Origin of the sequence: Streptomyces sp. NPDC001717 (assembly GCF_042892775.1) — a bacterium.
Taxonomy (GTDB): Bacteria; Actinomycetota; Actinomycetes; order Streptomycetales; family Streptomycetaceae; genus Streptomyces.
Genome location: NZ_JBIAUK010000002.1, coordinates 278,246 through 391,970, shown reverse-complemented (window position 1 = coordinate 391,970; position 113,725 = coordinate 278,246). Strand labels below are relative to the sequence as shown.

The window sequence follows — 113,725 nt, the reverse complement described above, 5'->3', positions numbered from 1 at the left end:
ATGTGCGCGAGGCACTCCTCCTTGGTGCCGCGCACGCGCTGGTCGTGCCAGCCGAGCGGGACGGGCCGGCCGGCCTCCCAGAGGGAGTACTGCTCCTCGTCGTTGGCGACGACCAGGTACTGCTGCGGGGACGACTCGTTCATGGTGTTCTCCTCGAGGGATCGGGAATGCGGAAGGGCCTTCGGGGTACGGCGCTTCGGGTGGGTCGGGTGGGTCGGGTGGGTCAGGTCGGTCACGTGGATCAGGAGGGCAGGGCCGCGGCCAGCAGCTCCGCCAGCGCGGCGCAGTGCGGCGGGTCCACCAGGTCGTGGTGGTTGCCCGGGACCGCGGCCCGTACGACGGCGCCCGCGGTGCGCGGCCGCCAGGCCGACGCGTCCACCAGCGGGGTCGCGAGCTCCGGGTGACGCTCGTCGACCGTGAAGAGGTGCAGGTCCACGGCGAGTACGGCGTCGGTGCGGTAGCCGGCGGAGGCCACCCCGTTCGCCTCGGCGACCCGCAGCAGTCTGCGCAGGGCCTCCGTCGGGGAGGTGCGGGGGAGCGTGCCCTCCTCGCGGCCCCGCCGCACCAGGACGTCGAGCAACTCCTCCTCGTCCAGTTCGCGCGCCGAGCCGGCGTCGATCCCCGCGGCGATGCCGTACCGCAGCAGGTCCGGATCGCCCACCCCGCCGGCCGCACCGGCACGGCTCCCGGGAGCCGTGCCCGGCGCCGCCGCGTCGATCAGGCCGAGGAAGGCGACCTCCTCACCGGCGGCCTCCAGCCGGGCCGCCATCTCGTAGGCCACCGTCCCGCCGAACGACCAGCCGGACAGCAGGTACGGGCCGTGCGGCTGCTCCTCGCGGAGCGCGGCCAGGTAGCGCTCGGCCATCTCGGGCACCCGCTCCAGCGGGGTCTCGCCGGTGTTGTAGCCCACCGACTCCAGACCCAGGATCCGCCGGTCGCCCCCGGGACGGGCGGACAGGTCCCGCACCAGGTCCCGGTAGCAGACGACGTCGCCGCCCCGCGGGTGGACGAGGACCAGCGGCGGCCGGGACGGGTCCCCGTCGGCCAGCGGGACCAGCAGCCTGGCGGCGGCCGCCCCCGCGTCCGGCAGCGCCTCGCACAGCAGCTCCACCGTGCGCCGGCGGAACACCAGGTTCAGCGGCAGTTCCACGCCGAACTCCCGGCGCACGGCCGCCATCAGGGCGAACGCCTTGAGCGAATGCCCGCCGAGCGCGAAGAAGTCGTCGCGCACCCCGATCGGGGCCGTCCCCAGGGTCTGCTCCCACAGCCGCGCCATCCGCAACTCGGTCGTGTCGCGCGGGGCGACCCGCCCCGCGCCGTCGCCGCGCGCAGCCTCCGCCGAAGGAGCGGGCAGCGCCTTGCGGTCGAGCTTGCCGTTCGGGGTGAGCGGAAGCCGCTCCAGCGCGGTGAGGACCGCCGGGACCATGTACTCGGGGAGGTCCTGGCGCAGGAAGTCGCCGAGCTCGCGCACGTCGCCCTCCTCGTCCCGCCAGGTCACGTAGCCGGCCAGCACCGCGTCCACCCCCGTGCCGTGGACGGCCACGGCCGCCGCCAGCACCCGCGGGTGACGGGCGAGCGCGGACTCGATCTCGCCGAGCTCCATCCGGTGGCCGCGCACCTTCACCTGGCCATCGGCCCTGCCCCGGTACTCCAGACCGCCGTCCGCGAGCCGTCGTACGAGGTCACCGGTGCGGTACAGCCGTTCGCCCGCCGCGTACGGGTCGGGCACGAACCGGTCCGCGGTCAGCGCCGGCCGCCCGTGGTAGCCGCGGGCCACGCCGTCGCCGCCGATGTACAACTCGCCGAACACCCCGACCGGCACCGGTCGCAGGCCCGCGTCCAGCACGTGCAGCCGGGTGTTGGCGAGCGCCGAACCGATCGGCACCGGCCCGTCGCCGACGGGACCGGACAGCCGGTGCGCCGTGGACCAGACGGTGGTCTCCGTCGGCCCGTACACGTTCCAGACGGTGCCCAGAGCCGTACGCATCCGCTCGGCCAGGGCCGACGGCAGCGCCTCGCCACCGCACAGCGCCCGCACGTGGGGCGCCTGCCAGCCGGACTCCATCAACTGGTGCCAGGTGGCCGGAGTGGCCTGGACGACCGTGACCGGCGCCGCGTCCAGCTCCTTCGCGAGCAGGGTGCCGTCCCGCGCGGTCTCGCGGTCGACGACCCGTACGGTACCTCCGCACACGAGCGGGACCAGCAGCTCCAGCACGGCGATGTCGAACGAGGCCGTGGTGACGGCCGCGACCGTGTCACCGGCCGTCAGCTCCAGCCTGCGCACCATGTCCCGGGTGAAGTTGGCCAGCGCCCTGTGCGGCACGGTGACCCCCTTCGGACGTCCCGTCGAGCCCGAGGTGTACAGGGCGTACGCCAGCTGCTCCGGCTCCAGCCGCACGGGTGCGAAGTCGGCCCGTGCGCTCCCGTCGGCGGCCAGGGCATCGAGGTCCACCACGGCGACCCCGTCCGGTGCCTGCGCGGCGCCGGACAGCCCCGACACCACCAGCACCCGGGCGCCGCTGTCCGCGAGCATGTAGCCGATCCGGTCGGCCGGATAGCCGGGGTCGACGGGGACGTACAGGCCGCCGGAGCGCAGGACGCCCAGCAGCGCCGCCGGCAGCAGCACCGAGCGCTCCGCGCAGACGGCCACCGCCGTGTCCGGACCCACCCCCAGCCGGGCGAGCTCCCGGGCGAGGCGGCCCGAGACCTCCCACAACCCGGCGTACGACAGGCTCCGTTCCCCGTCGTCCACGGCGACGGCCTCCGGCGTACGGGTGGCCTGCTCGCCGACGAGCACGGGCAGCGGCCGGTCGGCGGCCGGCTCGGCGGACCCGCTGCCCGCACGCAGGATCCGGCGCTCCTCGGCCGGCCCCATCAGCGGCAGTGCCCCGAGCGGCGTCGTGGGATCGGCCACCGCGGCCGTGAGCAGTTCGGCCAGCGCCGAGGTCATGCGCTCGACGGTCGCCCGGTCGAAGAGGTCGGTCGCGAACACGGCCTCGCCGCGCAGCGCGCCCCCCTCCTCGACGAAGTACAGCGAGAGGTCGAACTTCGAGGCCCCGCTGGCCAGCGAGACCGGTTCGACGTCCAGCCCCGGCAGCGCGGGGGGCGCTGCGGCCTCCTCGTCGAGCACCAGCATCACCTGGAACAGCGGGTTGCGGCTCGGGTCGCGCTCCGGCCGCACTTCCTCCACGAGGCGCTCGAACGGCACCTCCTGGTGGGCGTAGGCCTCCAGCGCCGTCTCCCGGGCCCGGTCCAGCAGTTCGCCGAAGGCCGGGTCGCCGGACAGGTCGGTGCGCAGCACCAGGTTGTTGACGAAGAAGCCGATGAGCGGCTCCAGTTCGGTGCGGTCGCGGCCCGCGATGGGGGAGCCCACCGCCACGTCCTCGCTGCCCGACCAGCGCGCCAGCAGGGCTTGGAAGCCGGCCAGCAGCACCATGAACAGGGTGGCGTCGTGCCGGCGCCCCAGCTCGCGCAACCCGTGCAGCAGCGGCTCGGGCAGGACGAAGGGGAACTGCTCGCCGCGCCCGGAGGGGGTGGCCGGCCGGGGCCGGTCGGTGGGCAGGTCCAGCGGGGCGAGCCCGGCGAGCCGCTCCCGCCAGTGGTCCAGGGTGCCGGCGAGCGCGTCACCGCTCAGTCGCTCGCGTTGCCACGACGCGAAATCGCGGTAGGAGACGGCGAGTTCCGCCGGCGGCTCGGCCCCTTCGAGGGTGCGGGCCCGGTAGGCGGCGAAGAACTCCCGCCAGAACACCCCCACCGACCAACCGTCGAAGGCGATGTGATGCGCGACGATCACCAGCAGGTGCTCCCGCGCCGCGATCCGCACCAGGCGGGCCCGCAGCGGGCCCGCCGCCGCCAGGTCGAAGGGCAGCGCGGCGTCCTGCGCCGCCAGCTCCTGCGCCCGCTCCCCGGCCGCCGTCGCGCCCAGCTCCGAAAGGTCGGTGAAGGACGGGGTGAACATCGAGGCCGGACCGGGTACGACGCGGGCCGCGAAGGCGCCCTCACCGCCCTCGCCGATTTCCTCGATCCGCGAGCGCAGCACCTCGTGGCGGGCGACGACGTCCGTCAGGGCCGCCAGGGCCGCGGTGGTGTCGAGCTCCCCCGTCAGCCGCACGGCACCGGGCATGTTGTAGTCGGGCCGGCCCGGCTGGAGCCGGTCCAGCAGCCACAGCCGCTGCTGTCCGAGGGACAGCGGGCCGGGTCCCTCGGGCAGCGTGGGGATCGCCGGTCCCTGCGCCCCCGCCGCGCCAAGCGAGGCCAGCGCCCCGGCGAGGTCCTCGGCCACCGGGTGGCGGAAGAGCAACTGCATCGGGATGTCCAGCTCCAGCAGGGCGCGCAGCCGGGAGATGACCCGGGTGGCGCGCAGGGAGTGCCCGCCGCGCTCGAAGAAGTGGTCGCGGACCCCGATCGGGCCCTCGCCGAGCACCTCCTCCCAGACCTCGGTGACCGTCCGCTCCAGCGGCGTGCGCGGGGCGACGTGCGCCCGGTGCCCGCCGGCCGAGCCGGATTCCGGCGCGGGCAGCGCCCGGCGGTCGGTCTTCCCGTTCGGGGTCAGCGGCAGCGCGTCCAGCACCACCAGCGCGGAGGGCACCATCGCGGCCGGCAGGGCCGCGCGTACGAAGTCCAGTACGGCGGCCGGATCACCGCTCCCGTCCCGCCACACCACGTACGCGGCGAGCAGCCGGTCGGCGCCCTCGCCGTGCGCGGCGGCCACGGCCCGCGCCACGTCGGGGTGGCGCAGCAGGGCGGCCTCGACCTCGCCGAGTTCGATCCGGTGGCCGCGGACCTTGACCTGGTTGTCGCGCCGGCCGTGGAACTCCAGCACGCCGTCGGAGCGCAGCCGTGCCAGGTCACCGGTGCGGTACATGCGCGCGCCGGGCGGGCCGTACGGGTCCGGCGGATAGGCCTCGGCGGTGCGGGCCGGGTCGCCCAGGTAGCCGCGGGCCACCCCGCGCCCGGCGATGAACAGCTCACCGATCGCGCCCCGGGGCAGCGGTTCGAGGTGCTCGCCGAGCACGAGAACCCGGGCGCCGGGCAGCGGGCGCCCGATGGGGATGCGGCCCGCCTCGATGTCGGCGTCCGTCACCACGTGGTAGGTGGTGGTGTTGGTGCACTCCGTCGGACCGTACTGGTTGACCAGCCGCAGCCGGCCGGGCACGCCCAGGGTGTGCGCGGCGCGGGCCAGCCCGGCGGTCAGCGCCTCACCGGTGGTCATCACCAGCCGCAGCGCGGCCGCGGGTTCGGTGACGGCGCCGACCAGCGGCTCCAGCATCGACGGGACGATCGACAGCAGCGCCGTCACGCCCTCGGCGTGCAGCAGCCGGGCCAGTGCGTCCGGGTCCCCGGCCTCGTCCTGCGAGGCCAGCACGATCCGTCCGCCGGTGGTCAGCGGCGCGAACAGGTCGCGTACCGACGGGTCGAAGGTCAGCGCCGTACGGGCGAGCACGGCGTCCTCGGGGCCGAGTCCGAAGGTGGCGGTCAGCGCCGCCAGATAGCCGGTGATCGCGGCGTGCGTGACGGCCACGCCCTTGGGGCGGCCGGTGGACCCGGAGGTGTACAGCAGGTAGGCGAGGTGCGCCGGGGAGGCCGAGGCGGCCGGCTCCGTCGCGGGCAGCGCGTCGATCAGCTCCCGCTCGGCGTCCAGGTCCAGGACCGGCAGGTCGCCGGTCAGGTCCGCGGGCAGCCCGCCCGGCAGGCCCGCCGTCAGCACCAGGCGGGCGCCGCTGTCGGCGAGGACCGTGCGGATCCGCTCGGCCGGATGGCCCGCGTCCAGGGGGACGTAGGCGCCGCCGGCCTTCAGTACCGCGAGGACGCACACCAGCATGCGCGGGTCGCGGCCGGCCAGTACGGCCACCCGGGTCTCCGGGCCGGTCCCGAGCTCCCGCAGGCGGTGGGCCAGCCGGTTGGCGGCCGCGTCGAGCTCGCCGTAGCGGGTGGTGCGGCCCTCACAGGTCACGGCCGGGGCGTCCGGCCGCAGCCGGGCCTGCTCCGCGACCAGGGAGTGCAGGGTCCGCGCCGCCGGGCGGTCCGTCCGCGGTGCGGAATCCTCGCCGAGCAGGGCGGCGTGCTCCTGCGGCGACAGCACGTCCAGCCGCGACAGCGGTGCGTCGGGGGTCTCGGCCGCACCGGCCAGCAGCCGCAGGTAGTGCGCGCCGAACCGCTCGACCGTGTCCCGGTCGAAGAGGTCCGTCGCGTAACTCACGGTGCCGGTCAGTCCGCCGGGATGCTCGGTCATCGCGAGGCTGAGGTCGAACTTGGCCGTCCCGTTGGAGGTGTCCAGGCTCTCGACCTCCACTCCCTCCAACGGCAGCGCGTCGAGCTGCTCGGGATGCAGCTGGAACAGGACGTCGAAGAGCGGGTTGCGGCTGAGGTCGCGCTCCGGCCTCAGTTCCTCCACCAGCCGGTCGAAGGGGACGTCCTGGTGTTCGTACGCGGTGAGCGCCGTCCGGCGCACCCGGCCCAGCAGTTCACCGAAGGCCGGGTCGCCGGACAGGTCGGTGCGGAGCACGAGGGTGTTGACGAAGAAGCCGACGAGCGGCTCCAGTTCGGTGCGGTCGCGGCCCGCGATGGGCGAGCCCACCGCGATGTCCGCCTGGCCCGTGTAGCGGGCCAGCAGTGCCTGGAAGCCGGCGAGCAGCACCATGAACAGGGTGGCGCCGCGCTCCCGGGCCAGCGCGCCGAGCCGCTCGGCGAGTTCGGCCGGGACCTCGAAGACGAAGGCGTCGCCCGCTCCCGAGCGCACCTGCGGGCGCGGCCGGTCGGTGGGCAGGTCCAGGGCCGGGAGGCCGCTCAGGGCCGCCCGCCAGTGGGCGATGCCCGCGTCGGCGTCGCCGTCCGCCAGCCGGCGCTGCTGCCAGTACGCGAAGTCACCGTACTGGACCTGCAGTTCCGGGAGCGCGGGACGCTCACCGCGGCGCAGCGCCGCGTAGGCCCCGGACAGTTCCCGCCACAGCACCGGCATCGACCAGCCGTCGCCGACGGTGTGGTGCAGCACCAGGACGAGGAGGTGCTCGTCGTCCGCGACCCGCACCACGCGGGCCCGCAGCAGGGGAGCGGAGCCCAGGTCGAAGGGGGCGGCGGCGTCCGCGTGGGCGAGGCCCAGCGCCCGCGATCGGGCCTCCTCGCGGGGCAGGTCCCCCAGGTCGGTGCGGACGGGGGCGAAGACCTCCGGCGCCTCCACGGTCTGTACGGGGCCCCGCGGGCCCTCGGTGATCCGGGAGCGCAGCACCTCGTGCCGGGTCACCACCGCGCACAGCGCGGCGGCCAGCGCGTCGGCGTCGAGCGGGCCGCGCAGCCGGGTCGCGACGGGGATGTTGTAGTCGGGCCGGCCGGGCTGGAGCTGGTCCAGGAACCACAGCCGCTGCTGTGCGAACGACAGCGGCGCCGGCTCCCCGGCGGGCCGGGCGCCGATCGCGGTGACGGCGGGCGCGGCCGCGGCGGGACCGTCGCCGCGCAGGGCGTCCAGCGCCGACGCGAACCGCTCCAGCGTCGGGTGCTCGAACAGCAGCCGCAGCGGTACGCCGGTACCCAGGCGGGCGCCGAGCCGCGACACGGCGCGGGTGGCCCGCAGCGAGTGGCCGCCGAGCGCGAAGAAGTCGTCGTGGCGGCCGATCCGCCCGGTGCCCAGGACCTCGCCCCACACGGCCGCGACGAGTTCCTCCGTCGCGGTCGCCGGCGCCGCGAACTCGGCCCGGCGCACTCCTTCCTCGGGGGGTGCGGGCAGGGCGCGCCGGTCCAGCTTGCCGTTCGGGGTCACCGGCAGGGCCGCGAGCGGCACGATCGCCGAGGGCAGCATGTACGCGGGCAGCCGGGCGGCGAGGGCCCGCTGCAGCTCCGCCGGGTCCGCCACGTGCCCCTCCGAGGGCACCACGTAGGCGACGAGGCGCTGCTCGCCGGGGGTGTCCTCGCGGACGACCACCGCGGAGTGCCCGATCTGCGGGCAGCGGGTCAACTCGGCCTCGACCTCGCCCGGTTCGATCCGGTGGCCGCGGATCTTGACCTGCTGGTCGCTCCGGCCGAGGTAGTCGACGGTGCCGTCGGGGCGCCGCCGGGCGAGGTCGCCCGTGCGGTACATCCGGGCGCCCGGGGCGCCGTACGGGTCCGGGGTGAACTGCCGCGCGGTCAGGCCGGGTCGGCCGAGGTAGCCGCGGGCCACGCCGGTGCCGCCGATGCACAGCTCGCCGACGGCGCCCTGCGGTACCGGGCGGCCGCGCTCGTCCAGGACGTACAGGCGGGTGTCGTCCAGGGCGGTGCCGATGGGGATCCGGCCGTCCACGACGGCACCGGCGCGGGGGTCCAGCCGGTGGCCCGTGGCGAAGGTGGTCGTCTCGGTGGGCCCGTACACGTTGACCAGGACGGTGTCCGGAGCCTGGGCCAGGGCCCGGGCGAAGGAGTGCGGGGAGGCGGCCTCGCCGCCCGTCCACACCTCCCGCACCCGCGTCAGGAGCTCCACGCACTCCTCGACCACCAGGTTGAACAGGGCGGCCGTGAGGAACATCGAGGTGATCCGGTGCTCCTCCACCAGCGCGGCCAGGGCCGCCGTGTCCACCCGGCCGGGCGGCGCCATGACCACCTGGCCGCCGGACAGCAGCGGCACCCACAGTTCGTACGTCGAGGCGTCGAACGACAGCGGGGAGTGGGCCAGCACCCGCCGGTGCGCGGGCCCGAAGGCGGTGTCGCGGGCGAGCGCCGCGACGTTGGCGTGCGTGACGCCGATGCCCTTCGGCTCTCCCGTGGATCCGGACGTGTACATCACGTACGCCAGCTGGTCCGGTGCGCAGGGCGGGTACGGGACCGGTCCGGCCTGGACCGCGTCCGCCGGGGCGCTCACGTCGAGCACCGGCACGGGCGACGTACGGACCGCCTCGTGGCCGGCCGTCGCCGGATCGGCGAGCAGCAGGCGGGCGCCGGTCCGCTCCAGCATCCAGTGCAGTCGGGCGACGGGGAACCCCTCGCCGAGCGGGACGTAGACCCCGCCGGCCTTCAGGACGGCCAGGATCGCCACCGGGAGATGGACCGAGCGCTCCATGAGCAGGGCCACCGGGGTCTCGCGCCCCACCCCGGCGGCGATCAGCCGGGCCGCCAGCAGGTCGGAACGGGAGTCCAGTTCGGCGTAGCCGAGGCGGTCCGTACCGCAGACCACGGCGTCGGCGTCGGGGGTGCGCCGGACCTGCTCGGCGAACAGCTCCACCAGGCCGGCCGGGGCGAGGTCCCCGCGGACCGCGCCGTGGCCCTCGGCCACGAGCCGGGCCGCGGTCGGGGCGGAGGGCAGCAGCTCGGCCACGGGGCGGTCGGGCTCCTCGGCGGCGGACGCCAGCAGCTCCAGGTAGTGGCCGAGGACGCGTTCGGCCGTGGCCCGGTCGAACAGGTCGGTGTCGAAGACGAGCGAGCCGGAGCAGGTCTCGGCGCCCTCGGAGACGAAGACGCTCAGGTCGAAGAGCGATCCGCCGAAGTCGGTGCGTACGGCCTGCGCGTCCAGGCCCGGCAGCCGCAGCCCGGCCGTCTCGTCCGGAGCCGACGCGAACATCACCTGCACGAGCGGGTTGCGGTCGCCGACGCGCTCGGGGCTCAGGTGCTCCACCAGCCGGTCGAAGGGCACCTCCTGGTGGTCGTACGCGTCCACCGTCGCCCGGCGGACACGGCCGAGCAGTTCACGGAACCCGGCATCGCCCGACAGGTCGGCCCGCAGCACCACGGTGTTGACGAAGAACCCGACGAGGGGCTCCAGTTCCACCCGGTCGCGCCCGGCCACCGGAGTGCCGACGGCGATGTCGGTGCGGCCGGCGTAGCGGGCCAGGGCCGCCTGGAAGCCGGCCAGCAGGGTCATGAAGAGGGTGGCGCCGGAGCTCTCCGCGATCCCGCGCAGCCGTGCGGTGAGCGGCGCGTCGAGGGTGAAGTCCAGGCTCGCGCCGTCGCCGCTGCGGCGGGTGGGCCGGGGCCGGTCGGCGGGCAGTTCGAGAGGTTCCAGCCCCGCGAGGCACTCCTCCCACCAGCGCAGCTGTCCGTTCATCGCACCGCTCGCGAACCGGTCGCGCTGGGTACGGGCGTACGCCTGGTAGTCGAGGGCGAGCGGTGCCCGGGACAGGGGCCGCTCCGCGAGCAGGGCCGCGTAGCCCTCGGAGAACTCCTGCCAGAGCAGGCCCATCGACCAGCCGTCGGTGGCGATGTGGTGGACCACCAGCACCAGCAGGTGGTCCTCCGCGCCCAGCCGGATCAGCAGGGCGCGCAGCAGCGGGCCCGCCGCGAGGTCGAAGGGTCTGCGGACCTCCTCACGGGCCAGGGCGTGGGCCCGCTCCTCCAGGTCGGCGAGGGGCGCGCTGCCCAGGTCCAGCACCGGCAGCGGGACGGCCGCCGGCGCGGGCAGGACCACCGGGTGCGGGGCGCCGTCGCGCTCCTCGAAGACGGTGCGCAGCGGTGCGTGGCGGGCCACGACGGCCGTCAGGCTCCGGCGCAGCAGGTCCGGGCGGACGGGGCCGCGCAGCCGTACGACCTCGGGGATCGCATAGCCGGGGGTGCCGTCCATCATCCGGTCCACCAGCCACATCCGCTCCTGGGCGAACGAGGCGACGGGCTCGGTGCCCGGACCGTCAGGGCCGGCGGTGGGGGCCGGGGCCGTCGTGGCGGCCGCCCCGGCCGCCGAGTCGTCCAGCGCGGCGCGCACCCGGCGGCGCAGCAGTTCTCGGGCGGCGGCCAGGCGGCCGTCCGTGCCGGCGGCCGGCAGGCTCTCCTGGGTGGTCACGAGGTCTCTCCCTGAAGTACGAGTGAAGGAACGGCGTCGGCGGCGACTGCGGCGAACGGGGCCGCTTCGGCCTCCAGTTCGGCCAGCAGCACCGTCTCGACGGCAATGGCGAGGGCGGCGACGGTCCGCTGTTCGAAGAGGGTGTGCAGGGGCAGGTCCAGGCCGAGGGACTGGCGCAGTCGGGCCGCCACCCGGGTGGCGCTCAGCGAGTGCCCCCCGAGGGCGAAGAAGTCGTCGTGGCGGCCGATCCGCGGCACGTCCAGTACGGAGGCCCACACCGTGGCGACCAGTTCCTCGGTCTCCCCGGCGGGCGGCTCGTACCCGGTGGCGGCCGCCGCGGCGGGCGCCGGCAGCGCCCGGCGGTCGAGCTTGCCGTTCGCCGTGACGGGCAGCCCGTCCACGACCACCAGCACCGGAACCATGTACTCCGGGAGGGAGCGGGCCAGTTCGGCGCGCATCGGCTCGGGGTCCAGTGCCGGAGCCGGGTCGGCCCCGGCCTCCGGGACCACGTACCCGACGAGCCTTCGCTCGCCCGGGACGTCCTCGCGGACCACGACCGCGGCCCGCCCGACACCGGGGAGGCGCCCCAGCGCCGTTTCGATCTCGCCGAGTTCGATCCGGAAGCCGTGGATCTTCACCTGGTCGTCGGTGCGGCCCAGGTACTCCACCGCGCCGTCGGCGCGGTGGCGGGCCAGGTCACCGGTGCGGTACATGCGCGAACCCGGCGGGCCGAACGGGTCCAGCGGGAACCGCTCCGCGGTGAGCGCCGGGCGGCGCAGGTACCCGCGGGCCAGGCCCGCACCCGCCAGGAAGAGCTCGCCCGCGACGCCCACCGGGACGGGTCGCCCCCGCGGGTCGAGCACGTACAGCGAGGTGTTCCAGATGGGCCGGCCGATCGGCACGGGCCCGGCGTCCTCGCGGCGGCAGTCCCAGTGCGTGACGTCCACGGCCGCCTCGGTCGGCCCGTACAGGTTGTGCAGGGGCACGTCGAGCACGTCGAGGAAGCGGTTCTTCAGCTCCTCCGGCAGCGCCTCGCCACTGCACACGACCCGGCGCAGCGACCGGCAGCCGCCCGCCCGCGGGTCCTCGACGAACGCGGCCAGCATGGACGGGACGAAGTGGACGGTGGTGACCGCCTCCTCCTGGATCACCCGGCTGAGGTAGGCGGGGTCCTTGTGCCCGCCGGGCTCGGCGACCACCAGGGTCGCGCCGGTGATCAGCGGCCAGAAGAACTCCCACACCGAGACGTCGAAGCCGAACGGGGTCTTCTGGAGCACCCGGTCGTCCGCGCCCAGCCGGTAGCGGTCCTGCATCCACAGCAGCCGGTTGACGATGGCCGAGTGCTCCACGACGACGGCCTTGGGCCGCCCCGTCGACCCGGACGTGTAGATCACGTACGCGGGGTGCGCGGGCAGGGGGGCCTGCCGTACCGCACCGGAGTCCCCGTCGTGGACGGCCCCCGGATCCAGCCGGGGCAGGTCCGCCGCGGCCGGCAGCGTCGCCGCCACCTCGTCGTCCGCGAGCAGCAGCACCGGCGCGGCGTCGGACAGCAGGTACGCGATCCGGTCCGCAGGCAGCGAGGGGTCCACCGGAAGGTAGGCGGCGCCCGCCTTCAGCACGGCCAGCAGCGAGACGACCATTTCGGTGGAGCGGTGCAGGGCGACCGCGACGATCTCCTCCGGACCGGCGCCCCGGGCGCACAGCGCGCCGGCCAGCAGTTCGGCGCGGGCGTCCAGTTCGGCGTACGAGAGGCGCTCGCCGCGGAAGACGGTCGCCAGGGCCTCCGGCGTCCTGGCCACCTGCTGCTCGAACAGCTCCGCCAGCGTGGTGTCGGGGACGGGCACGGCCGTGCCGTTCCATTCCCGGATCAGCCGGTGCTGCTCCGCGGAGAGCAGGTCCACCTCCCCGACCGCGGTGGAGGGGGCGTCGGCGACGGCCGTCAGCAACCGCTCCAGCGCCTCGCCCAGGCTGCGGGCCGTCCGCGCGTCGAGTACGTCCGTGCGGTGGTCGAGGTGAAGCCGCAGCCGCTCCCCGGGCAGCACGATGAGGTTGACGGTGTAGTGGGTGGCGTCCGATCCCTCCACCCCGGTCAGTCGCGGCCCGCCGGCCAGGTCCCGCATCGACTCCAGGTCGAGCGGATAGTTCTCGACGACGACCGTGGTGTCGAAGAGGGCGCCCAGCCCGGCCGCCCGCTGGATGCCGGCGAGCCCGACGTGCTGGTGGTCCATCAGCTCCGCCTGCTCGTCCTGGAACCGGGCGAGCGCCGCCAGCAGCGGCTCGTCCTCGCGGATCCGGAACCGCACGGGCAGGGTGTTGATCAGCAGGCCGACCATGTCCTCGATGCCCGCGACGTCCGCGGTCCGTCCCGAGACCGTTCCGCCGAACACCACGTCGTCGCGCCCGGTCACCCGGCCGAGCAGGACCGCCCAGACGCCCTGGACCACGCTGTTGAGGGTCACGCCCGCGGTACGGGCCCGCGCGGTGAGCCGGGCCGTCAGCTCGGCCGACAGCTCCACCGGGAGCCGCTCGGGCAGCGCGTCGATCCGGTTCGGATCGGCCGCGCCCAGCAGGGTCGGCTCCTCCAGCCCGGCCAGCGCGGTGCTCCACGCGGCCTCGGCGGCGGCGTCGTCCTGGCGGGCGAGCCAGTCCAGGTGCGAGCGGTACGGGACCCCTTCGCCGACCGGACCGGCCGCGCCCGGGCCGCCGGGGCCGCCGCATTCCTCGTACCCGGCGAGCAGTTCGCGCAGGAGGACCGCCGAGGACCAGCCGTCCCAGACGATGTGGTGGTTCGTCATGACGAGGCGGTGCTCGGCCGCGCCGAACCGGACCAGGGTGAAGCGCACCAGCGGCGGCCGCTCCAGGTCGAAGCGGCGGGCCCGGTCGGCCGCGAGCAGCCGCTGCCACTCCCGCTCCCGGTCCGCGGCGCCGAGTCCGCCCAGGTCCACGGCCTCCCACGGCACCTCGACGGACTCGACGACGATCTGCGCCGGCCCGTCCAGGCCCTGGTCGGTGAAGGCGGAGCGCAGCGCGGTGTGGCGGCGCAGCAGCCGGTCGCAGGACGCCCGCAGGGTGTCCTCGTCCAGGGCGCCGGTCAGGGTGAGGACGATCTGGCCGGTGTAGGCGTCCATCGCGCCCGTGTCGAAGGCGGAGTGGAAGAAGAGCCCCTCCTGGAGCGGCGAGAGCGGCAGCACGTCGCAGAGCCCGGCGTAGCGCGCGGCCAGGGCGTCCGTCTCCGGCTGCGTCAGCCGGACCAGCGGCAGGTCGCGGGGGGTGAGGCGGCGCGGTCGGGGGGCGCCCGTCCAGCCTGCCAACAGGCGCAGGGCCTCGCCCCAGGCCGCCACCAGGGCGTGCGCCTCGGCCTCGGTCAACAGGTCCGCGGGATGGGTGACGACCGCGGTGAAGGCGGGACCGTCGGCGCCGTCCACGGCCATGGCGTCGATCTGCAGGGCGTGTTCGACGGGCATCGCCGGATCCACCTCGGCCCGCAGTCCGCCGACTTCGGGGGCGGGGCTCCAGGGCGCCCCGTCCCCGCCGGAGAACCTGCCCAGGTAGTTGAACAGGACCCGGGGGCGGGGGAGTCCGGACAGTTCCGCGGCGCTCCGCGGATCCAGCCTGCTCAGCAGCCCGAAGCCCGTGCCGTGGTCCGGTACGGAGGCGACCGTGGAGTGGATCCGCGCGACCAGCTCGGCGAGGGCGTCGCCGCCCCGGGCCGCCGCGTCCAGGTCGAGGCCGTCCAGGTCGAACCGGACCGGGTACTGGGTGGTGAACCAGCCCACGGTGCGCGCCAGGTCGTGCCGGCCGGTGCGGTCGACACGGCCGTGGCCCTCCAGGTCGACCAGCAGCGACCCCGGGGCGGTGCCGGGGGAGCGCAGCCGGTGGGCCGCGAGGACCAGTCCCGCGAGCAGCACCTCGGCCGGGCCGGTGCGCAGGGCGCCGGGCACCCCGGCGAGCAGCGGGCCGGCGACCTCGGCGGGCAGGCCGAGCGTCAGCGTGCGGGTGGTGCCCGCGGTGTCCCGCGCCGGGTCGGGGATCCGCTGCCAGGGCTCCTGCGGGCCAGGGGCGTCCCCGGGGGTGTCCAGCGTCGTGCGCCAGAAGGGGAGCTCGGCCTGCACCTCCGGGGAGGCTGCCTGGAGTTCGAGATGGTGGGCCCACGCGCGGAACGAGACCTCCCCGTCCGCGGTCGGGAGCGGACGCCCGGCGACGGCGGCCTCCCAGGCCGTGGCCAGGTCCGCCGTCAGGATCCGCCACGACACCCCGTCCACCGCCAGGTGGTGCACGCACAGCAGCAGCCGGTCCGGCGCCGCCCCACCGGTGTCGAAGCGCACGGCCCGGAGCATGACCGAGGCCGCGGGGTCCAGCCGGCCGGCCGCCTCCCCGGCCGCCTCCGCGATGATCGCGGCGCGGGCGGACTCGTCCGACCCGGCCACGTCGACGGTGCGGTACAGCCGGGACACGTCGACCGAACCGGGCTCGCCGACCGTGCACAGCCGGCCCTCGGGGCCGACGGTCACGCCGAGGCGCAGCGCCCCGTGCCGGTCCACGACCGACTGCAGGACCCGTACGAGCGTCGCGTCGTCCGCCCCCTCGGGCAGGGTCAGCACCATGGACTGGCTGAACCGGCCGATGGGACCCGGCCCGTCGAGGAGCCAGCGCATGACCGGTGTCGCGGGGAGCGGACCGCACTCGGCGACGGCCGGACCGGCGGCGACCGGGGAGGTCCCGTGGCCGGGCTCGCCTACGGCCGCGGCGAGGGCGGCCGGGGTCTTGTGCGCGAACACCTCGCGCAGGGTGAAGGAGAAGCCCTGCGCCCGCGCCCGGCTGGTCAGGCCGAGGGCGGTGATGCTGTCGCCGCCGAGCTCGAAGAAGTTGTCGTCGGGGGTGGCGGCGGTGCCGAGGGCCTCGGAGAACAGCTCCGCGAGCGCCAGCTCGGTGGCGCCGTACGCCCGCTCGGGGCGCTCCGTACGGGCCGCTGCCTCGGGTACGCGCAGCCGCGCGCGGTCCACCTTGCCGCCCGGGGTGAGGGGCAGCCGGTCCACCGCCACGAAGGTGCGGGGCACCATGTAGCCCGGCAGGACCCGACCCAACTCCGCTGCCAGCGAGTCCGGTTCGGGCGCCGGGCCGCCATCGGCCGGCGGTGCCACGAAGGCGACGAGCCGGCGGGCTCCGCCCGCGGGGGCGTGCACGACGACCGCGGCCTGCCCCACCGAGGGCTGCCGGCCGAGCACGGCCTCGATCTCGCCCAGTTCGATCCGGTGGCCATTGATCTTGACCTGGCGGTCCACCCGCCCCAGGAACTCCAGTTCGCCCCGCGCCGTCCAGCGCACGAGGTCGCCCGTCCGGTACATCCGCGCACCGGGCACACCGGAGAAGGGGTCCGGCACGAAACGGTCGGCGGTCATGGCCGCCCGCCCCGCGTACCCCTGGGCGAGACCCGCACCGGCCACGCAGAGCTCGCCGGTCGCTCCCGGCGGCAGCAGCCGCAGCCCCCGGTCGACCACGTACGCGCGGTGGTTGACCATCGGGCGCCCGATCGGCGGGATCCGGCCGTGCGAGGGCGGAACCACCCGGTGCATGGTCACGGACACGGCCGCCTCGGTGGGCCCGTACGCGTTCCAGACCTCGCGGCCGTCCGTCGCCCAGCGGTCCACGGCGTCCCCGGACGGGGCCTCACCGCCGGTGGACAGGAACCGCAGCGCCGGCAGTCCCGCCGGGTCCAGCAGCGGCAGGAGCGCCGGAGGCAGGTCGGCGACCGTCACCGCGTGCTCGGCGAGCAACGCCTGGAGCCGGTCGACGTCGACCCGCTCGGCGTCGGTGGCGAGGACCAGGGTGGAACCGCTCAGCAGTGAACCGAACACGTCCAGGACCGACACGTCGAACGACAGCGAGGCGAACCCGAGGAACCGGTCCGTGCGCCCGGCCCCACCGGACCCACCGGAGTGGCCGCAACCGCCGGAGTCGAGGCCGTCGCCCGCGCCGCACAGCGCGAGGTGGCCGCGTACGAAGTCGACGGCCGCCGCGTGCGGGACGACGACGCCCTTCGGTTCGCCCGTACTGCCCGACGTGTACAGCAGGTACGCGGCGGACGCGGCCGGCACCGGTACGGACCTCCGCGCGACGGCGGACCCGGCGGTCGGCGCGCTCGCGTCGACCACGCCCGGCAGGTCGTGCGGCAGCCGGTCGCGGCTGCCCGGCCCGGCGACGATCGTGCGCAGCCCGGCGTCGCGCACGATGTACGCGATGCGCTCGGGCGGCAGGCCGGGGTCGAGCGGTACGTAGCAGCCGCCCGCCTTCAGGACGCCGAGCAGGGCCGCGACCATCGACGGGGAGCGCTCCACGCAGACGCCGACCGGGGTGCCGGGTTCGACGGCCGTCCGCAGCCGGTCCGCGATGGCCTCGGCCCAGGCGTCGAGCTCCCGGAAGGTGACCTCCTGGCCGGCGCAGACGACGGCGGCCCGCTCGGGGGTGCGCGCCGCCACCTCCTCGAAGAGCGTGTGCAGCGACGCGTCCTCTGCCACGGGGGCGACGCCGCCCTCGGCGAAGGCGGCGAGCCGCTCCTCGTCCTCGGCTGTCAGGAAGGGCAGCGAGCCGACCGGAGCCTCGTCCTCGGCCGAGGCGAGGGCGACCAGGAAGCGGGTGAACCGCACCCGCAGCGCGTCGAGTTCCACCCGGTCGAGGTCGGCGGCGTCCCCCTCGGCCTGTACGGTCAGCGGGCTGTCGCCGCCGCGGTCGTAGACGTTGAGGGAGACGTGCTCCACCGGGCCGACCGAGAGGTTGTGCGCGGAGGCGGGCGCACCGGCGAAGGACAGCTCGTAGTCGAAGGACATGAGGTTGACGGCGGCGTCCCACAGTCGGGGTCCGGTCCCGGTGAACTCCTCGATGCGGTACCGCTGGTGGCGCAGGGCCTCCTTGATGCCGGCCGAGGTGCCGCGCAGCAGTTCGCCGACCGTGGTGTCCGCGGTGACCGTCAGCCGCAGCGGCAGCACCTTGGAGAACATGCCGGGTGTCCGGCGGGCGTCCGGGGTGGTGCGGCCGGTGACCGGCAGACCCAGGACCACGTCCTCGGTGCCGCCCGCCCGGTGCAGGTGGGCGGCGGCCGCGGCCATCACCAGCGCCGACCAGCGCGTGCCGTGCCGGCGCGCCGCCTCGCGCAGGGTGTGGGCGTCGGCGGGGTCGAGGTCGCCGCTGACCCGCACCGTCCTACCCGAGGCGGGCGCCGGGACACTGCCGGTGAAGGACACGGGCTCGGGGGCGCCGTCCAGTCGGCCCCGCCAGAACTCCCGGTCTGCCGCGCACCGTTCGGAGCGGGCGTACTCGTCCTCCTCGGCCACGATCCGCCGCCAGGGCGCGCTCTCTTCGGCCGGTACGGGCTCGCCCGCGACCAGTGCCGAGTACACCTGCGCGGTCCGCCGGGCGAGGATCGAGCCGGTGACCCCGTCCGCGACGAGGTGGTGGTAGCCCTGCATCCAGCGGTAGGTCGCCGGACCGGTCCGCACCAGGAGGTGCCGGCACACGTCGCCGGACGCCAGGTCCGTCGGCCGGGCCAGTTCGGCGCGCATCAGCCGCTCGGACTCGGCGTCCGGGTCCGGGTGGTCGCTGACGTCGACCGTCTCCATCCGCAGCGGCGGCGGCCCGGCGGGTATCTGGTGCACCACCCCGTCCACCTCGGCGAAGCGGACGCACAGCGTCTCGGTTCCGGCCACCGTCGTGCGCACCGCCTCGGCGAGCAGCTCCGGATCCACCGCCCCGCGGATCTCCAGGTACTCGGCGATGGTGTAGTCGAGGCGGGTGGGGTCGAGCTGCTGTGCGAACCAGACGCCGTTCTGCGGCGGGGTCAGGGGCAGCGGCCCGCGGTCGTGAGTGGCCATGCGGTGGTCAGTCTCCTCAGTCGGATCGGTCGATCAACGACGACGTGAGGCCACTGTCCGCGACGGCCGGACGGTCCCGAAAGTCCCACTAATACGCCTCTTGACGACGCCCGATCCACCCGGAGAAATCCTCGGTACCGCGACCCCGTGACAGGTGGATCCGGGTGCTGCGGTCGGCGGCGCACCCCGGGGACCCGGGAGGCGCCGAGGGTGCGGGCGTGGGTCCCGTACGTCGCGCGGGCGGGGGTGCCCGCCGGCCCTGGCGACGCCTACCCGGCTTGCGCAGGTGCGAGCGGGTCACCCCGACGACGCCGGTCCCGGCACCCAGGAGGGTGCCGGGACCGGCGTCGTCGTGCGGGAGTGCGGTCAGGCGGGTCGGCCGCCGAAGGGCGCGCCGGTGCCGTAGTAGGTGCCCAGATCCTCTCGGTATCCTGCGTCACCGAGGTGCTTGTCCCGGTGGAACTCGGGGGCGTCCTTGATCTGTTCCTTGGTGCGGTCGACGAAGATCTTCCTGTCCTCGGGATCGACCTTGACGACCGTGCCGGCCGGCAGCAGGACCTCCTTGCCGAAGATCCATACGCCGGTGTCCACGACCAGGTAGGCGTCACCGACTTCGTCGGAGTGCTTGTCGACCTTGCCGATGCTGCCGTCGGTCGCCTCGACCTTGTAACCGGTCAGATCGGTCCCGGCCAGGTGGCCCGAGGTCGAATGGTAACTCCACATGTGCTCAGTCACGCGAAAAACAACTCCTCCGGTCAATGAGGGGGCGGCGGAAGAACGAATTCCTCGCCGGTCTTCCTGTTCCGTACATCAAGCTCGGCGGCTTTGCCGCGTTCCGCCTGGACTCCACTTGCCCCGTCTTCACGACATCACGCACACCCATCGAAATGCGGCCGTTACGGCCGTCGATCACGGAGGTGGGCCGGTCCCCCCGAGAAAGGGGGAAACCGGCCACCACCATCCAGTGCCAGAACCGCACTTTGCCTCTGACTACCAGCGATACCAGCGGCCACCACCGCCCTTGGGACGGGCGACGAAACCGATCAGCCACAGGATCAGGACTGCGACAGCCACCCACCAGAGAATCTTCAGCGCGAATCCCGCGCCGAAGAGGAGCAGGACCAGCAGAAGAACGAGAAGCAGGGGAACCATGGTTATCAACCTCCGAAGCGCCGTGTGCCCCATCGCCCGCAGGGCATGCATCCGATTCCCATGTGCTTCTCATCCCGAAGGCTGGGCAGACGATTCTCCCTGCAGCCCGCGACGCGCTTCGGCGGAGCCGCGACGAACCGATGCACCGGGAGATTTTTGCGCTGATTGGCTCAATCGGTCGACACATCGAGCGTCTTCCGGGCAGAACATCCTCCATGAACAGCAATGAGGAGATGGATCCGGCCCATCAGGTTCCGGAGGGTGTCGACGAGAAGACGGTGCGCGCTCTGGGAGCGCTGTCGAAGGCGCTGGAAACCACCGAGCGGGCCCGAGGTCATCTCTACGGGTTCCACCAGCTGACCGGGACCGCGGACTTCGAGCTCGGCGACGCGGTCCGGCTCCTGCGCGAGGCGGGGCACGAAGAGCAGGCCGATCGGGTCGAGCGTGAGATCGTGGGCCGCAACGTCATTCCGGGTCACTGGACCTTCCAGATCATCGAGGCGTACAACTCCACCTACTACCAGCCCTTCGCCGCAGTGGAACGGGACCTGGTGGCCGAGCTGGCCGGCGGGCGGGACCACCTCCTGGAGGCCCGCCTCAAAACGATCCGCCGCACTCCCCACCACCCCGACCACACCGCAACGCCCCCGTCCTGACGTCGGGCGATCGCGCTCCACGCCACTGGACAGCCGGCGGATCCGGTCACAGCGGAGGAGTACCGGCTGGCCCAGGGCGCGGACGGAACCTTTCACGCGATGCCATTCGTCACCGGTGTGGCCCACCAGGCGCTGAACCTCGCGGTCCCCGGGCACCCGGTGACCTGGCACTGCCTGGAAGGCTTGGCGGCGAGCCGGCAGGCCGACGACATCCGGCGGTTCCTCGTCGCCGGCGCCCGGGACACCGGCCTGATGACGAGGGCGCAGCACGGCCGGCCGCACGTCGACCGGCCGACCACGGCCGCGCCGCCACCCACTGCGCCCGGCAGCGGCACTGCCGAGGGACTGCGCACCACCTGGCACTCTCGGCAACGACACCCCGCCCCCGCCCGCCGCCGGCTCACCAGCCGCACTGGCCCGGCGACTGGTACGTCCCGCCCCGCCGCTCATGACCCGCGGGTGCGAAAGACCTCAGGAATCGCCATCGACTCCCGTGACCGACGGAGGTCCCAGCGGCGCGTCCTTCTCCGGCAGTCCCAGTTCCCGCAGGGTGCCGGCCAGCAGGCGGACGGCGTTGTCCTCGGCCGTGGCACGGTCGGCGGCCTCGACCTCGAGCCGGACGGAGAAGGTGCCGCCCTCGTGGACCGTGAGGAGTTGCACGTCCTCGGTCTCGCTCAGATCGGTGTGGTGCGATGCCAGCCTGCGGGCCAGCTCGGAGCGTACTGCGTCGTCGACGTCCGTCAGGAACGTGCCGGGCACGGTGATGACGTAGGTGGTCACTTGCTTCTCCCCTTGGCCGGTGAGGGCTGAGTTGTGGACGCTCGGGTGCGGTCACCCCACGACCCTCAGCGTCTGCGGCCCCACCCTCGGGCAGGTCGCGCGCCTCCTATGCCTGCCACGTGCAGTGCGAGGGCGGCGAGACCGATCAGCATGAGGTTGGTCGAGCTCAGGACCTCGTTGGTGGCGATGCCGGCGGCGTTGAGGAGGAAGGCGATGAAGAACAGGACTGCGGCGGCGATGCCCAGCATGGACGGGCTCCTTTCGGTCGGTGTCGTCCGTGTACCCCGTTCCGTCCGTGCCATGAGTGTGCGACGCCCCCGTCAACCGTCGGCGTGTTTTCCGGTGCGCGTCAGGCGGTGCAGGCGGACCTCGGCGAGCCGTCCGTTCGAGATCTTCCGCGTACGCAACCTCGGGCAACCGGGCCCGCCAGCTGCGGCCCGTCGTTGTTTCCGTACACACCGATCAGCCGACGCGCCCGCTCCTGGAGCAGGTCGAGGGTGGCCGTGTCGGTCCAGTCCCCGGCGTGGATGACGACGTCAGCGTGCGGGACGCGTTCGAGGAGCTCCGCCGGCAGGACCCCGGCCCGAGCGGGAACGTGCGTGTCCGATACCAGCAGTAGCTTCACGGACCCACGCCAGCGGCCCGCGCGCAGCGCGCCTGAAGGCCGGGACGGGCAAGAACCCATCGGCCGCCGGGACGATCCGTCCGGTGCCGTCCGCCGTGGCGCTGCCGGTCAGCGGGTGGGGCGGCGGCGCCGGCCGTGGGGGGTCAGGTCGGCGACGGCGGTCAGAACCATGGCAACTCCGAGTGGCAGCAAGGTGAGCAGCGAGAACAGCATGGAGCGCTCTTGCCCCGAAAGTGCCCGACCATGTGGCGGCACGATGCGGCGGGTGCCGGTCGGAATGCCGAAGTGGCCGGGGACGACGTGCCGTTCGCGACCCCGGGGAACACCACCGCGTCCAGCCCCGGTCCGCAGCGAGGGCGGGCCGGAGAGGCGCGTACGGCGGCGCGGAGGTGCTCGAACGCCGGGGAGCCGGAAGCGGCCGTCAGTCCCTTCGCGATCAATGCCCGAGCGCCCGTTCCAACTGCTGCTTGTTCATGTGAGAGCGGCCTTCGATGCCCTGCGCCTTCGCTTCCTGGCGCAGTTCCTGCACCGTGTGGTGGGAGGATCCGCCCGCGCTGCGACTGCTGCCGTTGGGGTGGAGGACGACCTTCGTCCAGCCGTCGACCCGGTTGTCGAAGTGCTCGTATGCCGAAGAGGCCTCGTCGAGGCTCAGTTCGTGGGAGACGAGGAAGCTCGGTTCGGCCTTGCCGCCGGCGATCAGGTCGCGCAGAGCCCGGTTGTAGCGCTTGACGGGTGCCTGGCCGGTGCCGATCCGCTGGCCCTTGAACCAGAGCATGCCGAAGTCCAGGGGTACCTTCCCCTGGGCTTCGAGCTCGCCCTGGGCCTCGGCGCCGCCCGGGTCCTCGGGAAGGAACACCCCGACCACGCCGATGCCACCGGTGAACCGGACCGCGTCGATGAGTCCGTTCATGGTCAGGGTCGCGTCCTCCTTGCCCTGCGGGTCGTGGGCCTGATAGCCGACGCATTCGCAGCCGTTGTCCGCGCCCAGGCCGAGTGTGGCTTCCTTGACGACCTCGGCCGCGTCCTGTTCGGCGGTGTTGATGGCGATCGCGCCGATCTCCTCGGCGAGACGGAGCCGGTCGGGCTGGTGGTCGGCGACCCAGACGCGGCCCGCGCCTTTGAGGATTGCGGAGTAGGCGGCCATGAGGCCGACCGGGCCCGCGCCGTAGACGAGCGTCTGGTCGCCGGGCTTGACGCCCGCCATTTCGGTGGCGTGGTAGCCGGTGGGGAAGATGTCGGCCAGCATCACGTAGTCGAGTTGTCGCTCGGCGGCGTCCTCGCCCAGGCGCAGGGCGTTGAAGTCGCCGTACGGGACGCGCAGCAGCTCGGCCTGGCCGCCCTGGTACGGGCCCATCTCGGCGAAGCCGTACGCGGCGCCGGCCATGTCCGGCTTGGGCTGCATGGTCAGGCAGTAGTTCGTGAGGCCCTGCTCGCACTGCTTGCAGAAGCCGCAGGCGATGTTGAAGGGCAGGACCACCCAGTCGCCTACCTGGACCTTCCTGACGGCCTTGCCGACCTCGACGACCTGGCCGAGGTTCTCGTGGCCGAGGGTTCGACCGGCCTCGAAGGAGGTCCGGCCTTCGTACATGTGCAGGTCGGATCCGCAGATGTTGGTGGTGGTGATCTTCACCAGGATGTCGCACGGGTGCTCGATCTTCGCGTCGGGGACGTCCTTGACCGTCACCGTCCGCGGTCCTTCGTACACTGCCGCTTTCATGGTTCGTCCTTGCCGACGCCCACGTATCACCGGACTGTCCATGGTGGGTGGAGGCGTCTTCGGGGTGTTGGCGCGGTCAGCCCGGTACGCGACTCGACCGTGGGGCGACGCCCGGGTGCTGACGGCTGCCGCCTCTTCTGTTCCGTCTACCCCGCCCCTGCTCGCTCACCGGGTCGAGGCCGACGCCGTGCACGAGCGGGTCGTCCGCCACGAAGTGCCATGCGGGGCCATGTGCCCGGCCGTCCAGGCCCTCCGGAGCCGTCCGTACCGCTTTCCGTGTGCATGACGTGGCCTGCCGGGGAAGGCGTGCAAGGGACCCGTACACCCGAGAAGGGACGGACAACATCATGGTGCGACCGAGGATCGTGGTCGTCGGCGCGGGCTTCGCCGGCGTTTCCTGCGTGCGCCGCCTGGAGCGCACGCTGTCACCGGGGGAGGCGGAGATCCTGCTGGTCACTCCGTTCTCCTACCAGCTGTACCTGCCCCTGCTGCCGCAGGTGGCCTCCGGGGTGCTCACCCCCCAGTCCGTGGCGGTGTCGCTGCGCCGCAGCCGCCGCCACCGGACCCGGATCGTGCCCGGTGGGGCCGTGGGCATCGACACCCGGGCCAAGGTCTGCGTCATCCGGAAGATCACGGGGGAGCTGGTCGATCAGCCGTACGACCACCTGGTGCTCGCGCCGGGCAGCGTGACGCGCACCTTCGACATCCCCGGCCTGGCGGAACACGGCCGCGGGATGAAGACGCTGGCGGAGGCCGCCCACCTGCGCGACCACGTGATCGCCCAGCTCGACCTGGCCGACGCCGCCGCACCCGGCTCGTCGGAACGGGCTTCCCGCCTGGGCTTCGTCGTGGTGGGCGGCGGCTACGCCGGAACGGAGACGGCCGCCTCCCTGGAGCGGCTCACCGCGAACGCCGTCACCCGCTACCCCCGACTGGACCGGCGCGAGATCAACTGGCACCTCGTGGACGTGGCCCCCAAGCTGATGCCCGAGCTCGGCGACCGGCTGGGCCGGGCCGCCCTCGACGTGCTTCGCCGCCGCGGCATCGAGGTCTCGCTCGGCATCTCCGTGGCCAAGGCGGACGCCGAGGCCGTCACCCTCACCGACGGTCGCGTGGTGCCCTGCCGCACGCTCATCTGGACCGCCGGCGTCGCCGCGAGCCCGCTCATCGCCACGCTGGGCGCCGAGACGGCCAAGAGCGGCCGGCTCGTCGTATCTCCGGACCTGCGCGTGCCAGGAGCGGACGGCGCGTTCGCACTCGGCGACGCCGCTGCCGTACCCGACCTCGCCGGCGGCGGGGACGGCGCGGTCTGCCCGCCCACCGCGCAGCACGCCGAGCGCCAGGGCAGGGTCGCCGCCGACAACCTCGTCGCCACCCTGCGGGGCACACCGCTGCGACCGTACGTCCACAAGGACCTCGGGCTGGTCGTGGACCTCGGCGGCCGAGACGGCGTCTCCCGGCCCCTCGGCATCGACCTGCGCGGGATGCCCGCCCAGGCCGTGGCCCGCGGGTACCACTGGGCGGCGCTGCGCACCGGCGCGGCGAAGACCCGGGTCATGACGAACTGGCTCCTGAACGCCGTGGCCGGCGACGACTTCGTCCGCACCGGCTTCCAGACGTACAAACCGGGGACGCTGCGCGACTTCGAATACACGGACCAATACCTCACCCCGCAGGAGGTACGGGCCCGCACGGCAGCCGAGGGAGATTGACGGTTCCCGCGGGCGAGAGCGGGCTGCGGGCGCATGAAACGGGGCGGGTGAAGCATGCGCGGGAGATGGAATGCGTTGTGTACGACCAGATGTCGGGCCGGTCGGAGGCCGTGGAGTGCGGGCTGCCGGACGACGCGGGCGGGGCCGTCGTCAAGCAGTTGAGGGGCTTGGGGCAAGACGAGTTCGCCTGGGTCCGGGTGGCAGATCCCTCGCAAGGTGAACTCGTGGAGCTGGCAGAGGAATTGGGCCTGCATCCGCCGGCCGTCGAGGACGCGCTCCACGGACGACGGCGGCCGAAGCGTGAGCGCTTCGGCGATGTCCTGGCCGTCGCGCTGAAGACCCTCCGGTACGTGGAAGAGGAAGCGGCGGTGGAGACCGGCGACGTCATGATCTTCGTCGGGCCTCGCCACCTTTCGAACAACGCTGGTTGCCGCGCGGGTGCCAACGCGGTTGCGGGGTAGGCGCGCCGTGACGACGACATGACCACCGTTGACCCCGGAACGGCATCGACCCGGTCGAGCGACTGCGGCGCCGACGCGCCGCAGGACACCACCAGCGCCGAGCAGAGCACCTGACTGGCGAAATGCCCGTTTCCGCAGATCGATGAAAGGCAAGGTGTCCCCATGACCACGGTGGAGCGGCAGCCCCACACCGCCGACGACTCGGTGGGCGTCCTGGTTTCACGCGCCTCGCAGCAGATATCCGAGCTCGTACGCGAGGAGATGCAGCTGGCCCGGGCGGAGATGGCCCAGAAGGGCAAGCGCTACGGGAAGGGCGGCGGCCTCTTCGGCGCCACGGGAATCATCGGCCTCCTGGCACTCCAGGCCCTGACGGCAGCCTGCATCGCCGCTCTCGCGCTGGTTCTGCCGGTGTGGGCGGCCGCCCTCGTCGTCACCGCGGCCCTGGGGATCGTGGCGGCCGGGACCGCCCTGGCCGGAAGGAGGCAGTTCGCCCGGGCCGGTACCCCGACTCCCGAACAGACCATCGACAGCGTCAAGGCCGACCTGGCCGAGATCAAGGAGAAGGCACACCGATGAACGACGACGCCCGGACCAACATCGGCACCCCCGCCCCTGCGCCTGCCGGCCCCGGCCCTGCCGAACTGCGCGATCAGGTCGAGCGCACCCGCGACGAGCTCGGCAAGACCGTCGAGGCCCTCGCCGCCAAGGCCGACATCAAGGCCCAGGCCAAGGAGAGGACGGCCGCCGTCAAGGACCAGGTCGCGGAGAAGGCGGTGCTGGTCTCCGAACAGATCCGTGAGAAGGCCGGGCAGGCCGCCCGGGCGGTCGAGGACAAGACCCCGGACCCGCTCCTGGAGAAGGCCGGCCGGGCAGCGACGGCCGCACGCGCCCACCGCACCACGCTCCTGGTGGTCGGAGCCGTCGTAGCCGTCCTTCTACTGGTCCGCCGTAGCCGGGGAGGTCGCCGATGAAGGCTTCCAAGGTCGCCTACAAGCCTGTCGGGCTGGCCCTCGGCGCCCTCGGCGGCGTGATCGCAGGCGGCGTCTTCAAGCAGGCGTGGAAGATCATCGTGGGCGAGGGCGATGCTCCTGACGCCACCGACGAGGACCGGACCTGGAAGCAGATCCTGCTCGCCGCAGCCATCCAAGGGGCGATCTTCGCCGTGGTGAAGGCCTCCGTCGACCGGTCGGGGGCTGTGGCGATACGGCGTCTGACAGGCACCTGGCCCGGCTGACCGACCGCGATGCCCGGCCACCTGGCCCGCGATGGCCCGCCGTGGTGGTGCCGGAGCAGTCCACGAGCCCCGAGGGGCCGCCGGACGAAAGGTTCGTGTACCTGTCGGACGTCCTGCCGACCGCCTGGCAGGCCGTCGTCCACGCCGGCGCCCCGCCCGGCGGCGGCGTTGCCGTCCTGGGCCGCGGCCCCATCGGCGACACGGGCATCCGCATCGCCGCTGCCCAGGGGCCCCGGCACCGGTCCGTGCCTGAGAACGGAGTTTCCGCACCATTTAGGTGGGCAGGCGGGCGAGTATGGATCAGTCGAGGACGCCCGTACTGGACGCGCTGGCCGCCTACCACGAGTCCGGCCAGACACCCTTCACCCCGCCGGGGCACAAGCAGGGACGCGGGGCGGACCCCCGGGTGCGCGCCGTGCTCGGCGACGCCGTCTTCCGCTCGGACATTCTGGCCACCAGCGGTCTGGACGACCGCACCTCCTCTCAAGGGATCATCGAGGAGGCACAGGCGCTCATGGCCGAGGCCGTCGGCGCCGAGCACGCCTTCTTCTCCACGTGCGGCAGCTCGCTGTCCGTGAAGTCCGCCATGCTCGCGGTCGCCGGGCCGCACGAAGAGCTGGTCGTCGGACGAGACGCGCACAAGGCGGTGGTCTCAGGGCTTGTCCTGTCCGGCATCCGCCCCGTCTGGGTCGACCCGCAGTGGGACGCCGAACGCCACCTGGCCCACCCGCCGTCCGCCGAGGCCTTCGACCGAGCACTGTGCGAGCACCCCGACGCACGCGGAGCGCTCGTCACCACGCCCACCCCGTACGGCACCTGCTCGGACCTGACCGCCATCGCCGAGGTCTGCCATCGCCACGGCGTTCCCCTCATCGTCGACGAGGCATGGGGTGCCCACCTGCCGTTCCATCCTGACCTGCCGACCTGGGCGATGGACGCCGGCGCCGACGTGTGCGTCACGTCGGTCCACAAGATGGGCTCGGGACTCGAACAGAGCTCGGTCTTCCACCTGCAGGGCGACCTGGTGGACCCTGCAGGTGCTCAAGGGCCGTGAGGACCTGCTCGGCACCACCAGTCCCTCCGTCCTCGTGTACGCGGCCCTCGACGGCTGGCGACGTCACATGGTCGAGCACGGCAAAACCCTCTACGACGACGCCCTCGCCCTCACCGGCCGGGTCCGCGACGAAATCTCCCGCATCGACGGGATGCACGTCCACGACCGCAGCGACTTCTGCGGCCCCGGCAAAGCCACCGACCTGGACCCCCTCCAGATCATCATCGACATCAGCGCCTGCCAGGTCACCGGATATCGTGCCGCCGACTGGTTGCGACGAAACCATCAGATCAACCTGCACGTCTCCGACCACCGCCGCATCAGCGCCCAGCTCACCCATGCCGACGACGACCACACGACCGGCATCCTGCTCGCTGCCCTCACCGACTTCGCAGACCACGTGCCGCAACTGCGCACCGGACAGCCCGTGTACGTCCCCTCGCCTTCCGAACTCCGCCTGGAGCAGGCCGTGCTGCCTCGCGACGCGTTCTTCGGGCGGACTGAACAAGTCCCGTGGAAGCGGGCCGCAGGGCGCATTGCCGCCGAGATGCTCACTCCCTACCCGCCCGGCATTCCCGCCGCGCTGCCCGGCGAACGCCTGACCTCGGACGTCCTGCGCTACCTTCGCACCGGCGTCGACGCAGGCATGGTTGTGCCCGATGCCGTCGATCCCGAGGTGACCAGCGTCAGGGTCCTGCGCGAGCACGGCTGAACGGGCCCCCGGACACGCTGTGGCCTGCGGGCGGCGGCCGTGCAGCGCATCGCGTGCGCGGGTGGCGGTTCGGCGGCCGGGCGAGTGACAGGACTGCTCCGGGCGGCGCGTACGGGCCGGGAGGAGAAAGGGTCGTGCGAGGGTGCGGAGGCCTCTGTCCCGCTCCATCGCCGGGAGTTTCGGTGCTCGAACGCAAAAAGCAATTCGTTCCGCTACCTGGCCGCGGGGGACTACTGGTTCGACGACGAGCACGCCGACGCCCACGACGGCGCCAACAGCCGCATCCACACCTGAGCCGAGGGCGGAACATGGATGCGATCGCGCTGCTGGGCGAGGACCACAAGACAGTCGAGAAGCCATTCACGATGACCGTGCTCATCGAACAGGTCCGCCACCACGTCGAGGAAGAAGAGCAGGACTGGTTCCCCGATGTCCGCCAGGCGACGGCGTGGCCTGCGCACGGTCGCCCTGTGCGCCGTCGCTCTCGCCGTGGCCGGGTGCCGAGGAGCTGCCCCGGACCGGCAGCCTTCCGGGTGTGGAGGCGTACGGTCGGCAGGCGCTGATGCGCATGTCGGGCGACACGCTGTTCCTGGCGCAGTTCACCGGCGGCGGGAAGGCGGTGGCCGCAGGTTGCACGCCCCGGCCGGACAAGCCGTATCGGTGTCTGCTGAAGGGGGCGTGACGTGCGTGCTCTGTTCTTCACCGTCCTGGCGGTGATCGTGGGCGGGCCGGCCTACTTCATCACGATCGGGGTGCTCCAGCGATGAGCGACGACAGCGGACGACGGGGGAGTTTCTGGCGGGACAACAGCCTGACGCTCGCGTTCGGCATCGCGTTCCTGGTGGTGCTGGCCTGCCAGGCCGTAGTGGGGCAGGCGGAGTTCAACGAGCAGCTCACCGTGGACGGGATGCAGCAGGTCGGCTTCGGCGACTACCTGACGTCCTCGGACTTCGCGGTGGACGTGACGGAGAACTGGCAGTCGGAGTTCCTGCAGTTCTCCCTCTACATCTTCGGCACCGTCTACCTCGTCCAGCGCGGGGCTGGGCCGGCTATGTCGCCACCCCCGACTTCTGGAATCGGACCCTGCAGAACTGGCAGTCCGAACTCCTCGCGGTCGCGGCGATGGTCGTGCTGTCGATCTACCTTCGCCAGCGCGGCTCCCCGGAGTCCGAGCCGGTCGGTGCCGCGCACCACGTGACCGGGATCGAAGGCTGACCGGCCGAACTCCGTCAGTGCCCAGGGGTTCGCGACACTGTCGATGGAGCTATGCCGAGCAGGTGTCGTAAAGGGTCCGGGTCGAGGCCGTCTGTCGTGGCTTCGACCCGGACCAACGGTCATGACCGGGCGGTGAGGAGGCCGGCCGCTTCCGTCATGACCGTGTTCCCGGCGGCTTCGTGGCTCGCTACGCGTCGACGGTGTCGGTCAGGTGCTGCCAGCTGTCCAGGTCTGCGATCCGTGCCTCCAGGGCGGGGCGCATGGCCGTCGCGCTGGAGGCGCCGAGGGCCAGTCGCAGCGGAGGGGCGGGGCTGTCGACCGCGGTCCGGATGCCCGAGGCGACCCGCGCCGCGGCGGAGAACGCGGACGGCGGAAGCTGTCCGATGCCCTTGTGGACCTCGCGGACGGTCTGGTCGTAATCGCTCAGGCCCGCTGCCACATCGAGATTCGAGAGGAAGGGGGTCGCCGTCATTCCGGGCTGGATGATCGTGACCCTGATGCCGAGGGGTGCGACTTCCGCCGCGAGCGCGTCCGTCAGCCCCTCGACCGCGTACTTGGTGGCGGCAAGCAGCCCCACGCCGGGATGGGCGGACTGCCCGTAGACCGACGAACCCTGGAGGATGTGCCCCGACCGCTGGGCGCGGAGCACCGGCAGCGTTGCGCGGAGCACATTGAGCACTCCGAAGACGTTGGTGTCGAAGACGGCGCGGGCCTGAGCGTCGGATGCCTCCTCGACGGCTCCGAACAGTCCGTATCCCGCGTTGTTGGCCACGACGTCGATACGGCCGAAGCGTTCGAGAGTGCCTTCCACCGCGTCCTGGACGGCTCGCTCGTCACGTACGTCCGCCGGGATGAGGAGCAGGCGCTCACCGTGCTGCCGCGCCAGTTCGTCCAGGGAGGAGGTGTCGCGGGCGAGGGCCGAGACGGTGTCGCCGTTCTCCAGTGCCTGGAGCGTCAGTTCGCGGCCGATGCCGGACGTCGCGCCGGTGATCAGCCATGTACGGCTGGGGGTCTGGGAGTGGGATGTCGTGTTCATGTTGCGACCGTAAGGCGTTAGGTAGCAACACCGCAAGCGTGGTCGCGTGAACGGTTGCCTTCTAGGAGGGTTAGCTCCGATCTCCTTGCTGTACGCTGGAAGAATGATCACTACGGCAGCCGGATCGCCCGAACCCAGCCCGCGCACCGTCACGCCGACGGTGGAGACCGTCCTCGCGTTCGTGAACACGCGCGCGGACGGATCGGGTCGCCGAGAGCTGTTCGGGGACGGGGAATCGTTCGCGGCCTGGCTGGCGGAGCGCGACGAATTCGGTGGTGAATCCGTGGTGACCGACGCTGACGCCGCAGTCGCGCGCGAGCTGCGTGATGCCCTGGTGACCGTGCTGCTCGCGCACTCGGGCGATGAGGAGAGCCTGGGTGAGCCGCTGCTGCGTGCCGAGCGGCACCTTCGACGTGTGGGCCCGCTCTACCCGCTGGCGACGGTGGTCACGGCCGGCGGTGTGGAGCTGGCGTCGCCGCAGACGGGGGTGCCGCGCGTGTTCGGCACCGTGCTGGCCGCCGTGACGACGTTCGCGCAGACCGGCGACTGGAGGCGCATCAAGGCGTGCCGGAACCCTCCATGCCATTTCGGCTTCTTCGACCGCACCCGCAACGGGGGAGGGCTGTACTGCAGTACCGGCTGCGGCTCTCAGGTGTCCATGCGCAAACACCGCCGGCGGCGGCGCGATGAGGTCGGTGCGTCGTCCGAGGCGGGTGACCGCCCTTCCGGCGAGAACGGGTGATCATTTGGTGGAGATCCGGCGGCGTCGAAGGAGCCGTCACCGCGAGGAAAACCCGTTGGCCGTCGATGTTCCCTGCTGGAACGATCCTGGAATGACCGACCACCGTGACGCCGTCCTGCGCCTGTGGGGTCGCCAACTCCACGAGCGTCAGGGTGAGCCACTCGCCTGGGCGGAGGCGGTCCTGGAGGCCACCGGTCGCCCGCCGGCCGCCGTCACCGCGGCGATGTCCGGCCGACTCGACGCCCTCGCTGATTCCCCATCGGACCGCGCATGGCTGCTGTTCCGTACGGTCGCCAAGATGGCCGCGAACCTGCGGGGCGACGGCCGCTACGACGCGGACGTCGGCACCCGGATCGGCCCACTGGCCCTGTGGTTGGGCGAGCTCGAACCACCGCTCGCCGGCCCGCTCGGGGACGCGCTCGGCCACCTGCCGGACGGGCCGACATCCCTCGTCACCGTCCACGCCGCCGAGTTGAGCAGCAACCGAACGACCCGGCTGCGGGCGATCGACGCCCTGCTGGAATGGGCCGAGCTCGGCCATCCGCAGGCCCGTGCGGCCCTGTCCGAGGTCGCCTCCGACCACCGGACGCAGGACGTCACCGTCTGGACCAAGGCACTCAACCGGATCGCCCTGTTCGGCGACGAGAGCGTCGAACCGGGCCTACTGCGCGCGCTCGCCGACACCGGGCACCGCAGGGTGCGGTGGTCGGCCCTGGCCTGTGCCGAACTCGGCTTCCGCCGGGCCGTTCCGCTGATCACCGCCCTGCTGGAGCATCCCGATCCGATGGTCCGCGAGGGTGCCTGCGAGGCGCTCGGCCTCTTTGCGGAACCGGCCGCCGTGCCCGCCCTGTCGGCCCGGCTGAACGACGAGACCAACTGGGTGCGCAGCAGCGCCGCCCTGGCCCTCGGCCACATCGGCGGCGACCGGGCACTCGCTGCGCTGTGGCAGACAATGGTGGAGCGCCGGAACCCGAAGGCCGGTCATCTCGCCTCAGCGATCGCCGCTTTCGGCCCGCCGGTCGTGGACGACCTGATCGCCCTCACCACCGATCCCGACCCGGACCTCCGAGCACTGGCCTGCCGCGCTCTCGGCTCCACCGGCGACGACCGGGCCCTGCCGGCACTGGAACGTCTCGCCGCGCACGACCTCGCCAGAACCACCCTCGGCGGCCTCGTGGCAAGCGCCGCCAAGCACGGACTGCGGACCGCGCACCGGCTTCGCGCGCGCACCGCGACGACCTGAGCTCGCCGCTCGTCTCGACCGATGCCCACACGGTGCTGAGGTCCTGCATGATTCATGCGTGGAACATCTCCCCGTCGACGTGCGCGCTTCGCTTCGGCTGTTCGCCTTCTTCTTGGCGAACGGCACGCCCACATCAGAAGCGAGACGAGTGCGACGGCGGCCCGGCGTTCGGGCCGCGGTGTGGCGTGTCGCCGGGCATGGCCCGCCGAGCGGCCGGTGGTTCGCAATTTCGGTTGCCGCGCCCAGGTGATCGTTCTAGGGTCGGGCCATCCAACGGCGTGTAGCTCAGTCAGTCAGAGCACCGGGCTTCCTACCCGGGGGGCGCAGGGGCAGATCCTGCCACGCCGGCTTATGAACGCGAACGCTGACCAGCAGCCCTCGACCGAGCCCGGCCGCCCCGCCGGTGCGCCCGCAGCCGCGACGACCGGCCAGGCCACCGCCTCGTCCGCGTACGCCGCGGGCCAGTTGGCACGTGCACTGCGCACCTCCGTCTCCCACGCTGAGCCGGCCACCCGCGACCGCGCCCTCGGCCGGATGCAGAAATGGCGTGCAGTGCTCGCAGGCATGGCGGACGGCAGCCTCACCATCGGTTCGCGCACCCCGGTCACCGGACTGCCCGCCTGGGTCACCCCTGAAGTCCTCCGCGGCGGATTCGCCACCGGAACGCCCGGCGCGGGCGGGCCCCTCGCCCCGTACGAGGCGGACGCCGCCCGCAGGGCCGGCGTACCTGCCGACCGTGCGGTGCTCTTCGCCCACGCGCTGACGGAGCAGGGCCTCGAGGAATTGTGGGGACTGCTGGACACCGGTCGCTACGAGGTGTCCCTGCCCGAGGAGGCGGCCCTGCTGACCGTCGCCTGGCTGGTACGGGCCGAAGACTTCGACACGGCCGCAGCCCTGGTGACGGAGCTTCAGCCATTCGCCGACCAGCTGCGCTTCCTGCCCCGACCGGCCGACCGGCCCGCCCCCGACGCGAGTGCGGTGCACCGCCGCAGCGTCGGCGAGGTATCGGACGCGCTGCGCGCTCGCGGGCCCAAGACCGCCATCGAGGTGCAGCGCGAAGCCCTGGGCGTGTGGCGGCCCTTCGACGACGAGCTCCTCGGCTACTGGCTGCAGCACGGCGAAGAGATCGCCCCGGTCCGGGCCGCAGCGGATCGACCCGGCCCGGAGCGCGTGCCCGTCCCCGGCCCGGCCACTCCCCGGACCGGCCGCGGTGGCGGCGACGCGCGCGTGCGGGCGGCCGCCCTGCTGGAGCGCTACCGCGCCCTGGCCGCCGTCCACACGCAGTGCCGCAAGCACCGGGACCGGAAGTCGAACACCGGCATCATGCTGAAGGCCCTGGAGGAGGCCGCCGCGGGTCGCCCGCTCGCGCCCCGGCTCGCCGGGCTGCTGCGCCACGCGGTGACCTCGGTCATCGCCAAGCGCGGCCTGCCCGGTTCGGACCGGCACGCCCGGCTGCGCGCCGAACAGGCGCGCCAGGCGGCCCTGCCGGCACACCACGAGATCGCCGCCGCCGTGGCGGACCGCCTCGCACCGCTGGACCGGCGGGCCGGCACGCCCGACGTCGACGGGCTGCTCGCACCGGTTACGGAGACGGAGGCGGCCGGGACCGGCCTGCCCGCCGGAACCGTTGTCCCGCCGCGTCTGCGGCAGGTGGTCCGCACCGCGCTCAGCGCTCCGCCGGAGGAACTCGTCGCGCACGGCCTTGTCCCGTCCGCGGAGGTGCTGGCCGAGCTCGTTCCGCAGCTCGTGGCGGGCGCCACCGCACAGCGCTACGCCGACCCCGCCCTGCGCACCCTCGAGGCGGCCACGTACCGGGCGTTCCGCAACCGGCGTTCGCTGCTCCTGCTCAACCTGGCGCACCAGGTACGGGTGGACGAGCTGCCCTGGGTGCGCGCGGTCGCCGGCCACGGCAGCGACGCCGATACGGAGGAACGGGCGCGGGCGGCTGCGGAGGCCGCGCTGCGCCGCCTCGGAGACCTGGCCGTCGGCGCGTTCCCCGGAACGCTGCTGCCGAACCCGCTGGTGCGCGAGATGTCCCACCTGGCACGCCAGGCCGACCTCTCCGCCCCGTTCACCGAGGAGCTCGCGGCCGACATCTTCATGGGGACCTTCAGCCCGAAGTTCCTGCACGCCGCGCGCACCGCGGCCGACCTTCTGGAGGACAGCCTCTACACCCGCTACTACGGGATCGACTGCGCTGCGGTACGCAACATGGCGGTGGTGCACGCTGCCGACGGCCTCGGCCAGGCGCGTCCGGCCCGGACGGCACCCGAGTTCGACCGGCTGTGCGGGGAACGGGCCGGTACGGACACCGCCCGCTCCTGGTCGCCGGCCGGCAACGGCACGGTCATCGAGCAGGCGCAGATCCTGACCACCCACAACCTGGCCGTGCTGGTACGGCACGCGGGCATCGCCCCGGAGGCGGGCTGGGAGGCCCTGGCCGAGGAGGGCTTCGCCACGGTGTGCCGCCTCGTCGCCCGCGTCCACGGCCACCCGCGCCCGCTCGGCACCATCAAGGACGCGGCGTACGCCTGGCGGCAGACGCTGTTCTTCCTGTCGCTGTGCCCGCCCGACCGGCAGGCCGCGCTCGTCCAGCGGATGGCGGTGGCGGCCACCGGGCAGCCGTGGCACACGGCCGCCCGCCTCGCCCCGGTGATCGCCGGACTCCGCCTGGTCGCGGGCGGCGGCACCTTCGACGCGGACGGCACCGCACTGGGCGGCCTGGCCCGCCGCTTCCAGGGATGGACCACGACCGGCCACTGGATGGGCTCGGCCGTCCGCTGACCGGCCGAGGCCAACCGAGTCCCTGGCAGTCAGGCGCAGGGGCTCGGTGCCCTCGGTGGGTCATGCCCGCAGGTAAGTGAGGACGGCCAGGACCCTGCGATGGGTCTTGTCCGTCGGAGGCAGGTCCAGCTTGGTGAGGATGCTGCCGATGTGCTTGCCGATCGCCGCTTCTGAAACCACCAGCTCCTTGGCGATCGCCCCGTTGGACTTGCCTTCGGCGATCAGTGCCAGCACCTCGCGTTCGCGCGGGGTGAGCTGCTCCAGCGGATCCCGGCGGCGGCGCAGCAACTGCCGCACCACCTCGGGGTCGACCACCGTCCCGCCGTCCGCCACTTTGTGCAGCGCCTCCACGAACTCCTCGACCTGGCCGACTCGGTCCTTGAGCAGGTAGCCGACGCCCGATCCATCGCCGGAGTCCAGGAGGTCTGCGGCGTACGTCCGCTGCACGTACTGGCTGAGGACCAGGACCGGGAGCGTGGGACGCGTCTCGCGCAGCCGCACGGCCGCGTTGAGCCCTTCGTCCTGGAAACCGGGCGGCATGCGCACGTCCGTCACCACGATGTCGGGGGAGTGCTCCTCGACGGCGTCAACCAGTGCCCGTGCGTCCCCGACGGCCGACACCACCTCGTGGCCGCAGCGGCCGAGCAGGCCGATGAGTCCCTCCCGCAGGAGCACGCTGTCCTCCGCCAGCACTACGCGGAGCGGTCGGCCGCCTCGGTCAACTCGCAAGGAATCTCCACACGCAACAGAGTCGGTCCACCCGGTGGACTGGTCAGGGCAAGTCTGCCATCCAGGACCGATACCCGGTCCGCGAGACCGGTGAGGCCGCTGCCCGCCGAGGGGTCCGCGCCGCCGCAGCCTTCGTCGCGGACTTCGAGGAACAGGCGTCCGTCGCGATGGCCGCCCCTCACCTGCGCGCGGTCGGCCCCGCTGTGCTTGGCGACGTTGGCCAGCGCCTCGCAGACCACGAAGTACGCTGCGGACTCGACCGCCTCGCTCGGTCGGCCCGTCAGTTCGAGGGCGACGTCGACGGGGACCACACAGCGGTCGGCGGCATCGCTGACCGCGGCGTGAAGGCCGTAGTCCGTGAGGACCTTGGGGTAGATGCCCTGAATGAGCTCGCGCAGTTCCGCGAGCGCCTGCACCGCCTCCTCGTGCGCCCTGGTGAGCTGGTCGGCGAGCGGGCCTGGCGGGGCATCGAGGCGGGCCAGCCCGAGTGCCATCGTCAGGGCCACGAGGCGCTGTTGGGCGCCGTCGTGCAGATCGCGCTCGATCCGGCGCCGCTCGGCCTCGAAGGCATCCACCAACCGGGCCCGGGAGCGGGCCAGTTCGATCACCTCGGCACCGAGCTCGCCCTCGCGGGAGGCGATCAGCAGCCGGGCCAGCGCTGCGCGGGCGCCCGCCGTGGCACCGAGCACATAGGCACCCAGGCCCATCAGGAGCAGGCCCAGTACGGCGACGCCGAACGCGGTCGGCCATGTGGTGACCGTCCACTGCTTGAGCACCTTCGCCTCGTGGCCGTCGCCGACCGTGGCCATCAGCAGCGGGGTGGCGACCATGGACAGCGGGAAGAGCAGGGCGACCGTGAGGGCCAGGGCGTCGACCGGCCAGAGCAGACCGGCGAACAGCAACGCGTACCCGAGCTCCCGCCAGGTTCCCTGTTCGCGCAGTCGGGTGGTGAGCCAGGGCCACAGTCCCGGCGCGGCCGGCACCTGGTGCCGACCGGACACCGGGTCGCGGTCGATCAGACGCAGCCTGCACCGTTCCACCCAGGCCACCGGGATCCCGCTGAGGGCGACCACGACGAGCAGCGGCAGCCCCACCAGGACGATGGCGAGCGCACCGCAGACCGCTGCCAGCGTCACGATCCCCATCAAGGCGGCGGCGCCGCCCACCGCGCCGGTGAGCAGATATGCGGTGGCGCGCCAGGGCCAGGCCGACAGCAGGAAGCCCGGCCGGGACATGGCCTGCCACACGTTTCGAGGGTGCATGTGCATGACCGTAAGTGGCGCCACCGGTTCGGTGCCATCGGTCCAGGGTCCGTGTCGGTGGTAGGCCTGGCACTACCCCAAGTCTCGTTCGGGCCGTACTGCGTCGCGCGGGGCTTCCGCGGTTTCGTAGGGGAACCAACGAGCCGAGGAGCAGGTAGTGGTGGGGGAAGACATGAGCAACGACGCGATCCGATTGCGCTCGGTGACCCGGCGGTACGGCTCGGGCGGCATGTCCGTCACCGCCCTCGACGAAGTGTCGCTCGCCTTCCCGAGGGGGACGTTCACCGCCGTGATGGGCCCGTCCGGGTCCGGCAAGTCGACCCTGCTGCAGTGCGCCGCGGGTTTGGACCGGCCCACGTCGGGCTCGGTCACCGTGGGCGACACCGAGCTGACCGGGCTGAGCGAGACCAAGCTGACCCTGCTGCGCCGCGAGCGCATCGGCTTCGTGTTCCAGGCGTTCAACCTGCTGCCCTCGCTGACCGCCGAGCAGAACGTGGCCCTGCCGCTGCGGCTGGCCGGCCGCCGCCCGAAGAAGGCCCAGGTGCGCGAGGTGCTCGAACAGGTCGGACTCGGTGACCGTGCGCGGCACCGCCCGACGGAGATGTCCGGCGGCCAGCAGCAGCGGGTTGCCCTGGCCCGCGCCCTGATCACCCGCCCCGAAGTGCTGTTCGGCGACGAGCCGACCGGCGCGCTCGACTCGCAGACCAGCCGCGAGGTGCTGACCCTGCTGCGCGGCATGGTCGACAGGGACGGCCAGACGATCATCATGGTCAGCCACGACCCCGTCGCCGCCTCCTACGCCGACCGCGTCGTCTTCCTCGTCGACGGACGGGTCAACGGCGAATTGATCGGTGCCTCCGCCGAGGACATCGCGGCGCGCATGGCCAAGCTCGAGGCGGCGCCGTGCTGAGCACCACGCTGCGCACCCTGCGCACCCGATGGGTCACCTTCGTCGGCAGTTTCGTCGCCCTCTCCCTGGGCGTGGCGCTGATCGCGGTGATGGGGCTGGCCCTGGCGTCCTCGCCGGCCGCTCCCGACCGGGGCCCGGAGCGGTTCGCCGCCGCGCAGGTCGTCGTCAAGGGCCAGGACACCCTCGACGTGCCGACCCCGATCGGCCACCGCACCCGGAAGCTCGCGCAGCCGCGTCCCGTGCCCGACGACGCGGTCGCGAAGCTGCGGGACCGCGGGACCGTCGTCGAGGACCGGTCGTTCGCCGTACGGGCCGAGGGCGGGCCCGCCGACCTGGTGGGCCACCCCTGGTCCACGGCGGCCTTCGCGCCGTACCACCTCGACGCGGGGCGCGCGCCCGAGGCCGCGGACGAGGTCGTCGTCAGTGGTGACTGGGCCCGTCCGGGCACCCGGGTGCGGACCGACGGCGGCACGGTGCGCGTCGTCGGCACCGTGGCCGGGCTCGGCTTCGAGAACGCCGTGTTCTACACCGACACCCGCGCCGCCGAACTGTCGCCGCGCAGCCTCCAGCTCGTGGTCGACGCCGACGCGACGGCCGTGCGCGAAGCGGTACGCGGCAGCGAAGGCGTCCAGGTCCTCACCGGGGACGCGCGCCGGTACGCCGACGCCGACCCCGACCGGGACAGCGAGGCCCTCACCGCGATGAACGCCATGTTCGGTACGGCCGGCGGCGTCACCGGGTTCGTCTCGGTGTTCGTGGTCGCCTCGACCTTCGCGTTCGCGGTGGCCCAGCGGCGCCGGGAGTTCGGGCTGCTGCGCACCGCCGGGGCGACCCCGGGACAGATCCGCCGCATGGTCGTCCACGAGGCGCTCGCGGTCGGTGTGCTCGCCTCGGCCGCCGGCTGCGTGCTCGGTTCCCACGGGGCTCCGAAGCTCGCCGAGTGGGCGGTCGACGAGAGCCTCGCGCCCCGCTGGTTCACCATCGGCGCCTCCACCTGGCCCTACCACATGGCGTTCTGGACGGGCCTGTTCGTGGCCCTGTGCGGCGTGCTGGCCGCGTCCTGGCGGGCCGGGCGCACCGGACCCATCGAGGCACTCCGCGAGGCGTCCGTCGACACCCGGCCGATGACACGGGGCCGCGGATTGTTCGGCGCGGCCCTGCTGATCACCGCTGCCGTGACCCTGACCCTCGCCCTGGTGACGAACCCGGGCGACCTGCTGCAGCGCAAGACCCATGTGAGCCGACCGATGCTGCTGATCACCGCGGTCGCGCTGCTCGCGCCGGTGCTGGTGCGGCCACTGGCCCGGCTGATCGCCTGGCTGCCGGCGCGACTGCCGGGCGCCGGTGGAATGCTGGTTCGGGAGAACGCCGCCACCGGAGTCCGCCGCACCGCCGCCGTCGCGGCGCCCGTGCTGGTCACGGTCGCGCTGGCGGGCTCGCTGCTCGGCGCCACCGCCACCCTGAACGAAGCGAAGGCCACCGAGGTGCGCGAGCGCACGGCCGCCGACTTCGTGGTCACTCCTGCGGGCAACGCCGGCTTCGACGAGGCGACGCTCCAGCGGCTTCGGGCCGTGCCCGGTGTCGAGGTCTCGGCGAGCTCGTGGAGCGCCGTGTACGTCCTGGAAGACGGCGTGGCGCTCATCAGGTCCGATGCCCGGGCCGTCGAGCCGGAACCGCTCGCGGCAACGGCGCATCTGCCGCTCGCCGCAGGGAAGGTGAGCGACCTGGACGACGACTCGATCATCGTCAACGAGGAGTGGGAGAAGCACACCGTGGGCGAGCGGGTGGACGTGTGGCTCGGTGACGGCACGAAGAAGTCCCTGAACATCGCCGCGGTCATGACCATCGGCACCGGCAACAACGGCGTCTACGTCACCCCGCGCAACGCCCCCGCGGCGCCCGTCGACCGGGTCGACGTACGCCTGGCGGACGGTGCCGACGCGGGCACCGTGGCCGCCGGCCTCGGTCGGGCGGTGCGGGCGTCGGGTGGGGAGGTCCTCGCCAGGGACGCCTGGGTGCGTGCGACGTATCCCGAGACCAACCGGACGACCCGGATGGGCTTCTTCCTGGTCCTCGGGATCGCTCTCCTCTACACCGGCATTTCGCTGGCCAACACGATGGTCATGGCGACCTCCGACCGGGTCCGCGAGCTTGCCGTGCTGCGGCTGGCCGGCGCCACCCGGTGGCAGGTGCTGCGGCTGGTGGGAGCCGAGGCGCTGATGGTGGTCATGGTCGGCGGACTGCTGGGAACCCTGGTCGCCGGACTCAACCTGGTGGGCATGTGGGGCGCGCTGGGCCTGCTCTCCGTGCGGACGTCCATCGAGATCCCGTGGGCGACGCTCGCGGCGGTCCTGGGTGTCTGCGCGGTGCTCGCCGTCATCTCGGCGGTAGCTCCGGCGGGCCTCTCCCTGCGTCGTAGGGCGGTGGAGCCGGCGGCCGTACGTGAGTGATCCGGCTTGACAGTTGGCCGGTCGCCCCGGTTCGACCCGTCAGGGCGGCCGTGTCACGACCTGCGGCGGCGGCGTTCAGGCCGGGCCCGCGTCCCGCCGACCGGCACCGGTGCCGCCGTGACGACGGCACCGGCGGACGCACCCGGCCCGCCCTCGCCCGCACCTGCCGGGTTGACCCTCCCCCTACGTCAGGCCCCAGGCTGTGGGTGAACGAAAGGGCAGGTCCATGGGCTACACCGTCGGTCAGGTATCGGCATTCGCAGGGGTGACCGTACGCACGCTGCACCGCTACGACCGGACGGGTCTCCTCTCGCCCGGCGACCGGAGCCGGGTCGGGTACCGCCGCTACGACGACGCAGACCTGGCGCGGCTCCAGCAGATCCTCTTCCACCGCGAACTGGGCTTCGCCCTCGACGAGATCGCCCGGCTGCAGCGGCTGGCGGAGGTGGCCGAGCGTGCGGTCGAGGTCCAGCAGACCGGTGTGTCGCTCACGCCCGAGGAGCGGTTCGAGGTCTTCGGCGAGATCGCCTTCGACCTCAGCTACGCCACCGAGGCGCAGCTGAAGTGGCGCGAATCCGAGGGGCACCGGCAGGCGATGGCCCGGCCTGGCCGTCTACCTGCACGAGGCGGTCCTCGCGAACGCGTCGCGCCGTACCGGTGCCCTGTCCGGGCAGAGCGCAGAGGACGCAGGGAACGCAGGGAACGCACGGAACGCACGGAACGCAAGGAACGCACAGCCCACATCACACGCCACGCCCCACACCACGCGCACCACACATGAGGAAGACAGATGAGGATCCTGATCGCGACGGCCGGCTCGCGCGGTGACGTCGCGCCCTACACCGGGCTGGGCGTCGCGCTGCGCCGTACCGGGCACGAGGTCGCGCTGGCCGCGACCGAGACGTTCGCGCCCCTGGCGGCGGAAGCCGGGCTGGAGTTCCGGCCGCTGCCGGCGGACCACCGGGCGCACGGCGCCGCCCGGGATCGGCGCGAACTGCTGCGGGCGGCCTCCGCGTTCGTCACCGAACTGGGCCGCGCCGCTCGCCTGGCACGTCGCGGAGGCCACCGGGACGCCGAGCCTCGGCGTGTACCTCCAGCCCACCGCGCCCACGAGCGAGTTCCCTCCGACCGTCATGGGCACCCGCTCACTGGGGCGCTTCGGCAACCGCGCGGCCGGGCGGTTCGCGCTGCGCATGGCCGACCGGGTCTTCGAGCCGGCCGTGGCACGGCTGCGCACCCGCCTGGGGTTGCCGCCGCTGACAGGAGCGCGCATGCGCCGACGCCAGGACGAGGCCGGATGGCCCGTCCTGCACCGCTTCAGCACGACGCTGGTGCCTCGGCCGTCCGACTGGGCTGCCGGCCTGGCGGTGACCGGCCCCTGGTGGCCGTACGCAGGTGAAGACCGGGGCCGGCACCACGGCGGCGGCGCTGCGCGCCGGGGTGCCGTCGGTCGCGGTGCCGGTGACCGCGGACCAGCCCTTTTGGGCGGCGCGGCTCGCAGCGGTGGGCGCCGCCCCGGACCCGATCCCGTTCGGCTCGCTGACGGCCGAGGGCCTGGGTGACGCCCTCGCGCGGGTGGTGCGGGAGCCCTCGTACGCGATCGCCGCCGCGGTCGCGGCGCGCCGCATGGCGTCGGAGGACGGGGGGGCGCCGTCGTGGCGGCCGTACGACGGCCGGCCGGCTGACGCACGCAGACGGCACGGCCGGGACCCGGCGGGGCGGCGGGCGCCGAGTTCATCCTCACCTCGGCCGCAGGCCACATGGCGGCGTGCGCCGGCCATCTGCCGTCGACTGTTCCCGCGGACCGAACCCGCCCCCCTAGACTGCGTCCGCTTCAGACCTTGGCGTTCTTCGGGAGGGTGTGCGGGATGAAACGAGCACTGATCAGCGCTTTGGCGGCCGTGGTGTTGGTCGTGTCCGGGGGGAGTGTCGCCACTGCTTCCGATGGCACTCCGCCGCGGACCACGCACGGCCCTTGCCAGTACACACAGACCCCGGACGAGCCGCCCGCGCGCTCTGTTCCGCTTCCGCCGGACCCGCGGCACACCCCCGGTCGTGGCACGGTCGACATGGATGTTCCGACCAGTCAGGGCCCGCTCCCGCTGCACTTGGACCGGGCGAAGGCGCCGTGCACGGTCCAGAGTTTCCTGCACCTGGCACGGCACGGGTTCTACGACCGTACGGTCTGCCACCGGCTGACGGCGTACCCGACGCTCAAGGTCCTGCAGTGCGGCGACCCGACCGGTACCGGTGAAGGGGGACCGGGGTACAAGTACAAGGACGAGCTGCCGGTGGATCTGCCGCCGGCACCGACCGATCCGACCGGCAAGCGCCGTCTCTACGGACGCGGCCTGCTGGCCATGGCCAACGCCGGTCCCGACACGAACGGCTCGCAGTTCTTCGTCGTCTACGGCGACTCCGCACTACGACCGAACTACACGGTGTTCGGCACGGTCGACGCCGACGGCCTCACGACACTCGACAAAGTCGCCGCCGGAGGCATCGAACCGACCACGGAGAACCCGGCACCGATCGACGGCACACCCGTACTGCGGACCGAGCTGCTCGGCGTTCGGCCGTCCTGCCGGCATTGACTGGTGGTGCCGGTGGTTCCGCCGCCCGGCCAGAGGCAGTCGGAAGTCCCCGGGGTTCCCTCACGACCGGGTGTCCCTTGACGCCTTGTCCATCGTCCCCGGGGCCCGTCTCGACGTGGCGTGAACGGAGCCGAGTAGGCGGAGGGCTTCGGAGCTCGGGCTGCCGGGGGCCGCGTGGTAGACGATCAGTTGTCGGCCGGGGGCTTCGCGTATGTCGAAGGCGTGGTAGGTCAAGTGCAGGGCGCCGACGTCCGGGTGATGGAAGAGCTTGGCCGCTCGGGTCTTGCCACGCACGGTGTGTGCGTTCCACAGCCGGGCGAAGTCCGCGCTGCGTTCGCTCAGTCCGTCGGCGAGGGCACGCAGGCGCGGGTTGCCCGGTTCCAGGCCGTCGGCTTCGCGCAGATGGCCCACGACGGCCTCGGCCGTTTCGTCCCACCGGGTGTGGAAGGAGCGGCCGGCCGGGTCCAGGAAGACCATCGCGGCCAGGTTGTCCGTCCGGTCGAAGGGGGAGTACAGGGCTTCGGCGAGGGCGTTGGCGGCCAGGATGTCGAGGGTGGGGTTGGTGACGAACGCGGGGGTGTGGGGGTAGCCGTCGATCAGCGTGCGCAGGGCGGGGCTCACTTGGCCCGCGGCCACCGAGTTCGGGCGGCCGCGCACGGTGCCGGCCAGCCGGTGCAGATGAGCCATGGCGTCGGTGTCCAGCAGCAGGGCGCGGCCCAGTGCGTCCACGACCTGCGCCGAGGGGCGCCGCTCGCGGCCCTGTTCGAGCCGTGTGTAGTAGTCGGCGTTCACCCCTGCCAGCACGGCGACTTCCTCGCGGCGCAGCCCGGCAACCCGGCGCATGCCGTGGTGTGTCATACCGACGTCGCCGGGCCGGACGGCGGCGCGGCGCGCGCGGAGGAAGTCTCCCAGGTGGTTGTCGCTCACCGCCCCAGGCTAGGCCGCCGGCCGCAGAAGGTGCCTGGGTGTGTCGCACCCAGGCACCGTGCGGCCTGGGCGCCGGCCGGGCCCTCGCCCAGACTCGGTGCCCTACCGAGGCAAGGAGCCGGATATGAGCGCCCACACGGCGAAAGTCATCGCAGTCACCGGTGCGAGCAGCGGGATCGGTGAGGCAACCGCCCGCCGGCTCGCAGCCGACGGCCACAGCGTGCTCCTGGGAGCACGCCGCACCGAGCGTCTCGATGCGCTCGCCGCGCAGATCGCCGCCCTGGGCGGCACGGCCGCCGCCCGGCGGCTGGACGTCACCGACGCCGCCGACGTGCGGGCGTTCGTCCGCGCTGCCCGCGATCTCTACGGGCGGATGGACGTGCTGGTCAACAACGCCGGCATCATGCCGCTCTCGCCGCTGGAGGAGGCCCGGACCCGGGAATGGGACCGGATGATCGACGTGAACCTGCGGGGAGTGCTGCACGGGATCGCCGCAGCCCTTCCGGTGATGCGCGCCCAGGGCGGCGGGCACATCGTGAACGTCGCGTCCGTGGGGGCGTACGAGGTCGTGCCCACCGCCGCCGTCTACTGCGCCACCAAGTTCGCCGTCCGCGCGATCAGCGAGGGGCTGCGCAAGGAGTCCGCCGGAGACGTCCGGGTGACCGTCGTCTCCCCGGGCGTGACCGCGTCCGAACTCGCCGACCACATCACGGATGTGGCCGCCCGGGAGGCCATGCGCAGCTACCGCTCGGTCGCCATACCGGCCGGCGCCATCGCGGACGCGATCGCCTACGCCGTCTCCCAGCCACCGGAGGTGGACGTCAACGAGATCGTGGTCCGACCTTCCGCGAGCGCCCAGTGACGCGAACCGTACGCCCGTGCTCCCGGTGCGGCACGGCCGACAGCGGCCCGGACGCCCTGGCGCGCAGACTGCGGGTACTGGAGGACCAGGAGGCACTGCGCGCCCTGATGACCCGCGGCTGGCGTGCTCTGGACCGCAAGGACTGGGCGGTCTGGGCCGCTTGCTGGGCCGAGGACGCCGTCCTGGAGTTCGGCCCCTGGGGCCCGATCCGGGGGAAGGAGGCGATCCGCGCCCGGGTGGAGGAAGCCGAGGCGCCCTTCCCGAGCATGCAGCACCACCTGCTCAACCTGCACTTCGAGGTGACCGGTGATGCGGCGACCGGCATCGGCTACATGTGGTTCGTCGCCGTCACCACCCCCGGACGGTCCTCGGCCCCCTACTCCATGGGCGGCCCCTACGACTGGGAGTTCCGCCGCGACCCCGATCAGGGCTGGCTCCTGGTCCGGCAACGGATCGGGATCTGGTGGACCGACGGCGATGCTCCCCAAGGAGCCTTCGCATCGGGCTGACTCGCGCTCGGCGGCCTGTCTCGGACACCCTGGATCCGTCTCAGCGTCTCAGCGGGCACCCCTTGAGCCGGCCATCAGGAGGAACCAGTGTCATACCCTCAACCGCGCACCCCCGAGGAGACGCTCGCCGACGCGAAGAAGCAGCTCGGCCTCCCGCTCGTCGTCGTGATCTGCGGCTCCACCCGCTTCATGACGGAGATGGCCGAGGCCGACCTGCGGGAGACCGAAGCCGGAAGGATCGTCGTCAAACCGGGCTGTGACATGAAGTCGCCGCACGCACTGTGGTCCGATCCCGTCGAGGCCGAGGCGCTGAAGGTTCGACTCGACGCTCTGCACCGAGCGAAGATCCGGCTCGCCGATGAGGTGCTCGTTGTGAATGTGCGCCTGAGTTCCCCATCGCTCCGCTCCCCGCGGATGGTGCCCCCGGTCCTGCGGAGTGCGTCGAGGGCCCTCTGTCACCCTCAAGGGTGAACAGCGAGGAAGTCTCAGAATTCATGAGCTTCTATCCGGCAGCCTGAGATTCCGCTGGGTATGGCGAAGTTGAGGGGGCGGGATGTCGCTCGCTGTCGTTGCACCAATCCGATCTCGACCGCTGTTGGAGTCGCCGCAGGACATCGCGGACTTCGAGCAGGACCTGCTGTCTGAGTTCGTGCTCGCCCGGGCTGCGGCCGGGATCGCCGACGAGACGATCTCCGGCGACGTGGATGCGCTGATGGAGGTGCGCGGCTGGCGCGGCCGACCGCTCTGGGAGCTGGTCCCGACTGACCTCGACCGGTTCTTCGGTGAGGACCAGCGACGGCTGGCCACGCTGACGAAGGTCCGAAAGGCGCAGGCCCTGGCGACGTACTTCGAGTTCCTGGAGGTGCGGCATCAGGCCGATATCCACGCGGCGACCGGCGTGCTGGTGCAGTGCCCGGTCGATGAGATCAACCGCCCACGAGGCAAGACCAACATGCGCGTGCGGATCCCGCCGCCGGCCGCAGATGTCGAGCGGCTCTTCGCCGGATGGCGCGACGATCTGCATTCGGCTCGGAAGTACGCGCCGAGTGTCCGTAATTACACCGCATGCCGCCTGGCCAGCCTCATCGGCCCGCGGGTCTCGGAACTGTGCCTGCTCGAAGTGAACGACATCCGCTGGGACCTGGGCACCTTCGGCAAGGTGCTGCTGCGTGGCAAGGGCAGCCGCGGTCAGAAGAAGGAGCGCCTGGTCCCGCTCATCAACGGTTCTCGTGAACTCCTCGAATGGTGGCTCCAGGGCCCGCGGTGGGAGTTCGACGGGCACCTCGATGAGCCCGGTGCACCGCTGTTCCCATCCGAACGCCGCGATCCCGGTGGCCGCTGCAAGCGCGTGAGCACCAGCGCGATTCGGGGCGCGATGGCGGAGGCAGTGGAGCGCCACCTGCCTCGCTGGTCCGGCCGTGCTACTCCGCATGCGCTCCGGCACTTCGCCGCGTCCGATCTGTACGCACAGGGCATGAACGTCGTCGCCATCCAGGAGCTGCTCGGTCATCGCTGGATCAACACCACGATGATCTACGTGCACGTCAACAAGACCCACATCGAGGACGCCTGGACTTCCGCCGGCCAGCGGGCCGCGTCTCGGTTCACCGGATAGCCCAGGACAGGAGCCGGCATGAAGTGGAACCTGCGGCTGGCCGCCGCGCAGCGCGACATCTGGAAGTCCTCGCAGCTGCAGTCGATGCTCGCCGACGCGGGCCTGACGATCAGCGCGGGGAAGATGTCCAATCTGTGGTCCGGGCAGCCGGTCACCATCCGTCTGGACGACCTCGACATCATCTGCGAGGTCCTGGGCTGCCAACCCAACGACCTTCTGGCCCCGGAGCCCGAGAAGGCCCGCGCTCGTCGTCCCCCAAGCACGTCCGCCCCGGCGGCGGTTGCGGGCGAGCACCCCAGGATCGAACGTCGGGCCGGTCGGACGGAGCCACCGCTGTGAACCTGCGGCCCCGGCCGTGCAAGCAGTGCGGCAACAAGGTCGCGGAGTACGGCCGGCTCCGCTGCTTCAGCTGTCTGCATCCCGAACTTCCGCCGCCGACCTGCAAAGCATGCGGCAGCGACGCCTACTACGTCGGCGGCTACTGCCGTCGCTGTCATCCCCGCGTGCCGTACGCGGACAGCTGTAGCGACTGCCTCGCCTGGGGCACCTGGCACCGCCACGGCCGCTGTGCAGCCTGTACCTCCTTGCGTAACCGCGGCCACGAGACCGGCACTTGCGCGACCTGCCGTCGCACCGTGCCGCTCCTCAAGCACGGGGTGTGCCGGCTGTGCCGCTGCCAGGCCCAAGCCGTTCCTCGGACGTGGCAGAGCCCGGACCTCACCACCGCGGCCACCACCGGGCAGCAGCTGTTCATCGCCGATCTGGTCCGGCGGGTCCACCTTGCCACTCGACCGCAGGAGCGCGGCTCACCCGAAGCGCACCAGCACACTGGCCTCTCATCCTGGGCGATGCCTCGGTGGCGTCAGGAGCCGCTGTTCGTCGCCGAGCGGGACATGTCGCGCGTCACCGTGCCCGATGTCGAGCCCATCGATCCCGCCTTCACCGCCTACGTCTCCGCGCAGGCCGAGGCAAGCGCCGAGGCCCAAGGCTGGTCGCCGGCCTTGCGCGAGCGGGTGCTGCGAAGCCTGTACCTGCTGACCGCCGTGCACGGCCGGCACGAACGTATCAAGGCCAGCACTGTCGCCACTCTGCCGCGCCAGCGAGCCACACGTGCCGTCACCCGGGTCACTGAGGTGCTCGCCCACCTCGACCTCCTCGACGACGACCGCATCGACCCTCTCGACGCGTGGATCCACCGCCGGCTCAGCAGCGTGCACCCGGAGATCCGTGCAGAAGCCCTCGTGTGGATCCGCATCGTCCGACACGGCGGACCCCGCCGCCGTCCCCGCTCGACCGCCACCGTCCGTAACCAGGTCGACGCCTCGATCCCGTTCCTCCTCGAATGCTCGAAGCGCTACCGCACCCTTCGCCAGGTCACCCGCGCCGACCTCACGGAGTGGCTGTCCCAGTGCGCGGCACCGCACAATGAAGCAGTCGCGCTGCGCAACATGTTCAAGACCCTCAAGAGCCAACGGCTGCTGTTCGCCAACCCCACACGCGGCCTGAGCTTGGGGGCGAAGCCCAGCTCGGTGCCCACCCCGCTGAGTCCCGAGGCGATCCAGACATTGGCCACGGCCGCCGGGGGCGACCCCGCCCTAAAGCTGCTGATCGCCCTCATCGGCATTCACGCGCTCTACCCCCACCAGGCACGAGCACTGCCTTTGGCTGCCGTCGACTTCACCGGCGGCCGGCTCGTGCACGGCAAAATCGACCACCCCCTCGACGCCTTCACCCGTCAGGCCGCCGCCGACTACATCCGACTCCGCCACTCACGCTGGCCACACACCCGCAACCCCCACCTGTTCCTCAGCTCGCAGACCGCGCACTCTCGCACGCCGGTCACCATCGGCTGGATGCAGCCCTTGCTCAAGGACCTTCCGGTCACCGCCCAACGACTCCGCGAGGACCGGATCCTCGAAGAGGCCGCCGTCACCGGCGCCGACCCGCAACACCTGTGCGCGGTTTTCAACATCACCCCCGACACCGGGCTGCGCTACACCCGGACATTCCACCCTGACCCCTTGTCCGACTGAAAGCCGTTGTCGTACCGATCTTGGTGAGCATGGGTTCGAATGCGGCGGCTCGGCTGGGCGATCTTCGGTCTGTCCGTGCATGAAGAGAGGGCCTCTGGTGCAGCTCGGGGTTGTCGAGACCTTGAGTGCACCAGGAGGCCCTGCCGACGGCATTCCGGCACCTCCACCGCAGAGATGACACAACACCTCGTCTCTGCTGCCGAACACCGACCCTATGCCTGACCAGCGCAAACGCAGCCGTCACTCTCGGAGGGACAGCGGCTTCCAGCTGGCCCGGACGGGAATCGTGTCAGAAGTCTGGTCTAGGTTTGGCCTGTGAACCACAGCAGCTCCACGGCCGGGGCGCCCCGCGAGCCTGACTTGCCTCCCTACCAGGTAGTCCTGGCGGAGACGGATTGGGGTTCGCTCCGGACGGCTTTCGGAAACGGTGAGTGCCTTCCCAAAGTCCTGGCACGGCTGCTGGAGCCTGATCCCAAGGTGCAGGTCACCGCTTTGTCGGAACTGGGTGAGCTGGTCGGCCACCAGAACAGCATCTACGAAGCCACCGCCCCCGTCGCCATGTATGTCGCCGGCATCCTCACCCACCCGGCGGCCATGACCCTACGGCCCTATCGCAACGTCCCCATCCGCGCGACGCTGCTGGACTGGCTGGCTTACACGGCCTACGACGCCTCCGACGAGATTGTCGACCGCACCGCGCAGTACTTCCCTGGCTTCCTCACCCACGGCACCGTCGTGGCGGCCTTCCGGGACCTGCGCCCGATGCTTTATCGAGCCGTCGCGCCCTTCCTGCAGGACAGTCACGAGGACGTGCGCGAAGCCGCCGGCCTCGCCGTGCTCATCCTCGCCGAACACCCCGCGCTTGCCCAGCACCGCGATCACCTCGCCGTGCACGCGCGCCGCATCCTAGACACCAGCAGCGACGACCCTAACCGGCGCATTGCCTGGAAGGCGCTCGAAGCATGGGGCCACGACGTCACCGACATTGAACTTATTCAGGAGGAGCCCTGGGACTGCGGGCGACACAGCGATGGCCGCGGCGATCTCGAGCCTCCCTTCTGACTGATAGGCAAACCGCCCACCGGCCCAAGGATGTGCGGCCAGCCGAGTATTTCGGCACGAAAGCGGTCGTGCCAGATTGAGCGGGGGGTGTCCAGGGCCTTGTCGGCTTGCTCGTGCGGTTGGGTGAGCCAGACATACGAGAGGCCGAGCGGATTGCCGTCATGCTTGCTGATCGCGAAGCTGAACCCATCCAGCCGGAATAGAACGACGTCGAGTTCGTCCAACCCGTCCCACGACCGCTCCACATGCAGACGAAGCCGCTGGGCCACAGGCTGCGCTGGCAGCGCCAGCACTCCGACCATCTGGAACAGCGGAGCGGAGTGCTCCCAGACGCGGTACTGGTGGGCGAGTTCGTGGTGCCAGCGCCTCAGAAATCTCGAACTCAGGCGCTTTGGTCGGCGACTACGTCGGAGACAGCACCCGAGCCGAAATCGCCTACGCCCGGTCGCTGGGCAAGCCCGTGCGGTTCACGCACCCCGAAGTCGACCCTGACGCCTGACTGCCCGCTGCCGCCCCGACAACCAGGGCCGGCGGTTGCCGCGCGTGCCGAGGCTCCGCCGGCGGGGTCAGGTGGGCGTCGGGGTCCGTCAGGCGAGGTGGATCGTGAAGCGCCTCACGACCTTGGGGACCGTGGCGATCGTGTCGGAGTGGACCCAGCCGCGAGCCCTCTTGTACTCCCCGGTGCCGCCGGTGATCGCGTTGTCGAACGGACCCTGGTCGAGGTAATTGAAGTACAGTCCCTGGACTGTCAGCTGGCCGCCCGGGAGCACGTAGGTCACGACGCACTGCTCCGCTTCATCGGCGCCGCCCCGGGTGGTGGTGCAGGAGCCGTGGGTCTCGCCGACCTTGTTGTGCGCCTCGTCGAAGAGGTCCGAGCGGACGACGACCTGATCGCCCTGCGAGACGCTGCCGGGGGTGACGGGGAAGCGGGTCAGCTGCTGCACCTCGGCCAGGACCGTGATGGTCCGGCCCTTGTCCCGGGGCTGGGCGGAACCGGTGTCCGTCGCGGCGGCCGCGACGGGGGTGCAGGCGAGGAGGGAGACCAGCGTGGCCGTGCCGAGGCAGGCCGCTTTGACGGGGCGCATCATGCGACTCCTGAGGTTGATGTTCGGGAATGACCGGATGGCGAAGTTCCATCCGATTTCATTCGACTACTTTCATAACCTCGACGTCACCGCGCCGCAGAGACCCCCGGCACGAACCACCGGCACATCCAGCCGGTCGGACCAAAGTCGGGCGGCGAAGCCCGACACGACGGCGAACGGCAGTTCCAGGCGATGCCGGGCCATGAGCTCCTCGCCGAGGACGACCGAGGGTGGCAACGACGGCCTCCCGGCATCTCCGCAGCGGTAGCGCGAGGACGGGGCAGGATCCTGACGCCCGGAGGCAGGGACCACGTCCACAAGGTGAGCGCACTGTGAGGTGCTCAAGTAGACAATCGGAGAAGCGACATGGATCTGCTCCTCGCACCACCGACCGCTGCCGGGCCCGTACACCTGGGAAGTCCGTACGAGGAGGTCCTGGCCGTGCTCCGGCCCTGGGGCGAGCCGCGGATGATCGGCCCCACCTCCCGGCGGGCGCGTCGGATCATGGGCGACTTCGACAGGGTCGGCTACACGGTCTTCTTCGATGCGGAGGACCACACGACGGCCGTGGAACTGTGGTGGCCCGGCGAGGGCCGACAGAGCACCACGCGTGTCCTCCTGGACGAGCACGACCTCTTCTCGGCCCCCGCCGACAGCGTCCTCGCGGAGTTGCGCTTGCGCGGATGGACCGTGGACGCCGAGGACCCGGAGAACGTCTTCGTGCCCGGCGTCTCGCTGGGCTTCACCCGCCGGACCTCCCAGGAAGTACCGCGCGACGGGCAGGGCCTGCCGGTCTCCTTCACCTCGGTCCTCGTCGCGGGCAAGAGCTACTACGACTTCCGCTACGCGCAGTAGAGCAGACGGGCCCTGCTGCGATCGTCAGCGGTCCACCAAGGCGTGCAGCGGGGAGACCGCTGCGCCGCGGAGGCGCTTGGCCTCGATCGTGGTCATGCCCACGTGCAGGGCGGTCGTGCCGTGGGCGTAGGCGTCCTCGATGGGGAGGTAGTACGTGAGATTGAAGTAGAGGTGGGGTGCCGGGTGGGCGCGGTCGAGGGCGACCGCGCGGATCCAGGTGGTGGCGCCGTAGTGGTAGTACAGGCAGAAGCCGATCATGCGGTCGCCGTCGTGGGCGGCGACCACGCGTGCCTCGTCACCCATGGTGGCGGCCTGGCGCTTCAGCAGGGCGGTCATCGCGTCGGTGCCGTCGCGGTCGTGGCCGTGGTCCTGCTGGTGTCCGGCGAGGAGGGCCCCGGCCTCCTCGAAGCAGTCCGCGAGCGGGTGGCGGCGTACGTCGAGCGCGGCCTCGGCGAACGCGCGGCGTTCGCGGCGGACGCTGACGCGGCGCCGCGAGGGCAGGGAGGCGAGGTAGTCGTCGAAGGAGGTCCCGGGGAGCGGGATGAGGGCGTCGTCCTCCAGGTGCTGTGGCGGGGCGGGGTAGAGCGGGGCGAGCAGCTCGGTGGCTTCCGCCGTGAGGTAGGGCCACCAGTGCGTGGTGCCGTGCCGGCCGGCGAACTGCCGTGCGGTGTCCCGGAGGAGGGCGAGGCAGGCGCTGCGGCGGGCGGGGTCGAGGCCGGGGGCGGTCAGGGGGGTGTTGTGGTAGCCGCGGCGCGCGCCGGCGATCACCCGGGGCCGCTGGTGCGGGGGCAGGACGGTCTCGGGCTGGTACCTGTCGTTCGGTTCCTCCCGCACCAGTTGGAGCGGGGTGGCGGCGAGGAGGGTGCCGTCGAGTTCCCGTACGAGTGCGTACGCGCTGGTGGCGGTGGGGTCTTGGGCCTCTCCGGCGAGCCACCGGTGGGAGAGGTAGAGCCCGGCCGGGCGGGCGAGGTGTTCCCACTCCGCGGTGGGGATCTCGTCGAGGGAATCGATGATGCTCGTTTTCAACGGGGGTCCTTCAGAGGTCGCGGTGGTGGTTGGGGGCCTTGAGGGCCGGGGCGGCGCATACGGCGATCAGGCAGACGGCGGCCTCGACGGCCCAGGGGAGGACGGAGCCGGCCTCCAGGAGCAGGGTGAACAGGGCCGGTGCGGCGACCATGCCGAGGGCCCAGGAGAACTGGTAGAGGCCCTGGGTGAAGCCCCCGGCCGCCTGGGGGGTGAGGGTCACCGACAGCTCGCTCAGCGCCGGGCCGAGCAGGATCTCCGCCACGCTGAACAGGACGATCGCCACCATGAGGGCCGTCCAGGCGGTGGCGGCGGCCCCGGTGAGCGCGGGCAGCGCGAACGCCGCCATGCCCACGGTCATGATCAGGTATCCGCCGGAGACGGCGCGGCGGGGCACCTTGGGCGCCAGGTGTGCGGTGATGGCGGTCGCGCAGGCGGAGACGATGACGGTGTTGACGACGAACAGCAGGCTCGCCGCCGACGCCGGGAGGGCCAGGACACGGGTGGTGTAGACGGCGACGAGGACGGACAGGACGGCTTGGGCGAGGACGTAGGGGATGTTGACGGCCACGAGGAGGAGGTAGCGGCGGGTGTGGTCCGCGCTGGTCACGTGGTCGTCGGGTGGTGCGTCGTCGGGCTGCGGCGGGCTGGTGGTGAGGGCGGCGAAGCAGGCGGCGGCCAGCAGGTAGGTCGCGGCGTCGACCGCGATCAGCCAGCGCAGCGAGCCGTCGCCGAACAGCGTCAGGGCGCCGGCCGCCGCGGCCGATCCGACGGCGAGCCCGATGTTGCGCAGCGAGCCGGTGAACGCGAACCAGGAGCGGCGTTCGGCGGCCGGGGTGACGTGCATGATCAGGGTGCGCTGCGCGGTGAAGTACATGTTGATGCCGGCCTGGACGAGCACGTACACGCCGGCGATGTGCCACGCCTCGCGGGCGAGCAGGAAGAGCGCGAATCCGACGGCGGAGAGCACGTTGGCCCACACCACGACGCGTTGGGGGCCGACGCGGTCCATGAGGCGTCCGGCGAGGAACGTGACCGGCAGGGCGAGGGCCTGTCCGACCGTCATGGCCGCCCCGACCTGCGCCAACGGGACGTTCTGGACCTCGGTGAAGTAGAGGAGTCCGAGGGGCAGGAGCATGCCGTTGCCGACCGAGTCGACCAGGTTGCCGGTGATGAAGAGGCCGTGCCCGCGCAGCGTGGGCAGTCCGAGGCGGTCCGCGGTCCTCGGACGGCGGCGGGTGTCCGGGGCCGCGCTCACGGGTTCGGCCTCAGCAGGGCGCCGATCTTCCCCATGACCTCGACCGCGGGGAAGCCGGTGGACTCGTGCAGCTCCGTCAGGGCCTTGACCGTGCGGTCCTCCTCGCCCTCGGCGAGGGTGATCACGACGATGTCGCCCTGGGAGACCCCGTCGATGACCAGGTCGTGGGCGGTGACCAGCCGGACGCGCTGCGCCAGTTCCGTCCGTACGGCAGGGGGGAGCCCGTCCCGGACGAGGAACTCGATCGCCCAGCCGGTCCGCCGGACCGGTCCCCCGGCGAGGGGAAGGCCGAGGGCCATCCGGGCCAGGGAGGTGAACGTGTTGGTGTCGGAGGCGGCGCACGAGAGGGTGGTGGCGCCGCCGATGCGCGGGTTGATCTCCAGGACCACGAACCGACCGTCGGCGTAGATCATGTCGACGTTGACGGAGCCCTGGACCCCGAGGGACTCGCAGAGCCGTACGAGGGTGTGGGCCACGCCGGTGAACGCGGCGTCCGCCTCTGCGCGCGGGCCGCACCAGCGCAGGTCGGCGAAGGTGAAGACCGGTTCCGCCCCGGCGCGTCCGGTCCAGCACAGGGGGAGGACCTGGTAGGAGCCGGGGCGGCCCACGATGTCCACGCTGCACAGGTCGCCTTCGACGACCTGCTCCACCACCGTCGAGACCACGGCCGGCGCCCGGTGCGGGCCGGGGTCGAGGTGGGCGTCTGGGTCGAGGTGGGCGTCGAGGTCGGCGGGGGAGTGCAGGGTGCGGATTCCCACGCTGGTCGACTCCCATACGGGCTTCGACATGAGGGGGTAGCCGATGCGCCCGGCCTGGACGCGCAGGGCGTCGCGGTAGCCGGGTACCGCGAGTCCGCGTCCGGTGAGCAGGTCGGAATCGATGCGGAAGCCGTCGGGTACGTCGAGTCCGGCCCGCCGGCAGAGCTGCTTGGTCTCCCACTTGTCCACCAGCAGCATCGTGGCCGTGAGGGGGCTCATCACCGTCGGGATGCCGGCCTCCTCCAGGAACGCCTTGGCCGTCGCGTCGCGGAGCGCGTTCTCGCAGGGCAGGGAGATCGACACCGCGGCGTCCGCCCCCCAGTCGGCGACGGCGTCGCCAAGTTCGCGCGGGGTCACCCCCCGGTCGAGGCGTTGCCGGTGTCCGGGGAAGTCCTCGTCGCCGGCGGCGCCGCTGGTGTGGAACAGCCCGGATTCGATGCCGTCGGCCGCGAGGGCGCGCACGGCCTGCTGGATGTAGGGGTCGGCCCGCTGGATCCGCACCGACCGCAGGAAGGCGATCTTCCGCACCGGTCAGCCCACTTCCACTCGGGACCGGGCGGCCGCCCGGCCGGCCAGCGCGCGTGCCCGGTCCGCGGTGTGCGCGAGGGCCACCACGTGTCCGATCCGGCAGGCCGAATCGGACGGCTCCGGCACGGTGTCCCCGGGCCTCAGGTGCACCTCGCTGTGGGTGCCGGGCAGGTCGGGGATCTCCACCCGCCGCAGCACCCCGCCGTGCTCGGGCAGCAGGAACCGGATCGACGCCGCGTCCGTACGGGTCGGGGCGGTGTCGGGGACCAGGCCGAGCACGGCCTGGAGCTGGGCCACCGCCTCGTTCACGCCCGTCGCCGCCTCGACGACCTCGCACAGGTTGTCCCCCGGCAGCCGGGCACCCGTCTCGATGACGTACGGGCTCCCCGTGCCCGGGGGGATCTTCACCTCCGTGTGCGCGATGCCGTCGCGGACGCCGACGGCGAGCGCCGCCCGGGCCGCGACGTCCTGGACCGCCCTGACCAGCGGTGCGGGCAGGCCGGAGGGGCAGGTGTGCCCGGTCTCGATGCGGTAGCGGCCCTCGGTGGTGTCCTTCCCGACCACCGGCAGCGGGTGGACCACCCCGCCCGCGACCACCGTGTCGCAGGAGTACTCCCTTCCCGGTATGTACTCCTGGAGCAGGACGCGGGTGTCGAGTTCCAGGCCGTGCGGCCCGGCGTGCGTGAACCGCCGGGCGGCGGCGACCGCTTCGGCGAGCCCGTCGGGGCCGTCGACCACGGACACGCCCCACGAGCCGCCCTGTTCGGCGGGCTTCACCACCAGCGGCCATCCGAGCGCGTCCGCCGCCCGCCGGGCTTCGGCGGCGTCGTGCGCGACGGCCCAGCGGGGGGCGGGGATCCCGGCGGCGGCGAACGCCTCCCCCATGAGGATCTTGTTCCTGGGCGCGTGGGCGAGCCGGGGGTCGTTGCCGGGCAGGCCGAGGCGTTCGGCCAGGAGGGCGGCGAGCGGGGTGAACAGCTCCCAGGCGGGCGCGATCCCGGTGACGGCATGCCGTCGGCAGAAGGCCTCCGTGTCCTCCAGGGCCCGCGGGGTGTCCGTCAGGTCCGTCGCGCACACCCCGGCGAGGGCGGCCCGCAGCCATTGCGGGTAGCCGTCGTGGACGTCCTCGTGGGTGGCCGCGTACAGGCGCACCCCCAGCCGGCCGGCCGCTTCGACGAGGAACCGTCCCGCGTTCCCCATCGGCTCGATCACCAGCACTCCCGGCCCGTGCGGGCCCTCCCCGATCATCATGCCCCCAGCAAAGCCGTGGGGCGGGTGTGACGGCTATGGGCCTGACAGACGAAAACAACTCGCCCCACAGCACGGGCTTTTGGAGCAATTGCCAACGAACTGACCAGTAAGCAAGGGGCATTTGGTGCACCCACCCGATGGAATCGGACACGAGTCCCGTGATCGGATCGCCACGCTAGGCAATCCGCGCCCGCTACCCGTTCCGGGAGGCAATACCGTGACCAGCAGTTTGCACCAGCAGCTCGCCGACCACATCGACCAGGGCGTCATCCCGCCCTACCAGTACTCCTACCCGCCGCGCTCCACCTACCGCCCGCTCACCGAGGGCAAGTGGAGCATCCGCGACGTATGGGCGAGGGATCTCGCCAACTACCAGGTCCCCGAGCTCAACCTGTACCTGCACGTGCCGTTCTGCGACCGCAAATGCGGATTCTGCAACCTCTACACGATCATCAGTACGGACGAGGACGTCTACGACGCCTACACCGACGCGCTCTGTACGCAGATCCGCGATCACGCGGAGATCATCCAGGCCCGGCGGCTGCGCACCATCTACATAGGCGGCGGCACCCCCGCCCTGCTCAAGCCGCGTCACTTCGAGCAGATCTTCGGCACCATCGGCGAGATCTACCCCAACTGGCGCTCCACGGCCGAGGAGGTCGCCGTGGAGGCGACCCCGTCGTCGATCGCGGACGCGCCCCACGAGTTCAAGGCCCTCATCGACATGGGCCTGACCCGGGCGAACGTCGGCATCCAGTCCCTCGTGCCGCGCGAGATCCGGGAGGCCGGCCGCGGCGGCGAGGACGAGGACGTCATCCGGCGCGCCGTGCGCACCGCGCACGAGCTGGGCCTGCCTGACCTCTCCACCGACCTGATCATGGGCTTCGCGGGACAGACCCCCGAGACCTGGCGGCAGAGCGTGGACGAGCTGGCGGCGCTCCAACCCACCACCATCAGCACCTACTTCCTCACCGTGCGGCCGGACGCCTGGTTCTCCAAGACCGGCGCCTACCAGTACATGTGGCAGCCCGAGCTGTACGAGCGCTACGACTACGCCCGCCAGGTCTTCCTCGACCACGGCTACGTCCAGGAGGGCTCGGTCCGCTACAAGAAGCCCGGCCGCGGCGGCTACGCGCAGAAGGTGCTCACCTTCCACGGCGTCCCCCTGCTCGGCCTCGGCGTCGGCGCCCGCTCCTACACCAGCGTGCTCGACTACATGTGCGGCAGCGTGAAGCCCTCGACGGCCGAAGTCGCCGACTACATCAAGCGGGCGAAGGACCACGACCTCGGCCCGGTCACCGGCTTCGAGCTGACCGGCGAGGAGATCGTCCGCAAGCGACTCGTCCTCGACACCTTCGACCTCGACCTCTCCGAGCTCGACCGCTTCGGCTACCAGGAGCACGCCGCCGAGTTCGAGCCCATCCTCGACGCCGCCGAGTCCAACGGGCTCGTCCATCGCCTCGGCCGCCGCGTCCAGCTGACCCCCAAGGGGTTCAAGTACCGTGACGTCCTGTCCTGGATGTTCTACTCCGGTACCGTCAAGGACCTCGACCGCGAGTACTACGAGAACCTGCACGCGGCGAACAAGCGCGCCCAGAAGAACATGGGCGCGACCCCGGTACGCATCACCGGCGTCGACCTGCGCGCCCGCGAGACGGTTTCATGACCGACCTGTACGTCGCGGCGGGCGGCGGCGGGGATCCGGTCGGCACGCTCATCGCCGCCCGGGCCGTCTCCGTCGACCCGGACCCGCCACTGATCGCCACCTACGCGTGGGAGCGCCCGGAGGTGGACCCGACCGCAAGCCCCTTGGGCGAGGAGGACTTCGACGCACTGGCCGACGGGTTCGGCGGGCTCCCGGCGTTCACGGCCGCGACGCGGGCCAGGCCGCCGGCCGGGTCCACCATGCCCGCCCTCGCCGCCGCCCTGCCGGCCCGGCTGCTGCTGCTCGACCCGGCCCGGGGGCTCGCTCCCCTCGCCGGGCGGCTCGCCGCCGCGGCCGCCGCCGCGGGCGGGCGGATCCGCGTCGTCGACATCGGCGGCGACATCCTGACCCACGGCGACGAGCCCACCCTGCGCAGCCCGTTCGGGGACGCCCTCACCCTCGCCGCCTGCCACCTGGCCGGCGTCCCCACCACCGTGCACGTGGCGGGTCCCGGGCTCGACGGGGAGATCGGGGAAGGCACCCTGCTCGACCGCCTCGACGGGGGCTCCTCCCTCGTCCCCGGCCGGGACGCGGCCGCGGCGGCCGCCCGAGCGCTGGCCTGGCACCCCTCCGAGGCCTCCGCGTTGTGGGCCGCCGCCCTCCACGGCGCCCGCGGCACCGTCCGTACCGTCGGCGGCACCCTCCGCCTGACCGCGGCCTCCGCGGGCCTGCACCACCTGACGCTCGCCGAGGCCCTCGGGCACAACCCCGTCGCACGGGCCCTCGTCGCCGAACTCCCGGACACCCTCCAGGAGGCGGCCGACATCTCGCAGCGCGTCACCGGCATCCCCGGGCTGGAGAGCGAGCGCGTCCCCCGGACGGCGCCGCCGCAGGAACCGCCCGCCGGGGGCCTCGCCTCCCTCGACCGGGACGCCGCGATGAAGACCCTGCGCCAGGCCGCCGACGGGGCCGAGCACGTCACCCTCCGCTACGCCGCCCGCACCCTGGGCCTCACCTGGCGGGACATCCCCGCCCTCCGGACCCTCCTCGGCAGCGACACCCCGGTGCTCGCGATCGACTGAGGCGGGCGCTGCCGAGGGGGTGCGCGGTGCGGACGGGCGGCGCGACGGACGGCGCCCGCCGAGCCGACCTCCTCGGCCCGCCCGGGCCCGGGGCGCGCCCTGCGGCAAGGGCAGGACGCCTCGGACGAGTACGGCTGCGTGCGGCACCGGGAATGCCGGTTCTCGCTCTTCCTGGGGGCGTGGCCGGGCCACATGGTGCCCCCGCGCCGCCCGCAGAACCCGCCCGGGTCCTGCGGGCGGATGTGCCGGGCGCCCTTTTGGGCGCGTCGGATCAAAGACGCACTCCCGTCTCGTGGGCCAGCGCCTGCAGCAGGCGGTCCTGGAACACGTGGTCGTGGACTGCCTCATGTGGTTCCTGCCGTTGACGGTGGTACCAGTACCCGCCACTCGTCAGGGCCTGGGGATCGTCGCTCGACGCCAGCCACTCCTGCGTCCGGTGGCCCAGTTCGAGGTCGTCCGGCGCGTTCGGGCCTCCCATTCTCGTCGGCACCCAGCCCGGATCCACGGCGTTGCTCATCACCCCGGAGCGCAGGCGGGCCACCGCGGCGGCGAGAGCCGTGACGAAGAGCTTGCTGTCCGCGTACGACCCCGCGTGTTCGCCGCGCCAGTCGATGCCGGCGAGCGAGGAGTGGGGGTGGCCGCCGAAATGCGAGCCACTGCTCAGGTACACCAGCCGCCGTGGTGCGGGCAGCAGGGCTGTCAGCAGGTACGGCGCGACGATGTTGACGGGCATGACGGCCGGGCCGCTCCATACGCCGGCGTTGTGGATGACCGCGTGGAGGGGCTGTGCGGCGTTCAGCTCCTCGGCGATGCGCCGCACGGCGTCGCGGTCGGCGAAGTCGCCCACCACGATCCCTGCTCCTTGCTCCAACAGGGGGCCGAGGTCGGCCGCGCGTTTCCGGTTGCGGGCGTGCACCACCACCTCGTGTCCCGCCGACAGCAGCGACTGCGCTGCGGCGCGTCCCAAGCCGTCGGCGGAACCGGTCACGAGAATCCGATGGGTCGTGTGGGTCACGGGTCTCCTCATGGCAGGAGCTGCCATTGCGTGCAACGCGGGGCGGGTGTGGTCCGCATCCTGGCATGAGCGGGCCGGACGGCCGTCGCACGCAGCGGGGAGCCGTCGTGTTCCGCCCGAGTGGCCGTGGACCACGACGCGAGCGCGGAGCGCGGACGGCCCCACTTCTACGGGATCTGTGCCTGGGTGAACCTCGTGAGGATCAGCAAGGTGTCGACGAGGTCCTCGGCGGGGGCGCCGGTGGCCAGGCGGCGCAGCTGCTGGCCGAAGACCAGGGCGACGGCCACGCCCGCCAGGCGCTCGGGGTCCGACGCGCCGAGATGGGTCAGGATCCGGGTGGCCAGCAGGTCGTAGGCGGCGAAGCACTCGGCAGCGGCGGAACGCAGCCGTTCGTCCCGGCCGGCCTGGACGTACAGCTCGAACGGTGCGATATGGCGGCTGTCGAAGGCGTTGCCCCCCGCGACCTGCGCCACCACTTCGGCAGCCTGCCCGATGTCGAAGCGCTCGTCGGAGCAGGCGTCGGCGAGCTCCGTGAAGTGCCGGGTCTCCTCGGCCACGAATTGCAGCAGGCTCTCGCGCAGCAGCTCGTGCTGCGTGGCGAAGTGGTAGGTGACGGAGCCGAGTGAGACCCCCGCCTCCTTGGCGATCCGCCGATTGGTGAGGGACGCGATGCCGTCCTGCCCGATGATCCGCAAGACGGCGTCGATGATGCTCTGGCGGGTGTCGGAAGCATGGGGCATGTCGACATTCTGCCGCATCGGCGGCCGCTACCGTCTCTGCGGGGACGGGGAGTTGAGGAGTCCGAGGTGTGGACAGGGCACGGAGCCATCTCTACTGTTCGTTCGAACGAACAACACAGGGCGGCTGCACGGGAGTCATCGTGGACATTTCCGGATCGAACGTTCTGCTCACCGGAGCCACCGGAGGCATCGGAGAGGCCCTGGCGGCGCGCCTGGCGTCCGCGGGAGCACGCCTCACGGTCACCGGGCGCAGGGAAGAGGCTCTCAAGGCCACCGCGGACACCTGCGGTGCTCGTACGGTGGTCGCGGATCTGGCCGTCAGGTCGGACGTCGTCCGGCTTGCCGAGACCTGTGCCGAAGCGGACATCCTCGTCGCGAACGCCGCCCTGCCCGCCAGCGGCGACCTCCTGGAGTACACCGAGGAGCAGCTCGACCGCGCCCTGGACGTCAACCTGCGCGCGCCGGTCCTGCTGTCCCGGCTGCTCGCGGGGCACATGGTGGCCCGCGGCCGCGGCCAGATCGTGCTCGTCGGTTCCATCTCCGGCAAGGCGGCGACCAAGTCGACCTCCCTCTACAACGCCACGAAGTTCGGGCTGCGCGGCTTCGCGCTCGCCCTGCGCCAGGAACTCAGGGGCACGGGGGTGGGGGTGTCCCTCGTCCAGCCCGGCTTCGTCCGCGACGCGGGGATGTTCGCGGCCACGGGCGCCACCCCGCCGAACGGCATCAGGACCGTGACGCCAGGACAGGTCGCCGACGGCGTCGTACGAGCCGTCCGCCGCGACCGGTGCGAGGTCAACGTGGCACCGCTGGAATTGCGGCTGCTCAGTGCCATCGCGGGCCAGTTCCCCGGGTTCGCCGAGCGGATCCAGGCGCGAGCGGACGTCGACGGCTCCGTGCGACAGATCGTCGACGCCCAGCGCTCACACCGCTAGGCCGTCTCTTCCGGATCTTGCCTGGCCCGCGCCGCCCGGCACCGCACCTCGCCGCCTTGGCGGAGCGCCCGAGTACGTCCAGTACAAGGGCGCCCCGCCAAGGCGCCGATGCACGGCACCGGACGACGCGGGCCTGACCGGCAAGATCCGAAAGAGACGACCTAGGCGCCGCTTCGGCCGTGACCCGGTGAGGTCACGGCATCCGGCGCGGCCCCGTTACGCCGGGCGGAGCGCGGCCCCCTCCATCTCCCCCTTCCGCGCCCCGCCCGGCTTCTTTCTCCCGCGGATCCGTCCGCGCCGGCGAACGCCGTTCCCGCCACTCCACGTGAGGATGCCCTGGACGCCTCACGCGCTCTTGGCTCGTGGGCCCGTCGCGTAGGCCAGCGGCGGCGCGATCGCCCGTACGTCCACCTGCTCCGCCACCCACAGCCCGATGAACAGCGCGGCGGTCGCCTCCAACAGTCCAGCGCGGTCCAGCCCGCCCCCGGCCACCGGCTCGCAGCCCATGCCCCGCACCAACTCGCGTGCCGGCGCGAGTGCCGCTTCGTCGTCCCCGCACATCGGAACGGTCAGGGGCTGGCCGTCGAAGACACGTGACGACCCACGCCCACCTCGAACGACTGCCGCGCCCGCCTCGCCTTCGACCTCCTCTCCAACACCTGGAACGCCGTGCTGATCTGGGTCCTGCGGGACGGTCCCAGACGCCCCGGCGAAATGCGCGAGCGCATCGGCGGCATCAGCCCCAAGGTCCTCACCGAGACGCTGCGGCGGCTGGAGTTCAACGGGCTGGTGACACGGAACGCCTATGCCGAAGCGCCGCCCCGCGTCGAGTAAAACTCACCGCTTTGGGGCGAACGTTGCTCGGCCCGATCGACGCATTCGGCGCGTGGGCCTTCGAGCACGGCGATGAGGTCATGGCCGCCCAGGAACGAATGGGCGGGTGAGTTCCCGGCCTGTGACGTCCGCTGCACACGTCGACTAGAAGGCCGAGTGGGTGAACCAGTGGGCGAGCAGGTCCGGGTCACCCACCAGCTGGAAGGCGTGGCTCTCGTGGTCGAGGCGACCGTAGAGGAGCAGGAGCAGCTCCGCCGCCGTTCCCTGGATCGTGGCGTCCGCGGTGCGGGTCTCGACGTGGTCGGCGATCAGCCCGAAGCCGTCGGGGCGAAGGCCGACCAGCCAGTCCACGTCGGCATCCGTACAGCGGAAGCGAATGGTGCGGTCGGGGCCGCGCAGTTCGGCGGTCAGCGGCGCGAAGAGGGATGCGAACGGCAGGTTGGTGAGGAATTCGCCGATGCCGTCCACCGCCAGACCGCGATCGATGTGCGGTGAGAGCCCGAGGGCGAGTTCGGCGTCGGCCCGGTGGACGAGGGTCTCGAAGAGCATGCGGCGAACCCAGAAGCGGGCATGCTGATCGAGTCCCCACGCCCACATCGGTGCGTCCAGGTCGGTCGCGGCGAACACCTCGGCGGCGTTTGCGGCGCTCTCGGCCAACCAGTCCGGATAGCCGTCGGGCTGCTCGGGCAGGCGCAGGTCCACATCGCGGCTGGTCGGCGGCTGCTGAATGCGCCGGCGCAGCAGCTCGGTGAACCAACGGTGCACGTGGCCGGTGTGCTGTGTGAGGTCGGCCAGGGTCCAGCCCGGGCAGGACGGCACCGGGGTGGCGAGGTCGGCCGCCTTGACCGTGGCCACGAATCTGGCGGTTTCGCTCGCCACGGCCGCGCTGTGCTGGGCGGGGTTCATAGCTGATGTCCTTCTTCGACGGCCCCGCTCAGGCATCCCAGGACCAGATGCGCAGCGGAACAGTTTGAGAGTGTCGATAATTCATGTCATTAAGTATTACTCGAAGGTAATCCCCGCGGGTGAGGAAGTCAATCGACCTTGCTGCCGCCCCGGCGGGCCGCCGCCCCAGAGGGTCCCCGCCCCGGTGCGCGCGTCGGCGTGCGGTCCGGTCAGGTGGGACGGGGCGTCGGGTGTCAGCGGGGGTGGTCTGACGGGCCCGGGGTGATGGAAGCGGGGGCGGTCAGGGCCGCGAGTTCGAGGGCCCTCAGGATCGCTCCCCGGTCATCCGGCACGTACTCCTCCGCGGCGGCCGCCGCGTCCAGTACCTCCTGGATCTCCGAGGCCGTGAGGCTGCGCGCCTCGGCCGCGGCGAGCAGGTAGTCTGCCCGATCCCGGGGCAGGCCGCGTTCCGAGGCGATCAGGTCGTTCAGGGCTTCCTCGCGCACGGCGAATCGGCTCATTCCGCAGTCGAGGCCGTCGTCGTCCAACTCCTCGGGGTAGGGCGCGCGGGCCCAGGTGCCCTGCTCGGACCAGTACACGCAGCCCAGCTCCCAGCCCTCCAGCAGTTCCCGCAGGTGCTCGTGCGGGAGCCAGTCCGGCGCCTGCGCCAGCATGTCGATCGCGGGTTCGTGCCATTTCACGGCACTGGACTCGTCCTCGCCGTACAACAGGAACCGGCCTTCTCCCACCTGCTGGAACGTCCACCAGGTGCAGCCGCGGTCGTCGAGGTGCAGACCCTGTCCGTCGATCCACGTGCCGCCCCGGTGGACGCCCCGGGCTTCCGCCCCCGCCGTGGCCTCCAGTACGGCGGCCAGGGCCCAGCGCGCCCACAGCACTTCGGCCGCCGGCAGGTTCTCCGGCCGGCCAGGCCTGTCGATCGCCATTTCCGTCCCCCGGTCCGTTGAGTCCTCGTACGGCGTCCCGCATGATCGCCGAACCGTGATCCTAGGACAGGGCGGGGCGTGTGTCGGTTCAGGCGGGTTGCGGAGTGAGGCGCTTGAGTCCCTTGCGGTCGTAGTAGGCCGTCATGGCGAATCCGAAGAGCAGTGCCAGGAGGACACCGAGCCCGATCATGATCCACGAGCGGGTGAGTCCGGCGTCCCCGCGGGCGTCGAAGTAGAGGATCGCCCGTACGCCGTCGCTGAGCTGCCGCATCGGTTCGAAATGGGAAAGGAACCGGTAGAAATCGGGGACCGCCTGGAGGGGGACGGTGGCGCCCGACGAAGGCAGGCCGAGCACGATGAAGACGAACATGGAGACCAGCTGGCCGATCCCGCCGAAGGCCGCGTTGATGGCCTGGACCCCCAGACCGACCGCGAGCGCCGCGCAGTAGGAGTAGAGCGCCAGGAGCGGCACGTGGGAGGCGTCCATTCCCAGGATCGCGATGCAGGCCAGCATCACCAGGGCGGTGCTGAGGAGTGTGATGCCCGCGGTCATGGCCATCTTCAGCAGAAGTGTCTGGGTGCGGCTGATGGGTACGGTCGGTCGGCGGGTGTGCCAGGGGCCGATCTCGTTGTCGGCGTAGCCGAGGGCGGTGTCGACGCCGTTGCTGATCACGTTGCCGCCCATGAACCCGGCCAGGACCAGCAGCAGGGTGTAGTAGAAGGCCGACAGGCCGAGACCGCTGTGGGTGCCGAGGGGGTGGCCGGACCGCGTGACGACCTCGACCGGATCGGCGAGCAACACCTTGGCCGTGGGGCTCGCCTGGGCGCCCGCGGCCTGCGTGAGCTCGCGGCCGAGGGAGCGCGAGGCGCCGTGCGCCGCCTTGGTGCTGATCTGGCCGGCCAGCGAGGAACCCAGGCTCCCCTTGCCGGGGTTGGTGAGCACGGTCATCGTCGGCCGCCGGGTGGCCGCGGGCGTGGTCAGCGCGGTGGCCGCTTCCGAGAAGCCGGCCGGGATCACCAGAGCGCCGTAGACCTTCCCCGAGTCGAGCTGGTCCTGGGCCTGCGCGCGGGTCAGCACGCGCCAGTCGACCGTGCCGCCCGCGCTGTCGGCCGCGATGGCGGCGGTGATCCGCCCGCCCAGGTCCTGCCCGCCGGTGTCGTCGTCGACGAGTGCGATGGGCAGGTCGCGGAGGTCTCCGTTCGGATTGACGATGCCCCCCATGTAGAGGAGGGAGAGCAGCAGGGCCAGAAGTCCCGTGAGGACGGTGGGAACCATCCAGATCCGAGGGCGTCGCAGCAGGGCCGCGGCGGTGGCTTCTGGGGCGGCGGGCGTGGACATGGGTCTCCGTAGCTTGCCGGTGGGCGGGGGCGGGGGACCGGCGGCGGTCGGCCGCCGACCGGTCGCCCCCGACGGCGGGATCTCGTGGGGGTCGGCCGACGACACCTCAGCATGCCCTGCTCCGCCCCAGGCACCCGCGCCCCGCTCCGCCCGACTCCCCCCGATGCACCAAGGCGCGGCGGACGTCATCCCGTGGTGCCGCGATCTTCCATCTGACGCAACCGCGCGGGGCGGGGTGCCGGCCGGTCCGGCCGCCGCGCTCAAGTGGCCCGTGTGGGGGAGCGGTTGCGAGGACCCGAACGAAGCCATAGGTTTTGAGCGTGTTCAAATATGGGTGTGCGGCTCCAGGCCGGACGCTCGAACCCTGGGGGTGAGCTCTGTGAACGTGCGTGCATGGCGTGCGATGGTTCTCGCGGCGACCGGTGTGGCGCTGACCGCGTCCTGTGGGTACGCCGCGGCGATCCACTCGGCGGAAATTCCGCAGGAGGAATTGGCAGGGACGTGGACCAGCTTCGCCGGGACGTCCCTGACCTTCACCGAGGATCACACCTTCACCGGAACGGGTTTCGAGAACGTCGAGGCGATGGCTCGTTGCGCCCACCCCCAGACGCTGTCCACCGGCCGCTGGGCCTTCCATGCCGGCCCCAAGGGCGACGGTCTCACCGTCCCGGACGAGACCGCCACACGTGGTCATGACCTCCAGTTGTCCTTCCCCGATGACCCGACGTGCAAGGTGTGGGTCTACCTCTACGGATACCTGGGCGATACGGCGGACCCCAGCATGTGCCCCACGAAGGACCCGGACGCGGGCTGCCCCCCGGACGGCTATCTGAAGAGGGACGAGTCCGCTCCCCGCGCGTAACCGCACGGGCGTGGCTCACCGGTCGCTGCGGTACGGGCGGTCCCGGTGGGATCCCAGTTCGCGCAGGACGGCGCCGAGTTCGGCACTCCGTTCGCAGGAGCCGGCGCGGGCCACGCCCCCACGCCTGTCACAGGGACCGGACCGCCGGTGTCCTGTGCCCGGCAGCCAATCGAAGCAGCACATTTTCCTCACAAAGGAGAGCCCGGATGTCGCAGTACACCGAGGTGGTCGTGATCGGCGGCGGATACGCCGGAGTCATGGCCGCCAACCGTCTGACGCAGCGCGGCGATGTGGCGGTCACCCTGGTCAACCCGCGCCGGACCTTCGTCGAGCGGATCCGCCTGCACCAGCTGGCGGCCGGCTTCGACGACGCCGTCGTCGAGTACGACGATGTCCTGGCCGAAGGTGTTCGGCTGCTGGTCGACACCGTGACCCGGATCGACGCCCCCGGGCGCAGCCTGACCCTGACGTCGGGCGCCACGGTCGGCTACGACTACCTGATCTACGCGGTCGGCAGTGGCAGCGCCGCCCCGCAGGTCCCCGGGGCAGCCGAGTTCGCCTACCCGATCGCCACCTTCGAGGAGGCGCAGCGCCTGCGGGAGGAACTTGACGCCCATCCCGCGCGAGCTGCGGTGACGGTGGTCGGCGGCGGTCCGACCGGCATCGAGATCGCCGCCGAACTGGCCGAGGCAGGCCGTGCCGTGACCCTCCTCTGCGGAGGGGAACTCGGCCCGTACCTGCACCTCCGCGGCCGGCGCTCGGCGGCCGCGCACCTGGCGAAGCTGGGCGTGACCGTTCTCGAAGGCCCGGACACGCGGGTGACGGCGGTGACCGGCGATGCCGTACGCCTCGCCGACGGTCGCGAGCTGCCCAGCGAGGTGACCATCTGGAGCACCGGCTTCGCAGTCCCGGACCTGGCCGCGCGCAGCGGGCTGACCACCGACGCCCTGGGCCGCCTTCTCACGGACGAAACCCTCACCAGCGTGGACGACGTACGCATCATCGCGGCCGGTGACTCGGCCGCTCCCTCGGGCCTGCCGCTGCGGATGAGCTGCCAGGCCGCCGAGCCGCTGGGCGCCCAGGCGGCCGACACGGTGCTCCACCGGATCGCGGGCGAGCGGCCCGGCACTCTGAGCGTGGGATTCGGCGGCCAGTGCATGAGCCTGGGACGTCGTGTCGGCCTCTTCCAGTTCGCGGAGAAGGACGACACCGCGAAGAAGCTCCACCTCGGCGGACGCACCGCGGCGAAGCTGAAGGAGTTCGTGTGCAAGCACACCGTCAAGCAGCTGGCGAACGAGGCGCGCAAGCCCGGTTCGCTCACGTGGGCCAAGGACGACTCGCGCCGGCAGCTGCTGGAGGCCCAGCGCCGCGCAACACCGGCCACCGCCGGACACGTGCCCGCAGTCTGACGAACAGCCCCACGAAGAGGACGACGGCACGAGCGCTCCCGCCGGCCCCCAACCCGAGCCCGGCCAGGGCGGCGGGCGCGCCGGCCGACCACGAGCCGGTCACGGCGGGCCCGAGCCGGATCCCGGGCGGCGTCGAAGCCCGTCGATCCCGAGAGGTCACAGAGGGTCCTGACTCCGCGCACACACCCACGCGCAGACACCCTGGTCCTCCGTCCGGGTCGACACCCCGGACCCGGTCGGAGACCATGGACTGGTTGCTTCCGGTCAACGCCGAGCCGATCCGGACGCCACGGGCCACGAGCCCTTCCCCCAGGACCCCTGTCGAGGAGTGCCACCATGCGCCGACGCGCACGCACCTCCGCCGCCCTGATCGCGCTGAGCGTCGCGGCGCTCACCGCTCCGCCGACGGCGGCGTACGCCGCCCAGCCCTCCGCCGCACCCGCTGCACCCACTGCGACCTGCACCGTGTCCGCCGCCGACGCGGCGGACCGGGTCACCGTCGCGGGCCAGGGGTTCGCACAGGGGAGGGCCGCACTGTCCTCGCCGCGCGGAGGCACGACCTCCTTCAACGTGCCGGACGGCGGCGCCTTCCAGATCGGGAGCAAGCCCGACGACAGGTACGCGGTCACCCAAGGCGGCCGCACCACCGTGTGCACGGGAGGAATGAAGGCGGCCACCACCCCGGGTACCACCTACAAGGCCGGCCTCATCGCGGGTTGGGACGCCGTCCGCGCCAACTGCGGCGCCAGGCCTCCTGCTTCGGCCGACAAGCCGTTCTCGGACGGCTGGAACAAGGGCGCGTCCGTGGCCGAGGACGTCTTCTGCGGATGAACGGGTACGTCCTGTCGGCTCATACGAGCCGCGCCCGTGACAGAGAACAACGACGGGCCCTGTCCGGGGACACCGTGCACAGCCTGCGCTTCGACGACCGGGACGTCCTGCGCATGATCGGCCCGAGACCGCGATCACCGCAGAACAGGTCCGTGCCCCGGTGGCGCCGGAGCTGATCGGGGCTCCGAGGCCGGGTCGTGTCCTTCGGATCGGACGGGGATCGTCCGGCACTGCGCCCAAAGCACCACTTCAGTCGGGGAAGGAGAAGTAGAGCGCCTCGCTGTAGAAGGAGGCGAAGTGGTTCTGCCAGTCGGCTCGGACCGAGGCCAGCCACTCGTCGTCCTCGGCGGCGATCGCGGCCTCGGCCTTGGCGACGGCGGCGGGGATGTCCTCGGACACCAGGCGCCGCACCCTCTCCACCGGATCGTCGCCCGACATCGAGACGATCTCCCCGGTCTCGAGGACGAAGTACTCCGCCTGCTGCTTCTCGAGGTGGGCTGTGGTCCTGGCCACGCATTCGGCGAACTCGGCGTCGTGCTCCAGTCCCTTGCCGACCGCGTGCAGGAGGTCGAGGAGCAGGGCGGCCCCGCTGACGTAGTCCGCGGCGACGCCGATCGGCGGATTCCAGATCATGGACGGGACGATCCTCGTTCCGCGCCCCACCATGATCTTGTGTGCGAGCGGGATGTCCCAGTTGTGCTCGGAGACGCATCGGACCCGCTTGGGGATCCCTGCCTCGTTCGGCATCGAGTCTGCGGAGTAGAGGTATGAACGGTTTGCCATGCCGGCGACGCTAACACCGGGGACCGACAAGGCCGGCGCCGCGGGGACTCCCGACGCATCGTCAAAACCGCGGCAACCCGTCGCGGAGCAAACCGGCAGGCTGCTCATGAGCCGCTGAGGTCGTGTCAAGAGTATTGACAGAAGTTGAACACAATCGGACGCTGAGAGCGCTCTCACGCTTCAATTCATCGATCCCTGCCGTCGCCCCCCATTTCCCACCGGCAGGCCCCCACACAAGGAGGATGAGAGTGTCCCGCTTGTCGAAAGCGCTGGTGTTCGCCGTCTCGGCGCTGTCCGTCGGTGCCGGTGTGCTGTGCTTCGGTCCGCCGCCATCCGCCGAGGCCGTCCCGGCGACCATCCCGCTCACCATCAAGAACAACTCCGGACGCAACGAGCCCGTCTACATCTACAACCTGGGCACCCTGCTCGCGACGGGCAGGCAGGGCTGGGCCGACGCGAACGGAACGTTCCACCCCTGGCCCGCCGGAGGCAATCCACCCACTCCCGCACCCGACGCCGCGATCGCCGGCCCGGCCAACGGGCAGACCAAGACGATCCGGATGCCCAGGTTCTCCGGGCGCGTCTACTTCTCGATCGGGCAGAAGCTCGTCTTCAAGCTCACCAGTGGCGGCCTGGTGCAGCCCGCCGTGCAGAACCCCTCGGACCCCAACCACGACATCCTGTTCAACTGGTCCGAGTACACCCTGGGTGACGGCGGCCTGTGGATCAACAGCACGCAGGTCGACATGTTCTCCGCCCCGTACGCGGTGGGCGCGAAAGCGCCGGGCGGCACCGTCAAGAGCGTCGGCCGGCTCAAGGCCGGCGGCTACAACGCCGTCTTCGGCGGGCTGCGTTCGGCCGGCTGGGGCGGCCTGGTCCAGAACCGCCCGGACGGCACCCCCCTGCGCGCGCTCTCGCCCGGCCACGGCGTCGAGGCGGGCGGGATACCTGCCGGCGCGATGAACGACTACATCGACCGCGTCTGGAACAAGTACGGCTCCTCCACCCTCACGGTGACGCCGTTCGCGAACGAACCGAACACCAAGTACTACGGGCGCGTCTCGGGCAACGTCATGAACTTCACCAACGCCTCGGGAGCGGTGGTCACCAGCTTCCAGAAGCCCGACTCGGACAGCGTCTTCGGCTGCTACAAGCTCCTGGACGCCCCCAACGACACCGTCCGCGGCCCGATCTCCCGCACCCTGTGCGCGGGCTACAACCGCTCGACGCTCCTGACCAACGCCAACCAACCCGACGCCGACGGCGCCGGCTTCTACCGCGACGCCGTCACCAACCACTACTCCCGCCTCATCCACGCCCAGATGGCGGACGGCAAGGCGTACGGCTTCGCCTTCGACGACGTGGGCGCCCACGAGTCGCTGGTCCACGAAGCCGACCCGCAGGAGGCCTTCATGACGCTTGAGCCGTTCAACTGACGGCTGTCCCGCAGCGGCTCGCCGCCGTCTGACGCGCCGTCGCGGTGGGCGGGCATGCGCCGTCAAGGGGCCTGCCCGCCTGCGTCACCTCCTTGGCGGGGCCCTCGGCCGAATCGCGTTGCGGATGCGCCCTGCCACGCGCCGTTGACAGGGCGTAGCGCATTTCCGTCCGGGGCGCCACCTCGCGACTGGGCGGTGCGGCCCGTGTCGGCGGGGGTTCAGGGGGCGCAGGCCCGTGCCGCCAATGAGGCGACGGGCCGCCGACCTCCCCTTATGTCGCCCGCCGCCGAGAACCTCCGGGCGCAGCGGCCGAAAGTCGTCGATGGAGATGGCGCGTAGCGGTTCCTTCGGTCCGATGAACTCCGACGAAAGCGTCCGTGCGGACAGTTGGGCGTAGTTATGCTCCCGCCCACCGGTCAGAAGGTGACCCTTTTCCGATAATTCGAGGACGCCGATGGAGCATAGAGACATTCCACCCGAAACGGTCCACCCGGAGGTGGGAGCGAGCCCGGCGCTGCCCGCGATCGCCTCCCTGGCCGCCGTCTGCCTGGTCGGGGCGCTTGTTTCCTCCTCCGAGCCGGTCGGCACCATCCTGATCGCCACCGGCGCGCTGTGCGGCGCCGCGGTGTTCGTGGAAGCCTTACGGCGCGGCCGCGCACTCGCCGCCCGCGGCGCCCAGATCGCCGAACTCCGGCACACCTTGGCCCGCCAGGAGACCGAGGCGACCCGCCTGTCCGCCGTCGTACTCCCCGAGGCCATCGAGCGACTGCGCCGGGGCGAGGTGGCCGAGGAGGTGCTCACCTCCCTGGGAGGCCGCGCCGGCCACGGCAACCGCTGGGGCAACGACGCCGCCCTCACCCCCCGCTTCAGGGCCGCCCTCCAGGCCGTACTGGCCCACGTCGTCGACGCCGTCGACAACGAGGAGAGCCTGCGCGACTCGGCGCAGCGGGCCTTCGTGAACGTCGCCCGCCGCGTGCAGGCGATCGTCCACCAACAGGCCCACGAGATGCGCGAGATGGAAGACCGGCACGGCCGCAACCCGGACGTGTTCGGCGACCTCCTGCGGCTCGACCACGGCACCGCCCTCATCGGCAGGCTCGCCGACTCCATCTCGGTCCTCGGTGGTGCGCGCCCCGGCCGCCAGTGGAGCAGGGCCGTCACCCTCTACAGCGTGATGCGCGGCGCGATGTCGCGGATCATCGACTACCAACGCGTGGAACTCCACTCGGTCACCGAGGTCGCCGTCCTCGGCCCGGTCGTCGAACCGCTGATCCACACCCTCGCGGAGCTGCTGGACAACGCCACCCGCTACTCCCCGCCGCACACCCGGGTCCACCTCACCGCCGTCGAGGTGCAGTCGGGCATCGCCGTGGAGATCGAGGACGGCGGCCTCAGCATGAGCGAGGAAGCCCGGGCGCGCGCCGAGAAGATGCTCGCGCAGGCACAGTCCGGCATCGACCTCAACGACCTGGGCGAGACGCCGCGGCTGGGTCTGGCCGTGGTCGGCCGCCTGGCACAGGCGTACGGGTTCCAGGTGTCGCTGCGCTCCTCCGCGTACGGCGGCGTCCGCGCCGTGGTCATCGTGCCGCAGCACCTGATCACCACCGCGTCCGCGGCGACCGGCCTCGCCCACGGCATCGGCTCCTCCTCCGGGCCCAGGGCGGTGTCCGCCACACCGCGCCAACACCCCGTCGACGCCACGTCGGCCGTCGTGTCCGTGCCCCGGCCCGCGCCGGCTCCGGCACCCGGGCCGGTGCCCGCCGCCGGCGGACCGACCACCGAACGTACGGCGACCGGCCTGCCGCAGCGGCGCCGGAAGGACCGTGTCACCACCTCCGACGTCCGGCCGGCCGCGAGGCCGCAGCCGGCGGACGACAACGGCCCCGGAATGTGGCTGGAGGCGTTTCACAGCGGCCTGTCTGGTGAGCCCGGCAAGGACGCGCCGGGCGCCCAGGACGCGTCGGGTTCAGCGACCAAAGGGGCGTAAACAGTGATGACTCAGCGAAGCAGCATGGACTGGATGCTCAAGGACCTGGCCGCCGGAGTGCCGCAGACGCGGCACGTGATCGTACTGTCCGCGGACGGGCTCTGCGTGGCGCAGTACGGGGCCGAGACGGACACGGCCGACCGCCTGGCGGCCGCCTGCGCGGGCCTGCAGAGCCTCGCCGGAGCGGTCGCCGCCGAACTGCCGAACTCCGAGGGCCGAATGAGGCTGGTCGTGATCGAGATGGACGGCGGGTTCTTCTATCTCATGGCCGCCGGAGACGGCTCCTACCTCGCGGTCCTCGCCGACGAGGGTGTCGACGCGGGTTTGATGGGCGCGCAGATGCGCAACCTGGTGACCCGAATGGGGGACCACCTGAGCAGCCCGCCGCGGCATGACGGGCAGCCCGCGTGAAAGAGCCGCCCGCAAGCTGGGAGGAGAGCAGTCCCGAACGGCTGTACGTCATCACCGGCGGACGCAGCGGACCCTCCACCTCCGTCCGGCTGGAGCTCGTGACCCTGGTGGTGGCCAAAGGGCCTCCCCGGCCCGAGATGCAACCCGAGCAGGCCTCCATCCTGCGGATGTGCCAGTCACCGCTGTCGGTGGCCGAGATCGCCGCGTACGTGCGCCTGCCCGTGAGCGTGGTCACCGTACTGGTCGGAGACCTGGTGGCCGCCCAACGCGTGCACGTCCGCCCGCCGGTTCCCGCCGCGCAGCTACCCGACCTTGCTCTGATCGAGGCAGTGATAGATGGACTTCAGAAGCTCTGACCCGCCCGCCGGGCCGCGCGAGGCGGACGCACTGCCGCAGACGGCCGCGGCGGCCGTGAAGGTCGTCATCGTGGGCGGCTTCGGCGTGGGCAAGACGACGATGGTCGGTGCGGTCAGCGAGATCAAGCCGCTGACCACCGAGGAGACGATGACCAGGGCCGGCGTCGGCGTCGACGACACCTGGGGCGTCGCCCGCAAGATCACCACCACCGTGGCCATGGACTTCGGCCGCATCAGCATCAACGACGAACTCGTGCTGTACCTGTTCGGGACACCCGGCCAGGAGCGCTTCTGGTTCCTGTGGCGCGGGCTGTTCGAAGGCGCGCTCGGAGCCGTCGTACTCCTCGACACCCGTCGGCTGGAGATCAGCTTCGACGTCATCGGACGGCTGGAGGAGCGCGGCGTCCCCTTCGTCGTGGCCGTCAACTCCTTCCCCGGGGCCCCCGAGCATCCGCTGGAGGAGCTGCGCGAGGCCCTCGATCTGCCGCCCGCCGTCCCGATCCTCGTCTGCGACGCCAGAAGGCGGGAATCGTCCCGCGACGTACTGCTGACCCTCATGCGCTACCTGCACTCCCAGGCAGCCACCCAGGAGGCAATGTGAGCACCACCCCCACCCCACCGCCCGAGTGCCCCGCCCACGCCGCGGCGACCGCCGGCGGCCTGCACCGCCTGCACGGAGCGGAAGCCCAGGCGGATCCCCTCGCCCTGTACGAGAAGCTGCGGGCCGAACACGGCCCGGTGGCCCCGGTCCTGGTGAGCGGCGACCTTCCGGCCTGGCTGGTCCTCGGCCACCGGGAGAACCTGGACGTCGCCCGCACGTCGTCGCGCTTCGCGCGCGACCCCCGCGGCTGGCGCGACCTGAGAGAGGGCCGGGTGCCGGCCGACACCCCGCTCGGCCCCATGGTCTCCTGGGTGCCGGTGTGCAACTTCACCGACGGCCCGGTCCACGAACGGCTCCGCGGGGCCGTGGTGGAGTCACTGGAACGCTTCGACAAGCGCGGCATCCGCCGCTACGTGACCCGCTTCGCCAACCAACTCGTCGACCGGATCGCGGCCGAGGGGTACGCCGACCTGGTGTCCGCCTTCTCCGACCAGCTCCCCATGCTGGTCATGACGCAGCTCATCGGGGCACCCGACGAACACGGCCCGCTCCTGGTCAACGCGGCGCGGGACATGCTCCAGGGGACGGAGACGGCCCTCCAGAGCGATCGCTACGTCACCACCACGCTGCAGAACCTGGTCGTGGAGCGCAAGGCCAAGCCGGCCCGCGACCTCGCCTCCTGGCTGATCGAGCACCCGGCGGACCTCACCGACACCGAAGTGCTCATGCACCTGCGCGTCGTGCTGATCGCGGCCTACGAGACCACCGCCAACCTGATCGCCAACACGCTGCGCACCGTACTGACCGACCCGCGGTTCCGGGCGAGCCTCTCCGGCGGCCACATGACCCTGCCGGACGCCCTGGAGCAGGTCCTCTGGGACGACCCGCCGATCAACACGATCATCGGTCGCTGGGCCACCGGGGACACCGTGCTCGGCGGTCAGCAGGTGAAGGCCGGGGACATGATCCTGCTCGGCCTGGCCGCGGGCAACGCCGATCCGCAGATCCGGCCGGATCCGGCCGTGTCCGTCCACGGCAACCGCTCCCACCTGGCCTTCAGCAGCGGCCCGCACGAGTGCCCGGGGCAGGACATCGGGCGCGCCATCGCGGACACCGGCATCGAGGTCCTGCTGGACCGGCTGCCCGACCTTCAGCTCGCGGTCGACGCGAGCGAACTCCGGTGGCGGGGAACCCTGATGTCGCGTCACCTGCAGTCGCTGCCGGTCCGGTTCGCCCCGCGCACGGTGGCCACCCCGGCTCCGCAGCTCGCGATGGAGCAGCCGGCGGGCCACCCCGTCCACCCGGTGATCCCGCCGCAGCCGACGGCGCCGCCCGCGGTCGCCGTCGCCGGGGGCCGCCGTCGCCGTGGGGTCAGCTGGTGGCGCCGGCTGTTCGGCCGCCGCGGAGCCTGACCCGCGTACCGAGGGCCCCGGCCGACCGGCCGGGGCCCTCTTTCACCGCTCAGTCGCGGAGGTGCCGCCACCAGGCCGCCAGGGCCGGCAGGTCCGGCGGCTCGGTTCCGCTGGAGCTGGGGCCGTCGGCGAACCGGACCGTGAACGCGGCCTCCAAGAGCGGCAGTTCGTAGCGGTTGCGCGGGCTGGCGTACCGGGGTGCACGGGTCTGCCACGCGATGGAGCCGGCGATGTAGTGGCCCAACGCCGCGAGATGACGGCGCAGTGCGTGGTCCGCGTCGCGCTCCAGGCGCGCCCGTAGCAGGAGGAAGAAGACCATCACCCGGTCACGCAGCGCCACGGCGAGCGGTACCGCCTCGGCCGGCGAGCAACCTTCCTGATGGGCGTAGACGTTGACGAGGTTCACTTCGCGGGGTTCCAGGTGGTCGTCCTTGTCGTAGGAGAACAGGTCGTTGTCCGCGCTGACGACGAAACCGGCTGCGTCCGTCAGCGCCGTCAGGGCGGGGGAGCACAGGACGTCCGCCGGCAGCCGGTCCCGGCGCGCCACGTCCGACCAGGTCAGTGAGAACCGTGTGCCGTTCGCGAGCGGCCCCATCGCGACGAAGTCGTTCAGCCCCGGCATCGACCCCTGCTCCGCCCGTGCGGCGCGCCAGGCCGCCCCGAGCAGCCAGTCCCGCGTCCCCTCGACGAACCTGCGCAGCTCGTAGGGGGTGAGCAGGGCGTGGGTACGGCCGACCAGGTCCAGCAGCGCCCGGGTCACGGGCCCCTCGGGCAGCAGGGCCGCCCCGGGATCCTCGATGGTGCGCAGCAGCCGCGCACCGTGCTCGACGACGGCCGCCGTCCCCACCTCGTCGGAACCGGAATCCTGCCAGTCGTCGACGGCGTTGGCCCAGTAGTTCCACTCGGTGAACAGCAGGACGGCTTCCGTGTCCCCGTCGGGGACGATGCGGCAGGAGAAGTCGGCGCTGTGGGTGGCGAGCCCCCACGCGCGTTCGACGGGATCCGGGTACAGGCCGAAGGCGTCGAGCCACTCGACCGCCCGGGCCTCCACCTCCTTGGCGTCAGGGTGGACGAGGTCGCGCGGCAGGGGGCAGTAGAACGGCGGCAGGCCCGTACCGAGGCGGGAGGGCCGGGGCGGCGCGGTCATCGGCCACCGCCGATCCGGAAGCGCAACAGCCGCGTCTCCACCGCGTGGTCGCGCCACAGCCGGAAGAACTTGCTGTGCGCGATCGTCGACTGTTCGAGCCGGTCGGCGGTCCAGGCTCCGGGCTCGGCGCCCGGCTCCGCTCTCAGCCGGTCGAGTTCGGCGGTGTTCCAGGCCATGGACTGCACCCAGAACTCCGCCACCGAGTCCGTCACGTCCTCGTCCTGTACCAGTTCGAAGCCGGCGGCCTCGGCCGCGGCCAGGTACTCGGCGCGCCGGCCGAGCCGCGTTCTGTAGTAGCCGTCCATGAACTCCCGCCACTCGGACGCGCCCACGAAGTGCTCCTGGATTCCGAACCAGCCTCCGGGTACGAGGGCCTTGGCGACGACCTCGAACAACCGTGTCCGGTCGGTGTATCCGCTGCTCTCGTTGGCGTAGACGGCGTCGTACGCGCGGGTTTCGTCCAGGTCGTGGACGTCCGCCAGTACGGGCTCCACGCGCTCCGCGACCCCGGTGTTCAGGGCGAAGCGCCGCACGATCGGGAGGTGTTCCGGCGCGACGGTGAGGCTGGTGACGGACGCCCCGTGCTTCTGCGCCCAGTAGAGCGAGGTGCCGCCCAGGCCGCAGCCGATGTCGAGCAGCCGCCGGGGAGGCGCCTCGTACGCGCCCCAGGATCGGGCCGCGTGGTCGACTATCCGCTCCTGCGCGTCGAACAGGTTCCGCTTCAGCGTGCTCTGGGCGACGGTGGTGTCCGGTGGGCCGTCCGGATACAGCCCCACGTGGAAGTGGACGCGTGGACCCGGACCGTACTTCTGCAGGATCTCCTGTGTCTTGCGGCTGTAGTAGAGCCGCACCGCGTCGTCCGCGGCCGAGTCGCGACCGCCGCCTAAGGGCCATACGAAGGGTATAACGCGCATGGGGTGTCCGCCCTTTCGTGGGGTAGGGCCGCCCCCCGGGGAAACGCCGGCGCCGCTCTCGTAGCGTCCCGAAGGGCACACTGTTGAAGCACGGACCATCGTGGCACCTCGAAGGCACCACGTCAGCCCGCTGGAGCAGCACGGTACCGTCAAGATCAGGGGGCTGTGGGGTGGTTGACGGTGATCAGGAGCCTGCCCCTGACGTGGCCGGCGCGCTTGATGCCGCCCGCCCTCCGCGCCCTGGCCCCGCAGGGCGCCACCGCCGCTGCCACCCCGCCCGATCCGTGCCGGTGTTCGTGGGCTCCGCGCTGTCCGACGCCTGGCCCGTCACCTGATGGGGCGTGCAGCGAAAGGCGTTTGGCCCGTTCGTCGAACATGCCTAATCTCGGGCCCATGAGCCAGACGAGGCAGGACGGGTTGCGCGGCTATCAAGTGGGGTCCGTACACGCGGAGCTCCGCGAGCTCACGGTGAGTGACGATCGCGAAGGCATGCTCGAGGGGACGCCGCACCTTCACCGTCGCTTTCGCCTGATGGGCTTCGAGAAGGCGATGGCAGCGAGGCCGCATTTGTACGTGCACGACCTCGACCGGCTTCGAGCCGATGTGGAGGGGCGGGTCGAGGAGTGGCTGCCGCGAGAGGCGGTTCGTGCTCGACTGACGTCATCGTGGACGCCCGAGAACATTGCAGAGTTCGGGCACACGGAGCTCTCGGTGACGTGGTTCCAAACGGCTGCGCAGAACCCCTTTGCCTACCTGGCCACGATCGTGCGTCCCCTGGACTGGCCTTCGCTTGCCAGATTCGTCCCGTTCGAGGACTAGGGCGCCTTTCAGGGGCGTTGGTCGAATACACCAGCGGTTGTCGAGGGACAGGGGCCGGACCGGAACGCGCCGCGGCCCGTAACGCCGCGGTCCGGACGGACGGACGGGCACGGGCACGGGCACGGGCAACGCGGCACCGTCGCGCGACCGGGCCTCAGGCCGTGGGTTCCTGCGGGGCGGGATCGTCGCTCTGGCGACCGTCCACCGTCCGTGACGGGTCCCCGAGCTCCCCGGAGCCCCCGGCGTCCTCCCCGCCTTCGCCAAGCCCGGCGCCCGCCGCGCCCGGCAGATCCGGCGCCGGAGGGGTCGGCGGCGGAAGGTCGGGAGTGAGGGCCGCGGCGGTCGCGGGGACCTTGGCGGGCAGCTCCGGCTCGGTCGTCCCGGGTGCGCGCGTCTGTTCCGTATCGTTCATGTCGGCCGCTTGCCCCCTACTCCGGTCCGGACACGTGCCGTATGCCTCAGGCCGTCCGGGGGGCGAGCGTCTGCCGGGGAGGCAGCCGGAGCGGGGTCGCGACCGCCGAGCAGAAATCGGCCAGCCCCGCCGCCAAGGCCTCCCGCGAGGCCGGTGACATCGCCGCCATCGCCTTCGCCAGGGCCTCCTGCCTGCGCGCGCGCAGGCCGTCGAGGTACGCCCGGCCGGCCGGCGTCAGATGGACCAGGACTTCGCGCCGGTCGTCCGGTCCGGGGTGCCGTTCGAGGAAGCCGACGGCCTGGAGCCGGTCGCACAATCGGGTGACCGACGGCGGGGCCGCCTCCAGCAGCCGGCCCAGTTCCCGAAGGTTCATCTCGCTCCCCTCGACCAGGAACAGCACCCGGGCCTGGGCGGAGGAGACGGGCGGCTCGCTGACCGTGTCGCGCCCCCGCTCCCAAACCACCTCCAGCAGCTCGATCAGCTCGCTCATCTCCGCCACCGCCGACATGACCGGGCGGTGGGAGCCGCTCGGCGGCTGACTCATGTGACACTCCCTACCGGGCGTACGAGCCGCCTTTCCCGGCGACCCGGCGGCTTCGTGGTCCCCCATTTTGACAGTCGCGAGAGAGGCGGGTATCGAACCGGTGGCTGGAGGCGACGGAGTGGCGCGCACCCTGCGGGACGCGGCACCGCACGAGCTGTTCGAGAAGGTCCGCGAGGCCCTGGTCCGCGACCACGGAGCACGGAGCGCGGAATTGCTGATGGCGGACTACGCCTCGGCCCGCCTCCAGCCCGTCACGGCCCAGCCGTACACCGCTGAGTCCGTGTCGGCGTACAACAGCCCGGAGGGACGGGCCTTCGGCGCCCAGGAGCCGCACGTCGTCGCCCGGGAGAGCGGGGTCACCGCCCACCTTCCGGTGAGCGTGCGCGGCGACCGGCTGGGTGTCCTGAGCGTCCACTACGCGGCCGGCGCGTACGAGGCCGGGGCCCTCGGCCCACTGAGGGACGTGGCGGACGCGCTGGCCCACGAGATCCTCGTCGCCGACCGGGACACCGACTTCTTCCTCCAGGCCCGTCGGGCCAAGCGGCTGACCCTGGCCGCCGAGATGCAGTGGCAGCTGCTGCCCGGACGCTCCTGCTCGCGTCCGGAGTACGACCTCGGAGCGCAGTTGGAGCCCGCCTACGCCATCTACGGCGACTGCTTCGACTGGTCGGCCTCCGCCGACCACCTGACGCTGACCGTCAACAACGGCATGGGCGAGGGCATCGACGCCGCCCTGCTGACCAGCCTCGCCGTGAGCGCCATGCGCAACGCCCGCCGGGCCGGCCTAGGGATCGCCGACCAGGCGTCGCTGGCAGACCAGGCCCTGTACGGCCAGTACCGGGGCCGGATGCACCTGGCGGTGCTGCTGCTCCGCATCAGCCTGGACACCGGCGAGGCCGAGATCGTCGACGCGGGATCGCCCCGTCTCTGGCGACTGCGCGAGGGAACGGTGGAGCAGATCGAACTGGAGGCCCAGCTGCCGCTCGGGATGTTCGAGGACACCGTCTACACCTGTCAGCGCCTGCGCCTGCTGCCCGGGGACCGGCTGTTCTTCCTGAGTGACGGGGTGTACGACGTCCTGTCCCCGGCCGGAGAGCGCTACAGCCTGAACGCCCTGGGCCGGGCCATCCTGAACACCCGCCTGCTGCCGCCCTCGCAGGTGCCCCGGGCGTTCCTGGAGGAGCTGGCCGGACACCGCGGCGCCGTCGAGGCCACCGACGACGCCATGGTCCTCTGCCTCGACTGGCACGGACGGCCCGGTGAGGGGCCGGGCGAGCCGTAGGGCGCCCGGGACGGGAGGATGCCACAGTGGTGGCATGTCCCGTCCCGGCCCGACCGGAGCGCACGAGGATCCGGCCGCGGTGCTCGGCGCCGCGGCGGAACTCCTCGCGGTTCTGTACGCCCGGGGCCAGGACGCCGGAACACCGGCCGTGTCCCCCTCGCAATGGAGGGCGCTGCTCGCGGTCGAGGCGGCCGAGGGCATCAACCTGCGGGCCCTGGGTTCCCTGCTCGATTCCCGCCCGCCGTCGGTCACCCGGCTCTGCGGCCGGCTGGAAGCCATGGGCCTGCTCACGCGCGCCCCGCACCCGAGCAGCCGACGCGAGGTGGAGCTGCGCCTCACCCCTCGGGCGCGGGCCCTGCTGGACGAACGGCGGGCGGCCCGGGAGCGCGCCTTGACGGCGGTGCTCGCCCGGATGACACCGGAAGACGTGGACGCGCTCGTGACGGGTCTCACTGCGTTCCGGGAAGCGGCCGCCGGGCTCTTCTCGGCCGACGTCGCCGCGAGCACCCGGGGTCCGGAGGCAGCGGCGACGCCCCAAGCGAACGCGCCGACGGCCGCTCCTGCCGCGGACGCGCCGTCGGCCGCCCAGGCAGCGCCCACCCCGCCGGCGGCTCCCCGCGCCGGCCGGATTCCGGACACCGCCTGAGGCTGGGGCGGGGTCCGCGCGGGGGGCTGGTACGAGCTCCGTTGCGCACCCGGCATAATCATTGAGTTCGTAAAACATTGCCCTACGGCAAATGATCGCTCTACGCTGATCCGGCACGACCAGGCGTCCGTCGGACGTCCGCTTCCGGCGGCGAGAAGGGACAGACGCGACGCGATGGCGAGCACTCTTGGGCTCGGGGACCGGCATCTCGCTGCCCGTACGCCGGCGCGGCAGGCGGTGAACCGGGCCCGGCAGGCCGCCGACGTGGAGGGGGACGACTCCCTGGCCCTGTGGGACGGGGTGCCGCCGTACGTCCTGCTCATCGAGGACGACGAGGGCGACGCCCTGCTCGTCGAGGAACTCGTCGAGGACAGCGGCATCGACGTCCGCCTCGGCCGCGCCTCCTCCCTCGCCGACGCCCTGCACCTCCTGGAGGATGAGCCGCCCGCCTGCGTGCTGCTCGACCTCCACCTCCCCGACGCCCAGGGGCTCGACGGACTGAAGAAGGTCCTGGCCGTCTCCGCCGAGGTCGCCGTCGTCGTCCTCACCGGGCTCTCCGAGGAACGTGCGGGACTGACCGCCGTCGCGGCCGGTGCCCAGGACTACCTGATCAAGGGGCGCGTGGAGCCGGACGTCTTCATGCGGGCCATCCGGTACGCGATCCAGCGCAAGCGGACCGAGTTGGCTGCGGTCGCCCTCGAAGCCGGCCGCCTCCGCGCCGAGGAGAACGCCCGCCTCGAACGCGGTCTGCTGCCGACCCCGCTGCTCCTCGACGACCCGGCCGACGCCGTCAGCGTCTGCGCCCGCTATCACCCCGGACGGGCCCAGACACTGCTGGGCGGTGACTTCTACGACGTCGTCCAGACCCCCGACGGGGCCACCCACGCCGTCGTCGGCGACGTCTCCGGGCACGGCCCGAGCGAAGCGGCGCTCGGCGTGTGCCTGCGCGTGGCCTGGCGGTCCTTCGTGATGGCCGGCGCGCGCGACGCCGAGCTGCTCGGACTGCTGGAGCGCATCCTGCTCGCGGAGCGCTCCGGCCCCGAGATCTTCGCCACCCTGGTCTCCGTCACCCGCCCACCCGGCACCTCCGCCGTGTCCGTGCAGCGGGCCGGCCATCCCGGATTCCTCGTCCGCTCCACGGCCGGCGTGGAGCTGCGGACCGTCCCGGGAGGGCCGGCGCTCGGCATCATGCCCGGCTTGGGCGCCGGCTGGCCCGTCACCGAGGTCCCGCTGGAGAAGGGCGGCGCCGTGATGCTCTTCACCGACGGGCTGATCGAGGGACGCGTCGGGCCCGGATCCGAACGGCTCGACGAAGCCGGTCTCCTGGAGATCGCCCGCCGCCACGCCGACCTGCCCGCCGAACGGTTCGTCGACTCCCTCATCCAGGCGGCGCAGGGCCTCGCCGCGGACTGGGGCGGCTTGGCCGACGACGTCGCGGTACTGCACCTCGAATGGAACACCCCCACGTGACCCCCACCACGCACCCTCCGGCACAGCGCCGAGGACCGGCCGCCGACCGGCACGGGCCCAGCCTGCAGACCTGGCTGACCACCGTGCTCGTCGTCCTGGCCCTCATGGTCGTCGGCACCGGCGCCCTCGGAGCCACCCTCCTCTCCCGCACGACCACGGCCGGAAACCGGCTCGTCGACGGGATCCTGCCCGCCCAGCGGGACGCGCTGCGGCTGGAGACCGCCCTCCTGGACCAGGAGACCGGCATCCGGGGCTACCTGCTGGCCGACGAACCCGCGCTCCTGGAACCGTACGAACGCGGCCTGGCCAACGAGGCCACCGCCGAGCAGCGCCTGTCGACGGTCCTGGAAGGAGACGCACGGGTACGCGCAGACCTGGCGGCCGTGCAGGAAGCCGCCCGCGCCTGGCGCCAGGAGTTCGCGGTGCCCGCCATCGCCTCCGTGGACGACGGCGGCCCCCGACCCTCGCTCCAGACCGGCAAGGACCGTTTCGACGAGGTCCGCCGGCGGATCGCTGCGCAGCAGGCGCACCTGGACCACATCCAGGCCGAAGCCCGCACCACCTTCGGCGAGGCGCGCACGCAGCGCGACCAGATCCTCCTCGCGATCGTCATCGCCTTCCTGCTGGCCGGCGCCGCGCTCGGGATCCTCCTGCACGTCGGTGTGCTCCGGCCCCTCGCTCAGGTGCGCACGGCCTCCCGACGCGTCGCGAACGGGGCATTCGACGAGCAGATCCCGCTGCGCGGCCCGGCCGAGCTGCGGGACCTGGCCGCGGCCGTGGAAGCCATGCGGCACCGCACCGTCGCCGAACTGAACGCGTCGCGGCGCAACGCCGAGCGGCTCGACCGCACGGCCGCGGAACTCGACGCCCAGGCGGTCGAGCTGCGCCGCTCCAACGCCGAGCTGGAGCAGTTCGCGTACGTCGCCTCGCACGACCTCCAGGAGCCGCTGCGCAAAGTGGCCTCTTTCTGCCAGCTCCTGGAGAAGCGCTACGGGGACCAGCTCGACGCGCGCGGCACGCAGTACATCGCCTTCGCCGTCGACGGCGCCAAACGCATGCAGGTGCTGATCAACGACCTGCTGACCTTCTCGCGGGTGGGACGGATCCAGGACACCCGGGAGACGGTCGCCCTGGACGATTCCCTGGACCGGGCGCTGCGCAACCTGGCCGCCGCCGTCGAGGAGAGCGACGCGGAGATCACGCGGCCCGAGCGGCTCCCGGACGTGGTGGGCGACCCCACGCTCCTGACCATGCTGTGGCAGAACCTGCTCGGCAACGCCGTCAAGTTCCGCTCGCCCGACCGCACCGCGCGGGTGGAGGTCGCGGTGGTCGACGAGCCCGCCGCGGAGCCGGGTTTCGCCACCTTCTCCGTCACGGACAACGGCATCGGCATCCCGGCCGAGTTCGCAGAGAAGGTGTTCGTCATCTTCCAGCGGCTGCACGGCCGCGAGACGTACGGGGGGACCGGCATCGGCCTCGCGTTGTGCAAGAAGATCGTCGAACACGCGGGCGGCCGGATCCGGATCGACACGGCCCACCAGGAGGGCACTCGGATCGTCTTCACCCTGCCCGTCGCCCTCGATGCCGATGCCGATGCCGCACCGGACCCCGTACCCACCGAAGGAACCCCCTCATGAGCACCCCCGACGACCACACCCGGGCAGCCCCCGCCGAAGTCCTGCTGGTCGAGGACGACGCCGGCGACGAACTGATGACCCGTGAGGCCTTCGCCGACAACAAGATCGGGAACGTCCTGCACGTGGTACGGGACGGCCTGGAGGCTCTGGACTTCCTCTACCGGCGAGGCGAGCACGCGGACGCGCCCCGCCCCGACCTCATCCTCCTCGATTTGAACCTGCCCAAGTACGACGGCCGGCAGGTGCTCGAGCAGATCAAGACGGATCCGGAGCTGAGCCACATCCCCGTGGTCGTGCTCACCACCTCGGCCGCCGAGGAGGACATCCTGCGCAGCTACAAGTTGCACGCCAACGCCTACGTGACCAAGCCGGTCGACCTCGACCAGTTCATGCGGGCGATCCAGCAGATCGACGATTTCTTCATCACAGTCGTCAAATTGCCCCGCGCCGGCCGGTGAGGACCGGACGGGAACGGGACGCAGCGCGAACCGAAGCGACAACGCGGAGAGGACGGCCATGAACAGGGACACGCAGGACACGGAAACACGCAGCCACGTCGAGACGCGGTCCGAAGGGGACGTACGGATCGTGGTGATGGCGGGGGAGTTCGACATGGACAACGTGGCCGCGCTGCGGGTCGCGATGGACCCTGCGGCGCCGGGTGTCGCCCGGTACGTACTGGACGTCGCCGCAGTGACGTTCGTCGACTCGACCGCACTCAGCGTCCTGCTGCTGCCGGCCCTGGAACGGCCGGTGGTCCTGGCCGGGAGCGTACCCGCCCGCCTGGCCCGGCTCCTGGAACTCACGGGCGCCGACACCGCGTTCGCGACCGCGCCCGATGTGACCGAGGCCACGACCATGACCGTCGCGCCCCGGCGGGCGTGACGGGGTTCCGAGGCCCTTCCCCGGTTTGAGAACCGCAATCGCGGCCATACGGGCGTCCGACAGTGTTCGACGTCCGTCGAGGTCCCCGGTCCGACACGGATCGGGGACCTCGACGCGCGAAGGGGAGGGGACCTCGTATGACGACACCGGACGAGGACGTGCCCGCGCCCGTGCGGGGCACGGGCCTCGGGCGCGACGTGGTGCTCGTGGTCGGGCTGCTCGGCATCGGCATCGGTGGCCTGGTCGCGTTCGTGAAGGCCGCGCCGGGGAGCGGGACCGGACTCCCGGTGTCGCCGATCGCCGCCTCGGCCGCGCTGCTGCTCGGAGCGGTACTGGTGAAGTGGACGGTCGCCCCCGGCCGGCGCCGCGTCCCCCGACGGCGTGGCACCCGAGGGCGGCCGGCAGCCGCGCTCGACGGGAGCACGGCACCGACGACGGAGCTCCCCGATGTGGGGAGCGAGGCCCTGGACCACGTCGGGGCGGACGCGGACGGCTTCGAGCACACGGTCGCCGCCTTGTGCGCCCGGGACGGCTGCACCTCGGTCGAGGTCGTCGGCGGTGCGGGCGACCTGGGCGCCGACGTCCTCGCCACGACGGCGGACGGGAGGCGGGTGGTGCTGCAGTGCAAGCACTACTCCGAGGACAACCGGGTCGGCTCGCAGGACCTCCAACGCTTCGGCGGGACCTGTTTCGCGGTCCACCAGGCGGACGTCGCCGTCCTCGTCACGACCGGTTCCCTCACCGCCCCCGCTGCCGAGTACGCCGAGACCTGCGGGATCGTCTGCGTCGACGGCGAGGACCTGGCGGCGTGGACGGAGATGGAGGCACCGCCCCCGTGGGAGTCGGGCGGACCGGAGCCCGGAGCGAAGTCCTCGGTCTGACCCTCCCTGCCGTCCCGCCGTCCCGCCCGTCCCGACCGAGGAGCAACGCCATGACCGACACCGACACCGACACCACCCGCGCCGCCGTCACCGGCACCACCGTCACGCCGCTGCCCGGACCCGGGCCCGTCACCGCCGCCACGGACTTGGAGCAGGAGCGCATCCACCGCATCCGCCGCCGGCTGGAGAGACTGATCGGCATCGCGGCGACCGAGGGGAACTCCGTACGCCCCCTGCGCAACGGGGACGAGATCTTCGCCGCGATGCTGGACGCCATCGGCTCCGCCCGCCATACCGTCGACATGATGACGTTCGTCTACTGGAAGGGCACCATCGCCCGCCGGTTCGCCGAGGCCCTGGCCGAACGCGCCCGCGCCGGGGTCCGGGTACGGCTGCTCCTGGACGGCTTCGGCAGCCGCCTGATCGAGAAGGACCTCCTGGACCACATGGACGCCGCCGGAGTGGACGTCGCCTGGTTCCGCAAGCCCGCCTACCTCTCCCCGCTCAAGCAGAACCACCGCTGCCACCGCAAGGTCCTCGTCGTCGACGAACGGACGGCTTTCACCGGTGGAGTGGGCATCGCCGAGGAATGGTGCGGTGACGCCCGCAACCCGGGCGAGTGGCGCGACACGCACGCAGAGGTCCGCGGACCCGCTGTCGACGGGATCGCCGCGGCGTTCGCACAGAACTGGGCGGAGTGCCATCCGGAGCTCTTCGACGAACGGGATCGCTTCGTGTCCCACGAGCCGGCCGGCTCAGCCATCGTCCAAGTGGTGCGCGGCTCGGCCGCCTTCGGCTGGCAGGACATGCAGACGCTGATGCGCGTGATCCTCGAATCGGCGCAGGAGCGCGTGCGCCTGGCGACCGCGTACTTCGCCCCCGACGACCATTTCGTCGACCTGCTCGCCGCCGCGGCCCGCCGGGGCGTCACGGTCGAGATCCTGCTGCCCGGCCCGCACACGGACAAGCGCGTGTGCCAACTGGCCGGACAGCACCACTACGAGGCGCTCACCACGGCGGGCGTGCGCATCCACCAGTACCAGCCGACGATGATGCACGCGAAGGTCATCACCATGGACGGCGTGGTCTCCCTCATCGGCTCGTCCAACTTCAACCGCCGCTCCCTCGACCACGACGAGGAGGTCATGCTGGCGGTGATGGACCCGGACCTCACCCGGACCCTGGACGAGCACTACGACCAGGACCTGGAGGTCAGCACGCGGATCGTCGGGCGCCGTTGGAAGCGCCGCTCCCTGCTGCAGCGCGCCCGGGAGCTGTCGGTCCGCCCGCTGCGCCGCTATCTGTGAGGGCCCGGTCCGTCAGGACAGGCGCAGCACGGTACTGATCGTCTTGCCGTCGGAGTGCGTCCGGCACTCCACGCGCTCGGCGAGGCGCTGTACGAGCGGCCACCCGAACCCGCCCGGACGCTCGACCGTTCCGGTCCGGGCGGCGGGGACCAGGGGGCTGGCGTCGCCGATGGACAGGCTCAGGAGGTCCTCGGCGACAACGGCACGGAAGGCGGTGACCCCGCCGCCGTGGCGGATCGCGTTGGTGACGAGCTCCGACGTGACCAGGAGGGCGTCCGCGACGGAGGGCGTGTCGAGCCCCAACCCGGCACGCAGCAGCACCTCGCTGACACGGGCGCGGGCGGCGGCCGCGGAGACGGGCGGGTGGCCAGAGCGCGGCTCGTGCTCCCTCGTCCGCCCGTTGCCCAGGAGGTCGTCCGAATCCGGTGAGGTGCTCATGACGTCAGCGCTGCCTCCAGACTGTCCGCCATCCTGAAGGCGGATGCGGTTCCGGTGACCTCGAACAACCGCTGTACTGCGGTCTGCAGCGGGCCGGCGAGCACCAGGACCGCGCCGGCGCTCCGGTGGGCCCGTTGGGCCTCCAGCAGCGCGTGCAGGACCGATGAGTCCGCGAAGCGCGTGCCGGACAGATCGACCACCGTACGGGCGGGACGGCTCGCACGGGTGGCCGCGAGGGCCCGGTTCAGGGCGGGGGCCTGTTCCTCGTCGATGTCGCCCCGCAGGCTGACGACTGCGACGCCCTGCTCGGTGGTCGTCGTGACGACCGCTTCGTCTCCGGTCACCCCGACATCCTCCTACACGGGAGGCCGCAGGGGGCAAGGGGGGTCCTCGGGAGGCGGGTCCCCCCCCCGTGCGGGTGACGGTTCGTCATGATGTCGGAGGGGTGCCCGGTTGCGGCCGACGTGCTCCGTGGAGGATGGTTGCCGTAAGGCAACAATGTCTCCGTCGTGAAGAAGAAGAGGTGAGGGGTTCGCGCAGCGGGCCTTGGATGTGTGGTTCCTTCCCCGCAGATGACGTCCGGTTCACCGGCAGCGGGCCTCCCGTGGAGTGAGGCCCCGTACCCCGTTTTCGCTGCCGATCCCCAGGCCAGGGTGGTCTTCGCCAACGAGGCGGCCCGGCTGGTCTTCCCGAGGGCGCGCCCCGGTGCGGCCCTGGCCGACGTGGTGCCCGCGTGGCTGGCCGCGGCGCACGCGCGGCACCGGGCCGACCCCGTCCCCACGACCCCGCCGGCGCCTGACGCGGCCCGGTCCGTACAGGGGCCGGTGGGGGAGGGATCGTTCGAGGCGCACCCCACCCGCAGGGACGACGGAAGCGTGGTGTGGTGGCTCGTGGACGACACGGACCACCGGCTGGCCCGGGAAGCCCTGCGGACGGAACAGGAACGCACGGCGTTCCTCGTCCGCTCGTCCAACCTGCTGCTGTCCTCGCTGAACCTGGACCGCTGCATGGACGTCACGGCGCAGCTGGCCGCCGAGCACCTCACCGACGCCGCCCTGGTGATCGCACCCGCACGCGACACGGGCCTGCCGGTGGTGGTGTGCGTGCGCGGCGGCACGCCCTCGGTGTCGCTGCGGGCCGTGGACCCCGAGGAGGTCCCGGGCCTGGCGGAGGCGCTCCAGGGCTTCCCGCCCGTGCCGTCCCGCTGGATCGACCCCGCGGCCGCGCCCGACTGGCTGCTCCCCGAGGGAATGGACGGCGTCGGGTCGATCGTCGTCACTCCGCTGCCCGGCCACGGGGTGCCCGCCGGCGCACTCGTCCTGCTGCGCGGCACCGGAGCCCCCGCCTTCACGGAGGGCGAAGAGGTCTTCGCGAGACTGTTCGCGGCACGCGCCGGCGCGGCGATGTCGGCGGCACGCCTCTACGCGGAGCAGGCTTCGGTCACCGAGACCCTGATGCGCGAACTGCTTCCGCCCCGGCTGGGCCAGGTGGCCGGCGTCGAGTACGCGGGGGGCTACCGCCCTTCCAAGGACCACGAGCGGGTCGGCGGCGACTTCTACGACGTCCACCCGGCCGTCGACGAGGGTGACGCGTCGCTGGTCGTGCTCGGCGACGTCTGCGGCAAGGGCCTGGAAGCCGCCGTCATGACCGGGAAGATCCGCAACACGCTGCACGCGCTGCTCCCCATGGCCGACGACCACCAGCGGATGCTCAGCCTCCTCAACTCCGCGCTGCTCAACTCCGAGAGCACCCGCTTCGCCACCATGGTGCTGGCCTCCGCGACACGTGAAGGCAGCTGCGTGCGGCTGCGGCTGACCAGCGCCGGCCACCCCGCCCCGCTGCTCCTGCGCTCCGACGGCCGGATCGAGGCGGCGGCCACGCAGGGCACCCTGGTGGGGGTGCTCCCCGTGGTCTCCGCCGAGACGGCCTCGGTCACGCTGGCACCCGGCGACGCCTGCGTCCTGTACACGGACGGGATCAGCGAGGCGCGCGGCGGTCCGATGGGCGGGACGATGTTCGGCGAGGAGCGGCTGCGGCGAGCCCTGTCCGAGTGCGCGGCGATGCCCGCCCAGGCCGTCGTCGAACACGTGCAGATGCTCACCGCCCAGTGGGTGGGGCGGGGCCGTCACGACGACATGGCCATCGTGGTCATCACCGCGCCGCGCACCAACCACCTCAGCGCGGTGGACGGCCACACCCGGGGCAGGTTCACCGCATGAGATCGCAGAGCACCTCCCCGATCCTGAGCATGGACGCCCTTGCCGAAGAGGTATGGGAATCCGTCATGGCCCTCGACGAACCCGCCGCGGTGGGGTCGGTCCTGCGGGCGCTCGACGACGGCGTCGACCCGGAGTCCGTCCTGCTGGAGGTGATCGGCCGGGTCCAGGGGCGGGTGGGCGAGCAGTGGGCCGCGAACCGCATCAGCGTGGCCCAGGAGCACGCCGCCACCGCCATGAACGAGCGGGCCGTAGCGGCGCTCGCCCTGCATCCCGCGGCACGAACGGAACCCCGTCACGGCAGGATCACGGTCGCCTGTGTGGACGGCGAATGGCACGCCTTGCCTGCCCGCCTGCTCGCCGAGGTCCTGCGGATCCGCGGCTGGCACGTCGACTACCTCGGCGCCCAGGTACCCGCCCCCCACCTCATCGCGCACGTGCACCGCACCGGTCCCGACGCGGTGGCCCTCTCCGGCTCCATCCCCACGCGTCTGCCCGTCGCGCACGCGACGATCACCGCCTGCCAGGCCGTCGGCACCCCTGTGATCGTCGGCGGCGCCGCCTTCGGACCCGGCGGCCGCTACGCCCGGCTCCTGGGCGCGGACGCGTGGGCGCCCGACGCGCGCACCGCCGCGGACGAGCTCGCCCGTCGGCCGCTGCCCCGACCCCGGCCCGGCCACCAGGCCATCGACGACCTTCCCCACCTGAAGGACCAGGAGTACACCCTCGTCGCGCGCAGCCGGCCCCGCCTGGTCCGCGAGGTGCTCGCCGAACTGGAGGACGCCTACCCCGCGGTGCGCGACTACACCGAGGCGCAGCGCGAGCGCGCGGCCGAAGACCTCTCCCACATCGTGGAGTTCCTCGCCACCGCCCTCTACACCGACGACGAGGAACTCTTCGGCGGCTTCCTGCTCTGGACCGCCGACGTCCTGAACGCCCGAGGGGTCCCGGCCGCGTCCCTGCTGCCCGCACTGACACTGCTGCGCCGCCGCGTCGGGGACTTCCCCCGTGCCGTCGCCGTGCTCCGCGCCGGCTCGGACCGCCTCACCCGTACCCACCTGACCGCCGCCGGGAACGCCGAATGACCAGCTCGCCCTCCACTCCGCTCCGCCTGTCGTGCCGCCGTACCGACGACGCCCTCCGCATCGAGCTGCGGGGCGACCTCGACCACCGGTACGCCGACCTGCTGGTCCACGACGTCAGCCGCGCGCTGGGGGAGTGCGGCGCGCCGCTCGAAGTACGGCTGGACTGCTCGGGTGTGACCGGGGTCGACCCGAGCGGCCTGTCGGCCCTGCTGATGGTCCGCCGCCGTACCGACGCGGTCGGTGCGGCGCTGCACCTCGACGGTCGCCCCCGGCAGCTGGAGCGGCTGCTGGAACAGACCGGCACCCTCGCGCACTTCACGGGGGGCGCCGGTGCCCGCGCTCCGCTGACCGGTCCTTCCGAGGCCCCCGCTCCCTCGCCCTCGTCCGCCCCGAACCCCAAAGCCTGACCTCACCGCGGTCACTGCTGCAGGCGGCGTACCGTGTCGCCCCAGTAGCCGCCGACCTCATGGTGGTAGGCGGCGTCACCGAGGTGTTCCTCCCGGACGAAGTCCGGGGCGTCCTTGATCTGTTGCCTGGTCCGGTCGACGTGGACCTTCTCCTCGGTGGTGTCGACACGGGTGATCGTGCCGGCGGGCAGGAGTACTTCCCTGCCGAAGATCCAGGGGCCGGTGTCGACGACGATCCACGAGGCGTCGGTTTCGTAGGAGTGCTTGTCGACCTTGCCGATGGTGCCGTCGAGGGCTTCGACCTTGTAGCCGGTGAGGTCCCTGTCCTCGAAGTGGGCGACGGTCAGGTGGTAGGCCCAGATGTTGTCGTTCACGGGTGCGGGTTCCCTTCTCGGTGGTGGTCAGTGAGCGGCCTGCGCCCGGGAGGCGGGTCGCCATGCGGCCCGCCTGCCCCGGATCGGCGGATCGATGCACGCCGGTTCCCGGGGGCCGCGGGCGGCGAGGTGGGCGGCCACGGCGATCTCCAACGTCCCGTGGTCCCGGCGAACTTCAAGCCGTCCGGCCATGCCCTCGGGCAGTCCGTGGGGGCCCGCCGCCCTCAGATGCGCCGGAGGTGTTCCGTGAACAGGGCGCGGGCCAGGTCGACGTCCTCGGGCGAGGTCGCGCCGCGCTTGGGCAGCACCAAGAAGTAGCCCATGCTGCCGGTGAGCACGAACAGTTCCGGGGTCTCGAACCACCAGGGGTAGCCGCGCCACTCGTCGGCTTCGCCCTCCTCGCCGTCGGCGGCGCCGCAGGTGCGTATGCCGTCGCCGGCCAGCGTGGTGCGGATGGTGCCGAGGGCGGCATCGTTCTCGTACAGCTCCTTCATCCGGAAGCTGCGGTGCCACTGCCGGATGCCGAGCGAGGCGATCACGACGGTGACTGCCACAACCGCGACTCCGCCCCAGCCCAGGTGCCACAACCACACGCGCAGGAGTGCGGCTGCGGACGCCATCAGGGCGGGCAGCCAGAGCATTGCGGTGCGCCCGGGCCAGGTGTCCAGGGTGAAGCGCCGCAGGGCCGCGTCGTAGTCCGGGGCGTGCGCGGCGTACTCGAAGCGGGCGGTCCGCAAGGCCGTGGGTCCTGCCTCCGCGGCTTGATTCATGTTCATGACAGTGGAGGGTATGGCACGGGTGAGTCGGCGGCACCGCTCGGGAGCGGGTGGCGGGAGCGGGGGGTGCGCTCCGGCCAATCAGTGGCTGCCGGTGTGCTGCATGCCGGTGGTCGCAACGGGGCCGCTCCCGGTGTCCCATGCGGTTGACGAGGCATTCTTTCCGCGCCCGCCGTTCAACCGAAACGAGCCGCCGTGCCTGTCGGGATGGAACGGCATCAGCAGGTGAACGGATACGGTCGAGCCTGCCGGGCCGTGCCGCACCCACTCACTGGAGGCCGGCGGCATGCGCCGGGGCGAGCGTGGTGCGCGCACCCCGGTCGCCGGCGCCGCTCCCGGCCGCATCCCCTATTGACCGCCGTACCGAGGGACAAGGAACGAGCCCGCCCTATGAAGAAGAAGACTCAGTCCGTACTGGGGGCCACGCTGCTGCTCCTGGGCGCCTTGACGGCCACCGGCGGCTCTGCCGCCGCCCAGGTGACGGAGGCGGCCGCCCCGGACGCACACAAGGGCCGGCTGACGGGTCAGTGGACAGAGTCCGTCGACAGGAACCGCCCCGGAATCACCCACTACATCCAGAAGTTGACCCTCACCGCGGACGGCCGCTTCGAGCAGATCGACAACGTGATCTGCAACCTGGACAACTGCCCCGTGTTCAAGATCGGCATCAACACGGGCACCTACCGCACGGATGGAAGGACCATCCACCTCGACGGGAACCTCTCGGACCTGCACGGCACCGTCCGAAACAGTCACACCATCGTCCTCGACACACACGTCCTTCACCGCACGGCCGCCGACGCCTCGGAAGTGGCTCCGGGGGCGGCTTGAGCCATCCTGGTCGGTGGGAGCGGCAGCAGGCGAGCCGGAGGATCCCGTCGGCGTCCCCGATACGCGCGTAAGACTGATCACCGGGGTGGTGTCGCAGGTCCCCGAGCCCCTGATGACGAGACCGTGCCGTAGGCCCGGAGGGTGTCGGCCGGGTCGTCGGGGCGGCCTCGCAGGGTGGAGTCCAGAAAGGCGAGGGTGGCCGCGGCGACGACGCGCGGGCTCTCGGTGCGGCCGAGGGTGCCGACGATCGAGGGCAGCGGCGGCAGGTAGAGCGGGCCGTCCATGAAGGTGAGGTGGCGGGCGCCGGGAATGGCGAGCCGGTAGCTCTTCGCGGTGTTGTGCTCGAGGGCCTCGGTGAGCCGGGGCAGGTAGCGCGGGTCGGTGCCGTCGGTGATCTCCTGGGTGAGCGCGAGCGCCGGCTGTTCGAGGGCGGGCGCGGTCGGGCCGTGGGGGTAGCCGTCCAGGTCGACGACGGCGTCGAACCGGCGGTCCTGCCGGGCCGCCTGCAGGGCCGCGGCTCCGCCCAGGGAGTGGCCGGCCACCGCGGCGCGGCCGGTGTCCAGGCGCCCGGTCAGCGGGTCGTGGGTCTCGCCGAGGTCCAGTCGCTCCAATTGGGTGAGGACGAAGCCGAGGTCGGCGGCCCGGACGGCGGTCCAGCCGGCGGCCGGCTCCTCGTCCCCGGCGCGGTCTCCGGAGGAGGCGGTGGTGGCACGGATCGTGCGGCCGTCGGCGAGGAAGACGACGCTGGAGTCGTATGGGTGGTCGAGGGCGGCGACCAGGTAGCCGTGGCTGGCCAGTTCCTCCGCCCATGCGGTGTTCTGGGACCGCACCCCGCCCGACCCCGGCGAGAAGAGGACGACCGGGAACCGTTCACCCCCGTCGGCCAGCGGGGCGTCGACGACCGCGCGGCTGCGGGCCCTCGGGACGCCGTCGACCAGGAAGGCGGGCAGGCCGGCCCCGTCGGCGAGGGCCTGCGAGACGGTCCGCGCCTCGTCCTGCGTGCGTCCCAGGTACTGGGCCCGAGGGACGCCCGCAGGGCTCTTCCGCGCCGGGTACCAGAGCTGGACCACCACCGTGCGCCGGTCGTCCGGATCGGCGGTGAAGCTCTCGGGGCGGAGCGGGTCGGTCCACTGCACCACCCGTGTGCCGACCGCGAAGTCGCCCGTCGGCTCGGGGAAGACGGGAACGGGGAAGGCCCATGCGGCCACCGGGCCGGTGGCGATCAGGCCGGCGCAGGCCAGCGAGCCCACCAGGCCCGGCCACCAGCGGGCCCGCCGCGCCGGTCGGCCGGTACGGCGCCGCAGCAGGGGCGTCAGGGCGAACGCCGAGGCAACGGCGGCGCCGGCCAGGACCGGCAGCATCTGCCAGCGGATCCCCACGACGCCCAGCACGATCGCCGACGGTACGAGGACCGCCCCGGCCGCGACGGTGCCGGGCCGGCGGGCGGCCGGGGGGAGCCGGCGGGCCACCAACAGCACGACGGCGCCCCACAGGACGAGGACTTCCGGAAGGGACAGGTACAGCCCCGGGATGGTTTCGGTCACGCGGCCATGCTCGGCGCCGCGCCCGCGCCGCCGCATCGGCCCGGGGTCGCCGCCGACTGCGACCGGGGTGGCAACCGGCGCGGGCCGCGGTGCGACCGGGGTGGCAACCGGGCACCCGGACCGACGGCCGGCCTGCGACCGCGGGAGGTCGCGGGTCTCATCCTCTGGTCGTACCCCTGCCCGCCGCGCTCCGACGCCGGGATCATGTGCGGCGCGGATCCGCGGCCTAGGCTGCGCCTGTACGCGGTGGCGGCCCGCCCGGGCCACCACGACGACCGATCTGCGGAGAGGGGTGACGGTGCGCCACCGGGACCGGCTGCCGACCCTGGTGTGGGACTCGGTGCTGCCGGCGCTGCTCCTGCTCCACGTCGTGACCACGTACCCGGCCCGGGAGCTGCCGGTGGCGGCGGCGCTCACCGCAGCCCTGGCGCTGCCCCTGGTGTGGCGGCGCCGTGCCCCGCTCGCGGTGTTCGTCGCCGTGGTCGCCGCGGCCTTCGCCCAATGGCTGGCGGACGTCCAACTGGCCGCGGACGTCGCGCTGCTGATGGCCCTCTACACGACGGCCGCGCACACGGGCCGGCGCGGCACGCTGCTCGCAGCCGCCGTCGTGGAGGGCGGGGCCGTGCTGGCCTGCCTGCGGTGGGCGTCGAACGGCGCGTTCCTGACCCCGTTCGTCGCACTCTCCGCGACGGTGGTCGCGGCAGCGGTCCTCGGGGTGAACGTGCGGACCGGACGGGCCTACCTCGCCGCCGTGCAGGAGCGGGCCGAACGGCTGGCGCTGCACCAGGAGCAGCAGGCGTTGCTCGCCGTCGCCGAGGAACGGGCCCGGATCACCCGCGAGATGCACGACATCGTCACCCACAACCTGTCCGTCATGGTCGCGCTCACCGACGCCGCCGTCCACGCGCAGCACAGGTCCCCGGACCGGGCGACCGCCGCGATGCTGCAGATCTCGGAGACGGGCCGCCAGGCCCTCACCGACATGCGCCGCTCGTTGGGCGTCCTGCGGGCCGACGAGCCGGACGCCGAGCGCCACCCGCTGCCCGGCATCGCCCAGCTGGAGGCGCTCGCCGACCAGATGACCGCCGCCGGCCTGCCGACCGGCCTGGAAGTCCGCGGCGGCCACGCCCACCTGCCGGCCACCGCACAACTCACCGTCTACCGCCTGGTGCAGGAAGCGCTGACCAACACCCTCAAGCACACCCCCGCCGGCACCCGCGCGACGGTCCGGGTCGAGTGCTCGGCCGGGAGCGTCGGCGTGGAGGTCACCGACAGCGGCCCACGGCCGGCGCTTCCCGCCGCCACACCGTCCGGCCACGGCATCCCCGGTATGCGCGAGCGCGCGGCCGCCTACGGAGGGACGCTGCGGGCCGGCCCGCTTCCGAGCGGCGGCTGGGGTGTGCGGACCCGGCTCCTGCTGGGCAGCGGCGGGACGGGCGCCATATGACGATCCGCATCGTGATCGCCGACGACGAGGCGCTGCTCCGGATGGCCTTCGGCACGGTCCTGGAGGCACAGCCCGACATGGCCCCGGTCGGCGAGGCCGCGGACGGCGCCCAGGCCGTCCGCCTCTCCCGGGAGCTGCGGCCCGACGTCGTACTGATGGACGTCCGGATGCCCGGGACGGACGGGATCGAGGCGACCCGGCAGGTCGTCGAGGTCTCCCCGAGGAGCAGGGTGCTGATCCTCACCACCTTCGACCTGGACGCGTATGCCTTCGCCGCGCTCGGCGCCGGGGCCTCGGGCTTCCTGCTGAAGAACACCCGGCCCGAGGAGCTGCTCACCGCGATCCGCAACGTCGCGGCGGGCGACGCGGTGCTCTCCCCGCGGATCACCCGGCGCCTGCTGGAGGACTTCCGTCCGCACCTGGTCGACAGGGGCGTCGCCGTCCGCGACGAGCGGCTGGACCGGCTCAGCGCCCGGGAGCGCGAGGTCCTGGTAGAGGTCGGTCGCGGCCTGTCCAACGCGGAGATCGCGGCCGCCCTGTACCTCGCGCAGGCGACCGTGAAGTCCCATCTGGGGCGGATCCTGCTCAAGTTGGAACTCCGCGACCGGATCCATGCCGTCGTCTTCGCCCACGAGAACCGCCTGGTCCCCCCGGCCTGACGCCGGCCCGGGACTCGGAACGGCAGACCACGGACGGCTCGGGCCGACCACGTCGCCGAGAATCCCCGGTGTGGCGATCCGGGCCTGCCCGGCACCGACTCAGTGCACGGCGCCCAGCCCTACGGGTACGTCAGGTCTGCTCCCCCGAGAGGAGCGGCTCGAAGGAGCGGTAGGCGGCGTAGTTCCTGAAGTGCCGGGCGTACAGCTCCGAGCCGTCGGTGAGGCGCTCGTCGAGTACCTCACCGACGTCGACGACGTGCCGCAGCCGCCAGGTGATCAGCTCGCCTGCTTCGTTCTCGTAACTCGTCTCCAGGCTCCTGCCGTGCACTTCGGCCTTCTCGCGGGCCCGCGCCTCGTCGGCCGCGGTCAGCAGGACGAAGCTTTCCTGGTAGAGGGGAACGTGATCGTTGGTGTCGGCCGAGCTCTCACACAGCAGGACGGCGATGTACGTGGTCATGGTCCCGGCTATTTCTTGAAGCGGTTGTCGTTCAGTAGCTTCCAGGCGGTGTTGCACGAGCTCGCCCGGCAGCCCTTGAGGTAGCCGAGCGTGTCGCCGTAGTGCTGCCCGGGGAACACCTGTCGGATGGAACCCCGTCGACAGCGGGAGATGAAATTGGTGGCGACCTCACCCAGGCTCTCGTTCGCCACGCAGGCGTCATCGAGATGGCGCTCGATGGCGAGGCGTGCGGGGCCGGTGGCCGCAGCCGCGTCCAGGGGGGAACCCGTCAGCGCGCCACCCGCCATGACGGCGGCCAGCACGCAGCGGATCGCGAGGTTCCGCACGGAACCCCAGCCTCCGTCGTGAGGGGTGCTCATCGGATCAGCAGCCCGCCATCTTCCCGTAGGCGATCCAGACCTCGCCCTTGTTGTTGAGGCTGACGTTTCCGGACTTGTGGAGCCCGGTGTACTTCCCGCGGTACTTCCGCAGTTCCCCGACGGGCGATTCCAGCGTCATGTAAGGGGAGTCGGGCTTCCAGTCCCCCGAGAACTTCGCGTAGACCTCGTTGGTCCCGTCAGTGCCGCTCGCCCAGCAGGCGCGGGAGCCGGAGTAGAGCACCAGGTTGCCGTCGTACTGCATCTCCAGGCGGTAGCCGCCGTTTTGGAGACAGTGGCCGGGGATGAGCCTGTCGCTGAAGGACGTGCCGTCACTCCGGCACTGGTCGACTACCCGGACGGCGCTGTGAGCGGCCTCGGCGGGGGCGGCCGTGGCCTGTCCTGTCACTGCCGCGAGTGCGGTCATCAGGTTCACCGCGGAAAGTACGCACATCCGGGAGACGTTCCTCATGCAAGCTGCCTTTCGTGAGCGTTCTTCACCTGTGACGGCAGAGAGTAGTCGCAAGTGCACGCTGGGTAGCAGGCGTCGGGGGAACTCTCACCCGTAAAGGGCAGTGAGGAGCAAGCCGGCGTGCCGGTCAGTCCCGGGCCGGTGATTTCCCTCGTTGGAGCGACCCCTGCGGGTCGTTCTTCCGGGCGGGCGCTGCTCCCGCTATCAAGATCGAGCCTTGTACGACTGCGAACGGACCCTCTCCATGATCTTCACCGCTCTGCGCGGCGTGGCTGGTGCCGCGCTCTTCGCCGGACTCGTCGCCGTGGCTCCGGCGTCACACTCGGCGCCCGTCTCGAGCACCGCGGCGGCAGCCGCTGCGCACCCCGCGGCACTCCCCTCGCCTGCCGCCAAGCGCGGCGCGTGCGTGTTCTCGCCCCACACCGGTTCGGACGTGAAGGATGTGGGAAGGCCACCCGCCCAGCCGCCGTACGCCGGTGCGGTGAAGGCCACCCTCAAGACCAACCTGGGCGACATCGAGCTCGACCTGGACGGGAGGGCGGCTCCTTGCACCGTCGACTCCTTCACCTACCTGGCCACCGAGAACTTCTTCGACAGGACGCACTGCCACCGCCTGACCACCGGGGCGCTCAAGGTGCTCCAGTGCGGGGACCCGAGCGCGACAGGATCCGGCGGGCCGGCCTACCACTACGCCGAGGAGAACCTGCCGAACGCCGACCCCGGCAAGGAGACGGCCACGTACCACAAGGGCACCCTGGCCATGGCCAACGCGGGCCCCGGCACCAACGGAAGCCAGTTCTTCATGGTCTACGGCGACTCCGAGCTGCCGCCGAGCTACACCGTCTTCGGCAAGATCAACAGCGGCATGGGCCTCCTGGAGGAGGTCGCTCGGGCCGGAACGGACAACGCGAACGGTGACGGGGACGGCGCGCCCCGCAAGAGGCTCACCCTCCAGGACGTGACGATCGCCGGGAGGTAGGCCACACGGATCCTTTCAGCGATCCCGGCTCCGGGCCGAGTGGCCCGCCGCACGAAGTCGGCTCGCCGTCCAGCCGGTTTGGCCGCCTCCGACGTGACCGGCAGCACGCGGCAGTCCGCCGACTCTCGGCATCCGCCCTGGAGGCGGCCGGTCACTCGCGCCGTGCACGAGAGCCGAGCCGGGCCGACATACCGGTCAACTCCAAGACCCCGGCGCAGCCGAGCACGAAGAGCCACGGGTGGACGCGCATGAGTCGGCCGGCACGGGTAACACGGGGTCAAATGAGACCTGAAAGCGGCACAGTCGGACGGGCCCCCGGCAGGCTGTCCGTCCTGTTGTTCCTGCCGGCACCGGCGGCCCTCATGATCGGTGTGGGGCTGTTGGTCACCGGCCCGCTCGCCGACCACTGGCCGGTGGCGGCAGAAGACGCCGTCAACCGAGGCCTGGCCGCGCACCGAGGCGTGCTCGCCGTCTCGTTCTCGGACTGGGTGTCCCTGCTCGCCGGCACCCACAGCATCATCGGCCTGACCGTCCTCGCCGTCGCCGCGATGCTGGGCCTCTCCCGGGGGCGGTGGCTGCCGGAGGCGCTGTTCCTGGCCGTGGCAGTGGCCGCGCAGTCGGCCGTCTTCCTGCTGGTCACCCTCGTTGTCGAGCGGCCGCGTCCGGACGTTCCCCACCTGGACGCCGCGCCGCCGACCTCCAGCTTCCCCTCCGGGCACGTCGGGGCGTCGGTGGCCCTGTTCGGCGGCCTCGCCGTGATCGCGGCGCTCCGCCTGCGCGGCACCCGCCGCTGGGTGCGGTGCCTCGTGATCGTCCCCCTGCTCCTCATTCCGCCGGCCGTGGCCTTCTCCCGGCTCTACCGGGGGATGCACCACCCGTCCGACGTGATGGGCGGCCTGCTCAACGGGGTCTGCATCCTGCTCGTCGTCGCGCACGTGTTCCTGCTGCCGCGCCCCCGGCCGTCCTCGGCTCGGTCCTTCGGCGCGGTCGCCGCGGACCGGCTTCCGGCCGCCCGCACCACCCCTGCCACCGCCGACGAAGCCCCGGCGGCCCGACGGGCCGTGGTGGTGCGTCACCCGCACGGCTGCGGGGCGGAACTCGCAGGCCGCGTGAGGGACGTCCTGCGCCGCCACGGCTACACCGATCAGGCGTGGACGGAGACCTCCGCGGAGCACGCCTCCGGCGGTCTCGCCGAGCTGACGGCAGACACGGGCGCCGCGCTCGTCGTGGTCTGCGGCGGCGACGGCACCGTGCGCGCCTGCGCCGAGCTGCTGGCCGGCACCGGGACCCCGCTCGCGGTGGTCCCCTGCGGCACCGGCAACCTGCTGGCCCGCAACCTGCGGCTCCCCACCGATCCGGCCACGGCGCTGGAGTCGGCCCTGTCCGGGGAGACGGCTCGGATCGACATGGGCAGGGTGGCGGGCGACGGGCTGCGGACCGCCCGGTTCACCGTCATGGCGGGAGCAGGTTTCGACGCCGCCATGGTCGGCGACGCCTCGGCGCGGGTGAAGGAGCGCGCCGGCTGGGTCGCGTACGTCCTGTCGGCCGTCCGCCACCTCGGGGACCCCAGGATGCGACTGTCGATCCGGCTCGACGAGGGCCCTGTACGGGAGCGCCGTGCCCGCATGGTCGTCATCGGCAACGTCGGCACCCTGCAGGCGGGCGTTCCGCTGCTGCCCGACGCCCGGCCCGACAGCGGCCGGCTGGAGGTCGTTCTGCTCGACCCGCGGGGCGTCCGCGGCTGGCTCGCGACCGCAGGACACCTGGGGGCGCGCATGCTGCCCGGCCGGGCGGCGGCCGGGCCCGAAAGCGGTGACGGCAGGGTGGCCGGCGGGGCGCTGGAGTACTTCAGCGCCGCACGCGTCGACATCCGCTTCGCCCGGCCCCAACCCCGCGAACTCGACGGTGACGTCATCGGCTCCGGCACCCGCCTGAGCGCGCAGGTGGAGCCCGGCGTGCTGTGCGTCCGGCTGCCGCCACGTGCGCCGGCGGAGCAGGAACACACGCCCACGGTCCGGACGACGGAGGCGACCGGGGGAGCGGGGCGCGCCGACCGGCCGCGTACGACCTCCGTGACCGGACCGGCCGGCCGAACACACGACGTGGACGGGGGATGATCGCCGTGGGAACCGCGACCCGGGTACCGCAGCGCTGTGACGTGGCTGCGGCGCCGGCAATACCGGCGGTGGAGGGCGAGGAACTGTCCGCGGAGGAAGCCTTGGCCACACTGTCGCGCTACGGAGGCTGGAGCCTCGTACGGGACTCCTTCGTCCGTTTCCGTTACGCCGACGGCTTCAGCCACTCCAGGGCGCTCGCCCTGCAGACGGTGCTGTCGATCGTACCGATGGCCATCGCCGTCATAGGACTGTCCGGCGCGTTGCACACCGAGGACATCGGCCAGGTCGCGGAACTGACGATCCGCAGGCTGGTGAGCGGACCCAGCAGGGAGCTGGTGGACGACGCGCTCGCGCAGAGCCGGCACCGGACCGGGGACGGCAGCGAGTTCGCCCTCTGGCTCGGCCTGCTGTTCGCCGTCATGAACGTGACCACCGCCCTGTGCCAGGTGGAGCGCGGCGCCAACCGCATCTACGGAACGGAACGCGACCGGCCGTTCCTGTACAAGTACACGCGTGGTCTGGTCATGTCCGTGCTGGCGGGCCTGCCCCTCGGCCTCAGCTTCGCTGTCACCGTCCTCGGCGCCCACCTGGGCCGCGCCGTGGCGGAGGTGTACGACCTCGGCCCGGGCACCCTCCGTTTGTGGGACGTGCTGCGCTGGCCCGTGGGGGTGGTGCTGGCCCTCATCGCCACCAGTGCCATCTTCAAGCTCTCCCCTCGCCGCGCCCAGCCCGGTTACACCTGGCTGGCCTTCGGAGCGCTGGTGTACCTGGGGTTGTGGCTGCTCGCGACGTGGGGGCTGAGCCTGTACGTCGGGGCCGGCGGCTCCTTCGACACCGTGTACGGCCCCCTCAGCGCCTTCGTCTCGCTGCTGCTGTGGTCCTACCTGACCTCGTTGGCCCTCTTCCTGGGGCTGGCCTTCGCCGCCCAGCTGGAAGCCGTGCGGGCCGGGGTGACGGAGCCGGTCAGGGAGGACCCCGGCGTCTGAACGCGAAACGCGCGCCAGGGGAAACCAAGAGAGGAGCACGGCGACCATGGCACGACTCTCCACCCGCCGACGACTTCCCACCCGCCCACGGCATCTGCTCGCCCGGCTCGTCCCCGGCCCCCCGGGACCGGACGCCCGCTTCGGCGCACGACTGCTGACGACGGTGGCCACGGCCACCCTCGCCTCCGTGCCCTTCACGCTCGCCCTGCTGCTGGTCGAATCGAGATGGCCGCCCCTGCGCCGGCTCGACCAAGGAGCGGCCGAGCGACTGCACGCCGCCGCATTGGAGCACCCCGCGTGGGTGCGGGTACTCGAGTTCCTGACCGGCGTGGTGTGGGATCCCCTGACCATGAGGCTGCTGGTGGCGGCGCTGGTGGTGTGGCTCCTCGTACGTGGGGCCGTCCGGCTGGCGCTGTGGGCGGCCGTCACCACGACGGTCGGCGGCCTCATGGGCCTGCTGCTGAAGAACGTGGTCGCACGGGCCAGGCCCCACCTGCCCGACCCGGTCGCCCACGCGCCCGGGTTCTCCTTCCCCTCCGGTCACGCCCTGACGGCCACCACGTCCTGCGCGGTGCTGCTGCTTGCGCTGCTGCCGCTGGTGCCCCGGCGACGGCGTGCGCTGCCGTGGGCGCTCGCGGCGGTCTCGGTGGTGGGCGTCGGCTATACGCGGGTGGCGCTCGGCGTGCACTGGGTGAGCGATGTGTTGGGTGGCTGGCTGCTCGGTCTGGCCGTGGTGACGGCGACGACGCTGCCCTTCGAAGCCTGGCGGGCGGACATCGGACGCCGCCGCACCACCCCCGCGCAGGGCCTGGAACCGGAGATCCGCTCCGGCCGCCCGGAGCCGCCGGTGGGTGTCGCGGAGCGTCCCTGAACGGGCGGATCAACGGGAAGGCGTGCCGGGAAGCCGTGGGGGACGTGTCGGTGACGCATGGCCGCCTGTTCGGGTGAAAAGCCCGCAATACACCTGCCCTTGTCGCGCCCGCTCGGGCCATGGTCTCTCCATGGGAAAGACCGCAGGACCGAAGGGACATCGCACGTGAGGCGCACCGGAACGATTCTGGCAGCAGCCGCGCTCGCCGTGTTGAGCACGCCGGCCAACGCGCACGCGGCGGCAATCGCCTGCGGCGGAGGCACGTCCACCGGCCGAGTGGCCGTCAACGGCTGCATCAGCGCCCAGCGAGGGTCCCTGGGAAGGGTCATCACCCGCGAGATCACGGCGCACATCAAGGCACGCAACACGGGAACGAAGGGATTGAACATCTCGTACGAAGCGTTCTTCCGTGTCGTCGACGGTGGCCACTGGGTGAAACTCGGCAGCGGCCGCACCTACGTTCAGCCGGGCGAGGCCCTCGGCCCCGTCGAGGTGGGGGCAACGACGCGCGTGTGCGGCCCGGTGAAGGTCGAGATCCGCGTACATGCCCGAGCCGACGGAGCGCCCTGGAGCGGCTGGTCCACCGCATCCACGCAGCAGTGCCAGACCTGAGAGCGGGGGAGGGAACCCGCCGGAAGCGGGGCCGCCGCCCAGGCCTCGGGACGCGTGCACGTGCGCATTCACCCTCGGTCGGTACGTCCGCCGGTCAGGAACGCCCGGCCCGGTGACGGGCCGGCCCGGACAGCGGCGAATTCGCGGTGCAGCCCGCGTACGGATCGGGAGTACGGGGGCGCGGCAGGGCCCGCAGTCACGAGTCACGAAGCGCGGCGGTGCCACCAGTGCCTGCGTCGCGGGTGCACGGCGCGCCCCAGTCGCAGGCCGATCAGGAGGTAACCGAGCAGCGCCCCGGTGGTGTTGAGGATGACGTCGTCGATGTCGAAGACGCGTCCGGTGACGAGGGCGCCCTGGATCAGTTCCACCAGCGTCATCAGGCACACGGTCACCGCGGCGACCCTCAGCAGTCCGCGGGCGGGCGGCAGCAGGACGGGCAGGAGCACGCCGAACGGAACGCCCAGCAGCAGGTTGCCGCCCACCTGGCGGGCCGCCTCGACCGTCGACGCTCCCTCCAGGTAGGCGCCGATCGAGCGGCCGGGCCGGAGGTTGGCGTGCACGAGGTCCGCCGAGGCGGCGGAGGGTTCCAGGGTCAGCCGGGCCAGGACCACGCTGAACAGGACGGTCCCGGCGAAGGCGGCCAGCATGGCGAGGGCCCGTACGACCGGGTGGGCCGGGCCGCTCTTCGTACCGGTGTCCTGTCGGACCGCTTCCTGCGGCTTTTCGTCGCGCCGTCGCGCGTAGCTCCATGTCATGCGGGCGCGTCTACCCGGCGGGCGGACCGATACGCGGGACCGTGCGGGCGCATGGGCGCGGGCTCGGGAGGGCACGCGCACGGGGTGACCGACATCCCCCGCACCACTGCGCGGCGAGGCGCTCCGCCCGCCACCTCTTCCACCGCCCTCGGCCTCGCGGCGCGCACCCGCGCCGAGTTGCGGCGCACGGCCGTCCGCGTGTGGACGGACAACCTGGCCGACCACGCTGCCGCCCTCACCTACTACGCGCTGCTGGCGCTGCTGCCGGCGCTCGTCATCGCCGTCTCCGTCGTGGGGCTGCTGGGCGGGGCGCGGCGGGACCGGCTCATCGCCGACCTGACCGCCTACGCGCCCCCGCAGTCGGCTCAGGTGCTCCGCGAGGCGCTGGGCGCCATCCCCGAGGGGCATTCCTCCATGTGGGCCCTGCTGCTCGGCGGAGTGGTGAGCGCGCTCTGGTCGGCGTGCAGTTACCTGGCGGTGTTCCGGCGCGCCCTGCACACGATGCACCGGGTGCCGGACACGCGGCGGCCGCTGCGTGCCGCCCACACCCTCGTCGCCCACGCGGCGCTGCTGCTGGTGCTGCTCGTCGTCGGCGCCGTGGGTCTGGTCGTGTCCGGGCCGCCGGCCCGATGGGCCGCGCGGGTCGTGGGGGCGGGCGGCGCGCAGGCCGTGGCGTTCCTGCGCTGGCCGGTGCTCCTGGTGGTGGTGACCCTTCTGGTGCTGGTCCTGTTCCGCACCGGGCCGGCCCAGAGCCGGGGCACCCGGCGGGGGCTTCCCGGCGGGGTGCTGGCGGCGCTGCTGTGGCTGGCCGCCTCGGGTCTCTTCACGCTGTACACGCAACTGGACACGTACGGCCGGCTGTACGGGTCGCTGGCCGGGATCGTGGTCTTCGTGATCTGGCTCTGGTTCGCCAATCTCGCGCTGGTCACCGGCGCCCAGTTCAACGCGGAACGGGCGCGGCGGCCGGCGGCCGGGCTGCGGGCCTGAGGCCCTGCGGCCCGGCCGCCCCGGGGGGACTACTTCGTGCGACGGGCGCGGCGGGCGCGGCGGGCGAGCACGGCGGCCGTCAGGACGCCGGCGACGGTGGCCAGCGCGGTGCGGTTGGCTCGTGCCAGGGTCGCGGCGCGACCGGCCCTGGCTTTGGCGGAGGCGAGGTTGCGGTGCCCGGCGAGCCGTCCGGCGCGGGCGGCGGTGTCCCGGACGCGGGTCGCCGTCCGGAGCGCCCCGGCGCGGACGGGATCGGGTGTCTTGTCCTCCACGAGACGCCCGACGTGCACGGCCGTGTCCCTGAGCCGGCCGGTGGCGCGTATGACGTGCCCCCGGAGCTCAGCCGGGCCGGGGACGGACCTGCCGTTGGCGTGCGGTATCAGCGTCATGGCGATGCCTCTCCTTGAAGTACGCCTTCGTGGGCGCGAGTTGGCGGTGTTCGTCGGTGTGCTGCGCGGGTACCCGGCAATGCCCTGATCACGCGCGCCGGTCCGCGACACGGCCCGTCGATCACGTCCGCGTGAGGGTGACAGAACCTTTTGGAGGACGACGTGAGTGCTCAGCCCGAGTACGAGCCCACCCGGCCGCCCGCTCCGGCCGCAGCCGCCCGGCTGCTCCAGGAGCTGCGTGCCGACCGCCGGGCCACGGAGTGGGTGCCGGCCTTCGAGCGGGACTGGGCGAAGGCCTGGGAGGACTCCCGCCACGGCTACAGCCTCACGCCTCTGCACGATGTCGTCCGGTCCTGGCAGCTGCGCGTTGCCGCGGCCCCGGCCGTCGACGCCTCCATGGAATCCTGCCGGGACGAAGACGGCTTCGTCGACCTGGACGACGTCCTCGCTCCTCGCCGGTGACCGGCACACTCTGGTCGGTGGGGATGTCTCCGCGGGCCGCGAAGGTGCTCGCCGAGCTCCCCGCGCCCGCGACGGAAATGGTTCGCGACGTCACACCGTTGGCGTGGTGTTCGCCTTGCCGACGTCCAGGCCGAGAGGGCTTGCCGACTCAGGTGGAGGCGAGAACGGAGTCGTCGAGGACGCGGGCTCCCGGAAGGCGATGGCGCGCCGAGAACAGCGCTGCGTGCACGTCGGCGGTGCCGGTGGCTACGCACAGGGCGCGCCCGGCGTCCTCGAGCTCCTCTCGTACGGGCGACGGGTCGTCGGCCGCTGCATCCAGTACGGCCAGAGCCCAGTAGCGATCGACGAGACCGGTGAGCACGGCCGGGTGCGCCATCAGCATGGTGGGTTCCTTCTGTCGGTGTTCGATCAAGTGGCCGTCGCCTACCCCACTCGTCGGTTTCGAATCTTGGCCAGGCGCAACTGATCCGCACCTGGCGACATCGTTCCAGGCCGCTTACTTTCAGCCGGCTGCGCTCCATCAAGCGGCCCGCTCCCCGGCCGGCACGCGACCGGACCCCGACCCAGGGGTGGGCCGCTTCCCTCCTGCGGGGAGCGGCCCACTGCCGTGTGTGGTGCTCCAGCCGGCCAGGCTCTCCTGAAGCCGGGGGGTGGGAGTGAGGAGTGTCGCTGGGGGTAGGTGCGGGTCAGCCGGGTCGGTCGTCGTGACGCAGCAGGGACCTGCTCACCTCCGAAGATCGGCGGCCGTCCCGGTCTTGCCGGCCCCCATGCCGACAGGGCGGCCCCACGGGACCGTCCTCACCGAGGCGGCAGCCGGCGGGGGCCGCGTTCGGATGCCTGAGGCGAGCGTCTTGCCCTCACGCCCGGGTCGGGACCAGAGTCTCCTTCATGATCACTCAGGTTGTGACGCTCGTCGGTGTCCTCGTTGGTGCCCTGACATCGTTCCTGGCCACGACGATGGCGGAGCGGACCCGGCATCTGCGAGTCATGGCGACACGTTGGGACGAGCGGAAACTCGGCACGTACATCGAATACGCGTCGTGCGTGAAGGAGATATCCAGTACGGGCAAACGGGCTCGTCATGCTGCCGAAGGGACCGATGAGCAGCGGGAGTTCCTCGCGGCGATGGAGGAGGCCGAGCTGAGGAGGAGCGTGCTGTTCGAGACGCTGGTGCTTCTCGCGTCGCCGAAGGCGATCGAGGCCGCGCACGAGATCAACCGCGTTGTGTGGCGGGAGTTGCGTGCGGCCCGGAGCCGGGGCTCTGTTTCCGCGGAGGAGGGACAGGAGCTCATGGAACTGATGAACCGCTATCACCAACAGGCGCGCGCCGATCTGGGCGTGCCTCACAGTGCCTGATTGCCCATGACGGTTGTTGCGCGTCGAGGACGCATTCGGGTGGCTGACGACCGGCCGATGGCGCGGCAGAGCCTTGCCGCCGGGGAGGTCGGCGAGGCAGGCGTTGAGGCCGTACCAGTCCGTGCCGGTGACGGTGGCCAGGTCCAGGGAAAGGGTGAAACCCAGGTGCCTCGACGGACATCGGTCGGATAACGTGCGGGCCATGTCGAGTCCTGAGTCAGACGAGGTGGGGGCTTTCGGTCACGCCGTCAGCCCCCTGAACCACTGAGTTCGTAATCCTGCCGTCTCGCCGCGTTCTGCGGACGGACGAGTGCGCCCCTGGGTGCTGACCGCGGTGACGAGTTGACCTACTCGTGCTTCTCCTCACCTCGGAGCCACTCGATGCCTCTCCCGCTGTATCTGCTCGCCGTGGCGGTCTTCGCCATGGGCACTTCGGAATTCATGCTCGCCGGCCTCTTGCCGGACATCGCCTCGGACCTCGACGTGACGGTCGGGACAGCAGGAATGCTCACCTCGGCTTTCGCGATCGGAATGATCGTCGGTGCCCCGCTCATGGCCGGATTTGCCCGCAACCGGCCCGGACGGTCCACCCTTCTCGGGTTCGTAGTCGTGTTCCTGGCAGCCCACGCCGTGGGCGCTGCCACCTCGTGCTTCCCGGTCCTGGTTGTGACGCGTGTGGTCGCGGCACTCGCGTACGCGGGGTTCCTCGCCGTAGCGCTGACGGCTGCCACCACGCTGGTGTCGCCCGACAAGAAGGGACGTGCGCTTGCCGTGTTGCTGTCGGGCACCACGGTGGCCACGATCGCCGGTGTCCCAGGGGGATCGGTGCTCGGCACACTGCTCGGCTGGCGGGCCGCTTTCTGGGCCGTCGCCGCTCTCTGCCTGCCCGCGGCTATCGGCATCGCCAAAGGGATCCCAGCGCGAGGCGTCCGGAAGGTTGCCACTGACGGGCCCACCTTGCGATCGGAACTCGCGCAGCTCAAAAGGCCGCGGCTGCTCCTGATCATGCTGATCGGCGCCATGGTGAACGCGGCCACCTTCGCCGGCTTCACCTTCCTCGCCCCCGTCGTGACCGACACCGCCGGGCTGGGCGAGCTGTGGATCTCGGTCGCCCTGGTGCTCTTCGGCGCCGGTTCCTTGGCCGGGGTCACTCTCGCCGGTCGTTTGTCCGACCGGTACCCCGGCCCGGTCATTGCGGTCGGGGGTTTGCTGCTGCTCATCGGCTGGGCGGCCCTGGCCGCCCTGGCCGAACAGCCCGTTGCCCTGCTCGTCCTCGTGTTCGTCCAGGGCGCGCTGTCCTTCGCGCTGGGCAGCACGCTGATCACGCGGGTCCTCCACGAGGCGGCAGCAGCGCCCACCATGGCCGGCTCCTACGCGACCGCCGCGCTCAACGTCGGCGCCGCCATGGGACCCCTCATCGCCGCGACGACCCTCAGTACGGCAGCCGGGGAACTCGGGCCGCTCTGGGCAAGCGGACTCCTCGTCCTGGTCGCGCTACTCGTCGCGTTGCCCTTGCGCGGTGTGATCGCAACCCGTCACAGCAGCGAGGTAGAGACCCCGCCCGAGATCGGCGAACGGATCGAGTGACTGCGGCGGGACGACACGCGGTCCGCCCGCAGGATCACGTCGAACTCGCCGGCCCCGGGAGTGCGGATCAGCGAACCGGATCGTGGCCCGCTACCCGGGCCACGTGATCCTCTGGACGTTGGGAAGCTCGGACGCACCCAGGACGGAGGCGGATGGCGGACCACGGCCGGGGCTCCGCCCAGATCACGAGATCTTGAGCCGGTCACGGCCTGGAAATTCGCCTCCGCCCCTGTGACCGCCGTCGCGCGGCACGCCGCGTACCCGAGCAAGCGCCGGATACGTACTAAGAACCTACAGATCATTCGTTCGGGTGTGGGGGCAATCCGCTGAGCGAGTACCGCCGAATCCCCGGCGTGAGCAGCTTCCGCACCATCCACTCCCGCACCGCGCTCGGCGCACTGGCCGGCCTCGTGGCCGCGTTCACGGCGCTGTCCGTGGCCGAGTTGGCTGCGGGGCTGATCCGTCCGGCCGCCGGGCCGGTGACCGTGGTGGGTGGAGCGGTGATCGACCGGACCCCGGCGGCGGTGAAGGACTTCGCGATCCGCACCTTCGGGGGGAACGACAAGGTTGTCCTGCAACTGGGGATTCTTGCCGTTCTCGCGGTCATCGCCATCGCCCTGGGCGCCCTCGGCCCGCGCCACCGCAGCGCCGCAGCCGCGGGAATCCTGCTGTTCGGGATCGTCGGTGCCGCCGCGCTGAGCCGCCCCGATGCCACCGGGAGCGCTGACGCGCTTCCCTCGATGGCCGGGGGTACCGCAGGCGCCGTCACCCTGTACTTCCTCGCCTCCAAGGCAGCCCCGTTGGGCGCCACGTCATCCGCAGACGACATGAGTCGGCGTGGCTTCCTCGTCGCGGCCGGCGCGACGGCCGTCGTCGCCGGTTCGATGGGGGTCCTCGGACGCTTCCTGTCCGGTAGGCAGGGGCAGGGCGCGGTCGCCTCCCGTGCCGGTCTCGTCTTGCCCAAGCCTGCCTCTCCGGCTCGGGCCGTCGCGCCGGGCGTCCAGCTGATGGTGCCCGGCATCAGCTCGGCACCGCCCGCCGGCTCGGCGTGCTTCTCGCCGCACTCCTCGAAGAGGCGGGCGTACGACCCCCGTCCCAAGGCGGCACAGCGGACCGGCTGGTGGCCCGCTCGGTGGACGGCATGACGCTCGGCTCCCCGGTCGAGGACGTGATGGACGGCCGCGACGCGATGCTCGCCGTCGGCATGAACGGTGAGCCGCTGCCGTTCGAACACGGCTTCCCCGTGCGCATGCTCGTGCCCGGCCTGTACGGGTACGTATCGGCCTGCAAGTGGATCACTGACATCGAACTGACCACCTTCGACGCCTACGACCCCTACTGGGTGAAGCGGAAGTGGGCCCGCCGGGCGCCGATCAAGACCCAGGCCCGCATCGACACCCCCAAGCCCTTCGCCGGCCCCGCCGCCGGCACCGTGCTCGTCGCGGGTGTCGCCTGGGCGCAGCACCGCGGCATCACCCGCGTCGAGGTCCGCATCGACGACGGGCCGTGGCGCGACGCGGACCTCGCCCCACAGGCCACCGCCGACACCTGGCGCCAGTGGTCCTATCCCTGGCGGGCCACCACCGGCGGACACGATCACCGTCCGCGCCACCGACGGAACCGGCGAGGCCCAGACCGAACACCGGACCCCGACCACCCCCGACGGGGCGAGCGGCCGGCACAGCGTCTTCGTCACCGTCACCTAGACCACCGGCCCGACCGTCCGAGCGGCCGGGCTCGGCAGCACCAACCCCGCAGCATCCAAACCCCCTACCGGAACACCACCTCAAGGAGAATGATCATGAGCAGCATGAAGATCCGCCGTACCGCGATCGCCGTAGCCGCAGCCGCGCTGCTGCCCTTCTCGCTGGCCGCCTGCTCCGACTCGGGCAAGGACGGCGCATCAGGTGCCGGATCGGACGAGCGCGAGGCCTCGGCTTCCGCGGCAGGGGCGCCGGACGCGTCGACGGCGATGGACAAGCCGTTCGGCCCGGCCTGCGCCGGCGTACCGGCCGAGGGCGCCGGCTCCTTCGACGGCATGGCCAAGGACCCCGTCGCCACCGCCGCCTCCAACAATCCGGCCCTGTCCACCCTGGTCGCCGCGGTCAAGAAGGCCGGCCTGGTGGACACGCTGAACAACGCCAAGGAGATCACCGTCTTCGCCCCGACCAATGACGCCTTCGCGAAGATCCCGAAGGCCGACCTCGACAAGGTTCTCGCCGACAAGGCCACCCTCACCAAGATCCTCACCTACCACGTGGTGGGCCGGAGGCTCACCCCCGAACAGCTGGAGAAGGGGTCCTTCGACACCCTGGAGAAGGCCAAGCTCACCACCAGCGGCTCCGGTGAGGCCTACAAGGTCAACGACACCTCCAACGTGGTCTGCGGCAACGTCAAGACCGCCAACGCCAACGTCTACATCGTCGACACCGTCCTGATGCCCAAGTAGCACGCGCGCCCCCACCGTCGCGGGGCCGGCCACCGCCGAGCAGACGACGGCCGGCCCCTACAAGCAGGTGAAGGTGCGGGTGGGGTGTCACGAAACCCGATGGGCCGTCCTGGCCCGCGCCTGTTCTCGGGGCCTCGGGCCGCGGTCATCGAGACGCTGACGGGCTCACCGTTCGGCGCCCAGCCCATCGGCGGTTCCCTGCCGTTGTTCGATCCTTACGGCCGGCACCCC

Annotated in this window: 96 protein-coding genes, 1 tRNA gene and 10 pseudogenes (1 of these 107 only partly in view); 67 read left to right on the top strand and 40 right to left on the bottom strand. The window is 72.2% G+C overall.

Translation table 11 applies throughout. The annotated features are described in order from the left end of the window. The 5 genes from ACFYZL_RS06305 to ACFYZL_RS06285 form a co-directional block, all read right to left on the bottom strand. Positions 1-143: the 5' portion of an MbtH family protein gene (locus ACFYZL_RS06305; RefSeq protein WP_388676540.1), read on the bottom strand. The gene continues 58 nt to the left of window position 1, outside the view; the window shows 143 of its 201 coding nt (coding positions 1-143); it begins with the start codon at positions 141-143; the stop codon falls past the left edge of the window. Between the two features lie 98 nt (positions 144-241). Then, complete coding sequence (locus tag ACFYZL_RS06300) at positions 242-10,735, bottom strand: amino acid adenylation domain-containing protein (RefSeq protein WP_388676538.1); 10,494 nt, start codon at positions 10,733-10,735, stop codon at positions 242-244. Continuing rightward, positions 10,732-18,600 (bottom strand): amino acid adenylation domain-containing protein, encoded by a 7,869-nt coding sequence (locus ACFYZL_RS06295; RefSeq protein ID WP_388676536.1) that lies wholly within the window; start codon positions 18,598-18,600, stop codon positions 10,732-10,734. Before ACFYZL_RS06295 ends, ACFYZL_RS06300 begins: the two co-directional genes overlap by 4 nt. Positions 18,601-18,966: 366 nt before the next feature. Continuing rightward, positions 18,967-19,335, bottom strand: a complete 369-nt coding sequence (locus ACFYZL_RS06290; protein WP_384743685.1) for a PRC-barrel domain-containing protein — start codon at positions 19,333-19,335, stop codon at positions 18,967-18,969. A gap of 255 nt (positions 19,336-19,590) precedes the next feature. Further along, on the bottom strand, positions 19,591-19,752 hold the full coding sequence (locus ACFYZL_RS06285; RefSeq protein WP_384743688.1) for a hydrophobic protein: 162 nt from the start codon (positions 19,750-19,752) through the stop codon (positions 19,591-19,593). Between the two features lie 215 nt (positions 19,753-19,967). Here ACFYZL_RS06285 and ACFYZL_RS06280 point away from each other — a divergent pair, with 215 nt between their 5' ends. After that, complete coding sequence (locus tag ACFYZL_RS06280; protein ID WP_384743690.1) at positions 19,968-20,408, top strand: hypothetical protein; 441 nt, start codon at positions 19,968-19,970, stop codon at positions 20,406-20,408. Positions 20,409-20,879: 471 nt separating this feature from the next. On the opposite strand, the gene ACFYZL_RS06275 is transcribed toward ACFYZL_RS06280, so the two are convergent. The 4 genes and pseudogenes from ACFYZL_RS06275 to ACFYZL_RS06260 all read right to left on the bottom strand — a co-directional run bounded on the left by ACFYZL_RS06275 (position 20,880) and on the right by ACFYZL_RS06260 (position 23,530). After that, complete coding sequence (locus ACFYZL_RS06275; RefSeq protein WP_384743691.1) at positions 20,880-21,188, bottom strand: hypothetical protein; 309 nt, start codon at positions 21,186-21,188, stop codon at positions 20,880-20,882. 65 nt (positions 21,189-21,253) lie between these two features. Further along, entirely contained in the window at positions 21,254-21,436 is a 183-nt protein-coding gene (locus tag ACFYZL_RS06270; RefSeq protein WP_384743693.1) for a hypothetical protein, read from the bottom strand. A 145-nt stretch (positions 21,437-21,581) separates the two neighbouring features. After that, positions 21,582-21,813, bottom strand: a pseudogene (locus tag ACFYZL_RS06265) (metallophosphoesterase family protein); the annotation flags it as partial. Positions 21,814-22,249: 436 nt separating this feature from the next. Then, positions 22,250-23,530, bottom strand: coding sequence for an alcohol dehydrogenase catalytic domain-containing protein (locus ACFYZL_RS06260; RefSeq protein WP_388676532.1), 1,281 nt, complete (start codon positions 23,528-23,530; stop codon positions 22,250-22,252). A 347-nt stretch (positions 23,531-23,877) separates the two neighbouring features. Between ACFYZL_RS06260 and ACFYZL_RS06255 the strand changes: the two genes are divergently transcribed. From ACFYZL_RS06255 to ACFYZL_RS06210, 10 genes and pseudogenes are all read left to right on the top strand, one after another. After that, on the top strand, positions 23,878-25,242 hold the full coding sequence (locus tag ACFYZL_RS06255) for an NAD(P)/FAD-dependent oxidoreductase (RefSeq protein ID WP_384743699.1): 1,365 nt from the start codon (positions 23,878-23,880) through the stop codon (positions 25,240-25,242). A 77-nt stretch (positions 25,243-25,319) separates the two neighbouring features. Beyond that, positions 25,320-25,703 (top strand): CorA family divalent cation transporter, encoded by a 384-nt coding sequence (locus tag ACFYZL_RS06250; RefSeq protein ID WP_388676529.1) that lies wholly within the window; start codon positions 25,320-25,322, stop codon positions 25,701-25,703. 162 nt (positions 25,704-25,865) lie between these two features. Next, complete coding sequence (locus tag ACFYZL_RS06245; RefSeq protein WP_384743704.1) at positions 25,866-26,279, top strand: phage holin family protein; 414 nt, start codon at positions 25,866-25,868, stop codon at positions 26,277-26,279. Further along, a complete protein-coding gene (locus ACFYZL_RS06240) occupies positions 26,276-26,674 on the top strand; it encodes a DUF3618 domain-containing protein (protein ID WP_388676526.1) in 399 nt (132 codons plus the stop codon). Before ACFYZL_RS06245 ends, ACFYZL_RS06240 begins: the two co-directional genes overlap by 4 nt. Continuing rightward, entirely contained in the window at positions 26,671-26,937 is a 267-nt protein-coding gene (locus ACFYZL_RS06235) for a DUF4235 domain-containing protein (protein ID WP_384743709.1), read from the top strand. Before ACFYZL_RS06240 ends, ACFYZL_RS06235 begins: the two co-directional genes overlap by 4 nt. 68 nt (positions 26,938-27,005) lie before the next feature. Continuing rightward, positions 27,006-27,167, top strand: a pseudogene (locus tag ACFYZL_RS06230) (glutathione-dependent formaldehyde dehydrogenase); the annotation flags it as partial. A gap of 65 nt (positions 27,168-27,232) precedes the next feature. Continuing rightward, positions 27,233-28,703: pseudogene (locus tag ACFYZL_RS06225) on the top strand (aminotransferase class I/II-fold pyridoxal phosphate-dependent enzyme). Between the two features lie 535 nt (positions 28,704-29,238). Further along, the gene (locus ACFYZL_RS06220) at positions 29,239-29,385 is read left to right on the top strand and encodes a hypothetical protein (protein ID WP_388676522.1); all 147 of its coding nucleotides are present in this window, start codon (positions 29,239-29,241) and stop codon (positions 29,383-29,385) included. Between the two features lie 81 nt (positions 29,386-29,466). After that, positions 29,467-29,688: pseudogene (locus ACFYZL_RS06215) on the top strand (DUF6766 family protein); the annotation flags it as partial. After that, a complete protein-coding gene (locus ACFYZL_RS06210; RefSeq protein ID WP_388676935.1) occupies positions 29,676-29,918 on the top strand; it encodes a DUF6766 family protein in 243 nt (80 codons plus the stop codon). The pseudogene ACFYZL_RS06215 and the gene ACFYZL_RS06210, both read left to right, overlap by 13 nt. Before the next feature lie 187 nt (positions 29,919-30,105). Here ACFYZL_RS06210 and ACFYZL_RS06205 read toward each other — a convergent pair whose 3' ends face one another. Continuing rightward, positions 30,106-30,954 (bottom strand): SDR family NAD(P)-dependent oxidoreductase, encoded by an 849-nt coding sequence (locus tag ACFYZL_RS06205; protein WP_388676519.1) that lies wholly within the window; start codon positions 30,952-30,954, stop codon positions 30,106-30,108. A gap of 103 nt (positions 30,955-31,057) precedes the next feature. Between ACFYZL_RS06205 and ACFYZL_RS06200 the strand changes: the two genes are divergently transcribed. The 4 genes from ACFYZL_RS06200 to ACFYZL_RS06185 all read left to right on the top strand — a co-directional run bounded on the left by ACFYZL_RS06200 (position 31,058) and on the right by ACFYZL_RS06185 (position 35,723). Further along, the gene (locus tag ACFYZL_RS06200; protein WP_388676516.1) at positions 31,058-31,696 is read left to right on the top strand and encodes a CGNR zinc finger domain-containing protein; all 639 of its coding nucleotides are present in this window, start codon (positions 31,058-31,060) and stop codon (positions 31,694-31,696) included. Positions 31,697-31,787: 91 nt separating this feature from the next. Continuing rightward, entirely contained in the window at positions 31,788-32,939 is a 1,152-nt protein-coding gene (locus tag ACFYZL_RS06195) for a HEAT repeat domain-containing protein (RefSeq protein ID WP_388676513.1), read from the top strand. A gap of 274 nt (positions 32,940-33,213) precedes the next feature. Then, a tRNA-Gly gene (locus ACFYZL_RS06190) sits at positions 33,214-33,287 on the top strand. Positions 33,288-33,290: 3 nt separating this feature from the next. Then, positions 33,291-35,723, top strand: coding sequence for a hypothetical protein (locus tag ACFYZL_RS06185; RefSeq protein ID WP_388676510.1), 2,433 nt, complete (start codon positions 33,291-33,293; stop codon positions 35,721-35,723). A gap of 60 nt (positions 35,724-35,783) precedes the next feature. Here ACFYZL_RS06185 and ACFYZL_RS06180 read toward each other — a convergent pair whose 3' ends face one another. Further along, positions 35,784-36,416: a response regulator gene (locus ACFYZL_RS06180; protein ID WP_388676932.1), complete on the bottom strand. Its 633-nt coding sequence runs from the start codon at positions 36,414-36,416 to the stop codon at positions 35,784-35,786. Beyond that, on the bottom strand, positions 36,416-37,687 hold the full coding sequence (locus tag ACFYZL_RS06175; protein ID WP_384743833.1) for a sensor histidine kinase: 1,272 nt from the start codon (positions 37,685-37,687) through the stop codon (positions 36,416-36,418). Before ACFYZL_RS06175 ends, ACFYZL_RS06180 begins: the two co-directional genes overlap by 1 nt. A 199-nt stretch (positions 37,688-37,886) precedes the next feature. On the opposite strand from ACFYZL_RS06175, the gene ACFYZL_RS06170 reads away from it, so the two are divergent. The 5 genes and pseudogenes from ACFYZL_RS06170 to ACFYZL_RS06150 all read left to right on the top strand — a co-directional run bounded on the left by ACFYZL_RS06170 (position 37,887) and on the right by ACFYZL_RS06150 (position 43,668). Continuing rightward, entirely contained in the window at positions 37,887-38,624 is a 738-nt protein-coding gene (locus ACFYZL_RS06170) for an ABC transporter ATP-binding protein (RefSeq protein ID WP_384743726.1), read from the top strand. Further along, on the top strand, positions 38,618-41,074 hold the full coding sequence (locus ACFYZL_RS06165; RefSeq protein WP_384743729.1) for an FtsX-like permease family protein: 2,457 nt from the start codon (positions 38,618-38,620) through the stop codon (positions 41,072-41,074). Before ACFYZL_RS06170 ends, ACFYZL_RS06165 begins: the two co-directional genes overlap by 7 nt. Positions 41,075-41,300: 226 nt before the next feature. Continuing rightward, positions 41,301-41,678: pseudogene (locus tag ACFYZL_RS06160) on the top strand (MerR family transcriptional regulator); the annotation flags it as partial. Between the two features lie 186 nt (positions 41,679-41,864). Further along, positions 41,865-42,759, top strand: a pseudogene (locus ACFYZL_RS06155) (glycosyltransferase). A 384-nt stretch (positions 42,760-43,143) separates the two neighbouring features. Next, positions 43,144-43,668, top strand: coding sequence for a peptidylprolyl isomerase (locus ACFYZL_RS06150; protein ID WP_388676507.1), 525 nt, complete (start codon positions 43,144-43,146; stop codon positions 43,666-43,668). A 60-nt stretch (positions 43,669-43,728) separates the two neighbouring features. Here ACFYZL_RS06150 and ACFYZL_RS06145 read toward each other — a convergent pair whose 3' ends face one another. After that, entirely contained in the window at positions 43,729-44,595 is an 867-nt protein-coding gene (locus ACFYZL_RS06145; protein WP_384743734.1) for a helix-turn-helix transcriptional regulator, read from the bottom strand. Positions 44,596-44,719: 124 nt separating this feature from the next. Between ACFYZL_RS06145 and ACFYZL_RS06140 the strand changes: the two genes are divergently transcribed. From ACFYZL_RS06140 to ACFYZL_RS06110, 7 genes are all read left to right on the top strand, one after another. Continuing rightward, positions 44,720-45,457: an SDR family oxidoreductase gene (locus tag ACFYZL_RS06140; protein WP_384743736.1), complete on the top strand. Its 738-nt coding sequence runs from the start codon at positions 44,720-44,722 to the stop codon at positions 45,455-45,457. Further along, positions 45,454-45,966, top strand: coding sequence for a nuclear transport factor 2 family protein (locus ACFYZL_RS06135; RefSeq protein ID WP_384743739.1), 513 nt, complete (start codon positions 45,454-45,456; stop codon positions 45,964-45,966). The genes ACFYZL_RS06140 and ACFYZL_RS06135 overlap by 4 nt, the downstream gene beginning before the upstream one ends. An 87-nt stretch (positions 45,967-46,053) precedes the next feature. Continuing rightward, positions 46,054-46,437 carry a hypothetical protein gene (locus ACFYZL_RS06130; protein ID WP_388676503.1) on the top strand — a complete coding sequence of 128 codons (384 nt, stop codon included), beginning with the start codon at positions 46,054-46,056 and terminating at the stop codon, positions 46,435-46,437. Between the two features lie 82 nt (positions 46,438-46,519). Further along, positions 46,520-47,581, top strand: a complete 1,062-nt coding sequence (locus ACFYZL_RS06125) for a tyrosine-type recombinase/integrase (RefSeq protein ID WP_388676500.1) — start codon at positions 46,520-46,522, stop codon at positions 47,579-47,581. Between the two features lie 18 nt (positions 47,582-47,599). Continuing rightward, positions 47,600-47,920 carry a helix-turn-helix domain-containing protein gene (locus tag ACFYZL_RS06120; RefSeq protein ID WP_388676497.1) on the top strand — a complete coding sequence of 107 codons (321 nt, stop codon included), beginning with the start codon at positions 47,600-47,602 and terminating at the stop codon, positions 47,918-47,920. Positions 47,921-48,216: 296 nt separating this feature from the next. Further along, positions 48,217-49,614, top strand: a complete 1,398-nt coding sequence (locus tag ACFYZL_RS06115) for a hypothetical protein (protein ID WP_388676493.1) — start codon at positions 48,217-48,219, stop codon at positions 49,612-49,614. A 315-nt stretch (positions 49,615-49,929) separates the two neighbouring features. After that, positions 49,930-50,676, top strand: coding sequence for a hypothetical protein (locus ACFYZL_RS06110; protein ID WP_388676490.1), 747 nt, complete (start codon positions 49,930-49,932; stop codon positions 50,674-50,676). Between the two features lie 587 nt (positions 50,677-51,263). On the opposite strand, the gene ACFYZL_RS06105 is transcribed toward ACFYZL_RS06110, so the two are convergent. Continuing rightward, positions 51,264-51,764 (bottom strand): hypothetical protein, encoded by a 501-nt coding sequence (locus ACFYZL_RS06105; RefSeq protein WP_384743744.1) that lies wholly within the window; start codon positions 51,762-51,764, stop codon positions 51,264-51,266. A gap of 363 nt (positions 51,765-52,127) precedes the next feature. On the opposite strand from ACFYZL_RS06105, the gene ACFYZL_RS06100 reads away from it, so the two are divergent. After that, positions 52,128-52,616, top strand: a complete 489-nt coding sequence (locus ACFYZL_RS06100; RefSeq protein WP_388676487.1) for a hypothetical protein — start codon at positions 52,128-52,130, stop codon at positions 52,614-52,616. 24 nt (positions 52,617-52,640) lie between these two features. Here ACFYZL_RS06100 and ACFYZL_RS06095 read toward each other — a convergent pair whose 3' ends face one another. Genes ACFYZL_RS06095 through ACFYZL_RS06080 form a run of 4 tightly spaced genes read right to left on the bottom strand, consistent with a single transcriptional unit; the run spans position 52,641 to position 57,434 of the window. Continuing rightward, entirely contained in the window at positions 52,641-53,642 is a 1,002-nt protein-coding gene (locus ACFYZL_RS06095) for a GNAT family N-acetyltransferase (RefSeq protein WP_388676484.1), read from the bottom strand. A 10-nt stretch (positions 53,643-53,652) separates the two neighbouring features. Then, the gene (locus ACFYZL_RS06090) at positions 53,653-54,897 is read right to left on the bottom strand and encodes an MFS transporter (RefSeq protein ID WP_388676481.1); all 1,245 of its coding nucleotides are present in this window, start codon (positions 54,895-54,897) and stop codon (positions 53,653-53,655) included. Further along, complete coding sequence (locus ACFYZL_RS06085; RefSeq protein WP_384743752.1) at positions 54,894-56,183, bottom strand: acetyl-CoA carboxylase biotin carboxylase subunit family protein; 1,290 nt, start codon at positions 56,181-56,183, stop codon at positions 54,894-54,896. Before ACFYZL_RS06085 ends, ACFYZL_RS06090 begins: the two co-directional genes overlap by 4 nt. 3 nt (positions 56,184-56,186) lie before the next feature. Further along, the gene (locus ACFYZL_RS06080) at positions 56,187-57,434 is read right to left on the bottom strand and encodes an ATP-grasp domain-containing protein (RefSeq protein WP_388676478.1); all 1,248 of its coding nucleotides are present in this window, start codon (positions 57,432-57,434) and stop codon (positions 56,187-56,189) included. Between the two features lie 217 nt (positions 57,435-57,651). On the opposite strand from ACFYZL_RS06080, the gene ACFYZL_RS06075 reads away from it, so the two are divergent. Next, positions 57,652-59,100, top strand: coding sequence for a coproporphyrinogen-III oxidase family protein (locus ACFYZL_RS06075; protein ID WP_384743755.1), 1,449 nt, complete (start codon positions 57,652-57,654; stop codon positions 59,098-59,100). Further along, on the top strand, positions 59,097-60,161 hold the full coding sequence (locus tag ACFYZL_RS06070) for a DUF1152 domain-containing protein (protein ID WP_388676475.1): 1,065 nt from the start codon (positions 59,097-59,099) through the stop codon (positions 60,159-60,161). Before ACFYZL_RS06075 ends, ACFYZL_RS06070 begins: the two co-directional genes overlap by 4 nt. A gap of 271 nt (positions 60,162-60,432) precedes the next feature. On the opposite strand, the gene ACFYZL_RS06065 is transcribed toward ACFYZL_RS06070, so the two are convergent. Together ACFYZL_RS06065 and ACFYZL_RS06060 are read right to left on the bottom strand one after the other, a co-directional pair. Next, positions 60,433-61,176 (bottom strand): SDR family NAD(P)-dependent oxidoreductase, encoded by a 744-nt coding sequence (locus tag ACFYZL_RS06065; RefSeq protein WP_388676472.1) that lies wholly within the window; start codon positions 61,174-61,176, stop codon positions 60,433-60,435. Positions 61,177-61,343: 167 nt separating this feature from the next. Then, the gene (locus ACFYZL_RS06060) at positions 61,344-61,916 is read right to left on the bottom strand and encodes a TetR/AcrR family transcriptional regulator (RefSeq protein WP_384743759.1); all 573 of its coding nucleotides are present in this window, start codon (positions 61,914-61,916) and stop codon (positions 61,344-61,346) included. A gap of 140 nt (positions 61,917-62,056) precedes the next feature. Here ACFYZL_RS06060 and ACFYZL_RS06055 point away from each other — a divergent pair, with 140 nt between their 5' ends. Further along, entirely contained in the window at positions 62,057-62,848 is a 792-nt protein-coding gene (locus ACFYZL_RS06055; RefSeq protein ID WP_388676468.1) for an SDR family NAD(P)-dependent oxidoreductase, read from the top strand. Between the two features lie 345 nt (positions 62,849-63,193). On the opposite strand, the pseudogene ACFYZL_RS06050 reads toward ACFYZL_RS06055, so the two are convergent. Continuing rightward, positions 63,194-63,439: pseudogene (locus ACFYZL_RS06050) on the bottom strand (NADP oxidoreductase); the annotation flags it as partial. A 27-nt stretch (positions 63,440-63,466) separates the two neighbouring features. On the opposite strand from ACFYZL_RS06050, the pseudogene ACFYZL_RS06045 reads away from it, so the two are divergent. Then, positions 63,467-63,792: pseudogene (locus ACFYZL_RS06045) on the top strand (winged helix-turn-helix transcriptional regulator); the annotation flags it as partial. A 34-nt stretch (positions 63,793-63,826) separates the two neighbouring features. Here the strand turns inward: ACFYZL_RS06045 and ACFYZL_RS06040 are convergent. From ACFYZL_RS06040 to ACFYZL_RS06030, 3 genes are all read right to left on the bottom strand, one after another. Next, on the bottom strand, positions 63,827-64,588 hold the full coding sequence (locus ACFYZL_RS06040; protein WP_388676465.1) for a maleylpyruvate isomerase family mycothiol-dependent enzyme: 762 nt from the start codon (positions 64,586-64,588) through the stop codon (positions 63,827-63,829). A 233-nt stretch (positions 64,589-64,821) separates the two neighbouring features. Next, positions 64,822-65,511 carry a hypothetical protein gene (locus tag ACFYZL_RS06035; RefSeq protein ID WP_388676462.1) on the bottom strand — a complete coding sequence of 230 codons (690 nt, stop codon included), beginning with the start codon at positions 65,509-65,511 and terminating at the stop codon, positions 64,822-64,824. Positions 65,512-65,599: 88 nt separating this feature from the next. Next, positions 65,600-66,850 (bottom strand): DUF3533 domain-containing protein, encoded by a 1,251-nt coding sequence (locus ACFYZL_RS06030; protein WP_384743766.1) that lies wholly within the window; start codon positions 66,848-66,850, stop codon positions 65,600-65,602. Between the two features lie 385 nt (positions 66,851-67,235). Between ACFYZL_RS06030 and ACFYZL_RS06025 the strand changes: the two genes are divergently transcribed. The 3 genes from ACFYZL_RS06025 (at position 67,236) to ACFYZL_RS06015 (ending at position 69,952) form a co-directional block, all read left to right on the top strand. Beyond that, positions 67,236-67,712: a hypothetical protein gene (locus tag ACFYZL_RS06025; RefSeq protein WP_388676459.1), complete on the top strand. Its 477-nt coding sequence runs from the start codon at positions 67,236-67,238 to the stop codon at positions 67,710-67,712. 206 nt (positions 67,713-67,918) lie between these two features. After that, complete coding sequence (locus tag ACFYZL_RS06020) at positions 67,919-69,121, top strand: NAD(P)/FAD-dependent oxidoreductase (RefSeq protein WP_388676456.1); 1,203 nt, start codon at positions 67,919-67,921, stop codon at positions 69,119-69,121. 336 nt (positions 69,122-69,457) lie between these two features. Then, positions 69,458-69,952, top strand: coding sequence for a hypothetical protein (locus ACFYZL_RS06015; RefSeq protein ID WP_388676453.1), 495 nt, complete (start codon positions 69,458-69,460; stop codon positions 69,950-69,952). Between the two features lie 249 nt (positions 69,953-70,201). Here ACFYZL_RS06015 and ACFYZL_RS06010 read toward each other — a convergent pair whose 3' ends face one another. Beyond that, positions 70,202-70,735 (bottom strand): hypothetical protein, encoded by a 534-nt coding sequence (locus tag ACFYZL_RS06010; protein ID WP_384743773.1) that lies wholly within the window; start codon positions 70,733-70,735, stop codon positions 70,202-70,204. A gap of 242 nt (positions 70,736-70,977) precedes the next feature. On the opposite strand from ACFYZL_RS06010, the gene ACFYZL_RS06005 reads away from it, so the two are divergent. The 6 genes from ACFYZL_RS06005 (at position 70,978) to ACFYZL_RS05980 (ending at position 76,938) form a co-directional block, all read left to right on the top strand. After that, entirely contained in the window at positions 70,978-72,171 is a 1,194-nt protein-coding gene (locus ACFYZL_RS06005) for a glycoside hydrolase family 64 protein (RefSeq protein ID WP_384743774.1), read from the top strand. A 454-nt stretch (positions 72,172-72,625) separates the two neighbouring features. Beyond that, a complete protein-coding gene (locus ACFYZL_RS06000; RefSeq protein WP_388676450.1) occupies positions 72,626-74,158 on the top strand; it encodes a sensor histidine kinase in 1,533 nt (510 codons plus the stop codon). Positions 74,159-74,164: 6 nt separating this feature from the next. Continuing rightward, positions 74,165-74,569 carry a roadblock/LC7 domain-containing protein gene (locus tag ACFYZL_RS05995; protein ID WP_384743777.1) on the top strand — a complete coding sequence of 135 codons (405 nt, stop codon included), beginning with the start codon at positions 74,165-74,167 and terminating at the stop codon, positions 74,567-74,569. Beyond that, a complete protein-coding gene (locus ACFYZL_RS05990; RefSeq protein ID WP_384578593.1) occupies positions 74,566-74,925 on the top strand; it encodes a DUF742 domain-containing protein in 360 nt (119 codons plus the stop codon). The genes ACFYZL_RS05995 and ACFYZL_RS05990 overlap by 4 nt, the downstream gene beginning before the upstream one ends. Then, positions 74,906-75,526 (top strand): ATP/GTP-binding protein, encoded by a 621-nt coding sequence (locus ACFYZL_RS05985; protein WP_384743781.1) that lies wholly within the window; start codon positions 74,906-74,908, stop codon positions 75,524-75,526. The genes ACFYZL_RS05990 and ACFYZL_RS05985 overlap by 20 nt, the downstream gene beginning before the upstream one ends. Continuing rightward, the gene (locus ACFYZL_RS05980; RefSeq protein WP_388676445.1) at positions 75,523-76,938 is read left to right on the top strand and encodes a cytochrome P450; all 1,416 of its coding nucleotides are present in this window, start codon (positions 75,523-75,525) and stop codon (positions 76,936-76,938) included. The genes ACFYZL_RS05985 and ACFYZL_RS05980 overlap by 4 nt, the downstream gene beginning before the upstream one ends. Positions 76,939-76,987: 49 nt before the next feature. Here the strand turns inward: ACFYZL_RS05980 and ACFYZL_RS05975 are convergent, their stop codons facing one another. Together ACFYZL_RS05975 and ACFYZL_RS05970 are read right to left on the bottom strand one after the other, a co-directional pair. Beyond that, a complete protein-coding gene (locus ACFYZL_RS05975; RefSeq protein ID WP_388676442.1) occupies positions 76,988-78,085 on the bottom strand; it encodes a hypothetical protein in 1,098 nt (365 codons plus the stop codon). Further along, positions 78,082-78,999: an SAM-dependent methyltransferase gene (locus ACFYZL_RS05970; RefSeq protein WP_384743785.1), complete on the bottom strand. Its 918-nt coding sequence runs from the start codon at positions 78,997-78,999 to the stop codon at positions 78,082-78,084. Before ACFYZL_RS05970 ends, ACFYZL_RS05975 begins: the two co-directional genes overlap by 4 nt. 393 nt (positions 79,000-79,392) lie before the next feature. Between ACFYZL_RS05970 and ACFYZL_RS05965 the strand changes: the two genes are divergently transcribed. Beyond that, on the top strand, positions 79,393-79,818 hold the full coding sequence (locus ACFYZL_RS05965) for a hypothetical protein (RefSeq protein WP_388676439.1): 426 nt from the start codon (positions 79,393-79,395) through the stop codon (positions 79,816-79,818). Between the two features lie 154 nt (positions 79,819-79,972). Here ACFYZL_RS05965 and ACFYZL_RS05960 read toward each other — a convergent pair whose 3' ends face one another. After that, the gene (locus tag ACFYZL_RS05960; protein ID WP_388676436.1) at positions 79,973-80,230 is read right to left on the bottom strand and encodes a hypothetical protein; all 258 of its coding nucleotides are present in this window, start codon (positions 80,228-80,230) and stop codon (positions 79,973-79,975) included. 46 nt (positions 80,231-80,276) lie between these two features. Continuing rightward, entirely contained in the window at positions 80,277-80,774 is a 498-nt protein-coding gene (locus ACFYZL_RS05955) for a MarR family winged helix-turn-helix transcriptional regulator (protein ID WP_384743789.1), read from the bottom strand. 118 nt (positions 80,775-80,892) lie between these two features. Here ACFYZL_RS05955 and ACFYZL_RS05950 point away from each other — a divergent pair, with 118 nt between their 5' ends. The 8 genes and pseudogenes from ACFYZL_RS05950 to ACFYZL_RS05915 all read left to right on the top strand — a co-directional run bounded on the left by ACFYZL_RS05950 (position 80,893) and on the right by ACFYZL_RS05915 (position 88,882). Beyond that, entirely contained in the window at positions 80,893-82,056 is a 1,164-nt protein-coding gene (locus ACFYZL_RS05950; protein ID WP_388676433.1) for a PP2C family protein-serine/threonine phosphatase, read from the top strand. 34 nt (positions 82,057-82,090) lie between these two features. After that, a pseudogene (locus ACFYZL_RS05945) lies at positions 82,091-82,561 on the top strand (MarR family transcriptional regulator); the annotation flags it as partial. Between the two features lie 315 nt (positions 82,562-82,876). Then, positions 82,877-84,172: a PP2C family protein-serine/threonine phosphatase gene (locus ACFYZL_RS05940; protein WP_388676430.1), complete on the top strand. Its 1,296-nt coding sequence runs from the start codon at positions 82,877-82,879 to the stop codon at positions 84,170-84,172. Positions 84,173-84,276: 104 nt separating this feature from the next. Further along, positions 84,277-85,809, top strand: coding sequence for an ATP-binding protein (locus ACFYZL_RS05935; protein WP_388676929.1), 1,533 nt, complete (start codon positions 84,277-84,279; stop codon positions 85,807-85,809). After that, positions 85,806-86,267, top strand: a complete 462-nt coding sequence (locus tag ACFYZL_RS05930; RefSeq protein ID WP_384743793.1) for a response regulator — start codon at positions 85,806-85,808, stop codon at positions 86,265-86,267. Before ACFYZL_RS05935 ends, ACFYZL_RS05930 begins: the two co-directional genes overlap by 4 nt. Positions 86,268-86,325: 58 nt before the next feature. After that, a complete protein-coding gene (locus ACFYZL_RS05925) occupies positions 86,326-86,694 on the top strand; it encodes an STAS domain-containing protein (protein WP_388676426.1) in 369 nt (122 codons plus the stop codon). Between the two features lie 137 nt (positions 86,695-86,831). Then, positions 86,832-87,575 carry a restriction endonuclease gene (locus ACFYZL_RS05920; RefSeq protein ID WP_388676424.1) on the top strand — a complete coding sequence of 248 codons (744 nt, stop codon included), beginning with the start codon at positions 86,832-86,834 and terminating at the stop codon, positions 87,573-87,575. Positions 87,576-87,625: 50 nt separating this feature from the next. Continuing rightward, a complete protein-coding gene (locus tag ACFYZL_RS05915) occupies positions 87,626-88,882 on the top strand; it encodes a phosphatidylserine/phosphatidylglycerophosphate/cardiolipin synthase family protein (protein WP_388676421.1) in 1,257 nt (418 codons plus the stop codon). A gap of 12 nt (positions 88,883-88,894) precedes the next feature. On the opposite strand, the gene ACFYZL_RS05910 is transcribed toward ACFYZL_RS05915, so the two are convergent. Together ACFYZL_RS05910 and ACFYZL_RS05905 are read right to left on the bottom strand one after the other, a co-directional pair. Beyond that, entirely contained in the window at positions 88,895-89,320 is a 426-nt protein-coding gene (locus ACFYZL_RS05910) for an ATP-binding protein (protein WP_388676419.1), read from the bottom strand. Further along, positions 89,317-89,664 (bottom strand): STAS domain-containing protein, encoded by a 348-nt coding sequence (locus ACFYZL_RS05905; RefSeq protein ID WP_384743801.1) that lies wholly within the window; start codon positions 89,662-89,664, stop codon positions 89,317-89,319. Before ACFYZL_RS05905 ends, ACFYZL_RS05910 begins: the two co-directional genes overlap by 4 nt. A gap of 228 nt (positions 89,665-89,892) precedes the next feature. Between ACFYZL_RS05905 and ACFYZL_RS05900 the strand changes: the two genes are divergently transcribed. From ACFYZL_RS05900 to ACFYZL_RS05890, 3 genes are read left to right on the top strand one after another with little or no spacing between them, the layout of a single operon-like run. Beyond that, on the top strand, positions 89,893-91,539 hold the full coding sequence (locus ACFYZL_RS05900; protein WP_384743802.1) for a PP2C family protein-serine/threonine phosphatase: 1,647 nt from the start codon (positions 89,893-89,895) through the stop codon (positions 91,537-91,539). Next, the gene (locus ACFYZL_RS05895) at positions 91,536-92,621 is read left to right on the top strand and encodes a B12-binding domain-containing protein (RefSeq protein WP_384743804.1); all 1,086 of its coding nucleotides are present in this window, start codon (positions 91,536-91,538) and stop codon (positions 92,619-92,621) included. Before ACFYZL_RS05900 ends, ACFYZL_RS05895 begins: the two co-directional genes overlap by 4 nt. Next, positions 92,618-93,028, top strand: a complete 411-nt coding sequence (locus tag ACFYZL_RS05890) for an STAS domain-containing protein (RefSeq protein WP_384743805.1) — start codon at positions 92,618-92,620, stop codon at positions 93,026-93,028. The genes ACFYZL_RS05895 and ACFYZL_RS05890 overlap by 4 nt, the downstream gene beginning before the upstream one ends. A gap of 11 nt (positions 93,029-93,039) precedes the next feature. Here ACFYZL_RS05890 and ACFYZL_RS05885 read toward each other — a convergent pair whose 3' ends face one another. Beyond that, positions 93,040-93,402, bottom strand: coding sequence for a PRC-barrel domain containing protein (locus ACFYZL_RS05885; protein WP_384743806.1), 363 nt, complete (start codon positions 93,400-93,402; stop codon positions 93,040-93,042). Between the two features lie 224 nt (positions 93,403-93,626). Then, positions 93,627-94,178 (bottom strand): hypothetical protein, encoded by a 552-nt coding sequence (locus ACFYZL_RS05880; protein WP_384743807.1) that lies wholly within the window; start codon positions 94,176-94,178, stop codon positions 93,627-93,629. 390 nt (positions 94,179-94,568) lie between these two features. On the opposite strand from ACFYZL_RS05880, the gene ACFYZL_RS05875 reads away from it, so the two are divergent. Then, positions 94,569-95,009, top strand: coding sequence for a hypothetical protein (locus ACFYZL_RS05875; protein ID WP_384743809.1), 441 nt, complete (start codon positions 94,569-94,571; stop codon positions 95,007-95,009). 77 nt (positions 95,010-95,086) lie between these two features. On the opposite strand, the gene ACFYZL_RS05870 is transcribed toward ACFYZL_RS05875, so the two are convergent. Continuing rightward, positions 95,087-96,553 carry an alpha/beta hydrolase family protein gene (locus tag ACFYZL_RS05870; protein ID WP_388676411.1) on the bottom strand — a complete coding sequence of 489 codons (1,467 nt, stop codon included), beginning with the start codon at positions 96,551-96,553 and terminating at the stop codon, positions 95,087-95,089. 298 nt (positions 96,554-96,851) lie between these two features. On the opposite strand from ACFYZL_RS05870, the gene ACFYZL_RS05865 reads away from it, so the two are divergent. Together ACFYZL_RS05865 and ACFYZL_RS05860 are read left to right on the top strand one after the other, a co-directional pair. Continuing rightward, positions 96,852-98,000 carry a sensor histidine kinase gene (locus ACFYZL_RS05865; protein WP_388676408.1) on the top strand — a complete coding sequence of 383 codons (1,149 nt, stop codon included), beginning with the start codon at positions 96,852-96,854 and terminating at the stop codon, positions 97,998-98,000. Continuing rightward, positions 97,997-98,659, top strand: coding sequence for a response regulator (locus ACFYZL_RS05860; RefSeq protein WP_388676405.1), 663 nt, complete (start codon positions 97,997-97,999; stop codon positions 98,657-98,659). The genes ACFYZL_RS05865 and ACFYZL_RS05860 overlap by 4 nt, the downstream gene beginning before the upstream one ends. Before the next feature lie 130 nt (positions 98,660-98,789). Here ACFYZL_RS05860 and ACFYZL_RS05855 read toward each other — a convergent pair whose 3' ends face one another. The 3 genes from ACFYZL_RS05855 to ACFYZL_RS05845 are packed head-to-tail and all read right to left on the bottom strand — an operon-like array spanning position 98,790 to position 99,944. Further along, complete coding sequence (locus ACFYZL_RS05855; protein ID WP_384743814.1) at positions 98,790-99,116, bottom strand: DUF4288 domain-containing protein; 327 nt, start codon at positions 99,114-99,116, stop codon at positions 98,790-98,792. Positions 99,117-99,124: 8 nt separating this feature from the next. After that, positions 99,125-99,475, bottom strand: coding sequence for a hypothetical protein (locus ACFYZL_RS05850; protein WP_388676402.1), 351 nt, complete (start codon positions 99,473-99,475; stop codon positions 99,125-99,127). Between the two features lie 4 nt (positions 99,476-99,479). Continuing rightward, the gene (locus ACFYZL_RS05845; RefSeq protein WP_384743818.1) at positions 99,480-99,944 is read right to left on the bottom strand and encodes a hypothetical protein; all 465 of its coding nucleotides are present in this window, start codon (positions 99,942-99,944) and stop codon (positions 99,480-99,482) included. Between the two features lie 244 nt (positions 99,945-100,188). On the opposite strand from ACFYZL_RS05845, the gene ACFYZL_RS05840 reads away from it, so the two are divergent. The 5 genes from ACFYZL_RS05840 (at position 100,189) to ACFYZL_RS05820 (ending at position 105,509) form a co-directional block, all read left to right on the top strand. Beyond that, entirely contained in the window at positions 100,189-100,923 is a 735-nt protein-coding gene (locus tag ACFYZL_RS05840) for a peptidylprolyl isomerase (protein ID WP_384743820.1), read from the top strand. Positions 100,924-101,204: 281 nt separating this feature from the next. After that, positions 101,205-103,040: a diacylglycerol kinase family protein gene (locus ACFYZL_RS05835; RefSeq protein ID WP_384743821.1), complete on the top strand. Its 1,836-nt coding sequence runs from the start codon at positions 101,205-101,207 to the stop codon at positions 103,038-103,040. A gap of 5 nt (positions 103,041-103,045) precedes the next feature. Beyond that, entirely contained in the window at positions 103,046-104,026 is a 981-nt protein-coding gene (locus ACFYZL_RS05830; RefSeq protein ID WP_384743823.1) for a YihY/virulence factor BrkB family protein, read from the top strand. Positions 104,027-104,072: 46 nt separating this feature from the next. Continuing rightward, positions 104,073-104,897: a phosphatase PAP2 family protein gene (locus ACFYZL_RS05825; protein ID WP_388676397.1), complete on the top strand. Its 825-nt coding sequence runs from the start codon at positions 104,073-104,075 to the stop codon at positions 104,895-104,897. A 165-nt stretch (positions 104,898-105,062) separates the two neighbouring features. Then, positions 105,063-105,509, top strand: coding sequence for a hypothetical protein (locus ACFYZL_RS05820; protein WP_384743826.1), 447 nt, complete (start codon positions 105,063-105,065; stop codon positions 105,507-105,509). A gap of 203 nt (positions 105,510-105,712) precedes the next feature. On the opposite strand, the gene ACFYZL_RS05815 is transcribed toward ACFYZL_RS05820, so the two are convergent. After that, the gene (locus ACFYZL_RS05815) at positions 105,713-106,264 is read right to left on the bottom strand and encodes a VanZ family protein (protein WP_384743827.1); all 552 of its coding nucleotides are present in this window, start codon (positions 106,262-106,264) and stop codon (positions 105,713-105,715) included. Positions 106,265-106,348: 84 nt separating this feature from the next. On the opposite strand from ACFYZL_RS05815, the gene ACFYZL_RS05810 reads away from it, so the two are divergent. Next, a complete protein-coding gene (locus ACFYZL_RS05810) occupies positions 106,349-107,251 on the top strand; it encodes a YihY/virulence factor BrkB family protein (protein WP_388676393.1) in 903 nt (300 codons plus the stop codon). Positions 107,252-107,280: 29 nt separating this feature from the next. Here the strand turns inward: ACFYZL_RS05810 and ACFYZL_RS05805 are convergent, their stop codons facing one another. Then, positions 107,281-107,640: a hypothetical protein gene (locus ACFYZL_RS05805; RefSeq protein ID WP_384749149.1), complete on the bottom strand. Its 360-nt coding sequence runs from the start codon at positions 107,638-107,640 to the stop codon at positions 107,281-107,283. Between the two features lie 162 nt (positions 107,641-107,802). Between ACFYZL_RS05805 and ACFYZL_RS05800 the strand changes: the two genes are divergently transcribed. Continuing rightward, the gene (locus ACFYZL_RS05800; RefSeq protein WP_384749152.1) at positions 107,803-108,102 is read left to right on the top strand and encodes a DUF6247 family protein; all 300 of its coding nucleotides are present in this window, start codon (positions 107,803-107,805) and stop codon (positions 108,100-108,102) included. A gap of 148 nt (positions 108,103-108,250) precedes the next feature. Here the strand turns inward: ACFYZL_RS05800 and ACFYZL_RS05795 are convergent, their stop codons facing one another. Beyond that, a complete protein-coding gene (locus ACFYZL_RS05795; RefSeq protein ID WP_384749155.1) occupies positions 108,251-108,484 on the bottom strand; it encodes a DUF5133 domain-containing protein in 234 nt (77 codons plus the stop codon). Between the two features lie 506 nt (positions 108,485-108,990). Between ACFYZL_RS05795 and ACFYZL_RS05790 the strand changes: the two genes are divergently transcribed. From ACFYZL_RS05790 to ACFYZL_RS05775, 4 genes and pseudogenes are all read left to right on the top strand, one after another. Further along, positions 108,991-109,458: a hypothetical protein gene (locus ACFYZL_RS05790; RefSeq protein WP_388676388.1), complete on the top strand. Its 468-nt coding sequence runs from the start codon at positions 108,991-108,993 to the stop codon at positions 109,456-109,458. 381 nt (positions 109,459-109,839) lie between these two features. After that, positions 109,840-111,045: a Cmx/CmrA family chloramphenicol efflux MFS transporter gene (locus ACFYZL_RS05785; RefSeq protein WP_388676385.1), complete on the top strand. Its 1,206-nt coding sequence runs from the start codon at positions 109,840-109,842 to the stop codon at positions 111,043-111,045. A 326-nt stretch (positions 111,046-111,371) separates the two neighbouring features. Then, positions 111,372-112,751 (top strand): annotated as a pseudogene (locus tag ACFYZL_RS05780) (molybdopterin-dependent oxidoreductase). Between the two features lie 95 nt (positions 112,752-112,846). Then, positions 112,847-113,494: a fasciclin domain-containing protein gene (locus ACFYZL_RS05775; protein WP_384749160.1), complete on the top strand. Its 648-nt coding sequence runs from the start codon at positions 112,847-112,849 to the stop codon at positions 113,492-113,494. Positions 113,495-113,725 lie beyond the last annotated feature (231 nt).

Excerpts from the sequence above, each read along its gene's own strand:
- ACFYZL_RS06295 (WP_388676536.1), bottom strand. The coding sequence starts at position 18,600 with ATGGCCACTCACGACCGCGGGCCGCTGCCCCTGACCCCGCCGCAGAAC.
- ACFYZL_RS06285 (WP_384743688.1), bottom strand. The coding sequence starts at position 19,752 with ATGGTTCCCCTGCTTCTCGTTCTTCTGCTGGTCCTGCTCCTCTTCGGC.
- ACFYZL_RS06280 (WP_384743690.1), top strand. The coding sequence starts at position 19,968 with ATGAACAGCAATGAGGAGATGGATCCGGCCCATCAGGTTCCGGAGGGT.
- ACFYZL_RS06270 (WP_384743693.1), bottom strand. The coding sequence starts at position 21,436 with ATGCTGGGCATCGCCGCCGCAGTCCTGTTCTTCATCGCCTTCCTCCTC.
- ACFYZL_RS06260 (WP_388676532.1), bottom strand. The coding sequence starts at position 23,530 with ATGAAAGCGGCAGTGTACGAAGGACCGCGGACGGTGACGGTCAAGGAC.
- ACFYZL_RS06255 (WP_384743699.1), top strand. The coding sequence starts at position 23,878 with ATGGTGCGACCGAGGATCGTGGTCGTCGGCGCGGGCTTCGCCGGCGTT.
- ACFYZL_RS06245 (WP_384743704.1), top strand. The coding sequence starts at position 25,866 with ATGACCACGGTGGAGCGGCAGCCCCACACCGCCGACGACTCGGTGGGC.
- ACFYZL_RS06240 (WP_388676526.1), top strand. The coding sequence starts at position 26,276 with ATGAACGACGACGCCCGGACCAACATCGGCACCCCCGCCCCTGCGCCT.
- ACFYZL_RS06235 (WP_384743709.1), top strand. The coding sequence starts at position 26,671 with ATGAAGGCTTCCAAGGTCGCCTACAAGCCTGTCGGGCTGGCCCTCGGC.
- ACFYZL_RS06205 (WP_388676519.1), bottom strand. The coding sequence starts at position 30,954 with ATGAACACGACATCCCACTCCCAGACCCCCAGCCGTACATGGCTGATC.
- ACFYZL_RS06200 (WP_388676516.1), top strand. The coding sequence starts at position 31,058 with ATGATCACTACGGCAGCCGGATCGCCCGAACCCAGCCCGCGCACCGTC.
- ACFYZL_RS06195 (WP_388676513.1), top strand. The coding sequence starts at position 31,788 with ATGACCGACCACCGTGACGCCGTCCTGCGCCTGTGGGGTCGCCAACTC.
- ACFYZL_RS06185 (WP_388676510.1), top strand. The coding sequence starts at position 33,291 with ATGAACGCGAACGCTGACCAGCAGCCCTCGACCGAGCCCGGCCGCCCC.
- ACFYZL_RS06175 (WP_384743833.1), bottom strand. The coding sequence starts at position 37,687 with ATGTCCCGGCCGGGCTTCCTGCTGTCGGCCTGGCCCTGGCGCGCCACC.
- ACFYZL_RS06170 (WP_384743726.1), top strand. The coding sequence starts at position 37,887 with ATGAGCAACGACGCGATCCGATTGCGCTCGGTGACCCGGCGGTACGGC.
- ACFYZL_RS06150 (WP_388676507.1), top strand. The coding sequence starts at position 43,144 with ATGGATGTTCCGACCAGTCAGGGCCCGCTCCCGCTGCACTTGGACCGG.
- ACFYZL_RS06140 (WP_384743736.1), top strand. The coding sequence starts at position 44,720 with ATGAGCGCCCACACGGCGAAAGTCATCGCAGTCACCGGTGCGAGCAGC.
- ACFYZL_RS06125 (WP_388676500.1), top strand. The coding sequence starts at position 46,520 with ATGTCGCTCGCTGTCGTTGCACCAATCCGATCTCGACCGCTGTTGGAG.
- ACFYZL_RS06120 (WP_388676497.1), top strand. The coding sequence starts at position 47,600 with ATGAAGTGGAACCTGCGGCTGGCCGCCGCGCAGCGCGACATCTGGAAG.
- ACFYZL_RS06105 (WP_384743744.1), bottom strand. The coding sequence starts at position 51,764 with ATGATGCGCCCCGTCAAAGCGGCCTGCCTCGGCACGGCCACGCTGGTC.
- ACFYZL_RS06100 (WP_388676487.1), top strand. The coding sequence starts at position 52,128 with ATGGATCTGCTCCTCGCACCACCGACCGCTGCCGGGCCCGTACACCTG.
- ACFYZL_RS06080 (WP_388676478.1), bottom strand. The coding sequence starts at position 57,434 with ATGATGATCGGGGAGGGCCCGCACGGGCCGGGAGTGCTGGTGATCGAG.
- ACFYZL_RS06070 (WP_388676475.1), top strand. The coding sequence starts at position 59,097 with ATGACCGACCTGTACGTCGCGGCGGGCGGCGGCGGGGATCCGGTCGGC.
- ACFYZL_RS06060 (WP_384743759.1), bottom strand. The coding sequence starts at position 61,916 with ATGCCCCATGCTTCCGACACCCGCCAGAGCATCATCGACGCCGTCTTG.
- ACFYZL_RS06040 (WP_388676465.1), bottom strand. The coding sequence starts at position 64,588 with ATGAACCCCGCCCAGCACAGCGCGGCCGTGGCGAGCGAAACCGCCAGA.
- ACFYZL_RS06035 (WP_388676462.1), bottom strand. The coding sequence starts at position 65,511 with ATGGCGATCGACAGGCCTGGCCGGCCGGAGAACCTGCCGGCGGCCGAA.
- ACFYZL_RS06030 (WP_384743766.1), bottom strand. The coding sequence starts at position 66,850 with ATGTCCACGCCCGCCGCCCCAGAAGCCACCGCCGCGGCCCTGCTGCGA.
- ACFYZL_RS06020 (WP_388676456.1), top strand. The coding sequence starts at position 67,919 with ATGTCGCAGTACACCGAGGTGGTCGTGATCGGCGGCGGATACGCCGGA.
- ACFYZL_RS06015 (WP_388676453.1), top strand. The coding sequence starts at position 69,458 with ATGCGCCGACGCGCACGCACCTCCGCCGCCCTGATCGCGCTGAGCGTC.
- ACFYZL_RS06010 (WP_384743773.1), bottom strand. The coding sequence starts at position 70,735 with ATGGCAAACCGTTCATACCTCTACTCCGCAGACTCGATGCCGAACGAG.
- ACFYZL_RS06005 (WP_384743774.1), top strand. The coding sequence starts at position 70,978 with ATGAGAGTGTCCCGCTTGTCGAAAGCGCTGGTGTTCGCCGTCTCGGCG.
- ACFYZL_RS06000 (WP_388676450.1), top strand. The coding sequence starts at position 72,626 with ATGGAGCATAGAGACATTCCACCCGAAACGGTCCACCCGGAGGTGGGA.
- ACFYZL_RS05995 (WP_384743777.1), top strand. The coding sequence starts at position 74,165 with ATGACTCAGCGAAGCAGCATGGACTGGATGCTCAAGGACCTGGCCGCC.
- ACFYZL_RS05985 (WP_384743781.1), top strand. The coding sequence starts at position 74,906 with ATGGACTTCAGAAGCTCTGACCCGCCCGCCGGGCCGCGCGAGGCGGAC.
- ACFYZL_RS05975 (WP_388676442.1), bottom strand. The coding sequence starts at position 78,085 with ATGACCGCGCCGCCCCGGCCCTCCCGCCTCGGTACGGGCCTGCCGCCG.
- ACFYZL_RS05970 (WP_384743785.1), bottom strand. The coding sequence starts at position 78,999 with ATGCGCGTTATACCCTTCGTATGGCCCTTAGGCGGCGGTCGCGACTCG.
- ACFYZL_RS05965 (WP_388676439.1), top strand. The coding sequence starts at position 79,393 with ATGAGCCAGACGAGGCAGGACGGGTTGCGCGGCTATCAAGTGGGGTCC.
- ACFYZL_RS05960 (WP_388676436.1), bottom strand. The coding sequence starts at position 80,230 with ATGAACGATACGGAACAGACGCGCGCACCCGGGACGACCGAGCCGGAG.
- ACFYZL_RS05955 (WP_384743789.1), bottom strand. The coding sequence starts at position 80,774 with ATGAGTCAGCCGCCGAGCGGCTCCCACCGCCCGGTCATGTCGGCGGTG.
- ACFYZL_RS05940 (WP_388676430.1), top strand. The coding sequence starts at position 82,877 with ATGGCGAGCACTCTTGGGCTCGGGGACCGGCATCTCGCTGCCCGTACG.
- ACFYZL_RS05935 (WP_388676929.1), top strand. The coding sequence starts at position 84,277 with ATGGTCGTCGGCACCGGCGCCCTCGGAGCCACCCTCCTCTCCCGCACG.
- ACFYZL_RS05930 (WP_384743793.1), top strand. The coding sequence starts at position 85,806 with ATGAGCACCCCCGACGACCACACCCGGGCAGCCCCCGCCGAAGTCCTG.
- ACFYZL_RS05925 (WP_388676426.1), top strand. The coding sequence starts at position 86,326 with ATGAACAGGGACACGCAGGACACGGAAACACGCAGCCACGTCGAGACG.
- ACFYZL_RS05920 (WP_388676424.1), top strand. The coding sequence starts at position 86,832 with ATGACGACACCGGACGAGGACGTGCCCGCGCCCGTGCGGGGCACGGGC.
- ACFYZL_RS05915 (WP_388676421.1), top strand. The coding sequence starts at position 87,626 with ATGACCGACACCGACACCGACACCACCCGCGCCGCCGTCACCGGCACC.
- ACFYZL_RS05910 (WP_388676419.1), bottom strand. The coding sequence starts at position 89,320 with ATGAGCACCTCACCGGATTCGGACGACCTCCTGGGCAACGGGCGGACG.
- ACFYZL_RS05900 (WP_384743802.1), top strand. The coding sequence starts at position 89,893 with ATGACGTCCGGTTCACCGGCAGCGGGCCTCCCGTGGAGTGAGGCCCCG.
- ACFYZL_RS05895 (WP_384743804.1), top strand. The coding sequence starts at position 91,536 with ATGAGATCGCAGAGCACCTCCCCGATCCTGAGCATGGACGCCCTTGCC.
- ACFYZL_RS05890 (WP_384743805.1), top strand. The coding sequence starts at position 92,618 with ATGACCAGCTCGCCCTCCACTCCGCTCCGCCTGTCGTGCCGCCGTACC.
- ACFYZL_RS05880 (WP_384743807.1), bottom strand. The coding sequence starts at position 94,178 with ATGAACATGAATCAAGCCGCGGAGGCAGGACCCACGGCCTTGCGGACC.
- ACFYZL_RS05875 (WP_384743809.1), top strand. The coding sequence starts at position 94,569 with ATGAAGAAGAAGACTCAGTCCGTACTGGGGGCCACGCTGCTGCTCCTG.
- ACFYZL_RS05860 (WP_388676405.1), top strand. The coding sequence starts at position 97,997 with ATGACGATCCGCATCGTGATCGCCGACGACGAGGCGCTGCTCCGGATG.
- ACFYZL_RS05855 (WP_384743814.1), bottom strand. The coding sequence starts at position 99,116 with ATGACCACGTACATCGCCGTCCTGCTGTGTGAGAGCTCGGCCGACACC.
- ACFYZL_RS05850 (WP_388676402.1), bottom strand. The coding sequence starts at position 99,475 with ATGAGCACCCCTCACGACGGAGGCTGGGGTTCCGTGCGGAACCTCGCG.
- ACFYZL_RS05845 (WP_384743818.1), bottom strand. The coding sequence starts at position 99,944 with ATGAGGAACGTCTCCCGGATGTGCGTACTTTCCGCGGTGAACCTGATG.
- ACFYZL_RS05840 (WP_384743820.1), top strand. The coding sequence starts at position 100,189 with ATGATCTTCACCGCTCTGCGCGGCGTGGCTGGTGCCGCGCTCTTCGCC.
- ACFYZL_RS05835 (WP_384743821.1), top strand. The coding sequence starts at position 101,205 with ATGAGACCTGAAAGCGGCACAGTCGGACGGGCCCCCGGCAGGCTGTCC.
- ACFYZL_RS05825 (WP_388676397.1), top strand. The coding sequence starts at position 104,073 with ATGGCACGACTCTCCACCCGCCGACGACTTCCCACCCGCCCACGGCAT.
- ACFYZL_RS05815 (WP_384743827.1), bottom strand. The coding sequence starts at position 106,264 with ATGACATGGAGCTACGCGCGACGGCGCGACGAAAAGCCGCAGGAAGCG.
- ACFYZL_RS05805 (WP_384749149.1), bottom strand. The coding sequence starts at position 107,640 with ATGACGCTGATACCGCACGCCAACGGCAGGTCCGTCCCCGGCCCGGCT.
- ACFYZL_RS05795 (WP_384749155.1), bottom strand. The coding sequence starts at position 108,484 with ATGCTGATGGCGCACCCGGCCGTGCTCACCGGTCTCGTCGATCGCTAC.
- ACFYZL_RS05790 (WP_388676388.1), top strand. The coding sequence starts at position 108,991 with ATGATCACTCAGGTTGTGACGCTCGTCGGTGTCCTCGTTGGTGCCCTG.
- ACFYZL_RS05785 (WP_388676385.1), top strand. The coding sequence starts at position 109,840 with ATGCCTCTCCCGCTGTATCTGCTCGCCGTGGCGGTCTTCGCCATGGGC.
- ACFYZL_RS05775 (WP_384749160.1), top strand. The coding sequence starts at position 112,847 with ATGAGCAGCATGAAGATCCGCCGTACCGCGATCGCCGTAGCCGCAGCC.